General features: G+C 65.3%; 122 protein-coding genes, 2 tRNA genes and 1 riboswitch (1 of these 125 cut by a window edge). Of the genes, 63 read left to right on the plus strand and 61 right to left on the minus strand.

The genetic code is table 11. The features are described from left to right. Positions 1-21 precede the first annotated feature (21 nt). Positions 22-588 carry a TMEM165/GDT1 family protein gene (locus QYC26_RS07430; RefSeq protein ID WP_317514755.1) on the minus strand — a complete coding sequence of 189 codons (567 nt, stop codon included), beginning with the start codon at positions 586-588 and terminating at the stop codon, positions 22-24. 94 nt (positions 589-682) lie between these two features. Further along, positions 683-785, minus strand: a riboswitch (yybP-ykoY riboswitch). Between the two features lie 31 nt (positions 786-816). Continuing rightward, on the minus strand, positions 817-1,317 hold the full coding sequence (locus QYC26_RS07435) for a DNA starvation/stationary phase protection protein (protein ID WP_317514756.1): 501 nt from the start codon (positions 1,315-1,317) through the stop codon (positions 817-819). Positions 1,318-1,614: 297 nt separating this feature from the next. Here QYC26_RS07435 and rpmG point away from each other — a divergent pair, with 297 nt between their 5' ends. Further along, a complete protein-coding gene (gene rpmG, locus QYC26_RS07440) occupies positions 1,615-1,782 on the plus strand; it encodes a 50S ribosomal protein L33 (RefSeq protein ID WP_119760738.1) in 168 nt (55 codons plus the stop codon). 162 nt (positions 1,783-1,944) lie between these two features. On the opposite strand, the gene QYC26_RS07445 is transcribed toward rpmG, so the two are convergent. Then, positions 1,945-2,307, minus strand: coding sequence for a response regulator (locus QYC26_RS07445; RefSeq protein ID WP_317514757.1), 363 nt, complete (start codon positions 2,305-2,307; stop codon positions 1,945-1,947). Between the two features lie 38 nt (positions 2,308-2,345). On the opposite strand from QYC26_RS07445, the gene QYC26_RS07450 reads away from it, so the two are divergent. After that, positions 2,346-2,630 (plus strand): DUF3572 domain-containing protein, encoded by a 285-nt coding sequence (locus QYC26_RS07450; protein WP_317514758.1) that lies wholly within the window; start codon positions 2,346-2,348, stop codon positions 2,628-2,630. Then, complete coding sequence (locus QYC26_RS07455; protein ID WP_317514759.1) at positions 2,627-3,235, plus strand: HAD family hydrolase; 609 nt, start codon at positions 2,627-2,629, stop codon at positions 3,233-3,235. The genes QYC26_RS07450 and QYC26_RS07455 overlap by 4 nt, the downstream gene beginning before the upstream one ends. 15 nt (positions 3,236-3,250) lie before the next feature. Here QYC26_RS07455 and QYC26_RS07460 read toward each other — a convergent pair whose 3' ends face one another. Both QYC26_RS07460 and QYC26_RS07465 read right to left on the minus strand, forming a co-directional pair. Next, entirely contained in the window at positions 3,251-3,640 is a 390-nt protein-coding gene (locus QYC26_RS07460; protein WP_317514760.1) for a nuclear transport factor 2 family protein, read from the minus strand. Positions 3,641-3,876: 236 nt separating this feature from the next. After that, complete coding sequence (locus QYC26_RS07465) at positions 3,877-4,695, minus strand: DUF2711 family protein (RefSeq protein ID WP_317514761.1); 819 nt, start codon at positions 4,693-4,695, stop codon at positions 3,877-3,879. A 213-nt stretch (positions 4,696-4,908) separates the two neighbouring features. On the opposite strand from QYC26_RS07465, the gene QYC26_RS07470 reads away from it, so the two are divergent. Further along, the gene (locus tag QYC26_RS07470) at positions 4,909-5,850 is read left to right on the plus strand and encodes an oxidoreductase (RefSeq protein WP_317514762.1); all 942 of its coding nucleotides are present in this window, start codon (positions 4,909-4,911) and stop codon (positions 5,848-5,850) included. Between the two features lie 15 nt (positions 5,851-5,865). Here the strand turns inward: QYC26_RS07470 and QYC26_RS07475 are convergent, their stop codons facing one another. After that, positions 5,866-6,642 carry an STAS/SEC14 domain-containing protein gene (locus tag QYC26_RS07475; RefSeq protein WP_317514763.1) on the minus strand — a complete coding sequence of 259 codons (777 nt, stop codon included), beginning with the start codon at positions 6,640-6,642 and terminating at the stop codon, positions 5,866-5,868. A 334-nt stretch (positions 6,643-6,976) separates the two neighbouring features. On the opposite strand from QYC26_RS07475, the gene QYC26_RS07480 reads away from it, so the two are divergent. Then, positions 6,977-7,534: a porin family protein gene (locus QYC26_RS07480; protein WP_317514764.1), complete on the plus strand. Its 558-nt coding sequence runs from the start codon at positions 6,977-6,979 to the stop codon at positions 7,532-7,534. Positions 7,535-7,639: 105 nt separating this feature from the next. On the opposite strand, the gene QYC26_RS07485 is transcribed toward QYC26_RS07480, so the two are convergent. The 3 genes from QYC26_RS07485 to QYC26_RS07495 all read right to left on the minus strand — a co-directional run bounded on the left by QYC26_RS07485 (position 7,640) and on the right by QYC26_RS07495 (position 11,919). Then, a complete protein-coding gene (locus QYC26_RS07485; RefSeq protein ID WP_317514765.1) occupies positions 7,640-9,340 on the minus strand; it encodes a diguanylate cyclase in 1,701 nt (566 codons plus the stop codon). Positions 9,341-9,407: 67 nt separating this feature from the next. Further along, on the minus strand, positions 9,408-11,306 hold the full coding sequence (locus QYC26_RS07490) for an HNH endonuclease (RefSeq protein ID WP_317514766.1): 1,899 nt from the start codon (positions 11,304-11,306) through the stop codon (positions 9,408-9,410). 184 nt (positions 11,307-11,490) lie between these two features. Next, a complete protein-coding gene (locus tag QYC26_RS07495; RefSeq protein WP_317514767.1) occupies positions 11,491-11,919 on the minus strand; it encodes a hypothetical protein in 429 nt (142 codons plus the stop codon). A gap of 248 nt (positions 11,920-12,167) precedes the next feature. Between QYC26_RS07495 and uvrA the strand changes: the two genes are divergently transcribed. Further along, positions 12,168-15,086 (plus strand): excinuclease ABC subunit UvrA, encoded by a 2,919-nt coding sequence (uvrA, locus tag QYC26_RS07500; RefSeq protein ID WP_317514768.1) that lies wholly within the window; start codon positions 12,168-12,170, stop codon positions 15,084-15,086. 70 nt (positions 15,087-15,156) lie between these two features. On the opposite strand, the gene QYC26_RS07505 is transcribed toward uvrA, so the two are convergent. The 3 genes from QYC26_RS07505 to QYC26_RS07515 form a co-directional block, all read right to left on the minus strand. Then, on the minus strand, positions 15,157-15,765 hold the full coding sequence (locus QYC26_RS07505; protein WP_317514769.1) for a hypothetical protein: 609 nt from the start codon (positions 15,763-15,765) through the stop codon (positions 15,157-15,159). A 43-nt stretch (positions 15,766-15,808) separates the two neighbouring features. Then, a complete protein-coding gene (locus QYC26_RS07510; protein ID WP_317514770.1) occupies positions 15,809-16,621 on the minus strand; it encodes a hypothetical protein in 813 nt (270 codons plus the stop codon). Positions 16,622-16,938: 317 nt separating this feature from the next. Next, complete coding sequence (locus tag QYC26_RS07515) at positions 16,939-17,247, minus strand: hypothetical protein (RefSeq protein WP_317514771.1); 309 nt, start codon at positions 17,245-17,247, stop codon at positions 16,939-16,941. A 330-nt stretch (positions 17,248-17,577) separates the two neighbouring features. On the opposite strand from QYC26_RS07515, the gene QYC26_RS07520 reads away from it, so the two are divergent. Together QYC26_RS07520 and QYC26_RS07525 are read left to right on the plus strand one after the other, a co-directional pair. Next, positions 17,578-17,886 (plus strand): glycine zipper 2TM domain-containing protein, encoded by a 309-nt coding sequence (locus QYC26_RS07520; RefSeq protein ID WP_317514772.1) that lies wholly within the window; start codon positions 17,578-17,580, stop codon positions 17,884-17,886. A gap of 218 nt (positions 17,887-18,104) precedes the next feature. Continuing rightward, positions 18,105-18,323, plus strand: coding sequence for a hypothetical protein (locus QYC26_RS07525; RefSeq protein ID WP_317514773.1), 219 nt, complete (start codon positions 18,105-18,107; stop codon positions 18,321-18,323). Here QYC26_RS07525 and QYC26_RS07530 read toward each other — a convergent pair. Beyond that, positions 18,320-19,570 carry a TetR/AcrR family transcriptional regulator gene (locus tag QYC26_RS07530; protein ID WP_317514774.1) on the minus strand — a complete coding sequence of 417 codons (1,251 nt, stop codon included), beginning with the start codon at positions 19,568-19,570 and terminating at the stop codon, positions 18,320-18,322. The genes QYC26_RS07525 and QYC26_RS07530 overlap by 4 nt on opposite strands. 94 nt (positions 19,571-19,664) lie before the next feature. Here QYC26_RS07530 and QYC26_RS07535 point away from each other — a divergent pair, with 94 nt between their 5' ends. Both QYC26_RS07535 and QYC26_RS07540 read left to right on the plus strand, forming a co-directional pair. After that, positions 19,665-20,432, plus strand: a complete 768-nt coding sequence (locus QYC26_RS07535) for a thioesterase family protein (RefSeq protein WP_317514775.1) — start codon at positions 19,665-19,667, stop codon at positions 20,430-20,432. A 75-nt stretch (positions 20,433-20,507) separates the two neighbouring features. After that, complete coding sequence (locus QYC26_RS07540; RefSeq protein WP_317514776.1) at positions 20,508-21,389, plus strand: acyl-CoA thioesterase II; 882 nt, start codon at positions 20,508-20,510, stop codon at positions 21,387-21,389. A 21-nt stretch (positions 21,390-21,410) separates the two neighbouring features. Here QYC26_RS07540 and QYC26_RS07545 read toward each other — a convergent pair whose 3' ends face one another. Beyond that, positions 21,411-22,061 carry a TetR/AcrR family transcriptional regulator gene (locus QYC26_RS07545; protein ID WP_317514777.1) on the minus strand — a complete coding sequence of 217 codons (651 nt, stop codon included), beginning with the start codon at positions 22,059-22,061 and terminating at the stop codon, positions 21,411-21,413. Positions 22,062-22,179: 118 nt separating this feature from the next. On the opposite strand from QYC26_RS07545, the gene QYC26_RS07550 reads away from it, so the two are divergent. The 3 genes from QYC26_RS07550 to QYC26_RS07560 are packed head-to-tail and all read left to right on the plus strand — an operon-like array spanning position 22,180 to position 27,953. Next, the gene (locus QYC26_RS07550; RefSeq protein WP_317514778.1) at positions 22,180-23,346 is read left to right on the plus strand and encodes an efflux RND transporter periplasmic adaptor subunit; all 1,167 of its coding nucleotides are present in this window, start codon (positions 22,180-22,182) and stop codon (positions 23,344-23,346) included. Between the two features lie 13 nt (positions 23,347-23,359). Continuing rightward, the gene (locus QYC26_RS07555; RefSeq protein WP_317514779.1) at positions 23,360-26,533 is read left to right on the plus strand and encodes a multidrug efflux RND transporter permease subunit; all 3,174 of its coding nucleotides are present in this window, start codon (positions 23,360-23,362) and stop codon (positions 26,531-26,533) included. Continuing rightward, complete coding sequence (locus QYC26_RS07560) at positions 26,526-27,953, plus strand: efflux transporter outer membrane subunit (protein ID WP_317514780.1); 1,428 nt, start codon at positions 26,526-26,528, stop codon at positions 27,951-27,953. The genes QYC26_RS07555 and QYC26_RS07560 overlap by 8 nt, the downstream gene beginning before the upstream one ends. A gap of 21 nt (positions 27,954-27,974) precedes the next feature. Here QYC26_RS07560 and pip read toward each other — a convergent pair whose 3' ends face one another. The 12 genes from pip to QYC26_RS07620 form a co-directional block, all read right to left on the minus strand. Further along, positions 27,975-28,922 carry a prolyl aminopeptidase gene (gene pip / locus QYC26_RS07565; protein WP_411197647.1) on the minus strand — a complete coding sequence of 316 codons (948 nt, stop codon included), beginning with the start codon at positions 28,920-28,922 and terminating at the stop codon, positions 27,975-27,977. Between the two features lie 54 nt (positions 28,923-28,976). Continuing rightward, on the minus strand, positions 28,977-30,260 hold the full coding sequence (locus QYC26_RS07570; protein ID WP_317514782.1) for an acetyl-CoA hydrolase/transferase family protein: 1,284 nt from the start codon (positions 30,258-30,260) through the stop codon (positions 28,977-28,979). A 278-nt stretch (positions 30,261-30,538) separates the two neighbouring features. Continuing rightward, positions 30,539-31,378, minus strand: coding sequence for a 2,3,4,5-tetrahydropyridine-2,6-dicarboxylate N-succinyltransferase (dapD, locus tag QYC26_RS07575; protein WP_317514783.1), 840 nt, complete (start codon positions 31,376-31,378; stop codon positions 30,539-30,541). A gap of 2 nt (positions 31,379-31,380) precedes the next feature. Next, positions 31,381-32,049, minus strand: coding sequence for a pyrimidine 5'-nucleotidase (locus QYC26_RS07580; protein WP_317514784.1), 669 nt, complete (start codon positions 32,047-32,049; stop codon positions 31,381-31,383). A 114-nt stretch (positions 32,050-32,163) separates the two neighbouring features. After that, on the minus strand, positions 32,164-32,526 hold the full coding sequence (locus QYC26_RS07585) for a HesB/IscA family protein (RefSeq protein WP_317514785.1): 363 nt from the start codon (positions 32,524-32,526) through the stop codon (positions 32,164-32,166). Next, on the minus strand, positions 32,526-33,008 hold the full coding sequence (locus tag QYC26_RS07590) for an SUF system Fe-S cluster assembly protein (protein ID WP_317514786.1): 483 nt from the start codon (positions 33,006-33,008) through the stop codon (positions 32,526-32,528). Before QYC26_RS07590 ends, QYC26_RS07585 begins: the two co-directional genes overlap by 1 nt. 11 nt (positions 33,009-33,019) lie before the next feature. After that, positions 33,020-34,234 (minus strand): cysteine desulfurase, encoded by a 1,215-nt coding sequence (locus QYC26_RS07595; RefSeq protein ID WP_317514787.1) that lies wholly within the window; start codon positions 34,232-34,234, stop codon positions 33,020-33,022. Beyond that, complete coding sequence (locus QYC26_RS07600; RefSeq protein ID WP_317514788.1) at positions 34,231-34,995, minus strand: SufD family Fe-S cluster assembly protein; 765 nt, start codon at positions 34,993-34,995, stop codon at positions 34,231-34,233. The genes QYC26_RS07595 and QYC26_RS07600 overlap by 4 nt, the downstream gene beginning before the upstream one ends. After that, positions 34,992-35,735 carry a Fe-S cluster assembly ATPase SufC gene (gene sufC, locus QYC26_RS07605; protein ID WP_317514789.1) on the minus strand — a complete coding sequence of 248 codons (744 nt, stop codon included), beginning with the start codon at positions 35,733-35,735 and terminating at the stop codon, positions 34,992-34,994. Before sufC ends, QYC26_RS07600 begins: the two co-directional genes overlap by 4 nt. Before the next feature lie 38 nt (positions 35,736-35,773). After that, positions 35,774-37,243, minus strand: coding sequence for a Fe-S cluster assembly protein SufB (sufB, locus tag QYC26_RS07610; RefSeq protein ID WP_317514790.1), 1,470 nt, complete (start codon positions 37,241-37,243; stop codon positions 35,774-35,776). After that, complete coding sequence (locus tag QYC26_RS07615; protein WP_317514791.1) at positions 37,243-37,653, minus strand: Rrf2 family transcriptional regulator; 411 nt, start codon at positions 37,651-37,653, stop codon at positions 37,243-37,245. Before QYC26_RS07615 ends, sufB begins: the two co-directional genes overlap by 1 nt. Before the next feature lie 146 nt (positions 37,654-37,799). Beyond that, positions 37,800-38,696, minus strand: a complete 897-nt coding sequence (locus QYC26_RS07620; protein WP_317514792.1) for a neutral zinc metallopeptidase — start codon at positions 38,694-38,696, stop codon at positions 37,800-37,802. Between the two features lie 182 nt (positions 38,697-38,878). On the opposite strand from QYC26_RS07620, the gene QYC26_RS07625 reads away from it, so the two are divergent. The 3 genes from QYC26_RS07625 to QYC26_RS07635 all read left to right on the plus strand — a co-directional run bounded on the left by QYC26_RS07625 (position 38,879) and on the right by QYC26_RS07635 (position 41,722). Continuing rightward, positions 38,879-39,664 (plus strand): 3-hydroxybutyrate dehydrogenase, encoded by a 786-nt coding sequence (locus QYC26_RS07625; RefSeq protein ID WP_317514793.1) that lies wholly within the window; start codon positions 38,879-38,881, stop codon positions 39,662-39,664. A gap of 73 nt (positions 39,665-39,737) precedes the next feature. Beyond that, positions 39,738-40,406 (plus strand): DUF4893 domain-containing protein, encoded by a 669-nt coding sequence (locus QYC26_RS07630; RefSeq protein ID WP_317514794.1) that lies wholly within the window; start codon positions 39,738-39,740, stop codon positions 40,404-40,406. A 2-nt stretch (positions 40,407-40,408) separates the two neighbouring features. After that, a complete protein-coding gene (locus QYC26_RS07635; RefSeq protein ID WP_317514795.1) occupies positions 40,409-41,722 on the plus strand; it encodes an amidohydrolase in 1,314 nt (437 codons plus the stop codon). A gap of 10 nt (positions 41,723-41,732) precedes the next feature. Here the strand turns inward: QYC26_RS07635 and QYC26_RS07640 are convergent, their stop codons facing one another. From QYC26_RS07640 to QYC26_RS07655, 4 genes are all read right to left on the minus strand, one after another. Next, positions 41,733-42,524 (minus strand): transglutaminase-like cysteine peptidase, encoded by a 792-nt coding sequence (locus QYC26_RS07640; protein WP_317514796.1) that lies wholly within the window; start codon positions 42,522-42,524, stop codon positions 41,733-41,735. Positions 42,525-42,591: 67 nt separating this feature from the next. Continuing rightward, a complete protein-coding gene (locus QYC26_RS07645; protein WP_317514797.1) occupies positions 42,592-43,764 on the minus strand; it encodes a glycosyltransferase family 4 protein in 1,173 nt (390 codons plus the stop codon). A gap of 102 nt (positions 43,765-43,866) precedes the next feature. Then, positions 43,867-45,648, minus strand: coding sequence for a hypothetical protein (locus tag QYC26_RS07650; RefSeq protein ID WP_317514798.1), 1,782 nt, complete (start codon positions 45,646-45,648; stop codon positions 43,867-43,869). 194 nt (positions 45,649-45,842) lie between these two features. Further along, on the minus strand, positions 45,843-47,444 hold the full coding sequence (locus tag QYC26_RS07655; protein ID WP_317514799.1) for an isocitrate lyase: 1,602 nt from the start codon (positions 47,442-47,444) through the stop codon (positions 45,843-45,845). Between the two features lie 186 nt (positions 47,445-47,630). On the opposite strand from QYC26_RS07655, the gene QYC26_RS07660 reads away from it, so the two are divergent. After that, on the plus strand, positions 47,631-49,022 hold the full coding sequence (locus QYC26_RS07660; protein WP_317514800.1) for a short-chain fatty acyl-CoA regulator family protein: 1,392 nt from the start codon (positions 47,631-47,633) through the stop codon (positions 49,020-49,022). Here QYC26_RS07660 and QYC26_RS07665 read toward each other — a convergent pair whose 3' ends face one another. After that, a complete protein-coding gene (locus QYC26_RS07665; protein WP_317515024.1) occupies positions 49,023-49,967 on the minus strand; it encodes an aldo/keto reductase in 945 nt (314 codons plus the stop codon). 105 nt (positions 49,968-50,072) lie between these two features. Between QYC26_RS07665 and QYC26_RS07670 the strand changes: the two genes are divergently transcribed. The 7 genes from QYC26_RS07670 to QYC26_RS07700 all read left to right on the plus strand — a co-directional run bounded on the left by QYC26_RS07670 (position 50,073) and on the right by QYC26_RS07700 (position 53,672). Continuing rightward, complete coding sequence (locus QYC26_RS07670; RefSeq protein ID WP_317514801.1) at positions 50,073-50,897, plus strand: ATP-binding protein; 825 nt, start codon at positions 50,073-50,075, stop codon at positions 50,895-50,897. After that, positions 50,894-51,448 carry a hypothetical protein gene (locus QYC26_RS07675; protein WP_317514802.1) on the plus strand — a complete coding sequence of 185 codons (555 nt, stop codon included), beginning with the start codon at positions 50,894-50,896 and terminating at the stop codon, positions 51,446-51,448. The genes QYC26_RS07670 and QYC26_RS07675 overlap by 4 nt, the downstream gene beginning before the upstream one ends. A 73-nt stretch (positions 51,449-51,521) precedes the next feature. After that, positions 51,522-51,740, plus strand: a complete 219-nt coding sequence (gene infA / locus QYC26_RS07680; protein WP_003049127.1) for a translation initiation factor IF-1 — start codon at positions 51,522-51,524, stop codon at positions 51,738-51,740. A gap of 48 nt (positions 51,741-51,788) precedes the next feature. Next, a complete protein-coding gene (locus QYC26_RS07685; protein ID WP_317515025.1) occupies positions 51,789-52,379 on the plus strand; it encodes a Maf family protein in 591 nt (196 codons plus the stop codon). After that, positions 52,372-53,373: a ribonuclease gene (locus QYC26_RS07690; protein WP_317514803.1), complete on the plus strand. Its 1,002-nt coding sequence runs from the start codon at positions 52,372-52,374 to the stop codon at positions 53,371-53,373. Before QYC26_RS07685 ends, QYC26_RS07690 begins: the two co-directional genes overlap by 8 nt. Continuing rightward, complete coding sequence (locus QYC26_RS07695; protein WP_317514804.1) at positions 53,351-53,560, plus strand: DNA gyrase inhibitor YacG; 210 nt, start codon at positions 53,351-53,353, stop codon at positions 53,558-53,560. Before QYC26_RS07690 ends, QYC26_RS07695 begins: the two co-directional genes overlap by 23 nt. Positions 53,561-53,596: 36 nt before the next feature. Beyond that, a tRNA-Phe gene (locus QYC26_RS07700) sits at positions 53,597-53,672 on the plus strand. Between the two features lie 95 nt (positions 53,673-53,767). Here QYC26_RS07700 and QYC26_RS07705 read toward each other — a convergent pair. Beyond that, on the minus strand, positions 53,768-54,769 hold the full coding sequence (locus QYC26_RS07705) for an NADP-dependent oxidoreductase (RefSeq protein ID WP_317514805.1): 1,002 nt from the start codon (positions 54,767-54,769) through the stop codon (positions 53,768-53,770). 166 nt (positions 54,770-54,935) lie between these two features. Here QYC26_RS07705 and QYC26_RS07710 point away from each other — a divergent pair. The 4 genes from QYC26_RS07710 to QYC26_RS07725 all read left to right on the plus strand — a co-directional run bounded on the left by QYC26_RS07710 (position 54,936) and on the right by QYC26_RS07725 (position 59,385). After that, a tRNA-Ala gene (locus QYC26_RS07710) sits at positions 54,936-55,011 on the plus strand. A gap of 132 nt (positions 55,012-55,143) precedes the next feature. After that, complete coding sequence (locus QYC26_RS07715; protein WP_317514806.1) at positions 55,144-55,830, plus strand: response regulator transcription factor; 687 nt, start codon at positions 55,144-55,146, stop codon at positions 55,828-55,830. Continuing rightward, the gene (locus QYC26_RS07720; protein ID WP_317514807.1) at positions 55,814-57,142 is read left to right on the plus strand and encodes a FecR domain-containing protein; all 1,329 of its coding nucleotides are present in this window, start codon (positions 55,814-55,816) and stop codon (positions 57,140-57,142) included. Before QYC26_RS07715 ends, QYC26_RS07720 begins: the two co-directional genes overlap by 17 nt. Beyond that, positions 57,139-59,385 carry a CHASE2 domain-containing protein gene (locus tag QYC26_RS07725; protein WP_317514808.1) on the plus strand — a complete coding sequence of 749 codons (2,247 nt, stop codon included), beginning with the start codon at positions 57,139-57,141 and terminating at the stop codon, positions 59,383-59,385. The genes QYC26_RS07720 and QYC26_RS07725 overlap by 4 nt, the downstream gene beginning before the upstream one ends. Here QYC26_RS07725 and QYC26_RS07730 read toward each other — a convergent pair. Beyond that, complete coding sequence (locus QYC26_RS07730) at positions 59,375-59,932, minus strand: hypothetical protein (protein WP_317514809.1); 558 nt, start codon at positions 59,930-59,932, stop codon at positions 59,375-59,377. The genes QYC26_RS07725 and QYC26_RS07730 overlap by 11 nt on opposite strands. A gap of 57 nt (positions 59,933-59,989) precedes the next feature. Here QYC26_RS07730 and cueR point away from each other — a divergent pair, with 57 nt between their 5' ends. After that, on the plus strand, positions 59,990-60,391 hold the full coding sequence (gene cueR, locus QYC26_RS07735; protein ID WP_317514810.1) for a Cu(I)-responsive transcriptional regulator: 402 nt from the start codon (positions 59,990-59,992) through the stop codon (positions 60,389-60,391). 43 nt (positions 60,392-60,434) lie between these two features. Continuing rightward, positions 60,435-61,208 (plus strand): NUDIX domain-containing protein, encoded by a 774-nt coding sequence (locus QYC26_RS07740; protein WP_317514811.1) that lies wholly within the window; start codon positions 60,435-60,437, stop codon positions 61,206-61,208. A 37-nt stretch (positions 61,209-61,245) separates the two neighbouring features. On the opposite strand, the gene QYC26_RS07745 is transcribed toward QYC26_RS07740, so the two are convergent. The 3 genes from QYC26_RS07745 to gmk all read right to left on the minus strand — a co-directional run bounded on the left by QYC26_RS07745 (position 61,246) and on the right by gmk (position 62,787). Continuing rightward, positions 61,246-61,467: a hypothetical protein gene (locus QYC26_RS07745; protein WP_317514812.1), complete on the minus strand. Its 222-nt coding sequence runs from the start codon at positions 61,465-61,467 to the stop codon at positions 61,246-61,248. Between the two features lie 4 nt (positions 61,468-61,471). Then, a complete protein-coding gene (locus tag QYC26_RS07750) occupies positions 61,472-62,032 on the minus strand; it encodes a hypothetical protein (protein ID WP_317514813.1) in 561 nt (186 codons plus the stop codon). A gap of 104 nt (positions 62,033-62,136) precedes the next feature. Then, the gene (gene gmk, locus QYC26_RS07755) at positions 62,137-62,787 is read right to left on the minus strand and encodes a guanylate kinase (RefSeq protein ID WP_317514814.1); all 651 of its coding nucleotides are present in this window, start codon (positions 62,785-62,787) and stop codon (positions 62,137-62,139) included. A gap of 91 nt (positions 62,788-62,878) precedes the next feature. Here gmk and QYC26_RS07760 point away from each other — a divergent pair, with 91 nt between their 5' ends. Next, a complete protein-coding gene (locus tag QYC26_RS07760; RefSeq protein ID WP_317514815.1) occupies positions 62,879-63,862 on the plus strand; it encodes a cation diffusion facilitator family transporter in 984 nt (327 codons plus the stop codon). 10 nt (positions 63,863-63,872) lie between these two features. Here the strand turns inward: QYC26_RS07760 and QYC26_RS07765 are convergent, their stop codons facing one another. The 4 genes from QYC26_RS07765 to QYC26_RS07780 form a co-directional block, all read right to left on the minus strand. Beyond that, positions 63,873-64,445, minus strand: coding sequence for a hypothetical protein (locus tag QYC26_RS07765; protein WP_317514816.1), 573 nt, complete (start codon positions 64,443-64,445; stop codon positions 63,873-63,875). A 33-nt stretch (positions 64,446-64,478) separates the two neighbouring features. Beyond that, a complete protein-coding gene (locus tag QYC26_RS07770) occupies positions 64,479-64,667 on the minus strand; it encodes a hypothetical protein (protein WP_317514817.1) in 189 nt (62 codons plus the stop codon). 22 nt (positions 64,668-64,689) lie between these two features. After that, positions 64,690-66,081, minus strand: a complete 1,392-nt coding sequence (gene fumC / locus QYC26_RS07775) for a class II fumarate hydratase (protein WP_317514818.1) — start codon at positions 66,079-66,081, stop codon at positions 64,690-64,692. A 104-nt stretch (positions 66,082-66,185) separates the two neighbouring features. Next, positions 66,186-66,665 (minus strand): SspB family protein, encoded by a 480-nt coding sequence (locus QYC26_RS07780; RefSeq protein ID WP_317514819.1) that lies wholly within the window; start codon positions 66,663-66,665, stop codon positions 66,186-66,188. Positions 66,666-66,740: 75 nt separating this feature from the next. Here QYC26_RS07780 and hisB point away from each other — a divergent pair, with 75 nt between their 5' ends. The 7 genes from hisB (at position 66,741) to QYC26_RS07815 (ending at position 71,922) form a co-directional block, all read left to right on the plus strand. Then, positions 66,741-67,337 (plus strand): imidazoleglycerol-phosphate dehydratase HisB, encoded by a 597-nt coding sequence (gene hisB / locus QYC26_RS07785; protein WP_317514820.1) that lies wholly within the window; start codon positions 66,741-66,743, stop codon positions 67,335-67,337. Then, positions 67,330-67,950 carry an imidazole glycerol phosphate synthase subunit HisH gene (hisH, locus tag QYC26_RS07790; RefSeq protein ID WP_317514821.1) on the plus strand — a complete coding sequence of 207 codons (621 nt, stop codon included), beginning with the start codon at positions 67,330-67,332 and terminating at the stop codon, positions 67,948-67,950. Before hisB ends, hisH begins: the two co-directional genes overlap by 8 nt. Then, entirely contained in the window at positions 67,947-68,678 is a 732-nt protein-coding gene (gene hisA / locus QYC26_RS07795; protein ID WP_317514822.1) for a 1-(5-phosphoribosyl)-5-[(5-phosphoribosylamino)methylideneamino]imidazole-4-carboxamide isomerase, read from the plus strand. The genes hisH and hisA overlap by 4 nt, the downstream gene beginning before the upstream one ends. Beyond that, positions 68,675-69,451: an imidazole glycerol phosphate synthase subunit HisF gene (hisF, locus tag QYC26_RS07800; protein WP_317514823.1), complete on the plus strand. Its 777-nt coding sequence runs from the start codon at positions 68,675-68,677 to the stop codon at positions 69,449-69,451. Before hisA ends, hisF begins: the two co-directional genes overlap by 4 nt. Positions 69,452-69,482: 31 nt before the next feature. Then, the gene (locus QYC26_RS07805) at positions 69,483-69,803 is read left to right on the plus strand and encodes a phosphoribosyl-ATP diphosphatase (RefSeq protein ID WP_317515026.1); all 321 of its coding nucleotides are present in this window, start codon (positions 69,483-69,485) and stop codon (positions 69,801-69,803) included. Between the two features lie 4 nt (positions 69,804-69,807). Then, positions 69,808-70,194, plus strand: coding sequence for a histidine triad nucleotide-binding protein (locus tag QYC26_RS07810; RefSeq protein ID WP_317514824.1), 387 nt, complete (start codon positions 69,808-69,810; stop codon positions 70,192-70,194). A 171-nt stretch (positions 70,195-70,365) separates the two neighbouring features. Continuing rightward, complete coding sequence (locus tag QYC26_RS07815; RefSeq protein ID WP_317514825.1) at positions 70,366-71,922, plus strand: amino acid permease; 1,557 nt, start codon at positions 70,366-70,368, stop codon at positions 71,920-71,922. 73 nt (positions 71,923-71,995) lie between these two features. Here the strand turns inward: QYC26_RS07815 and QYC26_RS07820 are convergent, their stop codons facing one another. Next, positions 71,996-72,997 carry an adenosine kinase gene (locus tag QYC26_RS07820; RefSeq protein WP_317514826.1) on the minus strand — a complete coding sequence of 334 codons (1,002 nt, stop codon included), beginning with the start codon at positions 72,995-72,997 and terminating at the stop codon, positions 71,996-71,998. A gap of 118 nt (positions 72,998-73,115) precedes the next feature. On the opposite strand from QYC26_RS07820, the gene QYC26_RS07825 reads away from it, so the two are divergent. Then, entirely contained in the window at positions 73,116-73,796 is a 681-nt protein-coding gene (locus QYC26_RS07825) for an EI24 domain-containing protein (protein ID WP_317514827.1), read from the plus strand. After that, a complete protein-coding gene (locus QYC26_RS07830; protein ID WP_317514828.1) occupies positions 73,793-74,161 on the plus strand; it encodes a hypothetical protein in 369 nt (122 codons plus the stop codon). Before QYC26_RS07825 ends, QYC26_RS07830 begins: the two co-directional genes overlap by 4 nt. On the opposite strand, the gene queG is transcribed toward QYC26_RS07830, so the two are convergent. Then, positions 74,148-75,233 (minus strand): tRNA epoxyqueuosine(34) reductase QueG, encoded by a 1,086-nt coding sequence (gene queG, locus QYC26_RS07835; protein ID WP_317514829.1) that lies wholly within the window; start codon positions 75,231-75,233, stop codon positions 74,148-74,150. The genes QYC26_RS07830 and queG overlap by 14 nt on opposite strands. Before the next feature lie 139 nt (positions 75,234-75,372). On the opposite strand from queG, the gene QYC26_RS07840 reads away from it, so the two are divergent. From QYC26_RS07840 to QYC26_RS07850, 3 genes are all read left to right on the plus strand, one after another. Then, the gene (locus tag QYC26_RS07840) at positions 75,373-76,311 is read left to right on the plus strand and encodes an ABC transporter ATP-binding protein (RefSeq protein WP_411197636.1); all 939 of its coding nucleotides are present in this window, start codon (positions 75,373-75,375) and stop codon (positions 76,309-76,311) included. Beyond that, positions 76,308-77,549: an ABC transporter permease gene (locus QYC26_RS07845; RefSeq protein ID WP_317514830.1), complete on the plus strand. Its 1,242-nt coding sequence runs from the start codon at positions 76,308-76,310 to the stop codon at positions 77,547-77,549. The genes QYC26_RS07840 and QYC26_RS07845 overlap by 4 nt, the downstream gene beginning before the upstream one ends. 66 nt (positions 77,550-77,615) lie before the next feature. Further along, a complete protein-coding gene (locus tag QYC26_RS07850; RefSeq protein ID WP_317514831.1) occupies positions 77,616-78,860 on the plus strand; it encodes a cytochrome P450 in 1,245 nt (414 codons plus the stop codon). A gap of 26 nt (positions 78,861-78,886) precedes the next feature. Here QYC26_RS07850 and QYC26_RS07855 read toward each other — a convergent pair whose 3' ends face one another. Continuing rightward, on the minus strand, positions 78,887-79,477 hold the full coding sequence (locus QYC26_RS07855; protein ID WP_317514832.1) for a hypothetical protein: 591 nt from the start codon (positions 79,475-79,477) through the stop codon (positions 78,887-78,889). A gap of 139 nt (positions 79,478-79,616) precedes the next feature. Between QYC26_RS07855 and QYC26_RS07860 the strand changes: the two genes are divergently transcribed. Beyond that, on the plus strand, positions 79,617-80,411 hold the full coding sequence (locus QYC26_RS07860; protein WP_317514833.1) for an SDR family oxidoreductase: 795 nt from the start codon (positions 79,617-79,619) through the stop codon (positions 80,409-80,411). A gap of 12 nt (positions 80,412-80,423) precedes the next feature. On the opposite strand, the gene QYC26_RS07865 is transcribed toward QYC26_RS07860, so the two are convergent. Continuing rightward, positions 80,424-80,714, minus strand: coding sequence for a 4a-hydroxytetrahydrobiopterin dehydratase (locus tag QYC26_RS07865; RefSeq protein WP_317514834.1), 291 nt, complete (start codon positions 80,712-80,714; stop codon positions 80,424-80,426). A gap of 51 nt (positions 80,715-80,765) precedes the next feature. Between QYC26_RS07865 and QYC26_RS07870 the strand changes: the two genes are divergently transcribed. From QYC26_RS07870 to QYC26_RS07880, 3 genes are read left to right on the plus strand one after another with little or no spacing between them, the layout of a single operon-like run. Next, complete coding sequence (locus tag QYC26_RS07870) at positions 80,766-81,170, plus strand: metallopeptidase family protein (RefSeq protein ID WP_317514835.1); 405 nt, start codon at positions 80,766-80,768, stop codon at positions 81,168-81,170. Continuing rightward, on the plus strand, positions 81,167-81,760 hold the full coding sequence (gene ccmA, locus QYC26_RS07875; protein ID WP_317514836.1) for a heme ABC exporter ATP-binding protein CcmA: 594 nt from the start codon (positions 81,167-81,169) through the stop codon (positions 81,758-81,760). The genes QYC26_RS07870 and ccmA overlap by 4 nt, the downstream gene beginning before the upstream one ends. Next, positions 81,757-82,404 carry a heme exporter protein CcmB gene (locus QYC26_RS07880; RefSeq protein WP_317514837.1) on the plus strand — a complete coding sequence of 216 codons (648 nt, stop codon included), beginning with the start codon at positions 81,757-81,759 and terminating at the stop codon, positions 82,402-82,404. Before ccmA ends, QYC26_RS07880 begins: the two co-directional genes overlap by 4 nt. Before the next feature lie 8 nt (positions 82,405-82,412). On the opposite strand, the gene QYC26_RS07885 is transcribed toward QYC26_RS07880, so the two are convergent. From QYC26_RS07885 to coxB, 9 genes are all read right to left on the minus strand, one after another. Beyond that, the gene (locus QYC26_RS07885; protein WP_317514838.1) at positions 82,413-83,282 is read right to left on the minus strand and encodes a class I SAM-dependent methyltransferase; all 870 of its coding nucleotides are present in this window, start codon (positions 83,280-83,282) and stop codon (positions 82,413-82,415) included. Then, positions 83,279-84,679, minus strand: coding sequence for a threonine synthase (gene thrC / locus QYC26_RS07890; RefSeq protein WP_317514839.1), 1,401 nt, complete (start codon positions 84,677-84,679; stop codon positions 83,279-83,281). Before thrC ends, QYC26_RS07885 begins: the two co-directional genes overlap by 4 nt. Positions 84,680-84,724: 45 nt before the next feature. Next, positions 84,725-85,354, minus strand: coding sequence for an SURF1 family protein (locus tag QYC26_RS07895; protein ID WP_317514840.1), 630 nt, complete (start codon positions 85,352-85,354; stop codon positions 84,725-84,727). A gap of 112 nt (positions 85,355-85,466) precedes the next feature. Then, positions 85,467-86,330, minus strand: a complete 864-nt coding sequence (locus QYC26_RS07900) for a cytochrome c oxidase subunit 3 (protein ID WP_317514841.1) — start codon at positions 86,328-86,330, stop codon at positions 85,467-85,469. A gap of 55 nt (positions 86,331-86,385) precedes the next feature. Next, entirely contained in the window at positions 86,386-86,946 is a 561-nt protein-coding gene (locus tag QYC26_RS07905) for a cytochrome c oxidase assembly protein (RefSeq protein WP_317514842.1), read from the minus strand. Further along, positions 86,946-87,083: a hypothetical protein gene (locus QYC26_RS07910; protein WP_317514843.1), complete on the minus strand. Its 138-nt coding sequence runs from the start codon at positions 87,081-87,083 to the stop codon at positions 86,946-86,948. The genes QYC26_RS07905 and QYC26_RS07910 overlap by 1 nt, the downstream gene beginning before the upstream one ends. Continuing rightward, complete coding sequence (locus tag QYC26_RS07915; protein WP_317514844.1) at positions 87,083-87,994, minus strand: heme o synthase; 912 nt, start codon at positions 87,992-87,994, stop codon at positions 87,083-87,085. Before QYC26_RS07915 ends, QYC26_RS07910 begins: the two co-directional genes overlap by 1 nt. A gap of 63 nt (positions 87,995-88,057) precedes the next feature. Beyond that, positions 88,058-89,719: a cytochrome c oxidase subunit I gene (gene ctaD / locus QYC26_RS07920; protein WP_317514845.1), complete on the minus strand. Its 1,662-nt coding sequence runs from the start codon at positions 89,717-89,719 to the stop codon at positions 88,058-88,060. Between the two features lie 2 nt (positions 89,720-89,721). Beyond that, positions 89,722-90,807: a cytochrome c oxidase subunit II gene (coxB, locus tag QYC26_RS07925; protein ID WP_317514846.1), complete on the minus strand. Its 1,086-nt coding sequence runs from the start codon at positions 90,805-90,807 to the stop codon at positions 89,722-89,724. A gap of 197 nt (positions 90,808-91,004) precedes the next feature. Here coxB and pyrE point away from each other — a divergent pair, with 197 nt between their 5' ends. The 5 genes from pyrE to QYC26_RS07950 are packed head-to-tail and all read left to right on the plus strand — an operon-like array spanning position 91,005 to position 94,657. Further along, positions 91,005-91,589 carry an orotate phosphoribosyltransferase gene (gene pyrE / locus QYC26_RS07930; RefSeq protein WP_317514847.1) on the plus strand — a complete coding sequence of 195 codons (585 nt, stop codon included), beginning with the start codon at positions 91,005-91,007 and terminating at the stop codon, positions 91,587-91,589. Beyond that, on the plus strand, positions 91,589-92,311 hold the full coding sequence (locus QYC26_RS07935) for a pyridoxine 5'-phosphate synthase (protein WP_317514848.1): 723 nt from the start codon (positions 91,589-91,591) through the stop codon (positions 92,309-92,311). The genes pyrE and QYC26_RS07935 overlap by 1 nt, the downstream gene beginning before the upstream one ends. Positions 92,312-92,321: 10 nt before the next feature. Further along, positions 92,322-92,738 (plus strand): holo-ACP synthase, encoded by a 417-nt coding sequence (gene acpS, locus QYC26_RS07940; protein WP_317514849.1) that lies wholly within the window; start codon positions 92,322-92,324, stop codon positions 92,736-92,738. Continuing rightward, positions 92,735-93,583 carry a signal peptidase I gene (gene lepB, locus QYC26_RS07945; protein ID WP_317514850.1) on the plus strand — a complete coding sequence of 283 codons (849 nt, stop codon included), beginning with the start codon at positions 92,735-92,737 and terminating at the stop codon, positions 93,581-93,583. Before acpS ends, lepB begins: the two co-directional genes overlap by 4 nt. A gap of 3 nt (positions 93,584-93,586) precedes the next feature. Next, on the plus strand, positions 93,587-94,657 hold the full coding sequence (locus QYC26_RS07950) for an AI-2E family transporter (protein ID WP_317514851.1): 1,071 nt from the start codon (positions 93,587-93,589) through the stop codon (positions 94,655-94,657). Between the two features lie 75 nt (positions 94,658-94,732). Here the strand turns inward: QYC26_RS07950 and QYC26_RS07955 are convergent, their stop codons facing one another. Both QYC26_RS07955 and rpsU read right to left on the minus strand, forming a co-directional pair. Continuing rightward, on the minus strand, positions 94,733-95,314 hold the full coding sequence (locus tag QYC26_RS07955) for an FKBP-type peptidyl-prolyl cis-trans isomerase (RefSeq protein WP_317514852.1): 582 nt from the start codon (positions 95,312-95,314) through the stop codon (positions 94,733-94,735). A gap of 76 nt (positions 95,315-95,390) precedes the next feature. Beyond that, positions 95,391-95,597, minus strand: a complete 207-nt coding sequence (rpsU, locus tag QYC26_RS07960) for a 30S ribosomal protein S21 (protein ID WP_119759866.1) — start codon at positions 95,595-95,597, stop codon at positions 95,391-95,393. Positions 95,598-95,867: 270 nt separating this feature from the next. On the opposite strand from rpsU, the gene QYC26_RS07965 reads away from it, so the two are divergent. Then, positions 95,868-96,629: a class II aldolase/adducin family protein gene (locus QYC26_RS07965; RefSeq protein ID WP_317514853.1), complete on the plus strand. Its 762-nt coding sequence runs from the start codon at positions 95,868-95,870 to the stop codon at positions 96,627-96,629. 25 nt (positions 96,630-96,654) lie between these two features. Here QYC26_RS07965 and QYC26_RS07970 read toward each other — a convergent pair whose 3' ends face one another. Then, entirely contained in the window at positions 96,655-97,455 is an 801-nt protein-coding gene (locus QYC26_RS07970) for a class III extradiol ring-cleavage dioxygenase (protein ID WP_317514854.1), read from the minus strand. An 85-nt stretch (positions 97,456-97,540) separates the two neighbouring features. On the opposite strand from QYC26_RS07970, the gene QYC26_RS07975 reads away from it, so the two are divergent. Together QYC26_RS07975 and QYC26_RS07980 are read left to right on the plus strand one after the other, a co-directional pair. Beyond that, entirely contained in the window at positions 97,541-98,083 is a 543-nt protein-coding gene (locus QYC26_RS07975) for a (2Fe-2S)-binding protein (protein WP_317515028.1), read from the plus strand. Positions 98,084-98,218: 135 nt separating this feature from the next. Beyond that, positions 98,219-99,109, plus strand: a complete 891-nt coding sequence (locus QYC26_RS07980) for an RcnB family protein (RefSeq protein ID WP_317514855.1) — start codon at positions 98,219-98,221, stop codon at positions 99,107-99,109. Positions 99,110-99,162: 53 nt separating this feature from the next. Here the strand turns inward: QYC26_RS07980 and rnk are convergent, their stop codons facing one another. Both rnk and QYC26_RS07990 read right to left on the minus strand, forming a co-directional pair. Beyond that, entirely contained in the window at positions 99,163-99,576 is a 414-nt protein-coding gene (gene rnk, locus QYC26_RS07985; protein WP_317514856.1) for a nucleoside diphosphate kinase regulator, read from the minus strand. A 259-nt stretch (positions 99,577-99,835) separates the two neighbouring features. After that, positions 99,836-100,282 (minus strand): Rrf2 family transcriptional regulator, encoded by a 447-nt coding sequence (locus QYC26_RS07990; RefSeq protein ID WP_317514857.1) that lies wholly within the window; start codon positions 100,280-100,282, stop codon positions 99,836-99,838. 108 nt (positions 100,283-100,390) lie between these two features. Between QYC26_RS07990 and QYC26_RS07995 the strand changes: the two genes are divergently transcribed. From QYC26_RS07995 to hmpA, 3 genes are read left to right on the plus strand one after another with little or no spacing between them, the layout of a single operon-like run. Beyond that, positions 100,391-100,813, plus strand: coding sequence for a group III truncated hemoglobin (locus QYC26_RS07995; protein ID WP_317514858.1), 423 nt, complete (start codon positions 100,391-100,393; stop codon positions 100,811-100,813). 1 nt (position 100,814) lies between these two features. After that, positions 100,815-101,084: a DUF1971 domain-containing protein gene (locus QYC26_RS08000; RefSeq protein ID WP_317514859.1), complete on the plus strand. Its 270-nt coding sequence runs from the start codon at positions 100,815-100,817 to the stop codon at positions 101,082-101,084. 21 nt (positions 101,085-101,105) lie between these two features. Beyond that, complete coding sequence (gene hmpA / locus QYC26_RS08005) at positions 101,106-102,320, plus strand: NO-inducible flavohemoprotein (RefSeq protein WP_317514860.1); 1,215 nt, start codon at positions 101,106-101,108, stop codon at positions 102,318-102,320. Between the two features lie 48 nt (positions 102,321-102,368). Here hmpA and QYC26_RS08010 read toward each other — a convergent pair whose 3' ends face one another. Continuing rightward, positions 102,369-102,785 carry a hypothetical protein gene (locus tag QYC26_RS08010; RefSeq protein WP_317514861.1) on the minus strand — a complete coding sequence of 139 codons (417 nt, stop codon included), beginning with the start codon at positions 102,783-102,785 and terminating at the stop codon, positions 102,369-102,371. Between the two features lie 257 nt (positions 102,786-103,042). Here QYC26_RS08010 and QYC26_RS08015 point away from each other — a divergent pair, with 257 nt between their 5' ends. Then, positions 103,043-103,222: a hypothetical protein gene (locus QYC26_RS08015; RefSeq protein WP_317514862.1), complete on the plus strand. Its 180-nt coding sequence runs from the start codon at positions 103,043-103,045 to the stop codon at positions 103,220-103,222. Positions 103,223-103,235: 13 nt separating this feature from the next. Here QYC26_RS08015 and QYC26_RS08020 read toward each other — a convergent pair whose 3' ends face one another. Further along, positions 103,236-103,697, minus strand: coding sequence for an Lrp/AsnC family transcriptional regulator (locus QYC26_RS08020; RefSeq protein WP_317514863.1), 462 nt, complete (start codon positions 103,695-103,697; stop codon positions 103,236-103,238). A gap of 108 nt (positions 103,698-103,805) precedes the next feature. Between QYC26_RS08020 and alr the strand changes: the two genes are divergently transcribed. The 4 genes from alr (at position 103,806) to QYC26_RS08040 (ending at position 106,948) form a co-directional block, all read left to right on the plus strand. Then, on the plus strand, positions 103,806-104,945 hold the full coding sequence (gene alr, locus QYC26_RS08025; protein WP_317514864.1) for an alanine racemase: 1,140 nt from the start codon (positions 103,806-103,808) through the stop codon (positions 104,943-104,945). Next, the gene (locus tag QYC26_RS08030; protein WP_317514865.1) at positions 104,942-106,201 is read left to right on the plus strand and encodes a D-amino acid dehydrogenase; all 1,260 of its coding nucleotides are present in this window, start codon (positions 104,942-104,944) and stop codon (positions 106,199-106,201) included. Before alr ends, QYC26_RS08030 begins: the two co-directional genes overlap by 4 nt. A 78-nt stretch (positions 106,202-106,279) precedes the next feature. Next, a complete protein-coding gene (locus QYC26_RS08035; protein WP_317514866.1) occupies positions 106,280-106,624 on the plus strand; it encodes a RidA family protein in 345 nt (114 codons plus the stop codon). Between the two features lie 123 nt (positions 106,625-106,747). Beyond that, the gene (locus tag QYC26_RS08040) at positions 106,748-106,948 is read left to right on the plus strand and encodes a hypothetical protein (protein ID WP_317514867.1); all 201 of its coding nucleotides are present in this window, start codon (positions 106,748-106,750) and stop codon (positions 106,946-106,948) included. Positions 106,949-107,013: 65 nt separating this feature from the next. Here the strand turns inward: QYC26_RS08040 and QYC26_RS08045 are convergent, their stop codons facing one another. Beyond that, positions 107,014-109,351: the 3' portion of a heavy metal translocating P-type ATPase gene (locus QYC26_RS08045; RefSeq protein WP_317514868.1), read on the minus strand. It continues 113 nt past the right edge of the window; only the last 2,338 of its 2,451 coding nucleotides appear in the window; its start codon lies beyond the right edge, outside the window — the gene reads right to left on this strand; its stop codon occupies positions 107,014-107,016.

Consider the following 109,351-nt stretch of genomic DNA (forward strand, 5'->3'; position numbering starts at 1 on the left):
AAACCGGGGCCGCGCTTATGATCAGCCCAGGAGCATCGCCAGCCCGGCAAGGCCCAGCCCGGCAAAGACGATCGCCGCGCCGATCCGCACCGCCTGCATCGGCACGACGCGCGTGATCCGATCGCCCAGAAACACCGCGGGGACATTGGCGATCATCATGCCAAGCGTGGTGCCCGCGGTGACGATCCCCACCGCCTGATATTGCGCGCCCAGCGCGACGGTCGCGATCTGGGTCTTGTCACCCATCTCGGCGATGAAAAAGGCGATGGTCGTGGCCAGGAACGCGCCGTGGCGCGAAACGCCTTCGCCCTCATCGTCGTCGATCTTGTCGGGCACCAGCACCCAGGCCGCCATGGCGAGGAAGCCGAGCGCAACGGCGAGGCGGAACCAATAGCCGTCGAGCAGCCCGGCGACGAACGCGCCCGCCCAGGCGGCGGCGGCATGGTTCAAGATTGTGGCGACGAAAATGCCCGCGATGATGGGCAAAGGCTGGCGAAAGCGCACCGCGAGCACGATCGCGAGCAGCATGGTCTTGTCGCCGATCTCGGCCAGCGCGACCAGAAGCGTGGATGAAAGCAGGATTTCCAAAGCGCAATTCCGGGCCGGGCGATCAGGTTTTCCAACAACGCCGCTCCTCCCCCGCCCGGCATAAGCGAAGGTTCCGGCGTCATCGGTCTTGCCTGAAGCCGTGATGGCTCCGATCGCGCCATGATCTCTCGACCAAGCATGTTGACGCGATCTTTCGCGCAGACGCGCGAACGGGCTACTCCCCGGGTGACGGGAAGCAGCCCTATGTAATTATCGCGCGGGCGTCAATCAGGCGCCGCGGCTCGCCTCGAACAGGAACCAGGCGCGTTCCTCGGCCTGGTCGGTCCAGTCGTCGAGCACGCCCGAGGTTGCGTTGTCCTTGGCTTCGTCGACAATGTCCTTCGCCTCGCGCAGCTGTTCGACCAGCTTCAGATTGTCCTCGCGCAGTTCGGCGAGCATCTCGGTGGCCGAAACAAACTCGGCGTCATTGTCGCGAATCGTCTGGCGACGCGCGATATCGCCGATCGAGCGCAGCGTCGTGCCGCCGGTCTTGCGCACGCGTTCGGCGATCTGGTCGGTCGTGCCCAGAATCTGCGTCGCCTGATCGTCGAGCATCAGGTGATAATCGCGGAAATGCGGGCCGGAGACGTGCCAGTGAAAATTCTTGGTCTTGAGATAGAGCGCATAGCTGTTCGCGAGGATGCCGTTCAGCGCATCGGCCACAGTCTGCGCGGCATTGCTGCCGATATCCGTCGGTGTTTTCAGCTTTTCCTTACCGCCCTTGCCCATATCTGCCTCCAAAGAAATGAATTTCGAGTCGGAATCATAACGAGTCCCGCCCCGAAAAGTCTCATGCAAATGCCGAATAACAGCAGCCGCTTTTTTCGATCATCCGGCAATCCCCGTATTTTTCGCACCTCGCCCCCATGATTTCACAGGATATTGCGGATAAATGGCGTTCAAGCGCGGCTTGTGCGCACCCACCGCTTGACAATATCGGCCGCTTGGCCCATCTGCCCGGCCTTGAAAGAGCGGCGGCGACGCCGCTTTTGTTTTTCTTGAGAATCGCAAAAGGGTTTTTGGGTCATGGCCAAGCCGACCACCGTCAAGATCAAGCTCGTCAGCTCGGAAGGCACCGGCTTCTTCTACGTTACCAAGAAGAATCCGCGGACCAAGACCGAGAAGCTTTCTTTCCGCAAGTATGATCCCGTCGCGCGCAAGCACGTCGAGTTCAAGGAAGCCAAGATCAAGTAAGCGCCCCGGCGCTTCCTGCCTTGAACAGCGGATGGCGTGGCGCATTGCGCTGCGCCTTTTGCTGTACCCGGACGATCCGGCCATATCGGCGGGGCGCTATTGCCCACGCCCGCTTTCTGATTCGTGCTTGCTGATGAACGCTCGGCTGATTCGGCCGCCCGCTCAGAGCAGCGCGGCAACCTGATCGACGAATCGCACCACTGAAATCGGTTTGGAGACATACGCCGCCGCCCCCAGCGCGCGGATTCGCTCCTCGTCGCCCTTTGCGGCATAGGCGGTCACCGCCATGATCGGGATCGTCTTCAGCTCCTCATCGGCCTTCAGCATCTCGATCAGCTCCACCCCGCTCACATGCGGCAGCTGGATATCCATGATGATCAGATCGGGCTTGAACGCCTGCGCGCGCGCCACCGCCTCGCGCCCGTCGCGAACGGGCTCGGCCACATAGTCATGCGCGCGCAAAAGGTCGCAGAACAGTTTCAGATTGAGTTCGTTGTCCTCGACAACGAGCACCCTTTTTGCCACTTCGGTCCAATCTCCCGGTTTCTTGGATGATCTAGGCGATGAAGGCCCCGGAAACAAATATTCAGAATGCTGAAGCGCTGGCCCTTTCGGCGCTTGTGTGGATCCTTGGGGATCAGCCCCGCGCCGAAAGGCTACTCACGCTGACCGGGCTTTCGCCCGACGATCTGCGCGCGCGCGCCGGCGATTCCGCGGTGCTCGCCGCGGTGCTCGGCTTTCTCGAGGCGCACGAACCCGATCTTGTCGCCTGTGCGGGCGATATCGACTGCAAGCCCGAAGCGCTCGTCACCGCGCGCCGCGCGCTCGACGGAGGACATTGGGAATGAGCCGGCCGCTGCTGATCACCGATTGCGACGAAGTGCTGCTCCACATGGTCACGCATTTCGGCGCTTGGCTCGATGAGGCGCACGACATCGAATTCTCGCCCGCTGGTGGCGATTTTTCCAGATCGATGCGCCGCCGTCTCGACGGCAGCTATGTCTCGCGCACCGAGATGTGGCCGCTGCTCGGCGGGTTTTTCGATACCGAGATGCACCGCCAGACCCTGGTGCCCCATGCGCGCGAGGCGCTGGCAGCGATCGGTGACTATGCCGATATCGTCGTCCTCACCAATCTCGAGGATCATCGCCAGCCGCACCGCGTGGCGCAGCTCGACGCCTTTGGCATCCGCCACCGCGTCGTCACCAATCAGGGCGGCAAGGGCGTGCCCGTCGCGCGGCTGCTCGACGAATATGGGCCGAGCGCGGCGGTGTTCGTCGACGATCTCGCGCATCATCACCAGTCGGTGGCGGAGGAAGCACCCGGCGTCTGGCGCATCCACATGATTTCCGAACCCAGCCTTGCGCCCATCGTCCCCCCGGCCGAGCACGCGCATGTCCGGATCGATGACTGGGTCGCCGCCGAACGCTGGATCACCGAAAAGCTGGGCTGAGCCGGCCGGGAAGTCTCAGCCGAGCGTCAGATAGATTTCGGCGATGATCACCCACTGGCCGCCCAACTCGCGCCATTTGGCGGTGTAATTGCCCGACGCGATCACCGTTCCGCTCGCCGCGTCCACGCCCTGCCACTGGCCATGCTCCAATGCGATCGGCTCGACGGTCGAGGGCACGATCGTCTCGGGCGTGCGCGCATAGACCACCCGCGCCGCCGCCGCGAACTCGCGCTTCCACGCCTGCAACTGCGCGGTGCGCCCGGTTATCACCGCGCTGTCGGTCCCCGTCACCAGCACCGCATGCTGCGCGAGCAGCGGCCCGATCGCCTTCAGATCGCCCTCGGCCAGCGCACGGTTGAACGCGGCGCGGCGCATGCGGATGGCAAGATCGGCGGGGTTGGTCATTGGCGCGGCCCTTCACGGATCGGATCAGACGGGATTCGGATGGCAACCCCATGCCGCCTTGGCCCGCAAAATCAACTCCTCGGGTCCCGGCGTGGACCAATTCCGGAGCTTGTAACCGCCCGCTTTCGCGCCAACGCATGAAGAGGCAGGACGTCCGGAAAGTCGGGTGTCCGGAAAGGCAGCTTTACCTCGGCCAAAAGGCCAAAGCGGCCGTTCAATTACGATATGCCTCGATGCTACTGTGTGAGCGGGATGGCCGGCTGCGTTAGCCAGTATGTCGACGTCTCATTTGAACACCAGAAGCCTTCGAACAACTCGTCGAGCCTGCTCCCGTCCAGTCTTTCGGCAGTCGCGAAAACCGCCGTATAGAAGCTGTCCCAGTGAACCCACACGAGTATGGATTGGTCCGGCGCGTAAATTCGCCTGATGCCCCACGATGACAAATCCGTTCGCCGATCCCAAGCTAGTTCACCGCCAAGTGTCGCAAGGGTTACGAGCCGTTCGTCATCCCCAAATTCATCCCCGACGAACACCTCGGAAACCCCCACTCGCTCAAATAGATCGATTAGGTTGGCTTGCATAATTGGCTGAAATCGCCCTTCGGTCGGGCGAAAGAGTGCATTCTGGTCGCAAAACTTTTTCAGTCGCTCGGCTGATGTTTGATCCTCCAAATCTTTTCTCAACCCGAGGATGATTGTTCTAAGCGCCTGGTCCAGTGCGCAATGATCGCTGAGCCCAGCGAGATGACAAATTTCTCGCCAGCTCACTTGATTGCCAAACCTAACCGCGATCTCATCGACTGAGCTTGCTGTTACCTCTTTGCCGTCCCGACGTTCTTCCGCTTCACCATCTACCCACTCAAGCAAGTCTACGTCAGGTGGTGCACTGGAACGTGGCAAAATCAACGTCCCGTATTCACATACCCCGGGATGAAGCCCCTCAATCGCAACAAATGGGTGAAGCGCTACGAAGCCGTGTGAAAACGCGCCACCAAACCATGGCAGCATTGGCGTATCGTCGGGAGGTCCAAATTTGGTGCGATCAGCGTCGTTCATTCCGGAGGTATATCGCTCTGCGCATAGGATGTCTGCTTTCGAGCTGCAGTGTTCAGGAGGCGAACGTCTACAATGTCGGTGAGCCCGGACAGTTCGGCTTGGGTGTCCACGCGCCCTAACATCCTCTGGCTCAATGCGCCCGCACGCCTTATGCCTGCGCACCGGGGAACAGACCGGCCGGCACGATCCGGGCGATAATGGGGGATGGATGGCATGCAGCACTGGTCCGAAAACGATATTCCGGATCTCTCGGGCACGCGCGCGCTGGTTACCGGCGCGGCGAGCGGAATCGGCTATGAAGCCGCCCGCGCCCTCGCGCAGAACGGCGCGCACGTCATCCTGGTCGATCGCAATGCCGAAGGCGGCCAGGCCGCGCGCGAGCGCATCCGCGGATTGAGCCCCAACGCCTCGGTCGAATTCCGGATGCTCGATCTCGGCCATCTCGAGTCGGTGCGCGATTTCGCAGGCACGCTTGCCGCCGAAGGCACGTCGCTCGATCTGCTGATCAACAATGCCGGCATCCAGCCGATCAGCGAGCGTCGCACCAGCGCCGACGGGTTCGAGCTCAGCTTCGCGATCGGCCATCTCGGCCATTTCGTGCTGACTGCGGGGCTCTTTCCGCTGCTGAGCCGCGCCGCCGCGCCGCGCGTCGTCACCGTCTCCAGCATGGTCCACGGCAAGGGCGCGCTCGATTGGGACGATCTCCAGCTCGAACGCGGCTATGCCGCGCAGCGCGCCTATAACCGCACCAAGCTCGCCAACCTCCTCTTCGCGCGCGAATTCCAGCGGCGGCTCGGCGCCGCGCAGAGCAAGGTGCGCAGCATCGCGGTCCATCCCGGCGTCGCGCAGACCGCGATCGGCGCCAACCGCCGCCAGCTCGGCAAATTCGGCCCCGGCGATTATCTCGTCAGCACGATCCTCAGCTTCGTCATGCCCTGGCTCGGCCAGCCCGCCCAGGCCGGCGCGCTCCCCACGCTCTACGCCGCCACCGCGCCCGACGCGCAAGCCGGCGGCTTTTACGGCCCCGGCGGCTTTGGCGAGATGAAAGGCCCCCCGGCCCCCGCCACGGTCAAACCCGCCGCCCAAAACCCCAAAGACGCCGAACGGCTCTGGACGCTGACCGAAGAACTGACGGAGACGCGGTTCGCGGTGTAACGGGGCACGCGGCCATCACCCGGCCACGGGCGCTTGGTTCCCCCCCTCGCCCAACCAGCGCCGGGCGCCTTCCTCGTCATCGGCGGCGAAGTGGCGGACATCGGGTTTGACCAGCGGCGCGGCGAGGCCGATCACCGAGGCGAGCCAGCCGGGGCCGCCCACCACCGCATAGCGCGACACCTTGCGCATCAGTTCGAACTTCATCTCGATATAGCGCCGGTCGACCATCACCGCCGGGTCGAACCCGTCATAGCGCGTGATCCGGCCGAGCAGCCGCACATCGCGGCGCTCGCCGATCGCGTCGCGCAGCTCGGTGAAGAAGTCGTCGAGCGCCGCGCGCGTCATCCGTCCGTCCAGCTCGAAGGCGATGAGGTCGGGCGATCCGGTCGACAGCAGCTTGAGCGGCGCGGGGCGGTTGAGCTCGCCCTCGCCCTTCGCCCAGGCGAGCGCCATCTCGCGCTGGTCGGGGGTGAACACCTCGTAATGGATGAAGGGCAGCACCGCGCTTTCGATCCGCGTCATCATGCGCAGCCAGCCCTGCTCGCTCACCACCGCCACGCGCCCGAACTGCTTGAGCCGCTTCAGATAATGGAGGCTATGCCCCAGATCGCTCTTCCACGCTTCACCGCTCAACCCCTGAAAATCCTCCACCTCGATGAACAGGTGGACGTCCTGCCCGCTGTCGAGCATCGCATCGAGTCGGCGCAGCGCCGCGTCGATATCGTCCTTCGACAGGCGGCCGGAAAAGCGGCCGGCAAAGACATTTTCGGGGGCGTCGATCTGGGTGAACATCGCTTTCACTCCTTTGGCGGCGATGGTGCCTCAACGCATGGCGCGCGCAAATAGGGGAAAGCCCTGTGCGAAAATCGGCGCGGACAGGGGGTTTGGACGGCGTGCGAGTCATCGCAGCTTATGATTTGATTTCCAATATTTTGGATATTGTCCACGTCGCGGGGCGCGACGCACAAAGCGTATAATTTACCGAGAATATGACAGTTTTGTGATTGCAAATTTTGCATCAGACGCGCGGACAAGTCACCTTTATGACGTGTTGAACCAAATCTTTTGCACGCCTAAATCGCCAGCATCCCGGTTCAGGGAAGCATAAAGAAAACGAGGAACCACCATGTATCGTAAGGTAATTCTTGCGGCCTCTGCGCTCGCCTTCGCCACGTCGGCTCACGCGGCCACCGAAACCGGCCCCTATGTCGGCGCCGCCGTCACGGTCGACTCGGTCAACATCGACCAGCCCGGCATCGACAGCGTCGGCTCCACCGGCGTCGGCGCCTCGGCCTTTGCCGGCTACAACGTCGCGCTCGGCAATGGCCTGTTCGTCGCCCCCGAAGCGAATATCGACCTCAACACCGCCGATGCGCACCTGACCAACGGCGTCGACACGCTGCGCTACCGCGCACGCTGGGGCTGGGGCGTCGGCGCCCGCGCGGGTTACGACATCTCGGACAGCACCGCCGCCTATGTCCGCGCCGGCTATGCCCGTGAGCAGATCCGCACCACCGTCACCGGCCTTTCGGACAAGACCTGGCTCGACGGCGTGCGCGTCGGCGGCGGCCTTGAAACCAAGGTTGCCCCGCATGTGAAGGTTCGCGCCGAATATAACTATGTCAATTACGACAAGGGCGTGAGCAACACCCAGGGCCTGCTGGGTCTCGTCTACGGCTTCTAAAAGCCTTGGGCGCGGCGCCCCCGCTTCCCCCCTCTTAGCGGAGCGTGGCGCCCGACGGACGGGCCGGAACGTAAATGTTCCGGCCCGTCTTCGTTTCCGGCCCGCTCAGGCGGCGATCCGCAGCGCGCCATCCGCGCTCACGCCGCGGTCGCGCCCGGCCAGCTTGGCGTCGTACAGCAATTTGTCGGCCAGCTCGAACGCGCGATCAAAATCGACCGGCGCGGCCGCGCCCGCGACCAGATCGACCACCCCCAGGCTTGCGGTAACCCGCCGCGTGATGATCGGCACCCGGCGCGCGACAACCGTTTCGATCGCCCGCCGCCGGCGTTCGGCCTGCGCATGCGCATCCTTCCCCCGCACCAGCAGGACGAATTCCTCGCCACCCATGCGAAAGGCCTGCACATCATGGCTCGGCTGCAGCGCCTCGGCGGTCGCCTTCAGCACCATATCGCCCACGCCGTGGCCATAATCGTCGTTGATCGCCTTGAAATGATCGAGGTCGAGCATCGCCATGCTGGTAAAGCCGCTCGCGTAGAGTTCCTGGAAATGCGTCTCGATCGCGCGCCGGTTGAGCAGACCGGTCAGCGCATCGCGCTCGGCCAGCCGCTCGAGCAAGGCCGCCTCGGTCCGCGCACGGTCGCGCTGGTCCTTCAGCGCCATGAAGCGATCCGCCACGCCCATCGCGGTCGACAGCACCTCGAACACGCAGCCGAAATAGAAAAGCATCATCGCATCATGATTGTCGAGCGTGGGCACCAGCCCGGTGATCAGCCGCGTCAGCCCGACCAGCACCATCGGCGCCCAGCCCACCGCCTGGAACTTCGCCGCACGGCTCCCGCGCAGCAGCGCATCGATCATCGCGCAGACGAAGATCAGCAAGATGGGCGCGAACGCCGCGGTATAGAGCGTCGATTGCACCGGGCGCGCGACGAACGGAAAGGCGGCGTGGAAGCCACTCAGCGCCGCCGCGCTGAGCGCGCACCACGGCAAGGCGCGCCGCAGCCAGGGGTGCATCCGCCCCGGCTCGATGAAACCATAGGTGAACATCGCCCCCGCCGCGACCGAAAGCCCGAAGATCAGCGTCGCCATCCAGCTCAGCGTCATCACCGGCACATCGACAAGCGCCGCCGCCAGCCCCGAGGAAACGACCACCGTCGCCAGCAGCGTAACCGCCAGCGCCGAATGCCACAGCACGAACGGCTCGCGCAGAACCCGGTAAAAGGCCGCGTTGAACATCAGCGGCATCGCGAGCATCCCGCACAGTGCCGCGAGGAGCAGCAGCTTGCGCAGATGATCCGCGCCGTCCGCCGGATCGGCGGGGGCGAGATAGGCCCGCTCCAGCGTCATGCGGTGGCTCGGCCGGTCGAACGCGACGATCAGCTGCCGCGTTTCGACGGATATCTCGGGCAGCACGATGCGGAACTGGCCATCGGCCTTCGAATTCTGCCAGGCGCCGGGCTCAATCGCCGTCTCGCGCATCCCCCCATCGGCGTCCAGCATCAGGACATGCACCCGCTCCAGCGCGGCGCGCCGCGTCAACAGATAGCGCGGTGGCACACCCCCGGCCGCAAGCTCGAAACGCAGGAGAACCCGTTCGTCCTCAATCGAAAAAGCCCGCCCGTCGCAGTGCCAGCGCACGGCCGACCCTGCCACCGCACCGAGGCTTTCGGCCAACGCCCCCGAGGCCCAGCAACCGCTGCGCGTCTCCAACACCGCCCCCCGCGCGGACGCCGGCGTCACCCCCGCCAACGCCAGAAAGGTTAGCAGGAAAACAGTCACCAGAAGATGGCGGACACGCTCGCACATGCCCCGCCCCTATCAAAAAATGCTTAGGGGCGGGTTAAGTTTGTTAATTTTTCAGAGTTGCTGCGCCTCAGCCGATGCCGCCGCGCTCACAGAATTCGGCCCGATGCCAAGCAAGATAAGGCGCATGTGACGTGCACACCCCGATACGACGATCCGGATCACAGCCAAGGGCAAGCAAATCGTCCTTACTAATGTCAGGGCCCAATAGCATGTCACCCGCGTCGCTGAATGAAATAAGGAAGCGGTCGAACAGCGCGTCAACATTGGCGACGAGCAGCAGCCCATTGAAACGGTCGAGCCGCTCAACATTGGAGGCCACGCGCCAGGGTTTGATATGCGATGCGCGCAGCGCCGGGCGAATTGCACAGTCTGTAACGCAGCATCGCGCATTCCACTGATCAAAAAGGGCCTCGCGGAAGGCCCCCTGGCCGACGCGAGCCTGAATGAGCTGATCCTTTTGGGTCACGGTGAGTACGGGGTCATCCATCACCCGCTGCTGGACGAGAAGGTCGAGCCGGTTACGGATTTCAGCGGTCAGCCAGTATTTGCGGGCGACGCCGAACGCCCCAGTCGATAGCGGCGTGAAGCCCAACCGAAGGCAGAAGCGGCGATATTCGTCCTCGAGCACCGGTTCGAGCACTGGAGGATGACCAATGATCGCGTTGATCGCACGATTGGTTAATCGCCCATCGCGTGCCTCATTGGCAGCGTGCTTTCCAAAACTGTTGTCGGCATAGCCGATGAAGCGTGACGGGGCGAATGCGATGCCATCCGCTGTCGTATAAGGAAGAAAACAGGTGCCGCGCCTGAGGAGGCCGAGGTACGCCATGTAGTCATCGGTCTGATGCTCGACACGCACAGCCTCCAGCATTGTCACGTTGGCGCACAATTGTTCGAAACGGGAGACCAATTTGATCTTCGCATCGTTCGCTACAGCATCAACCTCGGCGCGCGCAGCATTGCAGAGCTCAACGAAACGTGCAGTGGTGCGGCGAATACGTTCGGGCGGATCGTCAAGGCTCGCAACTAAGAACCATGTTCGAGCTGCGGCTCGGCCCGTCGCCACCAATGGCACGGCTTCAAGTCCGGTCAACTCGGCGAACTGCTGTTCACGGACATCCGGCGCAGAGCGACGGCCGCGTAGCCAGCCTTGACGCAACAGATGCAACCCGCCGTTTGCATCGCGTGCGATACCAGACAAACGGTTATAATCACCGGCGATCGGTGGTGCGTTGATCTCAACCGCCCACTCGTCACCAGTCGGATCGAGACCAAGCTTTACATCGCAACCAGTCGCGCGGTGGCGCGCCTGCAGCCAGACCGAGTGGTTGGAGATTCTCCGAATTGCACCATCTATGGGATCGGTGCCGAGCGCCTCATGCCAGCGCTGGAACGCACGACGAGAAATTTCAGGATCGGTGATAAGACTCATCTGCGGTTTGATTAGCCCCAGCGTTTGCGCAAGCGCATCATACCCCGGTTCGAACGCGCCGATCTGCTCGCACGACCAGTCGACCAACCCCTCGAAAGACATGGCAAGCCCAATCTTGGCTGGGATGAGGGCGGCGAAGGGCGAGAGATGATTGTCGTGGTGGCGTAACTCATCGTAGACACGACGCGTCGCGGTTCCGTTGATCTGGACGGTATCGAGTTTGACGCAGAACTCACCGGACTCGCCTATCCCAACTGTATAGGCCAACTCCTTGGGCGCGTCAGGTCGCGGATAGATGCGCGCCCAAGTATAGGGCTTGAAGCGCTGCGCCATATCAGTTGGGCGCGAGAGCTTGCGAACGAATCCTTCCGGAAAGAGCCGAGCCTGCACCGCGCGCGCCCAGTCCGCCGTCGCCTCATAGCTTTCGACCAACATATTGTAGGCAGCGTCCTGTTCCTGATCGCCCCTCTTACGCTCCAACCGGCTCAGTTTCGCTAGCAGTTCGAAATGCTCAGCGCGGATCCCATGATCCATTCAACATCTCCCGCACTTGATATGTGACCGCTTTATGCACTGGAGCGGCAAGGCGTGGCCCACTCAAACCATTAATCGCCGTGATATGAACGATGTCATTTTCGGAGCGCATGAAGGAGCCACACAACTGGAATGAAGGTAATGCCGACGGCAACCATCGCCACAGTAATGATTCAGCACCCCCTCAAACGCTCATGAAATCGGGATAGCGCCCCAGCAATTCGCCGAATTCATTGTCCGAGACATTGAACTCGAAATATTGCGCGTCGGGCGTCTGGCGCAGGCCGTAGACATTGTCCCACGACCAGCCCGGCGCGCCGTTTTGGGGGTGGATTTCCCAGCGTATATGGCAGAGCGCGGAACCGCCCGAGACGGGTTCCACGCGGTGCTCCGCCATGCGGATATCGACGCCGAGCCCGCTGCGTTCGAACCGGTCGAGATGCGCCTGCACCGCGGCATCGGCATCGGCGCGGTCTTCCATGCGCGAGACATGGCCGAGCGTGAACGACACATAGGGAAAGCCGTAATGGTCGACGAGCCGCCCCGCGCCGCCCGTTGCCATCGCCTCGCCATAAGACCGGCAGAAAGCCGCCGCGCGTTCAAGATCCATCATCCTCTCCCCTATTTCTCTGCTTTGCGCGCGATCAGACCGGCGGCCCGGGGCAAAGGCAAGCGCGCAGACTGTCGCGGAGCGCTCATGCCGCGCGCCCGCCCCAGGCGCGCCCTGCCCCCGCCCCCTGCCCCGCCCGCTGCCCTTCCCCCCTTGCCCCGCCGCCGCCCGCGCCCCATCTGCCATTTTTGCGGAACGAAGCGCCGCGCGCGGCCTTGCGCGGCGGGAACAAATCTGGAACACACACGCCCATGCTGACTCATATTTCGGTGCGCGGCGCGCGCGAGCACAATCTCAAGGGCGTGGATGTCGAGATTCCGCGCGATACGCTCACCGTCATCACGGGGCTTTCGGGTTCGGGCAAATCCTCGCTCGCCTTCGACACCATCTATGCCGAGGGGCAGCGCCGCTATGTCGAGTCGCTCTCGGCCTATGCGCGCCAGTTCCTCGAGCTGATGCAAAAGCCCGATGTCGACCATATCGAGGGGCTCTCCCCCGCGATCTCGATCGAGCAGAAGACAACGTCGCGCAACCCGCGCTCGACGGTCGCCACCGTCACCGAGATCTATGACTATATGCGCCTGCTCTGGGCGCGCGTCGGCATTCCCTACAGCCCCGCGACCGGCGAGCCGATCGCCGCGCAGACCGTCAGCCAGATGGTCGACCGGGTGATGGCGCTGCCCGAAGGCACGCGCGCCTATCTGCTCGCCCCCGTCGTGCGCGGGCGTAAAGGCGAATATCGCAAGGAACTCGCCGAATGGCAGAAGGCGGGCTTTACCCGCGTGCGCATCGACGGCGAATTCCACGAGATCGAGGACGCCCCCGCGCTCGACAAGAAATACAAGCACGATATCGAGGTCGTGGTCGACCGCGTCGCGGTCCGCCCCGGCATGGAAACCCGGCTCGCCGACAGTTTCGAAACCGCATTGAAGCTTGCCGAGGGGCTGGCCTTTATCGACTTGGCCGACGGCGTCGTTCCGGGGCGCGAGGGGGAGGCCGAGGCCGGCGGCCAGATGAAGGGCGCAGGGATTCCCGCCAACCGCATCGTCTTTTCCGAAAAATTCGCCTGCCCCGTCTCGGGCTTCACCATCGCCGAGATTGAACCACGGCTCTTTTCGTTCAACGCGCCGCAGGGCGCCTGCCCGGCGTGCGACGGGCTCGGTGAAAAGCTGTTGTTCGACGAGGATCTCGTCGTCCCCAACCATGCGCTCTCGCTCAAAAAGGGCGCGGTCGTCCCCTGGGCCAAGTCCAACCCGCCCAGCCCCTATTATATGCAGGTGCTCGGCTCGCTCTCGCGCGAATTCGGCTTCTCGCTCGACACCCCCTGGGCCGATCTGCCGGGCGAGGTGCGGCTGATCATCCTCCACGGCACCGGCGGCAAGCCCGTGACGCTCCGGTTCGAGGACGGCAAGAAAAGCTATGAGGTGAGCAAGCCCTTCGAAGGCGTGATCGGTAATCTCAACCGTCGCCTGCTCCAGACCGAAAGCGCGTGGATGCGCGAGGAACTGGGCAAGTACCAGTCGTCCGCCCCGTGCGAGGTGTGCCACGGCGCCCGCCTCAAGCCCGAAGCGCTGGCCGTCAAGGTCGGCCGCTCGACGATCAGCGACGCGGTCCGCCTCTCGGTGGTCGACGCGCTCGCCTTCTTCACCGCGCTCCCCGAAAAGCTGGGGGACCAGCAACGCCAGATCGCCGAGCGTATCTTGAAGGAAATCGTCGAGCGGCTGGGATTTCTCAACAATGTCGGGCTCGATTATCTCAACCTCGACCGCACCAGCGGCACCTTGTCGGGCGGAGAAAGCCAGCGCATCCGGCTTGCGAGCCAAATAGGTTCGGGATTGTCCGGCGTTTTGTACGTTCTGGATGAGCCGAGCATCGGCCTCCACCAGCGCGACAATGATCGCCTGCTCGAAACGCTGAAACGCCTGCGCGATCTCGGCAACACCGTCCTCGTCGTCGAGCATGACGAGGATGCGATCCGCACCGCCGATCATGTCATCGATATGGGGCCGGGTGCCGGCGTCCATGGCGGCCGCATCGTGGCGGAGGGCAAGCTTGCCGATATCCTTTCCAACGAAGAAAGCCTGACCGGCGATTATCTCGCGGGCCGCCGCGCGGTGCCCGTCCCGGCCAAACGCCGCAAGGGCTCGGGCAAGAAGCTCACCGTCCACGGCGCCACCGCGAACAATCTGCAAAACGTCACCGCGTCGATTCCCTTGGGCACCTTCACCTGCATCACCGGCGTCTCGGGCTCGGGCAAGTCGAGCTTCACGATCGACACGCTCTACGCCGCCAGCGCGCGCGCGCTCAACGGCGCGCGGATCATCGCGGGCAAGCACGACAAGGTCTCCGGGCTCGAGCATCTCGACAAGGTGATCGACATCGATCAATCACCCATCGGCCGCACGCCGCGCTCGAACCCTGCCACCTATACCGGCGCGTTCACCAATATCCGCGACTGGTTTGCCGGGCTGCCCGAGGCCGAGGCGCGCGGCTACAAGCCCGGGCGCTTCAGCTTCAACGTCAAGGGCGGCCGGTGCGAGGCGTGCCAGGGCGACGGCGTGCTCAAGATCGAGATGCACTTCCTCCCCGACGTCTACGTCACCTGCGATGTCTGCCACGGCGCGCGCTACAACCGCGAAACATTGGAGGTGAAGTTCAAGGGCAAGTCGATCGCCGATGTGCTCGACATGACGGTCGAGGACGCCGCCGAATTCTTCAAGGCCGTGCCCCCCATCCGCGACAAGATGGCGATGCTCGCCGAGGTCGGGCTCGGCTATGTCAAGGTCGGCCAGCAGGCGACGACGCTCTCGGGCGGCGAGGCGCAGCGCGTCAAGCTCGCCAAGGAACTCGCGCGCCGCGCCACCGGCAACACGCTCTACATCCTCGACGAACCCACCACCGGCCTCCATTTCGAGGATGTCCGCAAACTCCTCGAAGTCCTCCACGCGCTCGTCGAACAGGGCAACAGCGTCGTCGTGATCGAGCATAATCTCGACGTCATCAAGACCGCCGACTGGATCATCGACCTAGGGCCCGAAGGCGGTGTCAAGGGCGGAGAAATCGTCGCCGAAGGCCCGCCCGAGAAGGTCGCCGAAAACCCGCGCAGCTTCACGGGGCACTATCTCAAGCCGCTGTTAGAGCGCGGCAGCGAGCGGGTGGCGGCGGAGTGATTCCGATTTTCGCAGTTACGACGTTGTATCCACCCGCCCGGGAAATTACGGCGTCGTTGCTGAGACTCAGCTAATCACAAAGCCCTATTTCGCGGCATAGCTTGCGACAAACCTCGTCAATCACCCGCGTCATACCGAGGACCGCATCAACCGCGCGCTGCAACCTGCCTACAAGCCTTTCGCCAAAGAGTTCATAAAGAAAGGCCGCGATGCCTTCGGTGGCCAGCGCGGCAATCAGTTGATCCGCCGCGGCGCTGATCACCTCGCCCGGCGTCGGGATGCCGATTGCGGCAAGCGCGGCGCGAAACGCCGCCTTGAGCGATTTTCGGCAGACGGTACACGAAAGGTCGGCCGTCGCCTCGTCATAGTGACGGCGCGCCCAACCGACGAACACGCGAAAGCGTTCCCCCGCCCGCCCGAACAGACCGATGCGCAGCGTCTCGACGCCCTCGTTTATGGGCCCGGCAAAGACTGCAACATCGGACAGTACGTCCGCCAGGTCAGGGGAGTTGATACCCTCGTTGATCGCTTCGAACGGCGCGCCGTCCTGCGCCTCTAGCCGCTCAATCAGGACAAGAGCATGGCCAAAATTGCCGTCTGCGGGCGGAGGTAGCGCGATGCGGATACTGGCCTCGCCTTGCGCATCCAGACGAAGTTCAAACTCGTTGATGAAGTGCATCACCGCCTGCCCCCTCTGCACCAAGTTTCGCCGACATCGCCCGCTACAGCCCCAGCCCCTGCTTGTTGACGGCATCGCGCGCGGCTTCGACCGCTGCGCCCTGTTGCGCCTGTGCGGCCTGCGTCATCTCGGCCACCGCCGCCTGGCTCGTGATCGCGACGTTGAAGTTCGATGCCAACGCGGGGTTCTGGTTGTTCGCGCCGATCTCGTAGGACACGACGTTCAGGCACGGCATCACCCGGTCGGTCGTGATATTGTGGCTCGCGCATTGCCCGTAGCTTGAATTGTCCTGCGTTATCCGCTGCCCGTCGCGCGAGCGCACGATCCGGCCCCAGCGGCCGCCCGCCTGCGTATCGAACCCACCATATTTGGCGGCCAGTTCCTTTTCGATGCTGTCCACCGGCAATTCCTTGCCCGCGGTATATTCGGTGCGGCGATCAACATGGACCACCCGTTCCTGCCCCGCCGGCCCGACCAGCCAGACATTGACCTTCTCCAGCCCGGTATCGGCATAAACGTCGACGCGCGGCATGGATCCGCCCCCGGGCAAGCTGACCGTGCTGTTTCGGCTGTTGATCGCAAAGCTGGCATTCTTGCACTGGAGCACATTGCGCACTTGCTCGGCCGTCATGCCCTGGCGAATCCCCATGATGTCGTCCGCGGGCTGCCCTTCGGGCGCGGTCTGCCCCTTCACCGTATCGCAATCGACCTTCGGCGCCGCGACAGCGGGGGCCGCCGCGACATCGACCACCTCGGCCGGAACGCCGCCATTTGCGGCCTCGGTTGCATTGTCGCCGCCACCGCCACAGCCTGAAAGGACAAGCAATCCACCCCAGAGGATCATCTCGCTGCGCATGTCTCACTCCTTTCGGATCAGGGATACGCAAGCCACTTGCCGAGACGCCACGCCGCCATCGGCGCCCATGCGCTGCCCGGATATGGCACCGCACCGGGGCCCGCACGTCCGGCTGCGCGGCGAAGGACGCCGGGCCAGCGTGGCGTGGGTCGTTGCCCCATGGCAACAAGGTGCCGTGAACGTGCGGACGATGCAATGCCCGCGCCCTGTGGGAAAATAGCCATTACGCCCCGATCGGGCATGATGAACCCGGACCCAGGATCGCCCGCCACCGCGACGGGGATCGACAACGGGGGTCGGGAGACGGCCATTCCCGGCTATTCGGCGTCGCGTGCGCCCTCGGGCTTGTTGGTGTCGACCACCGCGTCGAGATGATCGGCATCGTCCTCAATCTCGTCGGAATCGGCGTCGCCGCCCAGATCGGGGAGCAGGTCGGTCTGGATCAGCCCTTCGGCCGGGCCCTCGCTTTCCACCTCCAGCATCTGCGCGCGCTGCTTTTCGTCGTAATCGTCCTTGATCCAGCCGGGTTTGTTCTTGCCGTTCAGCGCCGCGCGGGTGGGTGCATCGCCAAATGCCGTCGCCGCGTCCCTGAATTCCTCTTCCACCTGCTTGCGGTCGATCGCCACTGGCACCTCCACGGTCGGCCCGCCGCCGGCCGGCGCGGCCCTGCCCCGCCCTTATACCACAATTTGCCGAAATGCGTGCGCGGGCACCTGTGGATAACATCGGGGATTATGGGGATAAGTTTGCGCCTGTGCCCCGCCCCCTCGCGAATCACGCCCGCCCTGCTGCGGCCCCACCCGCCGCGCCGCGCGCGCACGACGTGACGTCACACCGGCTTTTTTCGCATGATTTCCAGTGCTTCTGTTGTTGTGCTGGGTTCATGCAACCCCAGCCACTATGGCTGCGTTGAAGGGGGGGTCTCATAAGACCACAAGAATCAAAGGGAATTTGTCATGCGTAAATTCATGCTCGCGCTCGGTGCCGTTTCGCTCGCCATCCCCGCGTCGATGGCGCTGCCGCTCACCGTAGACAAGGCGGAAGCACGCAAGCACCATCGCTACAAGGAATGGCGCGGCCGTGACGGTCGTACCTATTGCCGCAAGTCCGACGGCACCACCGGCCTCATCGTCGGCGGCGTCGGCGGCGCGCTGCTCGGCCGTGCGGTCGACACGCGCGGCGATCGCGCCACCGGCACCATCGTCGGCGCCGCCGCCGGCGCGCTCATCGGCAAGGAAATCGACAGCAAGCGCCGCTGCCGCTGATCGGCCTTTTGCTGCGCCGTTCGGGTCGCAAGCGCGTTCGGCCAACAGGTTGAAAAGGGGCGGGTGCCGGGGGCATCCGCCCTTTTTGCGTCCGCCCGACGAGTGTGTCTTTTCCGCCACCCCCGAACGGGATCGGGCAATTTAGGCGGCTCGCCGACGAAACAAAACGCTTGGTCGGCGCGTATATCCCTCGACAGTGAGAACGAAGGGGACATGCCATGCATCTCGCCGACCCGCCGATCCGCCGCGCCATCGAACCAGCGCTGTCGGGATATCGGATCATGTATCACCGCGCCGAACCCAATCGTTGCCCCGGTTGCGGCAACAGCAACTGGCATATCGGGCGGATTTCCGCGCAGTGCGCCTTTTGCGATCTCTCGCTCCCGCTCGCAGAGGCTGCGGCGCCGGGGGATTTGATGGCGCGGCTCGGGCTCTAGCCCGCCCGCCGATCCACGAGCGGCGTGGCCGCGAACAGGCCGTGGCACAAGGTCGATGCATAATCGGCAATGGCGCTTGGTGTGTCGGGGCGCTCGCCCGCCCAGTTGCGCAGTTCATAAGCTGCGTTCAGCATCGCCGCGAGCGCGTGGCTCGCCACCAGCGGGTCGATCGCGCGCAGCGTCCCCTCGCTGATCCCGTCGATCACCATCCCCGCCAGCCGCCGCGTCAGATGGTTGGTGCGCGCCGCCATCTGCCCGCGCAGATCGGGCGGCAGCGCGTGGAGCGCAGTGGTGCGCAGCAACGGCCCCTGATCGGAAAACTGGACGTCGAGCAGCATCGCCATTGCGCTGCACAGCTTTTCCCACTGGCTGCCCCCGGCCGCCTCCGCCAACCGCAGCGCCGCAACCTGCACGTCGAAACTATGCGTGAAACAATCCACCACCAGTTCGTCCTTGCCGCCCAGATGGTGGTAGAAGCTGCCCTTGGTGACGTTGAGTTCGGACGCGATCCGCTCCACCGACGCCCCGCGATAGCCACGCTCGTTGATCAGCCGCGTCGCCGCCATCAGGAAATTGTGCCGGGCACCATCCTCGTCGGCCGCCATCCCCGGATCCAGCCGCGTGCGGCGCGGCGCCCAGGCCGCGTCCGGCAGCGCCAGACCGCCATCGAACAGTTCGACCATACGCGCCGACAGGCGGGGATATTCGTCCAGATCGTGCTGGTTCAGCCAGCTCGGCAGCCACAGCGTCGCCTCCACCAGAACATGCGTCCGCGCGGTCAGCAGCGCCTTGTCGCCATTGCCGAAAAAGCCGCGAATCCGGCGCAGCAGCCCGCGATAGCGTTCGGCGAGCGCCGCGCGTTCGGGGCCGTCCAGCGCGCGCAGGTCCGACAATACCGCACAGGGCCGTGCGTGCTGCGCGCGGATCGCCGCATGTTGCGCGAAATGCGCGGCGACATAGGCGCGCACGCGCTCGCGCGGTCCCGCTGCCCGCTCGGCATCGGTCACGATGCCTTCGATCCGGTCGAGCGACTGGTCGTAGCATGCCGCCGCCAGCTGCTCGCGCCGCCGGAAATAATAGGTGACGCTGGTCGCATTCATCCCGACGCTTGCCGCCACATCACCCAGCGTCATGCCATGCGCCCCCGCCGCGTTGATCCGGCGCGCCGCCGCGTCGAGGATGAGATCACGCTTGGCACGGTAGCGCGGCGTGACAGCCTTTTTCGGTTTATCGGTATTCCCCAACATGCCGCCAAATCTAGCATCATGGCCAAAGTTCGAACAGACAGTCTTGCAGCCTCTGCAGGTGCGGCTAACCTTGGCACCCCATGAGGAGGTGCGTGTGACCAGCCTGTTCCAGATCCTCGCCGTGGTCGAACGGCACCCCGATGGCTTCGCCTTCGACATTCCGGCCAACTGGATGCAGGGGCGCACCGCCTATGGCGGCCTGTCGAGCGCGCTCGCGCTCCACAGCGCGCATGCCGTCGCCCCCGATCTTCCGGCGCTGCGCACCGCGCAGATTTCCTTTGTCGGTCCGCTCGCCGGGCGCGCGACCGCGCGGTCGCAGCTGCTCCGCCGCGGGCGCACGGCGGCGTTCATCCGCACCGATATATACGGCGAAGCGGGGCTCGCGCTCAGCGCCACCTTCGTCTTCATGGATGCGCTCGCCTCGCATATCGACCATGTCGACCTGCCCGCGCCGAGCGTTTTTCCGGAATCGGTGGCGGCGCATGTCCCGCGCGAAGCCCCCGAATTCACGCGCAACTTCGATCATTTCGACGCCGGCACCGACAGGGCCAGCGCCGATCTTATCCGCTGGACACGGTTGAAGGAACGCGACGGCGTTGATCCGATGACCGCGCTGATCGCGATCGGCGATGCCCTGCCCCCCGGCGCGCTGTGCCTTGCGCACGAACGCGGCCCGATCAGTTCGATGACCTGGCTCATCAACCTGCTGACCCCGGCGCCCGCGACCACCGATGGCTGGTGGCTGCTCCGCTCGCGCGCGGACTATGCCCGCAATGGTTGCTCCAGCCAGGTGATGACGATCTGGAACCGCGACGGCACCCCGGTCGCCACCGGGATGCAAAGCGTCGCGCTCTTCATCTGATGCCCGCGCTTGCAGCGGACCGCCTCGTCCCCCTATCCTCTTATTTCCGATCCATGTGAAAAGGCGCCAGAACCTATGGCCGACGCAAACTCCACGCCCCAGCAGCTTGTCGATCAGTTGAAAGCGCTGCTCGATGTCGAGGAACTCGACCGGGACCTTTATCGCGGCGACAAGCTGCCCGAGGGGCGTGGCCGCGTATTTGGCGGGCAGGTGATCGCACAGGCGCTGTCCGCCGCCACCAAATCGGTCGAGGGGGAACGCATCGCGCATTCGCTCCACGCCTATTTCATGCGCCCCGGCGATGATTCGCTGCCGATCATCTACCGCGTCGAGCGCGACTTCGACGGACGCAGCTTCGCCACGCGGCGGGTCATCGCGCTGCAAAAGGGCGTGCCGATCCTCAACATGGCGGCTTCGTTCCAGACGCCCGAACAAGGCCTTGCGCATCAGGAGGAAATGCCCGACGTGCCGCCGCCCGAGGCGCTGATGGCCGAGGTCGAGCATGTCCGCGCCAACGCCGCGACGATCGAACCCCATCTGCTCAGCTGGCTGACCCGGCCGCGCCCGATCGAGATCCGCCCGGTCGCCTCGCGCTGGGGCAATGTCGAGGCGAAGCGTCCGCCGATCCAGCATTACTGGATGCGCGCGGTCGCCCCGCTGGGCGACGATCCCGAGGTACACCGCGCCATCCTCGCCTATGTTTCGGACATGACGCTGCTCAGCACCTCGACGCTGCCGCACGGGATCGACTGGTCGATGCCCAATTTCCAGAGCGCCAGCCTCGATCATTCGCTGTGGATCCACGAGGATCTGCGCGCCGACGACTGGCTGCTCTTCACCACCAACAGCCCGTGGACCGGCCATGCGCGCGGCTTCAACCGCGGCAGTTTCTACACACGCGACGGCCGTCTGGTTGCGAGTGCGGCACAGGAAGGGCTGATCCGGCTGCGGCCCTGAACCGGCAACGCCTTTGCGCGTCTATTTGATCTTGAAGTGCTGGATGAAGATGTCGATCCGCCAGTTCAGCCGCTTCTTCAGCGCTCCAAGGTCCAGATCGTTACGATCGCCAAGCATCGCCTTCAGCTCGGCATCGCCCATCACCATCGCGATATAGAGTTCGGCGGCGGCTTCGGGTTCGTCGATCTGGGCGCGCCCATCCTCGTTCCATTCGCGGAACAGCCCCGCCACCTCGGCCACCCGCTGAAGATGTACCTCGCGGTAAAAATCCCGCGCGAATTCGGGGTCGGTCATGCTTTCCGAAATCACGATACGCAGGATCGCGATCGCGCGCGATTCCGTCATCCGCAGCAATACGCGGTCCGCGATCATGCGCAGGATCTCAGCCGCAGAGTCGATCTGCGCCATCTCGTTTTCAAGCGCCTCGCGGCCCTCATATTTGTCGCGTTCCACCACCGCGCGCAAAAGGCCGTGCTTGTTGCCGAACAGTTCATAGACTGTTGCAAGCGAGCCACCGGAGCGCCGGATAATCGCGGCAAGGCTCACCTTCGCGAAACCTTGTTCGATGAACAGCGTTTCCGCTGCATCCAGAATGGCGCGCCTGCGATCTTCCCTGCGCCCATCACAATTGGGGGGCGCATCGTGGGGATGTCTCAGAGCCTTGGCCTGCACCCGACTCTCCCTTTCAGTTTGTTCATTGACCTGTAATGTACGTTACATTACATCCGCGTGCAACTTCATATCGATTATGGCATGATCCTCGTGCCGAAACCCATTGGGAATTACACATATGCGTCGGACCATCCTGGGAAGAACGACCGGCATCGCGCTGGCGAGCATGCTCCTTGCCCTCAGCGCCTGTTCGGGCGGCGAACAGCCGAGCATGCCGCCGCCGGAGGTGGAGGTTGTCACGATCAAGCCGCAGGCGATCGACAATGTCATCGAGCTGCCGGGCCGGGTCCAGGCGATCCGCACCGCCGAGGTGCGCGCGCGCGTGAACGGCATCGTCGAACGCCGCCTGTTCGAGGAAGGCACCGATGTCCGCGCGGGCCAACCGCTGTTCCAGATCGATCCGCGCGAGTTGCGCGCCAGCCTCAACGCCTCGCTCGCGACGCTTGCGCGCAATCAGGCAACGGCGGCCAACGCCCAGCAGGATGTCGATCGGTACAAGGGGCTGATCGCCGATCAGGCGATCTCGAAACAGGAATATGACGCCGCTGTCGCGCGCCAGCGCACCGCGCAGGCCGATGTCGCGCTGGCCAAGGCGCAAGTGGAATCCGCCCGCCTCAACCTCGGCTATGCCACCGTTACCGCGCCGATTTCGGGCCGCGCCGGCCGGGCGCAGGTGACCGAAGGCGCGCTGGTCTCGGCATCGGGCGGCACGCTCTTCACCACGATCGAGCAGCTCAGCCCGATCTATGTGAATTTCTCGCAGTCGAGCTCCGACCTTATCGCCATCCGCCGCGACGCGCAGGCGGGCCGCCTCGACATCCCCTATGACGCCAACCGGGTCGAGGTTGATCTGGTGCTTGAGGACGGGTCGCCATACGGCCTTGCCGGTCATATCGACTTCCTCGACATGTCGATCGACGAATCCACCGGCACCGCCGCGCTTCGCGCCGAATTCCCCAATCCCGGCCGCGTTCTGCTGCCCGGTCAGTTCGTCCGCGCGCGGATCAAGGCCGGTGTCCGCCCCGACGGCATCCTCGTGCCCCAGACCGCGGTCAAGGTTGCCGAACAGGGCGCCAGCGTCATGGTCGTCGGCGACAAGGACATGGTCGCCGTCCGCGAGGTCAAGCTGGGCGATCTGCGCGGTTCGCAATGGGTGATCCGCGAGGGGCTGAAACCGGGGGACCGCGTCATCGTCAACGGCCTGCAAAAGGTGAAGCCGGGCATTCCGGTGCGCATCGCAGGCGCCCCCAAGGCTGCAGCCAAGCCCGCCGCCCCGGCGAACTGAGGGAGGCTGAGCCATGTCCCCCCGCTTCTTCATCGACCGCCCCGTCTTCGCGTGGGTCGTCGCGCTCTGCATCACGCTCGCGGGCATCATCGCGCTGCGCGCGCTGCCGATCGAGCAATATCCCAACATCGCCCCGCCCTCGCTGACGATCAGCGTCACCTATCCGGGGGCCGACGCGGCAACGCTTGAAAAGAACGTCACCCAGGTCATCGAGCAGGAACTGAACGGCGTGGAGGGTTTCCTCTACATGTCGTCGACCAGCTTCTCGAACGGCGCGGCGTCGATCTCGGTCACGTTCGAAACCGGGACCAACATCGATACGGCGCAGATGAACGTGCAGAACCGCCTGCGCACCGTCGAACAGCGCCTGCCCGAAGAGGTCCGTCGCCAGGGCATTCTCGTCAACGAAGCCTCGAGCGGCTTCCTCATGGTCGTCGCGATCCAGTCGAAGACCGGCGCCACCAGCACGCTCGATCTCGGCAACTTCGCCAACAACCGCGTGGTCGACGAACTGCGCCGCGTACAGGGCGTTGGCGATATCCGCGTCTTCGGTTCGCCCTATGCGATGCGCATCTGGCTCGATCCGCAAAAGCTTGCCAATTACAAGCTGTCCGCGGCCGAGGCGCTTGCCGCCGTCAAGGAACAGAACAGCCAGAGCGCGGGCGGCGCGCTCGGTGATCTGCCGCTTGCCAAGGATACCGCGCTCAACGCGACGATCGTCACCCAGAGCCGCTTCAGCACGCCCGAACAGTTCGCCAACATCATCCTGCGCGCCAACCCCGATGGCTCGGCGGTCACGCTGGGCGATGTCGCGCGCGTCGAACTGGGCGCAAAATCCTATCTCACCGACGCCACCCTCAACGGCAAGCCGATGACGGGTCTCGGCATCCAGCTGACCCCGGGCGCCAACGCGCTGTCCACCGCGCGCGGCGTCGAGGAACGGATGCAGGAACTGGCCACCAGCTTCCCCGAAGACATCCAGTGGACCGTCCCCTTCACCACCACCCCCTTCATTCAGAGCTCGATCAAGGAAGTGGTGAAGACGCTCGTCGAAGCGATGGCGCTCGTCTTCCTCGTGATGTTCCTGTTCCTTCAGAACTGGCGCGCCACGATCATTCCGACGATCGTCGTTCCGATCGCGCTCGCCGGCGCCTGTCTCGGCCTGTGGCTCTTCGGCTTCTCGATCAACGTGCTCTCGCTCTTCGGCATGGTGCTTGCCATCGGTATTCTCGTCGACGATGCGATCGTCGTGATCGAGAATGTCGAACGCATCATGGTCGAGGAACATCTGTCGCCCTATCAGGCGACCGTGAAGGCGATGTCGCAGATCACCTCGGCGATCATCGGCATCACGCTGGTGCTGATGGCAGTGTTCGTGCCGATGGCCTTCTTCCCCGGTTCGACCGGGCAGATCTACCGCCAGTTCTCGGTCACGCTCATCGTCTCGATCGGCTTCTCCGCGCTGCTGGCGCTCACGCTGACGCCGGCACTGTGCGCCACCTTCCTCAAACCGCATGTCCCCTCTGATCAGCGGCAGGACAATTGGTTCAACCGCAAGACGGGCGCCTTTTTCGACCGTTTCAACGGCTGGTTCGGCCGCACGACCGATCAGTATCAGGGCAATGTCGGCAAGATCCTGGCAAAGCCGGTGCGCTGGCTCGGCATCTTCGTGCTGCTGTGCGGCATCACCATGCTGCTGTTCACCCGTCTTCCCGGCGGCTTCCTGCCCGAAGAGGATCAGGGCACGTTGATCAGCGTCGTCCAGGCGCCTCCGGGCTCGACCCGCGAGCAGACGGACAAGGCGATCGAGCAGATGCGCGCCTATTATGCGCAGCAGCCCGAAATGCAGAATCTGATCGTCATCCGTGGCTTCAGCTTCTTTGGCCAGGGTCAGGCGAACGCCATGGCGCTCGGCTCGCTCAAGCCGTGGGAGGAACGCAAGGGCGCCGAACACAGCGCCCAGACCGTCGTCGGCAAGGCGATGGGCGCGCTGATGGGGATCAAGGAAGCCTTTGTCTTCGCGATCAACCCGCCGCCCATCCCCGAACTCGGCACCGCCAGCGGCTTTTCGTTCAAGCTGCAGGATCGCGGCGGCGCGGGCTATGACGCGCTGCTCAACGCCCGCAACATGATGCTGGGCGCGGCGATGCAGAGCAAGGTGCTGACCGGCGTCCGCCCCGACGAACCCGAAGGCTCGCCCCAGCTCCGCGTCGATATCGACCGGATCAAGGCGCGCGCGCTCGGCCTGTCGATCGGCGACGTCAACACCACGCTCGCGATCGCCTTTGGCAGTGCCTATGCCAACGACTTCAACCGCGACGGCCGTGTGCTGCAGGTGCTGCTCCAGGCCGATAGCGCCTATCGCATGACCCCGCAGGATGTGCTCGACCTCAAGGTCCGCAATGCCGAGGGCGCGATGGTTCCCTTCGGCGCGTTCACCCAGGTCGATTGGACGTCGGGGCCGCAACAGCTTGTCCGTTACAATGGCTATCCCGCCATGACGATCTCGGGCAGCGCCGCTCCCGGCAAGTCGACGGGTGAGGCGATGGACGAGATGGAACGTCTCGCCAAGAACCTGCCCGCAGGCTTTGCGTTTGAATGGACGGGCATTTCCTATGAGGAAAAACAGTCCGCCGGCCAGATCGGCGCGCTGCTTGCCCTTTCGCTCGTCGTCGTCATCCTGCTGCTCTCGGCGCTCTATGAAAGCTGGTCGGTCCCGGTTGCGGTCGTCCTCGCGGTGCCGCTGGGCGTGCTCGGCGCGGTGCTCTTCTCGATGCTCCGCGGGCTTTCGGCAGACGTCTATTTCAACGTCGGCCTGATCACGATCATCGGGCTTGCCGCGAAGAACGCGATCCTCATCGTCGAGTTCGCGATCGAGCAGGAAGCCGAAGGCAAATCCACGCTCGAGGCTACGCTCGATGCCGTGAAGATGCGCCTGCGTCCGATCATCATGACCTCGCTCGCCTTCATCCTCGGCATGGTCCCGCTCGCGATCGCCAGCGGTGCCGGCGCGGCCAGCCGCATCGCGGTGGGCAGCGGCGTGATGGGGGGCATGATCGCCGCCACCATCCTCGGTATCTTCTTCATTCCGCTCTTCTATCTGTCGGTGCGCAAATGGCTGTCAAAGGGCCGTCCGCCCGCACCCAATGAGAAGGGTCATCACGAACCGGAGCCCGGCCATGCATAAGGCCCTGTCCCTTTCCCTGCCCCTTTTGGCGCTGCTCGCCGGTTGCCAGATGGCGCCCAAGCATGTCCGTCCGGATCTGCCGACCGCGCCCGACTATCCCGCCACCTATGCCGATGAGGTAACGCTCGGCAAACGGGCGAGCGATATTGGCTGGCGCGACTTCTTCGTCGACCCGCAACTGGCCGCGCTTGTCGAGCACGCGCTCTCGAACAACCGCGATCTGCGTGTCGCGCTTGCCCAGATCGAGGAGGCCCGCGGCCAGTACCGCATCCAGGACGCCGATCGCCTGCCCACCATCGCGGCTTCGGCCGATGCCTCGCGCAATCGGATGACGCTGGGCACGACGGGGTTCGGCAACGGCACGGTCACGCTCAACCGCTATTCGGTCGGGGTCGGCGTATCGAGCTTCGAGATCGATTTCTGGGGCCGGGTGCGCAACCTGTCCGAAGCCGCGCGCGCGCAATATCTGGCAACGGTCGAGGGCGAACGCGCCTTCCGCCTGTCGCTCATCCGCGACGTCGCCTCGGCCTATCTTTCGGGCCGGGAAGCGGCGGAACGCATGGCGCTGGCCGAAGGCACCGTCCGCACGCGCCAGGAAGGTCTGCGGATCGCCAAGCGCCGCCTTGATGCGGGCGTTACCTCGGCGCTCGATTTCCGTCAGTCCGAAAGCCTGCTCACCCAGGCCGAAACCGAACTTGCGGCGCTCCGCCTCGCAAAGGCGCAGGCCGACAATTTCCTCTCGGTCCTGATCGGCGGCACGGTTCCGTCGACGCTCCCGCCGCCGCTGCCGCTGGCCGCACAGGAAAACAGCACACGCATCGCCGCCGGGCTGCCGTCCGAGCTGCTGGTCGCGCGGCCCGACATCATCGCCGCCGAGGAACGCCTGCGCGCGGCGCGCGCCAATATCGGCGCCGCCCGCGCCGCCTTCTTCCCGAGCATTTCGCTCACCGGCAATGCCGGTTTCTCGTCCACCGATCTCGACGATCTGTTCGGCGCCAACAGCAAGACATGGAGCTTCGGCCCGTCTATCTCGCTGCCGATCTTTGATTTCGGTCGCCGCAAAGGCAGCCTGAGCGTGGCCGAGGCGCGCGAGGATATCGCGGTCGCAAGCTATGAGAAAACCGTCCAGACCGCGTTTCAGGAAGTGTCGAACGCGCTTGCCGGGCGTCGTTACCTTGCCGAACAGGTGTCGGCGCAGGAACGCGGCACCGAGGCGCAGCGCCGGATCGCCAATCTCGCGCGCACCCGCTACCGCGAGGGCGTGGCCGATTATCTCGAGGTGCTCGACGCCGAACGCAACCTCTTCTCGGCCGAGCAGGCGCTGCTCCAGCTCCGCCGGGCAGAGGCCGAAAATCTCGTCACGCTCTATGTCGCCTTGGGCGGCGGCGTGGTCGAACGGTCGATAACGGCGCAGCCCTGATCGGGGCTGCGCCGTACGCGCTTACAGCTTGTCCGCGAAACCGTCGGTCGCGCGGATCAACTGGTCCAGAATGCCGGCTTCGTCATAGGCGTGGCCGGCATCGCCGATCATGTGGAACGCCGCCTCGGGCCAGGCGCGGTGCAGGTCCCACGCCGTCCTGGGCGGCGTCGCCGCATCATAGCGCCCCTGGATGATCACGCCGGGAATATCCTTCAGCCGGTGCGCGTTGCGGATCAGCTGCTCGTCTTCCAGCCAGCCCTTGTGCACGAAATAATGGTTTTCGATGCGGGCAAAGGCGATGGCGAATTCGTCGCCGGTAAAGCTGTCGATCAGCGCCGCGTCGGGCACCAGCTTGATCGTGCTGCCTTCCCACCGGCTCCACGCGCGCGCCGCCTCGATGCGCACCGCCGGATCGTCATGCGTCAGGCGGCGGCGATAGGCGCCCACAAGATCATGGCGCTCGTCCTCGGCGATGGGGGCCAGGAAGCCTTCCCACAGATCGGGGAAAAGCCACGAGGCGCCCTCCTGATAATACCAGTCGATCTCACTCTGGCGGACGGTGAAGATGCCGCGCAGGATCAGCCCGCTCGTGCGCTCGGGATGCGTTTCGGCATAGGCCAGCGCCAGCGACGATCCCCATGATCCGCCGAACACCAGCCATTGCTCCGCCCCCGCCATGTCGCGCAGCCGTTCGATATCGGCCACCAGATGCCAGGTCGTGTTGTTTTCCAGCTCGGCATGGGGACGCGAGCGGCCGCAGCCGCGCTGGTCGAACAACATGATGTTGTAGCGCGCGGGATCGAACAGCCGGCGATGCTGCGGGCTGCACCCGGCCCCCGGGCCACCGTGCAGGAAGACGACGGGGATGCCGTCGGGATTGCCGCATTGCTCCCAATAGACGCTATGGCCATCCCCGGTGTCGAGATGGCCGGAGCGATAGGGTTCGATGGGCGGATAAAGCGTTTTCAGGGGCTGGTTCGTCATGGCAATTACTTGCGCCCGCCCAGCCCCCGAAGCAAGCGCTCAGCCGAGGCCCTGCGCGTGCGCCGCGCGTTCCAGTTCCTCGCGGAAATCGGGATGCGCGATGCCGATCAGCGCCGCGGCGCGTTCGCGCATCGATTTGCCCTTCAAATTGGTCCAGCCATGCTCGGTCACCACGATCTGGGTATCGTTGCGCGGCGTGGTCACCGGGCCGTCGAGCGCGGGCACGATGCGCGATACCTTGCCGCCCGCCGCGGTCGAATGGCAGGCGATGATCGACATGCCGCCCTTCGACGCAAAGGCCCCGCGCACGAAATCGAGCTGCCCGCCCGCCGCGCTGAACTGGCGCCCGCCCATGAATTCCGAATTGCACGCGCCCGAAAGGTCCATCTGGATCGTCGCGTTCACCGAAACCATATTGTCGTTGCGCGCGATCACCGCGGGATCATTCACATAATCCACCGGATGCGCCTCGAGATCGCGGTTCTCGTGGATGAAATCGTAGAGCGCCTGATCGCCCATCGCGAAGGTATAGATGCCCTTGCCGGTATCGATCTGCTTGCGGCTGTTATCCACAACGCCGGCGCGCATCAGCGCGGCCAGCCCCGGCGTCATCAGCTCGGTATGGATACCCAGATGGCGGTGATCCTTGAGTGCGACGCACACCGCATCGGGCAGCGCACCGATCCCCATCTGCAGGCACGCGCCGTCGCGCACCATGTCCGCGATGATGTTGCCGATGGTGATATCGGGCCCGCGCGGGGGAGCCGCAGACACGCTCAGCAGCGGCTGCGGATTTTCGACGATCGCGGTCACTTCCGACACATGGACCGTGCAGTTGCCGAACACGCGCGGCATATTGGGATTAACCTCAAGGATCACGCGCCTGGCGTGGCGCGCGCAGGCCAGCGCATAATCGGTGTCGGTGCCAAAGCTGAAATTGCCGTCCGCATCCATCGGCGAAACGGTGGTGACGAAACTGTCGATATCGATCTCGTCGCACAACAGGCGCGGCGCGTGGCTGAACGCGGTCGGCACCACGTCGAGCGGCGCGCGCCCATCCGCCACCAGCCGCTTGTCCAGCGCGCGCTCGACGCCGCCGTGAAACAGGCTCATCGGCGTGATCCGGTCAAGCAGCTCATACCGCAAGATCGTATCCCCCGCGATCGCGGTCGACAGCAGATAATAAAGGCGCACATCGGTCAGATCACCACCCTCGGCGCGGGCGGCCAGTGCCGCCAGCAGCGCGGGTGGCTGGGACACGCCAAGACCCATTGCCAGCTTCGCGCCCGAAGGGATGAGCGCAGCGGCATTTTGGGACGACATCAAACGATTTTTATAGAGCGCATCGGGCGCGTTCATGAACAAACTCCGCAAACTGGTTCTGCGCAAATAGTGGCGCATCCATCCGGAGTTGATAAGCCAAAACGGCTCCGTTCACCGCAAATTTACCATGGCTGTGCGGTGGCGCACAGCCGGGGCCGGTTATCCGCCTACAAAGGGGGTGCGACCCAAACGGATCACGTCCTTTCAGGGCACCGATTCGGCATCATGGTCCGGTGGCACATCGCCGCCGGACCATGATGTTTTTCAGGCCGCTGCGATCAGTCGCGCAGCAGTTCGTTGATACCGGTCTTGGCGCGGGTCTGCGCGTCGACGCGCTTGACGATCACCGCGCAGTACAGCGACGGGCCGGTCGAGCCATCGGGCAGCGGCTTGCCGGGCAGCGCACCGGGGACGACCACCGCATAGCTCGGCACGCGGCCGATAAAGACTTCGCCCGTCGCGCGGTCGACAATCTTGGTCGATGCGCCCAGATAAACGCCCATCGACAGCACGGCGCCTTCCTCGACGATCACGCCCTCGGCCACTTCCGAACGCGCACCGATGAAGCAATTATCCTCGATGATCACCGGGTTGGCCTGCAGCGGCTCGAGCACGCCGCCAATGCCAACGCCGCCCGAAAGGTGCACATTCTTGCCGATCTGCGCACAGCTGCCGACGGTTGCCCAGGTGTCGACCATCGTGCCTTCGCCGACGAACGCACCGATGTTGACGAAGCTCGGCATCAGCACCGCACCCTTGGCGACGTGCGCGCCCGCGCGCACCACCGAACCGGGAACCGCGCGGAAACCGGCGGCGCGGAACTGCGCCTCATCCCAGCCCGAGAATTTCGAGGGCACCTTGTCGAACCAGTGCGCCGCACCCGGGGCGTTGGCGATCAGCGCATTGTCGTTCAGGCGGAACGACAGCAGAACCGCCTTTTTCAGCCACTGGTTCACCACCCATTCGCCGCCAACCTTCTCAGCAACGCGCGCGGTGCCGGCGTCAAGCGCGGCCAGCGCGTGGTTCACGGCGTCGCGCACTTCGCCCTTGGTGTCGAAACCCAGCGTGTCGCGTGCGTCCCACGCCTGTTCGATCACTGCCTGAAGATTGTCGCTCATGGTCATTCGCCCTCGATTACATGTTGCAGCCATTGGCCAAGTTCGGGGGTCTCATAGTCGATCATGTCGGCCTGAACACCCTCTCCGCCCAGTTCCGAACCATTATTGATCCAGACCGTCGTCATCCCCAGCGCCTTTGCGGGAACCAGATTGCGCGCCATGTCCTCGACGAACAGCGCCTCGCGCGGCGCAATCTCGAGCGTATCGCACATCCGCCGATATCCCGGCGCCATCGGCTTGGGCCGGTAATCGAGCTGGTGGATATCGTACACCGTCTCGAACAGGCCGTTCAGCCCCAGCTTGTCGAGCACGCGCCCGGCATATTCGGCATCGCCATTGGTGAAGACGATCCGGCGCCCGGGCAGCGATGCGATCCGGTCGATCACGGTCCTGTCGGGCGCAATCCGGTCGAGCGGGATGTCATGGACGAAATCGAGAAAATGGTGCGGATCGACGCCGTGATCCTGCATCAAGCCGGCCAGCGTCGTGCCGTGCGCGAGGAAATATTCCTTCTGCACCCGCCGCGCCTCGATCGGGTCGCAGGCGAGAAGCTCGGCGATATAGGCACCCATCCGATCGTCGATCAGCCCGAACAGGTCGGCCACGGGCGGATAGAGCGTGTTGTCGAGATCGAAGATCCAGGTGCGGACATGGGAAAGAGCGCGGATCATGGCCGCGCCTCTACCCCAAAGCGCCCCGCAAAGAAACAGCGCGCAGGCGCATCTCGCCCCGATGCCGGGGCTTTGGTTCGCGTCATCATGGCTTTCCGGCCGGGATTGCGCCGGTCAGACGGTGAAGCTCTCGCCGCAGCCGCACGCGCCCTTGGCATTGGGGTTTTCGAAGACGAACCCGGCGGTGAAGTCATCCTCCACCCAGTCCATCGTCGATCCGATCAGGTACAGAACCGATGCGGCGTCGATGAAAAAGGGGCCGGCGGGCGTCTCGATGCGTTCGTCGAACGACGCCGCCTCGGTGACGTAATCGACCGAATAGGCCAGCCCCGAACAGCCACGGCGCGGCGTCGACAGCTTCAGCCCCAGCGTCCCTTCGGGCGCCAGCCCCATCAGCTTGGCGATGCGCGCCTCGGCGTTTGCGGTCAGCGTCACCGCCGACGGGCGCGCGCGGGTCCGGGTGGTCGTTTCGGCCATCAGAGCATTCCCAGTTCGAGCTTGGCTTCGTCCGACATTTTCTGCGGGTCCCATGGCGGATCCCAGACCAGCGCCACTTCGGCCGAACCGATTCCCGGCACCGCGCCGACGCGCAGTTCCACCTCACCCGGCATCGATTCCGCCACCGGGCAGTGCGGCGTGGTCAGCGTCATGGTGACGACGGCATGGCCATCGGTCGTGATGTCGACCCCATAGATCAGGCCAAGGTCATAGATATTCACCGGAATTTCCGGGTCATAGATTTCCTTGAGCGCGGTGATCACGGCTTCGTACAGATCGCCGCCGGGTTCGCCCGCCGCCTGGTCGACAGGCTTTTGCGACAGGAAACCTTCCAGATAGTCGCGCTTGCGTTCCATCGTCTCGCGCGGGCTTTCCTCCACCACGGCATCGTCGACACGCGCCTTGGGCGGCTTCACGGCCTCGGTCACCTGCTCGACCTCGATCTTGTGTTCTTCGTTCACCCGAAAGCCCTTCACCCAAAAATGCGCGTTACGCGTTCAATGCCCTTGGCAAGCGCGGCCACGTCCGCCTCGCCGTTATAGATGCCAAAGCTGGCCCGGGCGGTCGCATGGACGCCCAGATGCGCCATCAGCGGCTGCGCGCAGTGATGGCCAGCCCGGATCGCCACATGGCTCTCGTCCAATATGGTGCCGATGTCATGGGGATGAACCCCCTTGATCCCGAAGCTCACGATCCCGGCCGAATCCTCCGGCCCGAAAAGCATCACGCTGTTGATTTCCGACAATGCGGCGCGCGCGGCGCGCACCAGTGCGGTTTCATGCGCATGGATCGCCTCGAGCCCGATCGATTCGACATAATCGACCGCGGCGTGCAGCCCGATCACCCCCACCACATGCGGCGTGCCTGCTTCAAAACGTGCGGGTGCGGGCAGATAGGTGGTCTTTTCAAACGTCACCCGGTCGATCATCGCACCGCCGCCATGCCAGGGCGGCATCGCATCGAGAATATCGGGCTTGGCCCACAGCACGCCGATGCCGGTGGGGCCGTACAGCTTGTGCCCCGAAAAAGCATAGAAATCGCAACCGATCTCGGCGACGTTCACCGGCAGGCGCGGCACCGCCTGACACCCGTCGAGCAGCAGCTTCGCGCCCACGCCGTGCGCCAGCCTGGCCGCGCGGTTCACGTCGAGCACCGACCCCAGCACGTTCGAAACATGCGCCAGCGCCACCAGCTTGTGCTGCGGCGTCAGCATCGCCTCGACGGCATCGAGGTCGATCTTGCCGTCCTCGGTCAGCGGGGCAACGTCGATCTCGATCCCGGTGCGATCGCGCAGCAACTGCCAGGGCACGATGTTCGAATGATGCTCGAGCAGCGACAAGAGGATGCGGTCGCCCGCCTTCAAATGGGTGTTGCCCCAGCTGTTGGCGACGAGGTTGATGCTCTCGGTCGCGCCGCGCGTGAACACGATCTCTTCGGGCGCGCCCGCGCCGATGAAACCGGCGATCCGTTTGCGCGCCGCCTCGAAGGCAATCGTCATCTCGGCGGAACGCTGATAGACGCCGCGGTGCACCGTGGCATAGGTTTCGCCGTAGCCCCGCGTGATCGCATCGATCACCGCGCGCGGCTTCTGCGCGGTCGCCGCCGTGTCGAGATAGGCCCAGCCCGTCGGGATCGCGGGAAAATCGCTGACATGGTCGAGCGGGCGGGTATCGGTCAGTACGCTCACAACAGCTTCTCCAGCGCGGCCAGCCCGGCTTGCTCGACACGGGCCCGCTCGGCTTCGTCGGCAATGCCGTCGAAGACGCCCGCCACGAACGCCTTCAGCATCAGCCGCTTGGCGTCCGCCGGCGGCAGGCCCCGGCTGGCGAGATAGAACAGCGCGTGCTTGTCGAGCTCGCCAACGGTTGCGCCGTGTGCGCACTTCACGTCGTCGGCATAGATTTCCAGCTCGGGCTTGGCGTTGGCTGTCGCCGTGCGGTCAAGCAGCATCGCCTTCACCGATTGCGCGGCATCGGTCTTCTGCGCATCGCGCGCCACCAAAATCTTGCCCAGATAGCTGCCCGTCGCGCGGTTCGCGAGGACGGAGCGCACCGTCTGGTTGCTCGTCGCCCCCGGCTCCATGTGGCGCACCGTGGTCACGATCTCGAGCGTCTGGGTTTCACCGCCGATGATCGCGCCGCCCATCTCGAAATGCGCGCCCTCGGCCAGCGTGACGTCGAGCGTGATCCGCCCGAACTGCCCGCCGGTGTTGAGGATGTAGAATTCGGCGCGCGCGTCGCGGCCCAGCGTGATGGTGTAATCCTCCACCGTCACCGCGCCTACGTCGCCCGCATCCTGCACGACGATGCGCGTGATGCTTTCACCCGCCGCGACATCGATCGCCTCGCGCTTGCCCGGCACATCGGGCCAGACGCGCGCCAGTGCCTCGAGGTCGCTATAGCGCCACGCCTCGTCCTTGCGCGTGGGCAGGGCAAGCGGGCTCGTCACGCCACCACCTGCGCATAGCCTTCGCGCTCCAGCTCGAGCGCAAGCTCGGGCCCGCCCGAACGCACGATCCGCCCGGCCGCCAGCACATGGACGAAATCGGGCTGCACATAATCGAGCAGGCGCTGATAATGGGTGATCAGCAGCACGGCCTTGTCGGGGCGGCGCATGATCGCGTTGATCCCCTCGCCCACCACGCGCAGCGCGTCGATGTCGAGGCCGGAATCGGTTTCGTCGAGCACGGCGAGCTTGGGGTCGAGGATCCCCATCTGGACCATCTCGTTGCGCTTCTTCTCACCACCCGAAAAGCCGACATTGACCGGGCGCTTCAGCATTTCCATGTCGAGGCCCAAAAGATCGGCCTTTTCGCGCGCCAGCTTCAGGAAGGCGCCGCCCGAAAGCGGTTCCTCGCCCCGCGCCTTGCGCTGCGCGTTCAGGCTTTCACGGAGGAACTGGACGTTGGAGATGCCGGGGATTTCGACCGGATATTGAAAACCGAGGAAAAAGCCCGCCGCCGCGCGCGCGTGCGGCTCCATGTCGAGCAGGTCCTGCCCCTCAAGGCTCGCCGAACCGCCGGTCACGTCATAGCCTGGGCGCCCGCCCAGCGTATAGGCAAGCGTCGACTTGCCCGCGCCATTGGGGCCCATGATCGCATGGATCTCACCCGCGTTGATCTCGAGCGAAAGGCCCTTGAGGATCGGCTTGCCGTCGACTTCGGCTTGAAGGTTTTCAATCTTGAGCATCTACTGTCTTTCAGTTCCGTTCGTATCGTGCGTGGCGTTCAGCCAACCGAGCCTTCAAGGCTGATGCCGAGCAGCTTCTGCGCCTCGACCGCGAATTCCATGGGAAGCTGCTGGAGCACTTCCTTGGCAAAGCCGTTGACGATCAGCGCCACCGCCGATTCCTGATCGAGCCCGCGCTGCATCGCGTAGAACATCTGGTCGTCGCTGATCTTCGAGGTCGTCGCCTCATGCTCGATCTGCGCGCTCGGGTTTTTCACCTCGATATAGGGCACGGTGTGCGCACCGCATTTGTCGCCCAGAAGCAAGCTGTCGCACTGGGTGAAGTTGCGGACATTCTCGGCCGTCGGCCCGACGCGCACGAGGCCGCGATAGGTGTTGTTGGAAACCCCGGCGCTGATCCCCTTCGACACGATGGTCGAACGGCTGTTCTTGCCGAGATGGATCATCTTGGTGCCGGTATCGGCCTGCTGGTGGTTGTTGGTCACCGCCACCGAATAGAATTCGCCGACGCTGTTTTCGCCCGCGAGCACGCAGCTGGGATATTTCCAGGTGATCGCCGAACCGGTTTCCACCTGCGTCCACGAAACCTTGCTGTTCTTGCCCTGGCACAGCGCGCGCTTGGTCACGAAATTATAGATGCCGCCCTTGCCCTCGGCATCGCCCGGATACCAGTTCTGGACGGTCGAATATTTGATCTCGGCATCGTCGAGCGCGACCAGCTCGACCACCGCGGCGTGGAGCTGATTCTCGTCACGCATCGGCGCGGTGCAACCTTCGAGGTACGAGACGTAGCTGCCCTTTTCGGCAACGATCAGCGTGCGTTCGAACTGGCCGGTATTTTCCGCGTTGATGCGGAAATAGGTGCTCAGTTCCATCGGGCAGCGTACGCCCTCGGGAATGTAGACGAAGGTGCCGTCCGAAAAGACCGCGCAGTTGAGCGTCGCGAAATAATTGTCGTGCTGCGGCACGACCTTGCCCAGCCACTTCTTCACCAGTTCGGGGAATTCGCGGATCGCTTCGGAGATCGAGCGGAAGATGACGCCCGCTTCCTCAAGCTCCTTGCGGAAGGTGGTTGCCACCGAAACGCTGTCGAACACCGCGTCGACGGCCACCTTGCGCGCGCCCTTTACGCCCGCGAGCACTTCCTGCTCGGCGATCGGGATACCCAGCTTCTGATAGGTGGCGAGAATCTCGGGATCGAGTTCATCGAGCGAATTGAGCTCGGCCTTCTTCTTGGGCTCGGCGTAATAATAGGCGTCCTGATAGTCGATCGGCGGGATCGACAGCATCGCCCAGTCGGGCGTCTCCATCGTCTGCCACAGGCGAAACGCCTTCAGCCGCCATTCGAGCATCCATTCGGGCTCGTTCTTCTTGGCGGAAATGAAGCGCACAGTGTCTTCGTTCAGCCCCTTGGGCGCGAATTCCTGTTCGACATCGCTCGAAAAGCCCCATTCATACTGGCTCAGCTTTTCGGCGGCGGCGAGCGCCTCGGCATTCTTGGTGGCCATCAAATACTGCTCCGGGAAAGTGTGGCGAGGTTCACGCCAGCAAGCGCGCCCCGCACCGCGCCGTTCACCGCCGCAAGGTGCGGCTTGACGCGGCAATCTGATTCAAGCGCGCAGTCATGCGCGCCGTGTTCGGCACAGGCCGTCATCGCGATCGGCCCTTCGACGGCTTCGATCACATCGACAAGGCTGATCGCGGCGGGCGGCCGCGCCAGCCGGATGCCCCCGCCCGTGCCACGGCTCGATTCGAGCAGCCCGGCGGCGGCCAGCCGGCTCACCAGCTTCTGTGCGGTGGGAAGCGGAATGCCCGTCTCGGCCGACAGCGTCGTCGCGGTGATCTTCGCCTGCCCGCAATGACGCGCGGCAGCCGACATCATCACAACGGCATAATCGGCTAGACTCGAAAGACGCATGGCTTCCTTGTTCCGGCACGCGGCCCAAGGCCCTGCGCGCACAATCGGACTGATTCGTTCCGATTGCCATATGGCGACGCAGCGCCGCCGGATCAAGGCACCATATGGCGGGGCCTGCAAAGCCCCGCTTTCACCCTTTCAGTCGATCAGAGCCGGCCAAAGGTGTCGCACTGCGCCGGATCACCCGTCTCATAGCCACGTTTCAGCCACTGCATGCGCTGTTCGGACGTGCCATGGGTAAAGCTTTCGGGCACCGGACGGCGGCCCGCCGAACGCTGCAGCGTATCGTCGCCGATCGCATTGGCGGCGGTCAGCCCTTCCTCGAGGTCGCCCGGCTCCATCAGGTTGCGGTCGTTCTTCGCCCAGACCCCGGCAAAGCAGTCGGCCTGCAACTCCATCTTCACCTGCAGCGCATTGCCCTCAGCCTCGCTCGCCCGCGACTGCGCCTGGCGCACCTTGTCGGCGATGCCGGTGATCGTCTGGACATGATGGCCCACCTCGTGCGCGATCACATAAGCCCCGGCGAAATCGCCCTTGGCGCCAAAGCGGTTGGCCAGCTCGTCGAAAAAGCTCACATCCAGATAGATGCGGTGATCGGCCGGGCAATAGAACGGCCCCATCGCCGCCATCGCCGCGCCGCAGCCCGAACGGTCATTGTCCGAATAAAAGACCAGAACCGGCTTTTCATAGGTCTGGCCCTGCGCCGCGAACATGTCGGTCCAGCGGCGTTCGGTGGAACCGAGCACCTTCAGGATGGTGCTGCGCATCTGCGGGTCGATGGTCGATCCGCCGGTGTCGCCCGCCGGCGGCGCGATCTGGCCCGTGGGCGCCTGCTGCACCCCGCCATTGTCGAGCCCGCCGATCAGTTGCAGCGGATTGATGCCAAAGATCAGCGCCGCCACCAGCAGGATCACGATCGTGCCGCACCCCATCTTGCCGCCGCCCAGCCGCAATCCGCCGCCGCCCATGGGGAACCCCATGCCGCCGCGCCCGCTGGTGCGGTCTTCGAAGCTGGTGCTTTCCTGTTCGTCGTCAAGCCGCACGGACCATCCCCTTCTGACGCAGTTTCGCAAATGGTGATGACGCAAAATTCCGGGTTGAGCAATGCGCCCGCACAAGCGCGGCCTTGCCCTTGCGGCAAACGCCATCCCGGTACAACAATACCGCCGCATATCATCCGTTGCCGTTCGGCAAACAAAAATATCGACAAAGAGAAAGGTGCCCCATGTTCCTGAAAGGCAAATCCGCGATCGTGACCGGCTCCACCTCGGGAATCGGCCTCGCCTGCGCACGCGCATTGGCCCATGCGGGGGCCAGCGTGATGATCAACGGGTTTGGCGACGCCGATGCGATCGAAAAGGAACGCCAGGAGCTTGAGGCGCTGAGCGGCGCGCGCGCGCTCTATTCGGCCGCCGATATGGGCGATGGCGCGGCGATCGCCGCGATGGTCGAAACCGCGCATGCCGAACTGGGCGGGCCCGATATCGTCATCAACAATGCCGGCATCCAGCATGTCAGCCCGGTCGAGGATTTCCCGGTCGAGAAATGGAACGCGATCCTCGCGATCAACCTCAGCTCGGTCTTTCACATGATGCAGCATGTCGTGCCGCTGATGAAGGCGAAGCAATGGGGCCGCATCATCTCCACCGCCTCGGCGCATTCGCTCATCGCCAGCCCCAACAAATCGGCCTATGTCGCCGCCAAGCACGGGGTGGCGGGGCTCACCAAGACGGTCGCGCTCGAAACCGCGCAGCACGGCATCACGGTGAACGCGATCAGCCCCGGTTATGTCTGGACCCCGCTCGTCGAAAAGCAGATTCCCGATACGATGGCGACGCGCGGCCTGACCCGCGAACAGGTGATCAACGATGTGCTGCTTGCCGCGCAGCCGACCAAGCAGTTCGTGACGGTCGATCAGGTCGCCGCGATGGCGCTCTATCTTTGTCGCGACGAAGCCTCGGCGATCACCGGCGCCAATATGAGCCTCGATGGCGGCTGGACCGCGCAATAACGCGCCGCCCGGCTTCCCAAGCGCCAAAGCGCTGCTATTCTCGCCGTCCAACAACCGGGAATAACGGTCGCACATGGTGCAGATAACAAGATTGATCCTGCCGGCGCTGCTGCTGGCAGGATGCAGCAAGGGAGGGGCGGCCCCCGGTCCGGTGACGCTCGCCGCGCCGAAAACCACCGACTGGCGCGGCGTGGCGACGCCAGAGGATCGCAAGCGGCTGCGCGAATGGCGCGTCGCCTTTGTTGATGCGCTCGATCAGGCGCGCGCGCGCGGGCACGACGCCGCGCTGCAGAGCGAAGGCGCGCTGGTCGATCCCGATGCCGGGGTGCGCGGCGCCCTGCCGCCGGGCCACTATACCTGCCGGATCGTCAAGCTCGGCACCGCGCAGGCCGGCACCGCCGCCTATCGTCACTATCCCGCTTATCCGTGCGCGGTCACCAGCGAGGGCGAACTCTCCAGCTTCGCCCAGCTCTCGGGCGCGCAACGCCCCACCGGGCTGATCTTCAACGGTCAGAATGGCCGCCAGATCTTCCTCGGCACGCTGATGCTGGGCGATGAGACACGCGCGCTCGATTATGGGCGCGACAGCGAACGCGACATGGCGGGCGCGATCGAGCGGATCGGCGCCGAACGCTGGCGGCTGGTGCTCCCTTATCCACGCTTTGAATCGATGCTCGATCTGGTCGAGATCACACCTGCGGCCCCGCCCTTCCGGCCTGCCGTCGCCAAAGGGGGAGAATGAACATGTCGCGCCGTCTTTTGCTGGCCCTGCCGCTGCTCTTTGCGGCCGCCCCCGCCTCGGCCGAGCCGCTGCGCGATGCCGTCGCCGCCGATATGGGCGCGCTGATGAGCCTTTACCGCGATCTCCACGCCAACCCCGAACTCAGTTTCGAAGAGGTGAAGACCGCGGCCAAGCTTGCAGCCGAATTCAAGAAGCTGGGTTTCGAGGTGACGACGGGCGTCGGCAAGACCGGCGTGGTCGCGGTGCTGAAGAACGGCCCCGGCCCGGTGCTCGCGCTGCGCGCCGACATGGATGGGCTTCCCGTTCCCGAACAGACCGGCCTACCCTTTGCCAGTAAGGCCACCGGCAAGACGCCCGAGGGGCAGCCGACACCGATCATGCACGCCTGCGGGCATGATACGCATATGACCGCGCTGGTCGGCGCCGCGCGCCGCCTCGCCGCGCTGCGCAGTTCATGGTCGGGCACGCTCGTCCTCTATGCCCAGCCGGCCGAGGAAATCGGCAGCGGTTCCAAGGCGATGCTCGACGACGGGCTGTTCACCCGCTTTCCCAAGCCCCAGACGGTGATCGCCTTTCACGACGCCGCCGGGATCAAGGCCGGCACGATCGGCATCAAGTCGGGCTATGCGCTCGCCAATGTCGATTCGGTCGATCTCACCATCCGTGGGCTGGGCGGCCACGGCGCCTATCCGCAAACCACGCGCGATCCGATCGTGCTCGCCGCGCGCATCGTCACCGCGCTCCAGACGCTGGTCGCGCGTGAGGTTGATCCGCAGGACGCTGCGGTCGTCACCGTCGGCAGCTTCCAGGCGGGCGCCAAGCACAACATCATTCCCGACGAGGCCCGACTGCAGCTGACCGTGCGCAGCTATTCGCCCGAAACGCGCAAGCTGCTGCTCGACGGCATCGCCCGGATCGCCAAGGGCGAGGCGATCGCCGCCGGCGTACCGGAAAACCGGATGCCGGTGATGACGATCGATGCCGATTATACCCCCTCCACCTTCAACACCGAACCGCTGACCGGACAGATGAAGACGCTGTTCGAAACGCGCTTCGGCACGGACCGCGTGATCGACACCCCGGCGGTGATGGGGGGTGAGGATTTCAGCCGCTTCTATCTCGCCGACAAGTCGGTCCAGAGCCTCATCTTCTGGGTCGGCGGGGTGCCGGCGGCGGATTATGAAAAGGCCGGTGGCGATCCCACGCGCCTGCCCTCGCTCCACTCGCCCTTCTGGGCGCCCGATGCGCAGCAGGTGGTGTCGACGGCCACCGAAGCCCTCACCGCCGCCGCGCTCGACATATTGAAGAAGAGCTGATCGCCCGCGCTTAACGGCCCATGGTCAACGCACCGCTACGATAGCCATGGGTCCAGGCGTAATCGCCGCTAAAGCTGAGGATCGGCTTGTAATCGCTCACCATCGCGTCGCGTAGCAGCCGGTTGGTCCGGCTATCGAGGATGTAGAGGGCGTCCCCCAGCCGTACCGCGAGCACCGCATGGTCGGCCTGACGCGGCTGATCGCGCACGATCACGAAATAGAGATCCGAAAAGGGCACGCCCGCCTTTTCCAATATCTGCATCTTGGCGATGGCATAATCCTCGCAGTCGCCTGCCGCGCGCGCAAAGGTCGCCTCGATCGGCGCCCAGTCATCGTCGCCATCGTCGACATAGGCGATCCGGGCGTTCACCCAGTTGTTGACGAGCCGGATCTGTTCCGAGCGGTCGGCCACCGCGATCTGGGCGATCAGATCGGCCCAGGGGCCGTGCGCGTCCATCGGCGCCGCGCGCACCGCGCGCCAGCGCGCATCGAGCGTGGTCGCGCCGATCGCCACCGCAACCGAGCGGAAGATATCAGGCGATGGCGGCCGGGGTGGCGGCGGCGGCGCGGGCTCGGGACAGACGGTCTCGCCCCCCGCATCCTCGCCCGGCAGATCGATCTGCAGCCCCGATCCGGGCAACACCGCCTGGGTTGAGGGAGCCGGCGCGGCAGGGCATGCCGCGTCCGCCTCGACAGCGGCGGCATCGGTGTCGGCCAGTTCCGCCGCGACAGGCACATCCTGCGCGCCCAGCGGCATGGGGAGGAGAAGCAGCGCCGGAGCGGCAAAGAATATCCGTTTCACGTCTCGACCCTGCCCTGATTACCGGGCTTGGCCTAGCCGCGAAAAACCCGTCGGTGCAAGCGCGCCGTCACCGGTGCCGCGCCGCGCGCACCCCCGCATCGATCGCCTGCTTCCACTCGGCAAGGATCGCGTCGGGCGTGTAGCGCACCATCGATTGCTGCGCCGCCTTCCCCAGCCGCGCACGCAGGCCCGCATCCGCCATCAGCCGGCGCAGCCCTTCGGCCAGCCCCGCGACATCGCCCGGCGGCACCAGCAGGCCGTTCTGGCCATCCGCCACCAGCACCCCCGGCCCCCAGTCGCAATCAAAGGAGATCGACGGAATTCCAACCGACAACGCTTCAGCCAGCGCATTGCCCCAGCCCTCGAAGCGCGAGGAGAGGACAAACAAATCGGCCTCCACAGCCCAGCCACCGGGCGTCGGCGTCAGCCCGGGCAGCGCCACGCGGTCGGCAAGCCCCAGCCGCGCGATCTGCGCCTCCAGCACCTTGCGCTCTTCCCCCTCGCCCCAGATCACCAGCCGCCATTCGGGGCAGTCGGCAGCGATCCGCGCCCACGCCTCCAGCAACAGATCGAACCCCTTTTGCGGCACCAATCGCCCCACCGCCACGATCGTCTTGTGCGCGTGGCGCCTGCGCGGCCCCATTGGCGGCACCATCACCGGATTGGGAATCACCCACTGTTTCTGGCGCGGTGATCGCGGATACCAGTCCATCGCCCCTTGCGTGATCGTCACCAGCCCGAAGGCGCGCGGGTAAAGGCGGCGCCGCAGCCAGGCCCAGATTGCCCCCACCGTCTGCAATTCGGGGTTGTTGCGTTCCGATATAATGATCGGCACCCCCGTCCCCAGCATCGCGATCAACGCCAGAATATTGGTGCGCGTCAGAAAACTCACAATCACATCGGGGTTGGCCTTGCCAAAGGCCTGCCGGATTTTGAGCACCCGTCGGATCGCGGCGACCATGCCGCCCACGCGCCCGCGCGGTGCGGGCGGCAGGCCAAGGCCCACGACCGAAACCTCGGGCGCGAACTGATAATAGGGGGCCTCCCCCGGCGCGGCGAGCGTCACCAGCGTGACCGTCCAGCCGGTCTCGACCAGCCGATTGGCCAGAATGTTGACGACGCGCTCGGCACCACCCGCGCTTAACCCCGGTAACAAAAAGCAAATATGCGGCAGGCGCACGGCCGCCTTGTCATTCTGCCATTCGCCCTGTCCGGCCGCCCCCGCCGCCACGCTCGACATAGCCGCAAATCCCCAAGAACCGGGGAAAACTAGCGCCTATCACACCTCAACGTCGCGCCACCTTCGGTGGTATCGGGGCAGGTATTTCGCGCCGCCGGGCTGTTACAAACGATTCATCTTCAGCCAGGCGCGCTTGCCGAGCCATGCCTTGTCGAGCGCAGCCTCGCTCGCCGCCGCGGCAACGCCGTCGCCCATCGCCCTTTGCGTCATCGCCAGCCCGTACAGGGCCCAGCCATTATTGGGCGCCTGCGCCAGCGCATCGAGAAAGGCCTGCCGCGCCCCGGCATAATCCTTCGCCTCATAGAGCGCCGCGCCCAGCGACTGGCTGACCGGATAATACCAGAAGGGCGGCTCCATATAGCGCACGCCGGATTCGATCGTCGCCGCCGCGCGGTAGAGCTTCGCCGCCTCGGCATAGCGCCCATGCGCATAGGCCAGGCGCCCCTGCGCCACCGCTTCGGCCAGCCGCAACAGATCGGGCGCGGGGACAAGCTGGTCGGTCATCGGCTTGAAATCGGTGGTCGTGCGGATCTTCGCGATCGCGTCGATCTCTGCACGGTTGCCGGCATCGTTGCGCTGCTGGGCATAGGCCACAGCGCGCGCATAATGCCACATCGCGGTCACATAGGGCAGGCGCTTGTCGGGCGGCGGCATCTTCAGGATCGCGGCCGGCTCGGCAAATTGAGCAAAGGCCAGATAGGGCGCGGCATCCACCGGCTGCACCCAGGGCATCGCGGCGGTCACATCGGTGTTGAGGATCGTTCCCAGCCGCCGCGCCTCGGTGATCGCGGTGCCCATATCGCCCGCCATCTGCGCCGAGGTGACGATGAAATGGACGTTATGCGGGTAATAGCCGAAGCGGTAGAGCCCCTGTTCGTGGCTGCGCTGCAGATAATCGGCATCCACCTTCGCCGCCGCCACATTGACGCGGATCGCGTCCTTGTACCGCCCCACCCGGTAGTAAAGATGCCCCGGCATATGAACGAGGTGCCCCGCCGCAGGCACCAGCGGGGTGGCCAGCCGATCGGCCGCCGCCTCGGCCTGCGCCGGATTGGCGGTGCTTTCCATCAGGTGGATATACAGGTGCGCGCCCTGCGGATGGTCGGGGGATCGTTGCACCACCTTCTCCACCAGCGCCACCGCCTCGCCGATCTTGCCCTTGGGCGTCCGGCCGTCGCTTTCCCAATAATCCCAGGGCCGCGTATCCATCACCGCTTCGGCCGCAAGCACGGCGACATCGTCATTGTCGGGAAAACGCCTGGCCACCTCGAGCATCGCGTCGGCATAGGCCAGGTCCAGCGCGACACGGTCGGCGGGCGGCTTTTCGGCATAGCGTTTCTGGATCGCCTCAATGGGGCTGCGTTCGACCGGCGTCGCCTTGCCCGCCAGCGCGAGCGCGCGGCGCGCGGCGCTGAGCGCGGGCTGGAACGCCTTTTCATCCATCGGCGCATTGATATTGGGCCCGTGCGCATAGGCCTCGCCCCACCAGCACATCGCGCAATCGGGGTCCAGCCGCTGCGCCTCGCGAAACGCGCGGATCGCCTCGGCATGGTTGAAACCGTAACTCAGCATCAGCCCCTGATCGAAGAAACGCTGCGCCACCGCGTTGCGCGTCGTCACCGGAAAATCATGGTTGCCAAGGCCCGGGATCAGCCCGACAGGCGCCTCCTTCGCGCCCGCGGCCTGAACGAACGCCGCCTGTGCCAGCCGCAAACGCAGCGCAGCGCCCGCATTTTTGCCGCCCCCGCACAACTGGCGCATCGGGCGCGTCGGATCGAGCAGGTCGAGCAATTGGGGCGACGGCGCGCCCCGGCTCTGGGGGGCGATGCCCATCAGCATCGTCGCGGCCAGGGCAAGGCAGGCAGGCTTCACCACATTCGTCATGGCACATCTCCACGAACCACGGGCGGTAAGGCCGGTTTATACCATCATCGTCCGCGCAGGTGTAGGCAGACAGCACTTCGCCCGCCGATGGCCGAACCATCGACGGGCGCGCTTTCCTCCCCAGGAAACTCTTTCGGTACGGATGCCGGCGGACAAGGGGGTCAGCCCGCCGGCACCCGTTCCCAGCAATCCGGTCAGGCGGCCTGACTGAACTGGTTCATCGTATTGTCCTTGCCACCGGCCTTCAGCGCGGCCTCGCCGGCGAAATATTCCTTGTGATCGTCGCCAATGTCGGAACCCGACATGTTCTGGTGCTTCACACAGGCGATCCCCTGGCGGATTTCCTTGCGCTGGACCCCGGCGACATAGCCAAGCATGCCCTGCTCGCCGAAATACTCCTTCGCCAGATTGTCCGTGCTCAGCGCCGCGGTGTGATAGGTCGGCAGCGTGATCAGGTGGTGGAAGATCCCCGCCCGCTTCGCCGCGTCGCGCTGAAAGGTGCGGATGCGCTCATCGGCTTCGCCCGACAGCTCGCTGTCGTCATAGTCCGCGCTCATCAGGCGGGTGCGGTCATAGGCCGAAACGTCGCGCCCTTCCTTCTCCCAGGCGTCGAACACCTGCTGGCGGAAATTGAGCGTCCAGTTGAACGAGGGCGAGTTGTTATAGACCAGCTTGGCATTGGGAACGACGTCGCGGATGCGGTCCATCATCCCCGCAATCTGCTCGATATGCGGCTTTTCGGTCTCGATCCACAGCAGGTCCGCGCCGTTCTGCAGGCTCGCGATGCTGTCGAGCACGCAGCGATCCTCCCCGGTGCCCGGGCGGAACTGGAACAGGTTCGACGGCAGCCGCTTGGGGCGCATCAGCTTGCCATTCCGGGTGATGACGACATCGCCATTGCCAACCTGGCTCGGGTCGATCTCTTCGCAATCGAGGAAGCTGTTATACTGATCGCCCAGATCGCCCGGCGTCTTCGAAACCGCGATCTGCTTGGTCAGCCCGGCGCCCAGCGAGTCGGTGCGGGTGACGATGATCCCGTCCTCGATGCCCAGTTCAAGGAAGGCATAGCGGCAGGCGCGCACCTTCTGGAGGAAATCCTCATGCGGCACGGTAACCTTGCCGTCTTGGTGGCCGCACTGCTTTTCGTCGGACACCTGATTCTCGATCTGCAGCGCGCAGGCGCCCGCCTCGATCATCTTCTTGGCGAGAAGATAGGTCGCCTCGGCATTGCCGAACCCGGCGTCGATATCGGCAATGACCGGGACGACATGCGTCTCGAAATTCTCGATCCGGTCGAGAACGTCCTTTTCCTTGGCCGCATCGCCCTGTTCACGCGCCGCGTCCAGTTCGCGAAACAGCAGGTTCAGCTCGCGCGAATCCGCCTGACGCAGGAAGGTGTAGAGTTCCTCGATCAGCGCGGGGACGCTCGTCTTCTCGTGCATCGACTGGTCGGGCAGCGGACCAAATTCGCTGCGCAGCGCCGCGACCATCCAGCCCGACAAATAGAGATATTTGCGCTTGGTGGTGCCGAAATGCTTCTTGATCGAAATCATCTTCTGCTGGGCGATGAAACCGTGCCAGCAGCCGAGCGACTGGGTGTAGTTGGCAGGATCGGCGTCATAGGCGGCCATGTCCTGGCGCATGATCTTCGCGGTGTAGCGCGCGATGTCGAGCCCGGTGCGGAAACGGTTCTGCAGGCGCATACGCGCGGCGGCTTCGGCGCCGATCGCGTTCCATGCTTCGCCCTTGGACTCGATGAGCCGGTTCAACTGGGTGATTTCTTCCTGGTACGACATGGTCCTCGTCTTTCGTAGCCGTGAGCCTGAGCCGTGGTGCCCGAACAGCGCCGCTTGCCCTTGAAAGAAAATTGACAACCAAACGCCCGATTCGCGAGCAATACCGCTCAAAATTCGTGTACCAGCGTGCGCGAAATGACGGTTTTCGTTTGTCACATTGTATGATTTTTGACAAAATCCCCGGCCATGGCAGAGCAAAAGCTTTTCGCAGGACATGCGATCAAACGTCTCCGGCGCGGCATCGGCGTCACCCAGATGGCGATGGCCGAGATGCTCGATATCTCCGCCAGCTATCTGAACCTGATCGAACGCAACCAGCGCCCGCTTTCGGCCGCGCTGCTGCTCCGCCTCGCCCAGCAGTTCGATTTCGATCCGCGCACGCTTGCCGCCGATGAACCCGGCGGCGGCGCGCAGGCCATTCGCCGCCGCCTCGCCGATCCGCTCTTTGCCGATCTCGAGATCGACCGGACCGAGGTGGAGGAATGGCTCGCCGCCGCCCCGCGCGCCGCCGAGGCCTTTGCCCGCGCCTTTGATCGGCTGCACACGGCCGGCCCCGCCGCCGAGAGCGGCGCTGAGGCCGACAGCCTTACCACCGTCCGGCGCGAGATCGCGCGCTGGCGCAACCATTTCGCCGATCTCGACGCGCAGGCCGAAACGCTGGCCGACGAACTGCGCCTCGGCGCGGGCGATCTCTACGGCGCGATCGCCGATCGGCTGCGCACGCGCCACCAGCTCTCGATCCGCATCCTCCCCTTCGACGTGATGCCCGATCGGCTTCGCCGGCTCGATCTCCATGCGCGCCAGCTCCAGCTTTCCGAAATGCTCGATCCTGCCTCGCGCACCTTTGCCGCGGGCTATCAGCTCGCCCAGAACGAGGCGCGCGCCGAGGTCGATGCGCTGGTGCGCGGCGCGGGCTTTACCGATCGGATCGCCGAGCGCCTTTATCGTCGCCATCTGCTCAGCTATTTCGCCGCCGCGCTGATGATGCCCTATGCGCGTTTCCTGCGCGCATGCGAGGCGACGGGCTATGATGTCGAGCTGCTGCAACGGCGTTTCAACGCCGGGTTCGAACAGGTCGCGCACCGGCTCACCACGCTCCAGCGCGTCGGCGCGCGCGGGCTCCCTTTCTTCATGATCCGGATCGACCGCGCGGGGCAGGCATCCAAGCGCTATGAGGGCGCGAGCGCCGCGCCGCTGGTCGAGGCGGAGGGGCGCTGCCCGCTCTGGGGCCTGCACCATGCCTTTGACCGGCCGGGCCAGCTGGTGCGCCAGCTCGTCGCGCTCGAAGACGGCACGCGCTGGTTCACGCTGGCCCGCACCGTCCAGCCGCAGCGCCACCTGTTTGGCGGGGTGAATGCCGAATTCTCGATCGGGCTCGGGCTCGACGCAGCGCTCGCCGGGCGGCTCGCCGCCGCGCGCGGGATCGACCTGTCGGGTGAGGCGGTTCCGATCGGGCTTGGCTGCCGCCGGTGCATGCGTGCCGATTGCCCGCAGCGCTCGGCGCCGCCCACGGGCCGCGCGCTCCTCATCAACGAACGCGAACGGGGGCTCTCGCCCTTCAACTTCGCCGGCGACTGATCAGCCGCGCGACGCCGCGTCCAGCCGCGCGCACTGATCGGCGCTCAGCGTCAGGTCGAGCACACCCAGCAGCTCGTCCAGCTGCGCGGTCGAGGTCGCGCTCGCGATCGGCGCGGTCACGCCCGGCTGCGCCGCCGCCCAGGCCAGCGCGATCTGCGCCAGCGTCGCGCCCGTTTCGGCGGCGATCGCATCCATCACCGCCAGCACCGCGCGCCCGCGATCGTTGAAATAGGTGGCGGCGTGCTGGCCGCGCATCCGCCCGGCGAAATCGCCCTCGCTGCGATATTTCCCGGTCAGGAAGCCCGATGCCAGCCCGTAATAAGGCAGCACGCCAATCGCATGGCGCACGCACAGATCCTGCAGCGCACCCTCATAGCTGTCGCGGCTCATCAGATTATATTCGGGCTGCAGCACGCCATATGCCGGCAGCGCCTCGTGCGCGCTCACCGCCAGCGCCTCGCCCAGCCGCTCGGCGGAAAAATTGGATGCACCCAGCACGCGCACCTTGCCCGCGTTTACCAGCCCGCCAAACACCTCCATCACCGCCTCGATCGGTGTCGCGGGATCGTCGCGGTGCGCGTAATAAAGGTCGATATAGTCGGTCCCCAGCCGCCTGAGCGATTCGTCCACCGCCGCCGCGATCCGCGCGGGCTTCAGCCCCTCGCCGCCCGCACCGGGCAGCATCCCCACCTTGGTCGCGATCAGCACATCGTCGCGCCGCCCGCGCCGGGCCAGCCACGCGCCGATCACCCGTTCCGATTCGCCGCCCTGATGCCCCGGAACCCAGGCCGAATAGGAATCGGCGGTATCGATCATCGTCCCGCCCGCCGCGACGAACCGGTCGAGAATGGCAAAGCTCGTCGCTTCATCGACATTCCACCCGAACACATTGCCGCCCAGCACCAGCGGCGGCGTCTTCAGCCCGGTCTTGCCCAGTTCGCGCATCACACCCTCTCCAATCCGTAATATTCAACCAATATTTATGCGATTATTGAAATCAAATACCAATAATGCTTGCCCGGCCGCGCCGCCTTTCCTATCGAGGCGCGCATGACCGCATCACCCGACGCCCTGTCCCGTATCGCCGAAGCGCTGGAACGGCTTTCGCCGCCGCCGCGCCAACCCTCTGATGTCGAGGCGTATCCCGCCTATGTATGGCGCGACGGCACGGTGCAGGCAACGCGCACCTTTGCCCCGCTCCCCATCGATATCCTGACCGGGATCGATGAGCAAAAGGCCGCCGTGCTCGCCAATGCGCGCCGCCTCGCCTCCGGCCATTCGGCGCACGACGTGCTGCTCTGGGGCGCGCGCGGCATGGGCAAGTCGGCGCTCGTCAAAAGCGTGGTCGGCACGCTTCAGGCCGAGGGGGCCGATATCGCGCTGGTCGAGGTGGCGGGCGATCATCTTGCCGACCTCCCCGCGCTGTTCGCGCAGATCGCGCGCACGCCCCGCGCCTTTGCGCTCTTCATCGACGATCTCGGCTTCGACGATAACGGCAAGGAAGCCCGCCTCCTGCGCTCGCTGCTCGAAGGCGGTGCCGAGGCGCGCCCCGCCAATGCCCGGCTTCACGTCACCTCCAACCGCCGCCACATCGTGCCGCGCGGGATGGACGAGCAGCAAAATGCGATCAATCCGCGCGACGTGATCGACGATCGGATGGCGCTGTCGGATCGTTTCGGGCTCAGCCTCGGCTTCCACAATTGCGATCAGGATAGCTATCTCGCGATGGTCGAAACCTATGCACGGCTGAACGATCTGCCCTTCGATCCGGCCGATGCGCTGCTCTGGTCCACCCAGCGCGGCGGGCGTTCGGGCCGCGTCGCCTGGCATTATGCGGTCGAACTCGCCGGCCGCGTCGGAAAGCGCATCGGATGAAGCGCCTGTTCGCCGCCGCGCTGATCGCGCTCCCCTGCGCCGCCCCCGCACAAGGAGCCGCGCCCACGCCCGAACAGGCCTTCTTCGCCAATCTTACCGCGCTGTGCGGCCAGAGCTTTGCCGGAAAGCGGATCAGCGCCGATCCGCAGGACGCCGCGTTCGACGATCAGCCGCTCGTCATGCGGGTGGCGCGTTGCACCGCGGACGAAATCCGCATTCCCTTTTCGGTCGGCGCCGATCACAGCCGCACCTGGATCGTCCGGCTTACCCCCAAGGGGCTCAGCCTCAAGCATGATCACCGCCACGCCGATGGCAGCGAAGACAGCCTGTCGCGTTATGGCGGCACCGCCGATGGCGCCGGCAGCGCGACGCGCCAGCAATTCCCGGCCGATGCGGAGACCAAGGCGCTCTTCACCGCGCAGAATGCCACCGTCTCGCGCACCAATGTCTGGGCGCTGGAATTGCATCCGGAAAAGACATTTCTATATGAACTGAAGCGGCATAATCGCGATTTTCGCGTCGCTTTTGATCTCGCGCGCCCGATCGGCTGAGCCCTCGCTTCCAATTTTGGCGTTTTGGCGCTAAGGCGACGCGATTTTTCAGCATCCAGCATCAAGAGACTACATGGCAAAAGAAGAACTTCTCGAAATGCGCGGTCAGGTTGTGGAGCTTCTCCCCAACGCCATGTTCCGCGTCCGTCTCGAAAATGATCACGAAATCCTGGGCCACACCGCCGGCAAGATGCGCAAGAATCGCATCCGCGTTCTGGTGGGCGACGAAGTGCTCGTCGAACTGACCCCCTATGATCTGACCAAGGGTCGGATTACCTACCGCTTCAAATAAGCTGCGCTTGTGCCCACCGGAATCTCCTCCGGCGCCACCGGCCAGACCATCGAAGCTGCCAGCGCGGCACCGTTCATCCTGGCATCGGCTAGCCCGCGCCGGCTGGACTTGCTCGCGCGTATCGGCGTCGTGCCCGATCGGGTCGACCCGGCCGATATCGATGAAACGCCGCGCCCGGCCGAACGCCCCGCCGATTATGCGCGCCGCATGGCCGCCGAAAAGGCCGCCGCCGTGCACGCGCGGCACAAGGGTGCATGCATCCTCGCGGCGGACACCGTCGTCGCCGTCGGCCGCCGCATCCTGCCCAAGGCGGAAAGCGTGGACGAGGCGCGCCAGTGCCTTTCGCTGCTGTCCGGCCGCCGGCACCATGTGCTGTCGGCCGTCTGCGTGATCGACGCTGCGGGCACCGCGCGCGCGCGGCTTTCGGATACGAGCGTCATCTTCAAGCGCCTCACCGCGCACGAGATCGACGAGTATATCGCCAGCAACGAATGGCACGGCAAGGCGGGCGGCTACGCCATTCAGGGCCATGCCGAAGCGCTTGTCCGCCACCTTGCGGGCAGCCATTCGGGCGTTGTCGGCCTGCCGCTCTTCGAAACCCGCGCGCTGCTGGCCGCCGCCGGGCAGCGCCTTGGCTGAGTGGCTTTACGAACGGGGGATCGGCGAAGACCGCGCCGCCCTCGTCGTCGATGACAGCATTGTCGAAGCGCATATCGAACGCACCGGGGCCAGCGTGCGCGCGGGCACCATCGCGCTCGCGCGGCTGACCCGAATCCTCATCCCCGCCCGGCGCGGCATCGCCACGCTCGCGGATGGCGAGGAAATCCTGCTAGAACCGCTTCCGCCCAAATTGTCCGAAGGGCGCGAACTCCTCGTCGAAATCCTGCGCGGCCTCATCCCCGAGTCCGGCCGCGCCAAACTCGCCAAGGCGCGCCCCGCCGCGGCCGACGCCGTCCCCACGCCCGGCCCGGCGCTGCGCGAACGCCTTGCTGGCAGCGGCCATCCGGTGCGCGAACTCCTCCCCTATGATCCCGACCTGCTCGAACGCGCGGGCTGGGGCGAATTGCTCGAGGAAGCCCAGCTTGGCGAGATCGCTTTCGCCGGGGGCGGACTGCGCCTCTCGCTCACGCCCGCCATGGCGCTTTTCGATGTCGATGGCACGCTAGCCCCCGAACAGCTCGCCATTGCCGGTGCACGCGCCGCCGGGCGGGCGATCCGGCGTTTCGGGCTGGCGGGCTCGATCGGCATCGATCTGCCAACCATCGGCGGCAAGGCCGAACGCCAGGCCGCCGCCACCGCGCTCGATGCCGAGGTGCCCCAGCCCTTTGAGCGCACCGCCGTCAACGGCTTCGGCTTTCTGCAACTGGTGCGCCGCCGCACCCATGCCGCCCTTCCCGAATTGCTGCAGGGCGATCCCGTGCTGGCGGCCGCGCTCAGCCTCCTGCGCCAGGCCGAACGCGCGCCCGGCCACGGGGCCCGCACGCTCAGCGCCGCCGCATCCGTGATCGCGGTGATCGAATCACATCCCGAATGGGTTGCCGAGCTCGCACGGCGCATCGGTGCGTCTGTGTCCTTGCGCGCCGCGCCCGGCCTCGCCATATCGGCGGGGCATGTCAGTAGCGAACACCCCTAAGAAGAAGCGCGGCGGCTGCCCCGTATGCGGGCAGGCAAGCATTGCCGAGCACAAGCCGTTCTGCAGCCGTGGCTGCCGCGACCGCGATCTTTTGCAATGGCTTGGCGAGGGATATCGGATCCCCGGCCCCTCCGTCGAAACAACTTTTGAAAAAAACGACATGAACGGGCTAGACAGGGACGACTAACCCCCTCTATAGGCGCGGCTCCGCACGACGGAACATGCCCAAGTAGCTCAGTTGGTAGAGCATGCGACTGAAAATCGCAGTGTCGGTGGTTCGAATCCGCCCTTGGGCACCATCCCCTTAAATCGATGATGCAAAGATCGGTCCCGAACCGATCGTACAGGCTTGCGCCGTACCCATCGGGGCACGGCGCATGGCCCAAAAGCCCGCTCAGAGGCGCACGAGCATCTTTCCGGTATTTGCGCCCCGAAACAGCCCCAGAAACGCGTCGGGCATCGATTCCAGCCCGTCATGGATCGTTTCGCGCGATTGCATCCGTCCGGCGCGCACCCATTCGCCCATATCGGCCTGAAACTCGCCCATATGCGCGAGGTAATCGGTGAAGATGAAACCCTGCATCCGGATTCGCGCCGATACCAGCCGAATCAGGTAGCGCATCTCCTGCGGCTTGCCGTCGTTATAGACGTCGATCATCCCGCACATCGCAAAGCGCGCAAAGTCGCGCGCCAGCGCGCAGGCGGCGTCCAGATGCTCGCCGCCGACATTGTCGAAATAGACGTCGATCCCGCCCTTGCCGTGCGCCTTGGCGGCTTCCGCCAGTTGCGGCAGCACCGGGCCCGCCTTGTAATCGATGCAGGCCGCCGCCCCCAATTCACGCACCCACGCGCATTTCTCGGGCCCGCCCGCCGATCCGATCACCGTCATGCCCTTGTTGCGCGCGATCTGGACGACCGCCGACCCGACCGCCCCGGCAGCAGCCGATACGAACACGACATCGCCCTCGCGCGCCTCGGCCACCTTCAGCAGCCCGAAATAGGCGGTCGCCCCGGTGAGCCCGAGATTGCCGAGCCAATGATGCAGCGGAACGCCGATCTCGGGCAGCTTTTGCGGCATCAGCTCGGGGCCGACAACCGCCTCGTCGCGCCAGCCCGCCATGTGCAGCACCTGCGCGCCGACCGGGAAATCGCCATTGGCGCTGTCGATCACGGTGCCGACCGCACCGCCCTGCATCGGCGCGTCGATCGCAAAGGGCGGGACATAGCTTTTCACATCGCTCATCCGCCCGCGCATATAGGGGTCGACCGAAAGCCATGCGTTGCGCACGCGGAACTGCCCCTGCGCCAGCGGCACGTCGGGCAATTCCTTCAGCTCGAAATTTTCGGGACCGGGCATTGCGACGGGGCGCGACTTCAGGTGCCAGGCACGGGCCATGAACCTCTCTCCCTTGTTCCTCGGGCCGCATATCGGCGACTCCGGAAAAAGGGTTTTAACCCGAAACCAATCTGGTGCAAATCGCGGCACTGACCGTCCGGAAACCGTTGCAACACGGGCGCTGGAAGGATAAAACTGCGCGCGTGCCCATAGGGCGCGATGGGGCGGGGCTGTAGCTCAGATGGGAGAGCGCTGCAATCGCACTGCAGAGGTCAGGGGTTCGATTCCCCTCAGCTCCACCAGCCCCCTCGCCAAACGCACCGCCGCGCGTCGCCCCGCAAAACATTGTCAAAATCACGCCATCAACTCGCTTTCGCGGCAATTGATGCTAAAGCGGAATAGAGCCCGAAAGCGGGCCCAGGCGGACAGACACAATGCGTATAGCGATACTCGAAGACGATCTGGCACTTGCCAGCTACGTAGAAAAGGCATTGAGCGATGCCGGCCATGGTTGCGACCTGTTCGCCGATGGCCGCAAGCTGGTGCAGGCGCTGCGCCGCGAAACCTATGATATTCTTATCCTGGACTGGAATGTTCCCGAAATGTCGGGGCTCGCGGTGCTGCAATGGGCGCGCGAGAATATGGACAGCCCGCCCCCCGCACTGATGCTCACCAGCCGCTCGGCCGAAGAGGATATCGTCGCCGGGCTGTCGCAGGGCGCCGATGATTATGTCGTCAAACCGGTCACGCCCGCAGTGCTGCTCGCCCGGGTCGAGGCGATCGCGCGCCGCGCCTATCCGGCACCGCCCACCGACGGGACCGAAAAGTTCGGCGACTATCTGTTCGATGCGCGCACCGAAACCGTCGAGATTGCGGGCCAGCCGGTCAGCCTCACGGCCAAGGAATTCGCGCTCGCGCTGCTGCTCTTTCGCAATATCCACCGCGCGCTTTCGCGCTCTTATATCTTCGAGGCGCTCTGGGGCCGGAACCCCGATCTGCCGACACGCACGCTCGACACGCATATTTCCAATGTGCGCGTGAAGCTGAACCTGCGCCCCGGCAACGGATTCAAGCTGCTGCCCATTTATGCCTATGGATATCGTCTTGAAACGCTGGTCTGAGGGCTTGCGCGCCGCAGCCTGCGCGGCGGTGCTGCTGGCGGGTGCAAGCCCTGCTGTCGCCGCCCCGGCCAAGCCGGGCGACACGATCACCTACCGCGTCGAAAAGGGCGACAATCTCTATACGCTGGCCGAGCGTTATTTCCGCCAGCCCGGCGATTACCGCGTGGTCCAGCGTCTCAACCGCGTCGCCAACCCGTATCGGCTGGCGATCGGTTCGACGCTCGTCATCCCGCGTTCGGTGCTGCGCCGCGAACCGATCCCCGCGATCGTCCAGAATTTCAGCGGTTCGGTGCTCGTCGGCCCCGCCGATCGCCAGCGCCCCGCCGCCGCGGGCATGAAGGTGCAGGAGGCCGATGTCATCCGCACCGGGCCGCGTTCCTTCGTCACGCTGCGGCTGCCCGACGCCTCCACCGTGTCGCTGCCGTCGCAAACCTCGGTGCGCGTGGCAACGCTGCGCCGCACCTTGCTGGCGAACAGCGTCGAGCGCAGCTTCGCGGTCGAAAACGGCCGCGTTCGCGCCAATGTCACGCCGATGGCGGACCCGTTCAGCGATTTCCGCATTTCCACCCCCATCGCCTCGTCGGCGGTGCGCGGCACGCGCTTCAGCGTCAGCTTCGCACCAGCCGAAGGCCGCGCGACGAGCGAGGTTGTCGAGGGGGCGGTCGATTTCGAGGAAAAGGGCGCGGGCACCCATGCGCTGACGACAGGCTTCGGGTCGGCCAATGGCCTGGCCGCGCCCGTCGCGCTGCTCCCCACCCCCACGCTCAAGGCCGCCGAAAAGGTGCAGGATGAGGAAATCCTCTCCTTTGTCGCCGAGCCGCTGGCCGGCGCTGCGCGCATGCGCTTTCAGATCGCGCGCGATGCCGGCTTTCTCGACGTGATCGACGAAGCCGAGCAGGACGGCACCGGCGCAACATTGCCCAGCCTGCCCAACGGCATCTATTTCGTCCGGCTTTCGGCGATCGATGGCCATGGGCTCGAAGGCATGCCCGCCACCTACAGCTTCGAACGCCGGCTCAACCGGATCTCGACGAGCATGGAGGCCGGGCAGGCCGGAAAATATCGCCAATATCTGTTCCGCTGGTTCACCCCCGATGCGCAGACGCCGCAATATCGTTTCCAACTGGCGAGCGACGAGGCGGGAACCGCGCTGCTGGTTGACGAGCCGGGCCTGACGACCGCGTCGTTCATCCTCACCGATCTGCCCAGCGGCACCTATTATTGGCGCGTCATGACGCTCGAACGCATCGACGGAAAGACCTATGAGAAATGGTCGCCGATGGAACAGCTGCGCGTCGCGACGGGCAAATGAAGCCGAACAGCCCGCACCGACGTCTGGCATGGGAATGGTGGGGGCTGCTGATCCTGGCGAGCCTGTTCGTCGGTGCGCTGGTGGCAGACCGCACCGCCGAGCGTTTCGACAATCTTGTCTATGACCGGTTGCTCCAGCTCCGCACCGACAAGCCCGAGGCCGACATATTGCTCGTCACGATCGACGAGAAGAGCCTGCGCCAGATCGGCCGCTGGCCATGGCCGCGTAGCGTTCACGCGGCGCTGATCGACCGGCTGAGCGCCGCCCGGCCCCGCGCCATCGGCTATGACATATTGTTCACCGAACCCGGCCCAGCGAACGACGACGCGCTACTGGGGCAGGCGATGGCGCGCGCGGGCAATGTCTATGTCCCGCTCACCTTTGCGGCGTCCGGCGATCCCGGCACCAACCTTGTCCGCATCCCGCCGATCGCGCCCGTTGCGCAAGGCGCGGCGGGGGTTGGCCATGTGAACCTGCACTTCGACCGCGATGGGCTGGTGCGCAGCGCGGTCCCCGCCTTTGAGGGGGCGCCCCATCTCATGGCGCTGGTGGGGCGGACCGCCCGGCCCGATCTCACCCCACCCAGCCAGACGGATGCGGCGCTCATCCCCTTCACCCGCAGCGCCGGGCGCTGGCCCGAAATATCGGCGACAGCCGTGCTCAACGGCAGCGTCCCGCCCGAATTGCTGCGCGGCAAGGTCATCCTTGTCGGGGTCACTGCCGATGGGCTGGGGGATCGATATCCCGTTCCGCTCCACGGTGTCATGTCGGGCGTCGAGATTCAGGCCAATCTGCTCGACGGGCTGCTGGGCGGCACGCTCGCCCATAGCGCCGGTATCGGGTCGGTGCTTGCGCTGGCGCTGATCCCGCTCTGGCTGCTCATGATCGTGCTGCGTCGCGCCCCCTCGCGAATGGGCGCAGCGGCGCTGGCGCTGCTGGTGCTCGTCGTGCTCGCCGTCTCGGCGATCGGGCTTTTCGCCTTCCGGCTCTGGTTGCCTCCCATGGCCGCGCTGCTCGGGCTGCTCTTCGTCTATCCCTTGTGGAACTGGCGCCAGCTCGCGGCGACCGAAAGCTTCATGCATGCCGAGCTTTACCGGCTGCGCGACGTGCAATGGCGGCTCCCGCTCGGTCCCACCGCCCCCATGCCCGGCCCTGCCGTGGCCGACTCGACGAGCGAAAGGCTCGGCGCGGCGATCGATCAGGCGCGGCAGATGCTGCGTTTCATCGCCGAGCGGCTCGATCAATTGCCCGATGCGATCTTCGTCGTCGATCCGGCCGGCCGGGTGGTGCTGCAGAACGACGCCGCCGTCCGCCTGCTCGAGGATCTCGCCCTCCCGGCCGCGATGTGCGAGACGATCGGCCCGCTGCTCGCCCGCCTCACCCCTAGCGATGGCGGGCCGTTGATCCTGCCCGCCATGGGCGATGCCAACCCTGCCCCGCGCGAAGCCTCGGGCGCTGGCGGGCGCTTCTTCGACATCCGTTTCGCGCCGCAGACCGATGCCGGCAATGCCTTTGCCGGCTGGGTGATCCGCCTGCTCGATATCAGCGACGCCAAGGCCGCCAGCCGCCAGCGCGAGGATATTCTCCAGCTCCTCACCCATGACATGCGCTCGCCCCAGGCCTCGATCCTCGCGGTGCTCGAGGTTGCGAACATTGATCAGATCGACCCCGAAATCGCGGACCGCATCCGTCATTATGCCCAGCGCACGCTGGGGTTGGCGGACGGGTTCGTCCAGCTCGCGCGCGCCGAAACGCTGGCTTATGCGCTGGAGGAGATCAACATCGGCGATGTCGTGCTCGACGCGATCGACGATCTCTGGCCGCAACTCACCGCCAAGCATATCGCGATCGAGACGCTGGGCGCCGGAACCGCGCACTATATTCGCGGCGAACGCTCGCTGCTCACCCGCGCGATCATCAATGTCATCGGCAACGCGGTGAAATTCAGCGCGCCGAACACCCAGATTATCTGCACGCTCGGCCAGCACCGCGATCCCGGCGGGCAGCTCTATGCCACCTGCGCGATCGCCGATCAGGGCCCCGGCCTTGCGCCCGAGCATATCAAGAATATCTTCGAACCCTATTTCCGTGCGCCGATGGGCGTGGACCGCGAAATGGACGGCGTCGGGCTGGGATTGAGCTTCGTCCACACCGTCATCACCCGCCATAGCGGCCGGATCGAGGTCGACAGCGCCCCCGGTGAGGGAACGACCTTCACCTTCTATCTGCCGCTTATTGCGTAGCCGCGTCGCCCTTCAGCAGCGCGATCATTCCGGGCAGCAGCGGATCGTCGCCCGCCGGCCGATCCGGCTTCACCCGCTCGGTCCCGCTCAGGCGGTAAAGTTCGCGGCCGGTTGTCATATCGCTAAAGCTGATCACGATCCGGCGCAGGTTGCGCTTGCCGCCCTTGGCGGGCGCATCCAGCCACGCATAGTCCCCATCCGCCCCGGCAGGCAGGTCGGGCAGGAACAGGCCGGTCTTCGCGGCGCGCGCGCTGTCGGAAAACTGCACAAGATAGGCGGGCGCATCGCTCGGCGCGTAACCGGCCGTCGCCAGCCCCGCGAGAATGGCGGCAGACGCCTCTCCCCCCGTTTCGGGCCCCTGCTTGCCCAGCGCGATACCGGCCGCCGCCGGGCGGGTGCCGCTTTCGTGCAGCTTCAGCGCGGGCGTTGCGGCACAGCCGGCCAGCATCGTTGCTGCACATACGGACAGGATCGTTTTCATCTGCTCCGCATATCCCGATCCCGCAGTGCGATCCACCCATTCCACCGGCACGGCCTGATTTTGCACCTGCCCAGCCTCACATGATGTGATAGTTTGCGGGCAAACCGCAAAAAGGCATATGTCATGAAGATCGGAGACGCATCCAAGGCCAGCGGCGTTTCACAGCGCATGATCCGCCATTATGAGGGCATTGGCCTGATCGACGCCGCGCCCCGGCGCGCGTCCGGCTACCGCGACTATTCCCCCACCGATATCCACCGGTTGCGTTTCATCGCCAATGCCCGCGATCTCGGCTTCCCGATCGAGGAAATTCGCGCGCTGCTCGATCTCTGGTCCGATTCCGCGCGCTCCAGCGCCGAGGTAAAGAAACTCGCGCTCACCCGCGCCGAAGAACTGCAACGCAAGGCCGAGGCGCTGGCCGCGATGCGCGACACGCTGATAGACTTGGCCAATCGCTGTCAGGGCAATGACCGGCCCGATTGCCCGATCCTTGCGCGCCTCGCCGAAAACGCACCGCCCGCCTGAACCGCTCTTCCCAGCCCCCCGCCATGCGGCTAGCGTGGGTGCAATGACTCTGCCCGTACCAATCCCCGCCGCCACCCTCGTCATCTTTCGCGAACGCCCCGAAGGGCCGCCCGAACTGCTCGTCGTCGAACGGGCCGGGCAGATGGCCTTTGCGGCGGGCGCGCTGGTCTTTCCGGGCGGCCGCATCGATCCCGACGATCACCTGATCGCCGCCGATCCCGAACTCTGCGACGGCGCCAGCGACGAGGATGACGACCGCGCCGCACGTGTCGCCGCCATTCGCGAGACGATCGAGGAAAGCGGGCTTGCCCCCGGCGTGTTCCCCGCGCCGGATGCCGATGCGCTCGATGCGATGCGCGCCGCGCTCCACACCGGCACCGCCTTTGCGGTCATTCTGCGGCGCGGCGGCTATCGCCTCGATCTCGACGCGCTGGTGCCGTTCGCGCGCTGGTGCCCCAATTTCCGCGAAGTCCGCAATTTCGACACGCGCTTCTACATCGCCCGGCTGGCCGATGGCAGCCCCGAAGCCAGCGTCGACGAAACCGAAAATACGCGGCTGTTCTGGGCCAGCGCGGCCGAAGCCATCGCCATGGCCGATCGCGGCGAAGCGCATGTCATCTTCCCCACCCGCCGCAATCTCGAAAGGCTCGCGCTGTTCGACGATTTCGATGACGCGCGCCGCCATGCCGGTGCCTTTCCCGTGCGCCTCATCACCCCCTGGGTGGAAGAACGTGGCGGCGAACCCAGCCTGTGCATCCCCGACGATGCCGGTTACCCGGTAACCCACCAGTCGCTCGCCGAAGTCCGGCGCAGCTGATCCAACAAGGTGAGCGGCCCCGCTGGGCCGCTCCGGGTCAGAAAATCCCGCCGCCGATCATCAGGCGGAGCACGCCCACCACGATCACGACGATGTTGAGGTTGCGGCCGGCGTCGCGATCGGACACCACGCCCAGCGCCAGCCCCACCACCGCCAGCGGGATGATGAACCAGTTGGCCCAGCCCAGAAGCGGCAGGAACGCCAGCACCGCCAGCACAAGCGCCACCGCGCCGATGACGAGCGAAACGATATTCAGCATTGAATCAAACCTTCGGTTGCGCGGCGGCGGGCAGGAACCAGCGCGCGATCACCAATCCGCCGACCGCCAGCATGACCGTATCGGCAATAAAGACATAAATGGCATGCGCCCAGTCGACATGCATCCAGATCGGCTCGCCCAGATGGATGAGCGCGGCGGCCGCCACCGAAAACAGCACGACCAGCCGGGCGCGCGATCCGAAATCGGCGACGCGCGCGGAGATCCCCAAAAGCGCAAAGCCGAGGATCAGCGCCACGATCAGCTCATGGATGAAACCTTGGACGATCGCCCCCATGTCCGACACGGGAAAACCGCTCAGATTATAATGGACCATCGCCACCGGGCCCTTGCCGTACAGCACGGTGCCCTGCGCCGTGCCCGGATCGGGGATGACATAGGTGCCGGTCTGCGCCAGATCGCGCGCCAGCGCGGCCTGGATATTGGCGCTCTGCACGGCGTCGATACTGCCATGCGCGATCATGTAGAGCGGTGTTGCGTAGAAGATGAAGCCGGTGATGAACATGGCGACGGCGGCGGCAATCGCCCCGAGCAGCATTTTGGGCATCGATCCCTCCCTGTTCTTCGGGATCGAAGCCTAAGCACGGGCTATGCTTTTGCAAGCAAAAGGAGAGATGGGCGACACGGTGGCTTGCCGGCCGCCCGCCGGGATCAGCTCTGCAGCTTGCGGATGAAACCAATGAGCCCGGTCTGGCGGCTGCGCTTCAGCCGTTCGGCCTGCAGGATCGTGCGCACCTTTTCGAAGCACTGCTCGGCATCGTCGTTCACCAGAACATAGTCATAGCTGTCCCAGTGCGCGATTTCGCCGGCGGCGCGTGCCATGCGGCGATCGATCACCTCGTCGCTGTCGGTGCCGCGGCCGCGCAGGCGGCGTTCCAGCTCGACCATCGAGGGCGGCAGGATGAACACGCGCACCACGTCGCCGCCCGCCAGCTGGTACAGCTGCTGCGCGCCCTGCCAGTCGATATCGAACAGCACGTCGCGGCCCGCGCTCAGCATTTCCTCAACCGGCGCGCGCGGCGTGCCATAGCGGTTGTCGAACACATGCGCCCATTCGAGGAATTCATGGTTCGTCGCCATTTCGCGAAACTTCTCGAGATCGACGAAATGATAATCGACCCCGTCCTGCTCGCCGGGGCGGATAGGACGCGTCGTCGCCGAAACCGACATCGACAGCCCGTCATCCGACGCCAGCAGCTTGCGCGCGATGGTGGATTTGCCCGCGCCCGAGGGCGAGGAAAGAACGAAAAGCACGCCACGGCGCTTGAAGCCATGGGGATCGGATGGGTTCTTGTCGGCCATGGCCGCTAGTGCCGTGTCATCGTCGCGCCGTCAATCGCCCGCGCCACCGATGGGCTAGCATATCACGGCGCCTCTCGGTTACGCTGCCGGCATGGCATCGGATCGGCCCCATGTTCACGACCCTGCGCATGACGATCACGATCATGCGGACCACGGCCATGATCATGCGCATAGCCATGGTCACGGCCACTCGCATGCCCCCACCAGCTTCGGCACCGCCTTCGCCATCGCGATCACGCTCAACGCGCTGTTCGTCGTGATCGAGGCGGCGGCCGGGTTCTGGACCGGCTCGATGGCGCTGCTCGCCGATGCGGGGCACAATCTGTCCGATGTGCTCGGCCTCATCGTCGCCTGGACGGGGGCAACGCTTGCGAAACGCCCCGCGTCCAAACGCTTCACCTATGGGCTGCGCGGATCGACGATCCTCGCCGCGATGCTCAACGCGCTCTTCCTGCTCGTCGCGATCGGCGCGATCGCGCTCGAGGCGATCCAGCGTTTCGGCAATCCCCACCCGGTTGCCGGCGCCACCGTCATCTGGGTGGCGGCCGCCGGCATCGCCATCAACGCGGGCACCGCGCTCCTTTTCCTGAAGGGGCGCCACAGCGATCTCAACATTCGCGGCGCCTATCTTCACATGGCCGCCGATGCGGGTGTCTCGGCGGGCGTCGTGCTCGCCGGAATCGCGATCCTGTATACTGGCGCGCAGTGGATCGATCCGGCGATCAGCCTCGTCATCGCCGCCGTCATCTTCTGGGGCACCTGGGGACTGCTGAACGATTCGGTCGCGCTGTCGCTCGCCGGCGTGCCCGCGCAGATCGATCCTGACCGGGTCGAGCAGGAACTGCTCGATACCCCCGGCGTCACCCGTGTCCACGATCTGCATATCTGGGCGATGAGCACCACCGAGGCAGCGCTCACCGCGCATATCCTCGTCCCCGGCGGGCATCCGGGCGATGCGTTTCTCGACGATATCGCCACGCGGCTGTCCCGCAATTTCGGGATCCGGCACAGCACCATCCAGGTCGAAACCGGGGACGGCAGCCCCTGCCGGATGGAAGCAGCGGGCTGTATCTAGAGGATCAGGATCAGGCGCCCGGCGTCTTCGCCGCGTCGCGCATATTGCCGATCATCGTCTTCACATCCTTGGGCCGGTTCATCAGCGCACCGGGGCTGGCATAGGATTTGAACTTGCCGTCGTCCCAGATGCCCACTTCCAGCTTCTGCGTCGCCGGATCGATCAGGATGAACGCGGCATCCGATCCGCCCTCATGCGGCTTGTTGCCCGTGGCAAACAGCACACCTTCCTTCGACAGCGGGCCCGAAACGCCCATATTTTCAAGGAAATCGTCATATTCATCGCCCAACAGCGCCTTTAGCGGCGCGGTCAGCACGCTTGCTTCATACAGCTTGATATCGGCCGGATAGCGCCCGACCGCCGTTTCCAGCCCCTGCCAGCTGCTCACATCGACCGGCCCGGTCGCGGGCGCGGCACCGTTGCCAGCCGCCGGCGGCGCGCCGGTGGCCGCCGCGTTATCCACAGGCGTCACGGCATTGTCCGCCGCCGCCATATTGGCGTCCTTGGCGCTCTTGTCGCCGCACCCGGCCAGCGTGAGGCCAAGGCCAAGGGGCGCTACCAATATCAGGGCCGCACGGTTCATCCGCTTCTCCTCCGTCCAAAAAGGTCAGGCGCGTCAGCTCTGGCGACGGCGATCGATCATCTTCTTGGCGACATAGGCACCGCCCAGAACCACGCCCAGCGGCCCCAGTCGGCGCAGGCCGCCCACGGCCGCCGCACCCAAGACCGCGCCGCGCACGCCGCCGCGGCCACCGCGCCGGCTGATTTCGCTTCCCACCAGCGCACCGATCACCTTGCCAATCATCTTCGTCTCCTGAACAAAATCCCTAACGCCCGATCATCGTCTCGGGTTTCACCACCCGGTCAAAGCGCTCCGCATCCACCAGGCCCAGCGCCAGCCCGGCCTCGCGCAGGCTAAGCCCCTGCTCATGCGCATATTTGGCGATCTTGGCGGCATTGTCATAGCCGATTTCGGGCGCCAGCGCGGTCACCAGCATCAGCGATCGGTCCACCAGTTCGGCAATCCGCTTGCGATCGGGTTCCAGCCCATCCACCGCGCGTTCGGCAAAGCTCGTCATCCCCGTCGCCAGCAGCGCGATCGATCGGAGCACATTGGCGCCGATCATCGGCTTGAACACGTTCAGTTCCAGATGGCCCTGCAGCCCGCCGATCGTCACCGCCTGATGATTGCCCACAACTTGCGCCGCCACCATCGTCAGCATCTCGTTCTGGGTGGGGTTCACCTTGCCCGGCATGATCGAACTGCCCGGCTCATTGGCGGGCAGGATCAGTTCGCCCAGCCCCGATCTGGGCCCGGAGCCGAGCAGCCGGATATCGTTCGCGATCTTGTTGAGCGCCACGGCCAGCGTCGCGAGCGTGGCGGAAAGCTGCACCAGCGCGTCATTCGAGGCCAATGCCTCGAACTTGTTGGGCGCTGGTTCGAAATCGAGCCCGGTCAGCGCGGCCATTTCGGCGCAAAATGCGTGGTCGAACCCCTCGGGCGCGTTCAGCCCGGTGCCCACCGCCGTGCCCCCCTGCGCCAGCTTCAGCACATCGTGGCGCACGACATGGTCGATCCGTTCGCGGCACGCCGCCAGTTGCGCGGCATAGCCCGAAAATTCCTGCCCCAGCGTCAGCGGCGTCGCGTCCTGCAAATGCGTGCGCCCGATCTTCACCAGATCGCGCCACGCCGCCGCCTTGGTCTCGATCGCGCCGTACAGCCGGTCGAGCGCGGGGAGCAGCGTGCGCGTCACCGCCAGCGCCGCCGCCACGTGCAGCGCGGTCGGGAAACTGTCGTTCGAACTTTGCCCGCGATTGACATCGTCATTGGGGTGCACCGGGGTCTTGCCGCCGCGGGTACCCGCCAGAATCTCGTTGGCGCGCCCGGCAATCACCTCATTGGCGTTCATGTTCGATTGCGTGCCCGACCCCGTCTGCCAGATGACGAGCGGAAACTGCGCGTCCAGCCGCCCGTCATGCACCTCGGCCGCCGCCTGTTCGATCGCACCGGCAATCGCGGGGTCCAGCCCGTGCCGCCGGTTCACCCGTGCGGCCGCCTGCTTCACCAGCGCCAGCGCGTGCACGATGCCGATCGGCATGCGTTCGCTGTCGCCAAAGGGGAAATTTTCAATCGAACGCTGGGTCTGAGCGCCCCAATAGGCGTCGGCCGGCACTTCGATCGCGCCGATGCTGTCGGTTTCGGTCCGGGTTTGCACCATGTGTCGACTCCGCAAGGGCGGTCCTGCCGCCGCCCGGGCATCGATCATATGGGCATTGCCGCGCGGGGCCCAAACCCCGCGCATAAATTATTTGGCTGCTGGAATTATTTCTTGCGGCTGAAGTCGACAGCGACGACGTTCGACCCGTCTTCCACCGGCTCGGCGCGCGGGCGATCATTCTCGGGCTCGTCATGCGGTTCGGGTTCGGCGTCGTGATGCGCCTGGAACTGCAGCGCGAAATTCACCGCCGGATCGACGAAACCGGTGATCGCCGCGAACGGGATAACCAGTCTTGCGGGGATCTGGTTGAAGCTCAGGCCAACCTCGAAACCAATGTCGTCCACCTTCAAATCCCAGAACTTATTCTGGAGGACGATGGTCATCTCGTCGGGGAAACGCTCGGACAGGTGGCGCGGAATATCGACACCCGGCGCCGCCGTCTTGAAGGTGATGTAGAAATGGTGCGCGCCCGGCAATCCGCCGGTTTGCTGCACTTCGCCCAACACGCGGCCCACGACGGCGCGCAGCGCCTCCTGGACGATCTCATCATACGGAATCAGGCTATCGGGCGTATCGTCGCTCATCCTCCCTAGGTGGACGCTCGATCCGCGTCGGTCAAGACATTGCACCACGGCGCGCCCGCGCCTATGGGACCGGGCATGCGCACGGCCCTTATTCATCGCAAGACGAACGAGACCGACATTGAAGTCGAACTCGATCTCGACGGTACCGGCATCTATCAGGTGTCGACCGGAATTGGCTTTCTCGATCATATGCTTGAGCAGCTTTCGCGGCACTCGCTGATCGATCTTCGGGTGAAGGCCATCGGCGATCTCCATATCGATCAGCACCACACCACCGAAGATTGCGGGATCGCGATCGGCGAAGCGGTGCTGAAGGCGCTGGGCGATCGCAAGGGCATCACCCGTTATGGCCATGCCTATGCGCCGATGGACGAAACGCTCACGCGCTGCGCGATCGATATTTCGGGCCGCCCCTATCTGGTGTGGAAGGCCGAGTTCACCCAGCCGCGTCTGGGCGATCTCGATACCGAGCTGATCGAACACTGGTTCCACAGCTTTGCGGGCTCGGCGGGCATCACGCTCCATCTCGAGGCGCTCTACGGGCGCAACAACCACCATATTTCGGAAAGCGCGTTCAAGGCGCTGGCCCGCGCGCTGCGCATCGCGATCGAGATCGATCCGCGCAAGGCCGATTCGGTGCCCTCGACCAAGGGAACGCTGGGGGGTGTCTGACCGGATCGCGCTGATCGATTACGGCGCCGGCAATCTCCATTCGGTCCACAATGCGCTGAAGGCGGCGGGGGCGAGCACCGTCGCCGTCACCGCCGACCCGGCAGCGGTTCTGGCGGCGGACCGCATCGTGCTTCCCGGCGTCGGCGCCTTTGCCGCCTGTGCTTCGGCGCTGGCCGCGATTCCGGGCATGCGTGCGGCGCTCGACGAAGCCGTGCTCGCCAAGGCGCGCCCCTTTCTCGGCATTTGCGTCGGCATGCAGTTGCTTGCCGACCGCGGCGAGGAATTTGGCGGTGAAGCCGGGCTTGGCTGGATTCCGGGCACGGTCAAGCAGCTCACCCCCGCCGATCCGGCGTGCAAGGTGCCGCATATGGGCTGGAACGATGTTCTACCGGCCACCCCGCACCCGCTGATCACGGCGGGCGAGGCCTATTATCTGCACAGCTTCTATTTCGACGCCGCCAACCCCGCCCATGTCGTCGCGACGAGCGATCATGGCGGTCCGGTCACCGCCGCCGTCGCGCGCGACACGATCATCGGCGTCCAGTTCCATCCCGAAAAGAGCCAGCAATACGGGCTCGATTTCCTCGCCCGTTTTCTGGAGTGGCAACCATGAGCCTCATCATCTTCCCCGCCATCGATCTCAAGGGCGGCCAAGTCGTCCGCCTTGCCGAGGGCGATATGGACCGCGCCACCGTCTATGGTGACAACCCCGCCGCGCAGGCGCTGCTCTTCGCCGAAGCCGGCGCGGGCCATCTTCATGTCGTCGATCTCGACGGCGCCTTTGCCGGCAATTCGGTCAATGGTGATGCGGTAAAGGCAATCGTTGAGGCGTTTCCCGGCCATGTCCAGCTTGGCGGCGGCATCCGCACCCGCGAGTCGATCGAACGCTGGTTCGATCTCGGCGTGGCGCGCGTGGTGATCGGTACCGCCGCGCTCGACAATCCCGAACTGGTGCGCGAGGCCGCACGCGATTTCCCCGGCGGCATCGTCGTCGCGGTCGACGCGCGCGACGGTCTGGTCGCCACCAAGGGCTGGGCCGATGTGTCCGACGTACCCGTGGTCGACATGGCCCGCCGTTTCGAGGATGCGGGCGTCGCCGCGCTGCTCTTCACCGATGTCGGCCGCGACGGCCTGCTCAAGGGCTGCAATGTCGAGGCGACGGTCGATCTCGCGCGCGCCACCGACATTCCGGTCATCGCCTCGGGCGGCGTCGCGGGGATCAGCGACATCCACATGCTCGCCATCCATGCCCGCGACGGGATCGAAGGCGTCATCACCGGCCGCGCGCTGTATGACGGCCGGCTCGACCTCAAGGCCGCGCTGGCGATCGCCGCGCAATGACGGTCCGGGCGCGCGTCATCCCCTGTCTCGACGTGGCAGGCGGCCGCGTCGTCAAGGGTGTCAATTTCGTCGACCTGCGCGATGCGGGCGATCCGGTCGAATCCGCGCGCGCCTATGATGCGGCGGGCGCGGACGAGCTGTGCTTTCTCGATATTTCCGCCAGCCATGAAGGCCGCGGCACGCTGATCGACATGGTCCGCCGCACCGCCGAGGTCTGCTTCATGCCGCTCACGGTGGGCGGCGGCGTGCGCAGCGCCGATGATGCGCGCACGCTGCTCCTCGCCGGGGCCGACAAGGTCGCCGTCAACAGCGCCGCCGTCTCGCGGCCCGAGGTTGTCGCCGATATTGCCGAGCGTTTCGGCAGCCAGTGCATCGTCGCCTCGGTCGACGCGCGCCAGGTCGAACCCGGCCGCTGGGAAATCTTCACCCATGGCGGGCGCCGCGAAACCGGGATCGACGCGGTCGAACACGCTATCAGGCTGGCAAGCCTTGGGGCGGGCGAACTGCTCGTCACCTCGATGGACCGTGACGGCACGCGCGACGGTTATGATCTTGCGCTCATCCGCACCATCGCCGATGCCGTCAGCGTCCCCGTGGTCGCCAGCGGCGGCGTCGGCGCGCTCGATCATCTCGTCGCCGGCATCACCGAGGGCCATGCCAGCGCGGTGCTCGCCGCATCGATCTTCCATTTCGGGCAGCACAGCGTGGCCGAGGCGCATGCCGCGCTCGCCGCCGCCGGCATCCCCGTCCGCCGCCCGGTCCAACATGCTTGACGCTGACGATGCCGCCGCGCCAACTGCGCGCATGACCGGAACGCTCGCCAGGCTCGAAGCCACCATCCGGGAACGCCGCAAGGCCGATCCCAGCCAGTCCTATGTCGCCAAGCTCACGCAAAAGGGCCGCGGCAAGATCGCGCAAAAGCTGGGCGAGGAAGCCGTCGAGGCGGTGATCGCCGCCATGGCGGGCGACCGGCAGGAACTGATCGGCGAATCCGCCGATCTCCTCTTCCATCTCGGCGTGCTGCTCGCCGATCTCGACCTGTCGTTCGACGATGTCCTCGCCGAGCTTGACCGGCGCGAAGGCACGTCGGGGATCACTGAAAAAGCCTCGCGCCCAAAGGACTGAAGCCATGCCGATCGACGCCACGCGCCCCTATGATCACGACAATGTGTTCGCCAAGATCCTGCGCGGGGAAATCCCCAACAAGACGGTCTATGAAGACGATTATGCGCTGGCGTTCCACGACATCAATCCGCAGGCGCCCACCCATATCCTCGTCATCCCCAAGGGCGCCTATGTGTCGTGGGACGATTTCACCGCCAATGCGCCCGACGGTGACGTGGTGGGCTTCATTCGCGCGGTCGGCCATGTCGCGCGCGAAGCAGGTCTGGTTGCCCCCGGCTACCGCCTGCTCGCCAATGCCGGGCTCGATGCGCATCAGGAGGTGCCACACCTCCATGTCCATATTTTTGCCGGTCGCCCGCTCGGCCCGATGCTCGCGCACCCACACGAATAAGGCCGTAAATTCAGCCGCCCCCGGCAATTTTCTGTCGGGGATGCGGCGCTATCCGGCCCGCGCGACCACTTTAGACTATTGCGCGCACGAAAATTACGTCTAGGCTTTTTCCCTGCAAAAATTTGTTGGGCCGTCCTGGGGGGAGGCCCAAGCTTGAGGGGACGCGATTAGATGATATTCGGGCGCGTAAAGCCGCTGGACGCCATTCTCGCTACCGCCGAAAAGAAATCGCTGCACCGGTCGCTGGGGGCGCTTCAGCTCACCCTGCTCGGTGTCGGCGCAATCATCGGGACCGGTATTTTCGTTCTGACTTCCGAGGCCGCGCAAAAGGCCGGCCCCGGGATGATGATCAGCTTCATCATTGCGGGTGCCGTCTGCGCGGTCGCCGCGCTCTGCTACTCCGAACTGGCATCGATGGTGCCCGTCTCGGGCTCCGCCTACACCTATACCTATGCCGTGATGGGCGAATTGCTCGCCTGGCTCGTCGGCTGGGCGCTCGTCCTCGAATATGCCGTCGCGGCCTCGGCCGTCTCGGTCGGGTGGTCGGGCTATTTCGTCGGGCAGATGCGCGGCTGGTTCGGGGTCGAATTGCCATTCGAGCTTGTGAACGGCCCCTTTGCCGGCGGCATCATCAACCTGCCCGCCGTGGTGATCGCGCTGCTCATCACCGCGCTGCTCGTCCGCGGCACCACTGAAAGCGCGCGCGTCAACGCGGTGCTCGTCGCGATCAAGGTCACTGCGCTCACCGCCTTCATCATCCTCGCGCTGCCCGTGATGAAGATGGAAAATTTCCAGCCCTTCCTGCCCTTGGGCTGGGCCAGCGGCGACGGCGCAGGCGTGATCGGCGCGGCTGCCTCGATCTTCTTCGCCTATGTCGGCTTCGACGCGGTGTCGACCGCGGCGGAAGAAACCAAGAACCCCCAGCGCAACGTCCCGCTCGGCCTGCTCGGCTCGCTCGCCATCTGCACCATCTTCTACATGCTCGTGGCCGCGGGCGCGATCGGTTCGCCGCTCGGCTCGCAGCCGGTGATGAGCGCGATGGGCGAATGGCTCGCGCCCGGTTCGACCGGCCTCGCCGATCGCTGCAAGGAACTCGCGGGGATGGGTCAGGAACCGCTGTCCTGCTCGAAGGAAGCGCTGGCGCATGTGCTGCGCGAAATCGGCTATCTCAACTTCGGCAATCTGATCGGCCTCGCGGCCTTCCTCGCGCTGCCGTCGGTCATCCTCGTGATGATCTATGGCCAGACGCGCATGTTCTTCGTGATGTCGCGTGACGGCCTGCTGCCCGAACGCCTGTCGAACGTCCATCCCAAGTGGAAGACGCCGCACATCATCACCTGCATCACGGGTGTCGGCGTCACGCTGGCCGCCGCGTTCCTGCCGGTGGGCAAGCTTGCCGATATCGCCAATGCCGGCACGCTCTTTGCGTTCTGCGCGGTCGCCATCGCCGTCGTGCTGCTCCGTCGCAAGGAACCGACGCGCCACCGGCCGTTCCGCACGCCCGCGCTGTGGCTCGTCGCCCCCGCCACGCTGATCGGCTGTGTCGTCCTTTACTGGCGTCTACCCTTCGATGCGAAGATGGTCCTGCCCATCTGGGGCGGCGTCGGCCTGCTGCTCTACTTCGCCTATGGCTATCGCAAGAGCCATCTGGGCCGTGGTCTGATCGAGGTCCACGAAACCGATCGGGATGCCCCGCCGCAGCCCGTTCCGCCCCTCCCCGATCTCTGATCGGGCGGGCAACACCCAACAAAAAAGGGGAGGCCGCGGCCTCCCCTTTTCTTTTGCCCGTCTGGCGGAATGCTCAGCCGAAACGCTTGGCGGCCAGCGCCTTCAGGTCCACTTCGGGACGCGCGCCGTAATGCGAGATGATCTCGGCCGCGCACATCGCGCCCAAGGTCAGGCTGTCGCGCACCGAACGCCCCTGCGCCTGCCCGGTCAGGAAGCCTGCCGCGAACAGATCGCCCGCGCCGGTGGTGTCGACGACCTTGTCGATCGGCTCGGCCGCCACTTCGACGCGCTCGCCGCCGGCAATCGCCAGGGCGCCCTTTTCGCTGCGGGTGACCACCAGCAGCGGCACCTTGGGCGCCGTCGCGGCCACCGCTGCCTCGAAATCCTCGGTTTCGTTGAGCGACATGATTTCCGCCTCATTGGCGAACAGGATGTCGACATCACCGTCTTCGAGCAGCTTCACGAAATCGTCGCGGTGGCGCGAGATGCAGAAGGTATCCGACAGCGTGAACGCGACCTTGCGGCCCGCGCCGCGCGCCAGTTCGATCGCCTTGCGCATCGCCGCGCGCGGCTCGGCCGGATCCCAGAGATAGCCTTCGAGATACAGGATCGCGCCGGCCTGGATCAGCTCGGCGTCCAGCGCGGCGGCGGGCAGGAACTGCGACGCGCCCAGATAGGTGTTCATCGTGCGCTGGCCGTCGGGGGTGACGAAGATCAGGCAGCGCGCGGTGGTCGGCTCGGCCTCGGTGCGCGCCACCGTGTCGAACGCCACGCCCTGCGCGCGGATGTCGTGCGCGAACACCGCGCCCAGCTGGTCGTCGGCCACCTGGCCGATGAAACCCGCCTTGCCGCCCAGCGCCGCGACGCCCGCCACGGTGTTCGCCGCCGAACCGCCGCTCACCTCGCGGCCAACGCCCATCTTGGCGTAGAGCGCTTCGGCTTCCTCGGTCGAAAAGAGCAGCTGCATCGTGCCCTTGGCCATGCCTTCTTCGGCGATGAAGGCGTCATCGGTCTGCGCCAGCACGTCGACGATGGCGTTGCCGATCGCGACGATGTCATATTGCGGATCGCTCAAGAAATGCTCCTGAATGGGAATGTTTATGGGTGATTTTGCGCAGAGGCGTAATCGCGCGCGCACGCCGACGCAACCGCGCGGTTGACGCTCCGGCGTATCGCACGCCATGCTGGGTTGGATGATCCGCGCTTTCGCCCTGTCGCTCGGCCAGCTTTTCGACAAGGCGATCCTGTCGATCCTGCTCCGTGTCGTGGCACTCACCCTGTTCTTTTTCCTCATTTTTGCCGCTTTGCTCTGGTGGGGGGCGGACCGCGCAGCCGATCATTATGGCTGGGGCCGCTCGGGCGATGTCGCGGCGGCGATCGGCGCGGTCGTGACGGGCGGGCTCGCCGCGTGGCTGCTGTTCCGCGTCGTCGCGGTCACCATCCTCAACCTCTTCGCGGATTCGGTGGTCGAGGCGGTCGAACGCAAAACTTATCCACAGGCGCTCGCCCAGGCCCGCCCGGTGGGGCTTGCCACGTCGCTGCGCATGGCGCTCGCCTCGGCGGCGCGCGCGATCGGGCTCAACCTTTTGCTGCTGCCGCTCTATGTCGCGCTGCTCTTCACCGGCGGGATCGGCACCGCGCTTGTCTTCTTCATCGCCAATGCGCTGCTGCTCGGGCGCGATCTCGGTGAAATGGTGGCGGTCCGCCATCTCGATCGTGGGGCAATCCGGGCATGGCTCGCGACGACCCGCGCCCAGCGCTTTACGCTCGGGCTTGTCGCGACGGGGTTGTTTGTGGTTCCTGTCGCCAATCTTGCCGCCCCCATTCTCGGGGCAGCCATGGCAACCCATCTGTTCCACGGGAGAAAATCATGAACGCACGAAGCTGGTCGATCGCAAGCGGCGCCGCGCTGCTGCTCGCCGGCTGCGCGGCGGTCCCCAATGGCGGCCAATCGACCGCGCCGTCCACACCCTCATCGCCGATGCGGGCCGAGGGGCTGGAAGATGTTCTGGGTCAGGATGCGCGCGCGCTCACCCGCCTGTTCGGCCAGCCGGTTCAGGACATGCGCGAATTTAGCGGGCGGCGCCTCCAGTTCACCAATGGCCGCTGCGTGCTCGACGCCTATCTCTACGCCCGGCGCGAGGGGCAGGAAGCCGTCGTCACCCATGTCGATGCGCGCCTGCCCGATGGGCGCGACACCGATCGCGCGGGCTGCGCCGCCACGCTCAAGCGGCGCTGAGCGCCTCGATATCCTCGCCGTAGCGGTACCGCGCCGGCGCCAGCCGCGCGGCCGCCCATAAGGCGGCATCACGCACCGCCGGATCGGGATCGCCGAGCAATGCTTCGGTTACCGGCAGCAAGGCCGGGTTGCCGCTATTGCCCGCCGCGATCGCGGCGTTGCGCACCATCCGGTCGCGCCCGATCCGCTTGATCGGCGATCCCGAAAACACCGCGCGGAACCCGGCATCGTCGAGCGCCATCAGGTCGGCAAGCATCGGCACGGTCAGTTCGGCGCGCGGCGCAAAGGCGCGGTTGGCGCGCCCGGCCTGCGCGAACTTGTTCCACGGGCACACCGCAAGGCAATCGTCGCAGCCATAGATGCGGTTGCCCAGCGCCGCCCGGAACTCCACCGGGATCGGCCCCTTATGCTCGATCGTCAGATAGGAAACGCACCGCCGCGCATCGACGCGGTAGGGCGCGGGGAAGGCCTGTGTCGGGCAGGCATCCTGGCACGCGCGGCACGATCCGCACCGATCGCGCCCCGCCCGGTCGGGCGCCAGCTCCAGCGTCGTGTAGATCGCGCCCAGAAACAACCAGCTGCCATCGGTCCGGCTCACCAGATTGCTGTGCTTGCCCTGCCAGCCAATCCCCGCCGCCTCGGCCAGCGGCTTTTCCATCACCGGCGCGGTATCGACGAAAACCTTGAGCTCGCCCCCCGTCCGCTCGACCAGCCAGCGCGCCAGATGCTTCAGCGCCTTTTTCACGATGTCGTGATAGTCGCTGCCCTGCGCATAGACCGATATCCGTCCCGCTTCGGGATGATCGGCCAGCGCCAGCGGATCACTCACGGGGGCATAGCTCATGCCCAGCATGATCACCGATTGCACCTCGGGCCACAGCCCTTGCGGGCTACCGCGCTGGGCTGCGCGCTCCGCCATCCACAGCATGTCGCCGTGGCATCCATCGGCCAGCCACTGGTGGAGCCGCGCGGCGGTCGCGGGCGCGGCATCGGCGCGCGCTATCCCGCAGGCAACGAAGCCAAGCCGCGCCGCCTCCTCGCGCAATGCCTGCTCGATACCGCCCTTCACCATTCGCTAACCACTCGTCGCCTAGCCCTGAAAAACCTCGTACCGCCCAGCATAGACGCAAGTCGCGAGGGATGCGACGGGCGATACAGCCTGGCCGCATGGCGCATTGACCCGCGCCGGAAATATGCCGAACGTGTGGGGGATGGAGATGATTTCGGCCAAGGTGCACCACGAAGCGGCGGTGACGGCGCAGGGGCTTACCAAATTTTTCGGCGACCGTGCGGTCGTGAAAGGCATCGACCTCTCGGTTCCGCGCGGGATGATCTACGGCATTCTCGGTCCCAATGGCGCGGGCAAGACGACCACGATCCGCATGTTGCTCGGCATTATCGAGCCCGATCGGGGCAGCCGTACCGTGCTCGGCCATGCGCGCCCGCGCGATGGCGGCGATCATATCGGCTATCTGCCCGAAGAACGCGGCCTTTATCCGGGCATGAAGGCGGTCGACGCGATCGCGTTCATGGGCGCGCTGCGCGGCCTGCCCCGCGCCGAGGGCAAGGCACGCGCGGCAGTTCTGCTGCGCGAGGCCGGGCTCGGGCACGCGATCGACCAGCGCATCCGCCGCCTGTCCAAGGGGATGGCGCAGTTCGTCCAGTTGCTCGGCGCGATCGTCCACCAGCCCGAACTCATCGTGCTCGACGAACCCTTTTCGGGCCTCGATCCGGTCAACCAGGAACGGCTTGAGGCGCTCATCGTGCGCGAACGCGATCGCGGCGCCACCGTGCTCTTTTCCACCCATGTCATGGCGCATGCCGAACGGCTGTGCGATCGGCTCGCGATCATCGCCGGTGGCCAGCGCCGTTTCGAAGGCACAGTCGACGAAGCCCGCGCCACGCTGCCGATGCGCGCGCTCTACACCCCGCGCACGAACGGCCCCGGCCTCGCCGCGCTGCTCCCGGCGGGGCATGAGGCGGTGGGCGCCGCCTACCGCTTCACCCTGCCGCCCGAAGGGATTGAGCCGCTGATCCAGACATTGCTTGCCCAGGGCCACGGCATTGCCGGCCTCTCGCTCGACCGGCCGGGGCTGCACGACGCCTTTGTGCGGATCGTCAACCAGGCCAATGCAGAGGTGCAGGCATGAACCGGCTTGTCCGCCAGACGGCGGTGATCGCGCGGCGCGATTTCGTCGCCACGGTCTTCACCCCCACCTTCCTCATCTTCCTGCTCGCCCCCTTCTTCATGATCCTGCTCGGTGTCGTCGGCGGGCTCGGCGCGTCGCGCGCGGGGCAGGCGAGCGTCGTTCCGGGCGAAATCGTGGCGCTCGTCAGCGCCGAGGATGCCACGCGGCTCCACGCCGCCGATGGCGCGCTGCGCCGGATCTACCGCGCGCATGAGGAACCACCGGCGCTGCGTACGCTGTCGCTCCCCGCCGATCCCGCATCCGCCGCGCGCACGCTCATCGCCCGCCCCGATGTCCAGACGGGCGCCATTCTCTACGGCCCGCTCGATCGCCCCCATATTCTGGTCGGTCCGCTCGGCCCGCGCGCGGGCGACTATCTTGCCCGGCTGGCCGAGGATGCGCTGCGCGCCGGCCGTGCCGGGATCGCAGTCGATGCAAAGCTCAGCCAGCCGATCGTCGAACGGATCGCGCACAAGACCCCTACCCCGCGCGGCAAGGAAGGGCTTGGCTTCGGGGCCGTCTTCGTCCTCTTCTTCCTCACCCTGCTCCTCGCCGGGCAGGCGGTTGGCACCATGGCCGAGGAAAAGAGCAACAAGGTGATCGAGATTCTCGCCGCCGCCGTCCCGCTCGAGGCCGTCTTTCTCGGCAAGCTCATCGGCATGTTCGGCGTCGCATTGCTCTTCATCGCCTTTTGGGGGGCGCTCGCCGTGATCGGCATCGCGCAGGCGCCGGTCGATGCCGCGCTCTCCGCGCATCTCAGCCCCGCCATCGGGCTCCCCGCCTTTCTCGTTCTCGCCGCCGCCTATTTCACCATGGCCTATCTGCTTCTGGGCGCGGTCTTCCTCGGCGTCGGCGCACAGGCGGCCACGGTGCGCGAGATTCAGCTTCTCTCGCTGCCCATCACGCTGTTTCAGGTCGCGATGTTCGGCATGTCCTCGGCAGCGGCGTCCGATCCGGGGTCGACGGTCGCGCGCGTAGCAGAGATATTTCCCTTCTCCTCGCCCTTTGCCATGGCGGCGCGCGCGGCAACCGAAACGGCGCTCTGGCCGCATCTTCTGGCGCTGGGCTGGCAGGCGCTCTGGGTTGCGATCACGATCATCGTCTCGGCCCGCCTTTTCCGCCGCGGCGTGCTCAAATCAGGCTCGGGCACGCTCTTCCGGCGGCGACGGCCACAGGCGCCGGACGCGTCATTGACATAGGTGTAAACAGTGGCATTCTGCAACGGATAAGGTGCCGGCACTGGCGCCATCAGGAGAGAGGCTGCCATGGCAACGCGTGCGCCCGACATGTCCCCCTTGTCCGTTTCCGATCCGCTCGATGTCAGCCGGGCCGAAATCTACCGCGATCATCAATGGCATGAACCCTTTCGGCGGCTGCGCGCCGAATCCCCCGTCTATCGGTGCGAGAACAGCGCCTTCGGTCCCTATTGGTCGGTGACGACGTACAAGCCGATCGTCCATGTCGAGTCGCTTCCCGAACTCTATTCCTCCTCCTGGCAATATGGCGGCATCACCCTTGCCGATCCCAAGGAAACCGCCACGTTCACGATGCCGATGTTCATCGCGATGGATCGGCCCGAGCATACCGCCGAACGCCGCACGGTCGCCCCCGCCTTCACGCCGAGCGAGATGGTCCGTCTCTCCACCTCGATCCGCGAACGCACCGCGCAGTTGCTCGATTCGCTGCCGCTGGGCGCGCGGTTCGACTGGGTCGACACGGTCTCGATCGAACTCACCACGCAGATGCTCGCCATCCTGTTCGATTTCCCGTGGGAAGATCGCCGCAAGCTGCCCTATTGGTCCGACTGGGCGGGCAATATCGAGCTTGTCCATAACGAGGAAACCCGCCAGCAACGGCTCAACGTGCTGTTCGAAATGGGCGCCTATTTCAAGACGCTCTGGGCCGAAAAGGCCAAGCAGCCGCCGGGCCCCGATCTCATCTCGATGATGGTCCATTCCGAGGCGATGAGCCATATGGACGAGCACGAGTTTCTCGGAAACCTCATCCTGCTCATCGTCGGCGGCAACGATACCACGCGCAATTCGATGACCGGGCTGGCTTATGGGCTCAACAAATTCCCCGAAGAACGCGCCAAGCTCGAGGGCAATCCCGCGATCATCCCCAATGCGGTGTCCGAAATCATCCGCTGGCAGACCCCGCTCGCGCATATGCGCCGCACCGCCACCGAGGATACCGAGCTTGAAGGCCAGCGCATCGCCAAGGGTGACAAGCTCGCGCTCTGGTATATCTCGGGCAATCGCGACGAAAGCGTCTTTCCCAATGCCGACCGGCTGATCGTCGACCGCGAAAATGCCCGGCGCCACCTCGCCTTTGGCTATGGCATCCATCGCTGCGTGGGGGCCCGGCTGGCCGAGCTTCAGCTCTCGATCCTGCTCGAAGAAATGGCCAAGCGGCGGCTGCGCGTGAACGTGCTGGACGAACCAGACCGCGTCGCCGCCTGTTTCGTCAACGGCTATCGCAGCCTGCCGGTCGAACTCAGCCGCTATTGAACGCGGACCGCGCCGCCGCACCCGTCTCAGTTGGCGGCGACGGCGGTTTCGGCGGGTTTGGCGTCATCGTCGCGCTTGTCCTTCTGGCGCCCGACCATGCGCATATCGGTCACCTGCGGGTTCAGCTGATGCAACTGCTCAAGATAGCTACGCGGCTTCTTCATCAGCTTTTTGGGAAAGGCCACATCAAGCCCGATCGCCTGCGCGGCCTCGCCCACGAAAAAGACGCAGTTCGCGGTGTTCATATTGTAGCTCGGGCTCGGCGCGTCGCGCCATTTGTCCACCACCCCCAAAATCGCGGCATATTGGGCATCGGTCAGCGTCATCGAAAAATGCGGCTTGCTGTGCGCGACATAGCCGGGCTTGGCGATATCGATCCGCCCCGCCACCGAACCGAACAAAATGGCCGGCGTAATCGTCTTGGCGGTGAAGCCGTAATTGGTGTCCACCGGCACGCCGCCCGCTTCGGGCGTGCCCTCCAGCGTGAAAAAGGCATGGGGAAAATGATCGTCCAGATCATGCGAGTAAAAGGTCACGACAACCTGCGCCGACGCCATCTGGACGGGCAGCCACAAGGCCAGCGCCGCGCAGCCACGCAAAATCCACCGAAACATCATACCCCCTATACGCCTCCGCCCCGCAGACAATGACGCGCCGCACGGCTCCATACCATCCCTATAGCAACGCCGCGCATTGCTGCCTTTCCGCATACGTAAAGTCGGGCTATGCCTTGTTACTGAATGGAAGGGGATGCCGATGGATAACAAGGCAATTTTCATCACCGGGGGCGGTTCGGGGATTGGTCGGGCAACCGCGCAGCTGTTCGCCCGGAACGGCTGGTTCGTCGGGCTGGCCGACATCAACCAGGCGGGCATGGCCGATACCGCCGCCCTCCTGCCGCGCGGCCAATCGAGCATCCATGTCATGGACGTCACCGACCGGGAACAGTGGCGTCAGGCGCTTGATGCCTTTGCCGGCTTCACCGGCGGCCGGCTCGACGTTCTCTTCAACAATGCCGGAATCGCGCGCGGCGGCCAGTTCATCGACACCGATCCCAAGGACAGCGATCTCGTCATCGAGATCAACCTGAAGGGGGTGATCAACGGTGCGCACATGGCGCTGCCGCTGCTCCGCGCCACGCCCGGTTCGTGCCTGCTCAACACCTGCTCGGCTGCGGGCATCTATGGCGGGCCGGGCCTGTCGATCTATGCCGCCAGCAAGTTCGGCGTGCGCGGCTTCAGCGAAGCGCTCGACATCGAATGGCGTCCGCTCGGCATCAAGGTCCGCACCCTCATGCCCAGCTTCATCGACACACCGCTGCTCGACGTCGTCACCGCCGGCAGCAACGGCACCGCGCGCGACAGCGTGGTGAGCGCGGGGCTCGAATTCACCCCGGTCGAGGACGTCGCCCAGGCCGCATGGAATGCGGTGCACGGCGAAAGGCTGCACAGCATCGTCGGCAAGACGGCGCGTTCGATGGCCTTTGCCGCGCGCTGGATGCCGGGCGTGCTCCGCCGCAAGCTCGGTGAACGGCTTGAGGCGAAGCGCTGACCGGTCCAGTTCTCAGTCGAGCAGCGCTTCGATCTTCTCCGCCATGTCGACGTCGCGCGGCGAAAGGCCGCCGGCGTCGTGCGTGGTGAGCAGGATTTCGACGCGGTTATAGACGTTCGACCATTCGGGATGATGGTCGGCCACCTCGGCCAGCAGCGCCACGCGCGTCATGAACGCAAAGGCTTCGGAAAAATCGGCAAAGGTGAAGGTGCGGATGATCGCATCGCGCGATTCATCATAATCCCAGTCGGGCAGCGCATCGAGCGCTTCGGCGCGCTCCGCTTCACTCAACTGCTCGACCATTCTTCCACTCCTTTGCTGGCATCGCCTTGATTATTCTCCTATGTCGCAGCCATGGCAGGCAAAGGTCAATCCACGAGCTACGCCCCAAGTGCGGCTGACATCGAAAAAATCGCGCGCGAAACGATGGATCGCCTGCCCGATGCCTTTCGCGTCCATCTTGCGGGCGTCCTCCTCATCGTCGAGGATTTCGCCGAAGACGCGGTTCTCGCCGAAATGGGGATTGAGGACCCGTTCGAACTGAGCGGGCTCTATACCGGCCGCCCGATCGGCGAGAGCGCCTTCACCGGCGATCTGCCCGCCACCATCCACCTTTATCGCCGCGCGCTGCTCGACGAGTGGATCGATACCGGCGTCACGCTCGAAGCGCTGGTCGCGCATGTCCTTATCCACGAGGTCGGCCATCATTTCGGGCTGTCCGACGACGATATGCACGCGCTCGAAGACGCGGTGCAGTGAGCGTACCAACGCTGCGCTTCGACCAGGTGGCCTGCCTGCGCGGCGGCCGCCTGTTGTTCGAGGGCTTGAGCTTTGCGCTCGGCGCGGGCGATGCCGGTCTCGTCACCGGACCCAATGGCGCGGGCAAATCCAGCCTGTTGCGGATTGCCGCCGCGCTCCTCGCCCCCGCTGCGGGAACCGTTACCTGCAACGGCGGGGTCAGCCTCAGCGATGAAAATCTCGCGCTCGATCCCGCGCTCGCGCTCGCCGATGCGCTGCGCTTCTGGGCGCGGCTCGACGGCAGCGACGATGGGGCCATCGCCCGCGCGCTGGAGGCGCTCGCCATCGCGCATCTCGCGCGCATTCCCGTGCGCATGCTTTCGACCGGCCAGCGCAAGCGTGCGTCGCTCGCGCGCGTCCTCGCCAGCCGCGCGCCGATCTGGCTGCTCGACGAACCCGGCAACGGGCTCGACACCGCCGCGCTCGAACGATTAGCCGCGATCATGGTCGATCACCGCGCCAGCGGCGGCATCATCCTCGCCGCGTCGCACCAGCCGCTCGGGCTGACCGATGCGCTCGCCATCCCGGTCGACGCCGTGGCTGCGGCATGAGCATCTTTCTGCTCCTCGTCCGGCGCGATATCGCCACCGGCTTTCGCGCGGGCGGCGCGCTGCTGCCCGTAGCCTTCTTCCTGCTCGTCGCGACGCTCTATCCCTTTGCCGTCGGCACCGACGCGCAGCTGCTCGCGCGCACGGGTGGCGGCATCCTCTGGGTGGCCGCGCTCCTCGCCGCGCTGCTCCCGGTCGATCGGCTGATCGCGCCCGACCGCGATTCGGGCGTGCTCGATCAGATCGCGCTGCGCGGGGTCAGCGACGAGCTTGTCGCGCTCGCCAAGATCGTCGCGCACTGGGTGTGCTTCGGCCCGCCGCTGATGCTCGCCGCGCTCCCCGCTGCGGCGCTTCTCCGGCTCGACGGCGCCACGCTTGCGGTGGTCGAGGCGGGGCTCGCCATCGGCACGCCGGGGCTCGCCGCACTCGGCGTCGCGGTCAGCGCGATCACCGCGGGCCTGCGCGGCGCGGGCGCGCTGGCGGGGCTGCTGATGCTGCCCCTACTCGTTCCCATTTTGATTTTCGGGGCCGGCGCGATCGGCGACGGCTCAGGCAGCGCGCTCAAGCTGCTCGCCGCCGCCAGCCTGTTGCTGATCGGCGGCGCGCCCTTCGTCGCCGGTGCGGCCATTCGCGCCGGGCGCGAATGACCCGCTGATCAGCGGCGCCAGCGCGCGAAGATCGCGGTCGGCAGTAACAGTCCGCGGCGTTCCTCGCGCACCACCAGTTCGCCCGCTTCGACCGTGCCGGGCAAATCGCCCAGCGACTGGCGCATCAGCTCCCCGATAGCGAGCGCGGACATGCGCACCGCATAGACGGTGAGGAAGCAGAAACGGCTATTCTCGTCGAGCAGCTGGCGCGTATCGGCGATCAGCCCGGGCAGCCCTTCTTCCAGCTTCCAGATCTCGCCGTCGGGCCCACGCCCATATTTAGGCGGGTCCATCAATATCCCGTCATAACGACGGCCACGGCGCACTTCACGCGCCATGAACTTGGTCGCATCGTCGATGATCCAGCGCACCGGCTTGTCCGCCAGTCCCGACAGCACGGCATTCTGCCGCGCCGCTTCGACCGATTTCTTCGACGCATCAACATGCACCATCTGCGCACCCTCGGCCGCCATGGCGAGCGTGCCGACGCCGGTATAGCCGAACAGGTTCATCACCTGCGGCGCATCGACACCCGCCACCTGCTCGCGCATCCAGCTCCACACCGGCGCCATGTCGGGGAAGAAGCCGAGATGGCGGAACGGCGTGCACTGGGCGTTGAACCGCACATTGTCCCAGCGCAGGTGCCAGCCGTCGCGCGGCACGTCCTTCAGGAAATGCCAGCGCCCGCCGCCATCCTCGTCCGATCCGGGGATGAACTCGGCATCGGCATCCCAGTCATCGGCGGCCGGTGCCCACATCGCCTGCGGTTCGGGGCGGATGAAGCGAAACCGGCCATAACGCTCCAGCTTGCGCCCATGCCCCGAATCAATCAGGCCATAATCCGGCCAGGGTTCACCGATGAGCGTGTGCAGGTTCATGCCCGGGGCGTCGCGCGCGCGCCGATATATTCGGTCAGCGCTTCCATCGTCGCGGGCAGCACGTCGTAACGCTCTTCACGCTCATACAGCGCGCCCACGCGCGTCGGCAGCGACGGGCGCACGCCCGTGGCGCGCTCGACGGCATCCTGGAACTTCGCCGGGTGCGCGGTCGCCAGCGTCACCACCGGCACATCGGCGGCGATGCCCGCCGCGCGTGCGGCGGCAAGGCCGACCGCGCTGTGCGGGTCGATCACCTGGTTCGCGCGCTCATGCGCCCAGCGCATGGCCAGCGACATGCTGTCAGCGTCGATCCGCGCGCTCGAGAACAGGCCTGCCGCGCCTTCGCGCTGCGCATTGCTTAGCTGCAGCGTGCGGTTGGCGTCGAACTGACGCATGGCCTCCGCCATCGCCGCGCCGTCGCGCCCGCCCAGATCGAACAACAGGCGTTCGAAGTTCGAGCTCACCTGAATGTCCATCGACGGCGTCGCGGTCGGCACCACCGTTCCGGCCGAATAGTCGCCGGTCGAAAGCGCGCGGTGCAGGATGTCGTTCACATTGGTTGCGACGATCAGGCGTTCGATCGGCAGCCCCATGCGCGCGGCGACATAGCCGGCGAACACATCACCGAAATTGCCCGTCGGCACCGAAAAGGCGATCTTGCGATCGGGCCCGCCGAGGCGGACGGCGGCGTAGAAATAATAAACGACCTGCGCCATCAGGCGCGCCCAGTTGATCGAATTCACCGCCGACAGCGCGAACCGGCCCGAGAAATCAGGATCGGCGAACATCGCCTTCACCAGCGCCTGCGCGTCGTCGAAGCTGCCCTTGATCGCGATATTATGAACATTGGGGGCAAGCACGGTGGTCATCTGGCGGCGCTGCACGTCGGAGACGCGGCCTTCGGGGTGGAGCATGAAGATGTCCACCTTGGCGCGGCCCGCCACCGCGTCGATCGCGGCCGAACCGGTGTCGCCCGAGGTCGCACCGACGATCGTCACATGCGTGTCGCGCTTCGACAGGAATTTCTCGAACAACAGCCCCAGCAGCTGCAGCGCCACGTCCTTGAACGCCAGCGTCGGGCCATGGAACAGTTCGAGCAGCCATTGCTGATGATCGAGCTGCACCAGCGGCGTGACCGAATCGACCGAGAAGCGGCCATAGGCCTGGGTGCACAGTTCGCGCAGCTCGTCTTCGGTCAGCGCGTCGCCGACGAACGGCGCCATGACGCGCACCGCCGTCTCGACATAAGACAGGCCGGCAAGCGCGGCGATATCGTCCCGCGACATGCTAGGCCATGCCTCAGGCACATAAAGACCGCCATCCGATGCGAGGCCCGTAAGCGTCACATCCTCGAAACCGAGCGCCGGTGCGCTCCCCCTGGTGCTGATATAGCGCATGATGCGCGGGGGATTAGCGGGGCCGCCTCCCCGGCGCAACCAAGCTTATCTATCAGTCGGGCGTTGGCGGCGGCGAAGTGCGAGAAAATAGATGATCGCCGCCACCGCGGCGAAGAAGAACCACTGCCCTGCATAGGCAAGGTGGTTGTTCGGAATTTCGTCGATCGAGGGCTGCGCGCTCGGCTCCAGCCCCGGCGCGGCATTGTCGGAAATCAGCATCGGCCGGGGCGGCGGCGCGTTGCCGAACAGCTGCCCGATCAGGCTACCATGCTGCGGCTCGGTGGTGATCCGCCCGGTCACCTGCCCGCCGGTCCAGGCCGGGCGAAAGGCCGGGTTGCGCGATACCCCCATATCCGCGAGCAGCCCGGGGCCCTCAGCCCCTGTCCGGCATTCGGCGATGAAGCGATAGCCCGATTCGCCGGTCCGCGTCCGCCCCGCCTCGGCGCGCCAGTTCACCACCTCCAGGCACTGTGCCGAGGATGGCCGGAACAGTGCCTCGTCGGGAACGGGCGCAAGTGCTGGATAGGCGATGGCGGGCTTGGCAAGGTTGGCGGTATAGACGGCGAGCAGCGCGCGCTTCTCGTCGGCGCGGCCCAGTTGCCACAGGCCAAGCGCGATCATCGCGGCAATGGCCGCCCCCACGATGATGGTCGGAATGATCGGCAGGCGCTTCATGCCATGTTCCTTTCCGGCGATCGGCGCCGGCCCAAAAAATCAGCCGCCCAAAAACAAAGACCCCCGAAAGCCGCTTGGGCAATTTCGGGGGCCTTGTTGGTCATATCCGCGATCAGCCGTGGACCGGTGCGCCCCAGCCACCCCAGACATAGATGACGACGAAGAGGAACAGCCACACCACGTCGACGAAATGCCAGTACCAGGCAGCGGCTTCGAAACCGAAATGCTGCTTGGGGGTGAAATCGCCGCGATAGGCGCGCACAAGGCAGACGATCAGGAAGATCGTGCCGATGATCACGTGGAACCCGTGAAAGCCCGTCGCCATGTAGAACGCCGCGCTATAGTTGATCCCCGCGAACGGGAACGGCGCGTGCATATATTCATAGGCCTGCACCGCCGAGAAGATCAGCCCGAGGATGATCGTCAGCCACAGGCCCTTTTTCAGGCCCTCGCGGTTGCCATGGATCAGCGCATGGTGCGCCCAGGTCAGCGTCGTGCCCGAGCACAGCAGGATGAGCGTGTTGAGCAGCGGCAGTTCGAAGGCATTGAGCACTTCGAGGCCCTTGGGCGGCCACTGCGCGATCGTCGAGATGAGCGCCGGGTCGGTCACCAGCTCAACCGCACCCTCGGCATAGACGAGCGGACGCGGGAACAGCGAGAAATCGAACCACGACCAGAACCAGCCGACGAAGAACATCACTTCGGACAGGATGAACAGGATCATGCCGTAGCGCAGGTGCAGCTGCACCACCGGGGTATGGTCGCCCGCATGCGCTTCCTTGATCACGTCGCCCCACCACGAGAACATCGTGAACAGCACGCCCGCAACACCGGCAAGGAAAACCCAGCCGCCGCCATTAACCTCATGCATCCACATAATGCCGCCGCTCGCCATGACGAGCGCCATCATACTGCCCAGTAACGGCCAGATACTTGGCGGAAGAATGTGGTAATCGTGATTCTTGGCTCCGGCCATTTCCTTGCCCCTATCGACGTATTTTTTCTTGTCCCTAACCCGAACCCCGAAAATCTCAACCCTTATCGGGCTTCACGGGGTGGAAGGTGTAGGACAATGTGATTTCACCAATATCCTTCGTATCGGGATCTTCCATGATCTTCGGATCGACGAAGTAGATCACGGGCATCCGCACTTCCTGCCTTGGATCCAATGTCTGTTCGGTAAAGCAGAAACATTCGATCTTGCTGAAGTATTTCCCGGCCTGTGCCGGGCTTACATTATAGCTCGCCATGCCCTTGACCGGTTGGTCGGTCAGGTTGCGCGCCACGTAAAAGGCCATTTCCTGCGCGCCCAGCGTCACCTTCTCGGTGTGGCGCTCGGGCTTGAATTCCCAGGGCAGCGACGGATCGTGATTCGCGTCGAAGCGCACCGAGATCTGCGCCCCCGCCACCGCGCCCGGCGCCGCCGCCGCGCGCATCGTCGTGCCGCCGAAACCGGTGACGCGGCAGAACATGTCGTACAGCGGCACCGCCGCATAGCCGAGGCACACCATCCCCAGCGCCATCATCCCGGCGGAGATCGCGCTGCGGCGCTTGCGCCGCTCCAGATCGGGGGTCGCCGCCGCCTCGGTCATCAGATCATCTTGGCGATCGAGATCGCGTAGAAGAGGACGACGAGCGCGCCGAGGATCAGCGCCATCACCACCGCGCGCGATTTCTGCCGCGCGCGCACTTCCTTCAGCTGTTCGGGCGTCAGGTTTTCAGGAGTCATCAAAGCACCCATTTGTCGGCGACGAGCGCACCGAACTGGAGGAAAAGGTACAGCACCGAAAATCCGAACAGGCGCTTTTCGGGCGCCATATTCTCGTCCTGCGATCCACCGCGCAGGCCAACGCGCAGCGCCAGATACAGGAAGATGCCGTTCAGGATCAGCGCCGAGATGCCGTAGATCGGCCCGGCCAGCCCCAGCGGCCAGGGGGCGATGGCGGCCGCCACCATGGGCAGCGTGTAGAGGAAGATCTGCGTGCGCGTCGTCTTCGGGCCCGAAACGACGGGCAGCATCGGGATGCCGGCAGCGGCATAATCGGTCTTCACGAACAGCGCGAGCGACCAGAAATGCGGCGGCGTCCAGAGGAAGACGAGCAGGAAGAGGAGCACGGGCAGCGTCGCGATGTCGCCGGTCACCGCCGCCCAGCCGATGAGCGCGGGAAACGCGCCGGCGGCCCCGCCGATGACGATATTCTGCGGCGTGCGCGGCTTCAGCCAGATCGTGTAGATGATGACGTAGAACAGGATCGACGCCGCGAGGATCGCGGCGGCGAGCCAGTTGGTCGCCAGACCCATCAGGATCACGGAGAAGAAGGAAAGCCCGACGCCGAAATGGAGCGCCGATTGCCGCTCCATCCGCCCGGCGGGAAGCGGCCGTCCAGCGGTCCGCTTCATCTTGGCGTCGACATCGGCCTCATACCATTGGTTGAGCGCGCCAGCGGCACCGGCGCCCAGCGCGATACAGAGAATCGCGGTAAAGCCGAGCACGGGATGAATATGCCCCGGCGCCACGAGCAGGCCGCACAGCCCCGTAAACACCACGAGCGACATCACCCGCGGTTTGGTGAGAGCAACAAAGTCCCGCCATTCGGCAGGCATTACGGGCACAGACATATCCAGGGGCTTGCTAGCCATGTTTTCCAAAACCAGAGGCGCCGGAGCCCCAAGGGACTCCGGCGCTTTTTACTATAGCCCTTGTCAGTCCACCCGGGGAAGGGTTTCGAACTGGTGGAAGGGCGGCGGGCTCGAAAGCGTCCACTCAAGCGTGGTCGCGCCTTCGCCCCACGGGTTGTCCGCGGCCTTCGATCCGGCGATCAACGACCAGATGACGTTGACGAAGAAGATCACCATGCCAGCGGCCATGATCATATAGCCGGTGGTCGCCAGTTCGTTCCACTGGGCAAAGGCATCGGGATAGTCGGGGTAACGACGCGGCATGCCCTGCAGGCCGAGGAAGTGCATCGGGAAGAACAGCACGTTCACGCCGACGAAGAACACCCAGAAGTGCAACTGACCGAGGAACTCGTTGTAGTTCTTGCCCCACATCTTGCCGAACCAGTAATAGAAGCCGGCAAAGAGGGCGAAGACCGCACCCAGCGAAAGCACATAGTGGAAGTGCGCGACGACGTAATAGGTGTCGTGCATATAGTTGTCGATGCCGCCATTGGCGAGCAGAACGCCGGTCACGCCACCGACGGTGAACATGAACACAAAGCCAAGCGCCCACATCATCGGCGTCTTGAAGCTGATCGAACCGCCCCACATCGTCGCGATCCACGAGAAGATCTTGATGCCGGTGGGCACCGCGATCACCATGGTTGCGGCGGTGAAGTACATCTTGGTGTTCACGCTGAGGCCGGTGGTGAACATGTGGTGCGCCCACACGACGAAACCGACGACGCCGATCGCGACCATGGCATAGGCCATGCCGAGATAGCCGAAGATCGGCTTTTTCGAAAAGGTCGAGATGATGTGGCTGACCATGCCGAAGCCCGGCAGGATCATGATGTACACTTCGGGGTGGCCGAAGAACCAGAACAGGTGCTGGTACAGAACCGGGTCACCGCCGCCGGCGGCGTCGAAAAAGGCCGTGCCGAAGTTGCGGTCGGTCAGCAGCATGGTGATCGCCGCGGCCAGAACCGGCAGCGAAAGCAGCAGCAGGAACGCGGTGATCAGCACCGACCAGGCAAAGAGCGGCATCTTGTGCAGCGTCATGCCCGGCGCGCGCATGTTGAAGATGGTGGTGATGAAGTTGATCGCACCCAGGATCGACGACGCGCCGGCAAGGTGGAGCGAGAGGATCGCCATATCGGTTGCCGCGCCCGGGCTGCCCGAGGTCGACAACGGCGCATAGACCGTCCAGCCGGTGCCCGAACCGTTGCCGGTGCCGCCCGAGACGAAGCACGACCCGATCAGCAGCACGAACGCGGGGACGAGCAGCCAGAACGAGACGTTGTTCATGCGCGGGAACGCCATGTCGGGCGCGCCGATCATGATCGGGATGAACCAGTTGCCAAAGCCGCCGATCATCGCGGGCATGACCATGAAGAACACCATGATCAGGCCGTGTGCGGTGATCAGCGCGTTCCACAGGTGCAGGCCGTCGCCGCCCTGCAGCGCCGCCCAATGTTCAAGATACTGGATGCCCGGCTGCGCCAGCTCGGCGCGCATCAGGCCCGAAATCGCGCCGCCGATGATACCGGCGATGATCGCGAAGATCAGATAGAGCGTGCCGATGTCCTTGTGGTTGGTGGACATGAACCAGCGGGCGAAAAAGCCCGGCTTATGGTCGGCATCGTGATGATGCGCATGCTCATGCGCATCATGAAACTCGGCAGGAGTTGCTGCGATATCGGTCATGATCAGTTTCCGCTGGCGGCGGCGGCCGCATTGGTTGCGTTGGCTGCGGGAGCAGCGGCATCGGTGGCGTTGGCGGCGGCATTGGCGGCCGGTGCGGCCGCGTTGGCGGCGGCGCTCGCCTCGGCAGCAGCGGCGGCTTCTTCAGCGGCCTTTTCGGCGGGCAGCTTGCCCCCCTTCAGCTTCACCCATGCTTCGAACTGCGCCACCGGCACCGCTTCGACGGCGATGGGCATGAAGGCGTGACGGTCACCGCAAAGCTCCGAACACTGGCCGTAATACACGCCCGGCTTCTCGATCGTGAAGCTGGTTTCGTTGGTGCGGCCCGGAACCGCGTCGAGCTTGATCCAGAAGGCGGGGATCGCCCAGCTGTGGATCACGTCGCTCGCGGTGGTGAGCAGCTTGACCGGCACGCCGACCGGCAGGACGACGCGGTTGTCGACGCCCAGCAGGCGCGGCTCGCCGGCGGCCTTGGCCTGCTCGTCGGTCAGCATGTTGGCGGTGAATTCGACGCCGTGGTCGGGATATTCGTACGACCAGTTCCACTGGTTGCCGATCGCCTTCAGCGTGATCGCGCCCTCGGGCGCAGGCTTGTACTGCTTGGCGAGCAGGCTGATCGAGGGGATCGCGATGCCAACGAGGATGAGGACGGGAACCAGCGTCCAGATCACTTCGATGACCGTGTTGTGCGAGGTCTTCGAGGCGACCGGATTGGCCTTTGCCCGGAAGCGCGCGACGATGAAGAGAATGAGGACGAGGACGAGGACGCTGATGCCGACCATCACGGGCATGAGCACATAGTCATGCATCCAGAGCGCTTCTTCGCCGATCTTGGTGACCTGGGGCTGGATCCCCATATGGCCGTCGACCGGCTGGCCGATGCCGTCGACCGGCTTGGCGTGCGGAAAGGCAGAAGCGGCTTCGGCGGCATCCCCGGGTGCCGTGGCAGCCGAATCGGTGGGCGCTGCAGCGTTGGCGGCAGCGTCTGCGGGCGCGGCGGCAATTGCTGCCGGCGCTGCATCCTGCGCCAATGCCGCGGACGAGGCCGCAACAAGGCTCAGCGCAAGAAACGCGTTCTTCAACATTTTCATAAGCGTCTCGATCTCACCCTCTTCTAAAGATCGGAAAGGACGCATGATTCCCCCTCGCCTTCCGATCAATTTTGGGCCGGCTTATACGCATGGTTGTTGAAGGCCATCAAGCTTCGATCACGAATATTTGAAGCAGTTGTTCCCTTCGCTTGAAAAGCTATAAGGCCATTCAACTGTAAAACTTGGAGCGTGAACAAATGACCGACGAGGAGATTTTGGCGGAATTCCGTGCGGCAGACGCACTTCTGGAAGGCCATTTCATCTTGTCGTCCGGACTGCGCAGCCCGCGTTATCTCCAGTGCGCGCGCGTGCTGATGGATCCGATGCGCGGCGCGCGCCTTGCCTCCGCGCTGGTCGCCCTCATGCCGCGCGACATCCGTTCGGCGGTCGAAATCGTTGTGTCTCCCGCCATGGGCGGCGTGATCGTCGGCCATGAAATGGGCCGCGCGCTCGGCGTCGAGGCGATTTTTCTCGAACGCCCCGAGGGAACGTTCGAGCTGCGCCGCGGTTTTCGCCTGAAACCGGGCCAGAAAGTTCTGATGATGGAAGATGTCGTGACCACCGGTCTGTCGTCGCGCGAAGCGATGAAGGCGATCGCCGCTGCGGGCGGTGAGGTGATCGCGGCGGGCGCGCTGGTCGATCGCTCCAACGGCCAGGCACAGTTCGACGTGCCCTTCTTCCCGCTGGTGACGCTCGAAGTGCCCAGCTATTCGCCGGACGATCTGCCGCCCGAACTCGCCGCCATCCCGGCCATGAAGCCGGGCAGCCGCAAGGAAGCCTGATGACGCTGCGCCTCGGGGTCAATATCGACCATGTCGCAACGATCCGGAATGCGCGTGGCGGTGTTCACCCCGATCCGGTGACGGCGGCGCGCATCGCCGCCGCTGCGGGCGCCGACGGGATCACCGCCCATCTGCGCGAGGATCGCCGCCATATCACCGATCAGGACATTGCGCTCCTGATGGATGCGCTCACCATTCCGCTCAATCTCGAAATGGCGGCCACCGCCGAAATGCTCGAGATCGCGCTGCGCCACCGCCCCCATGCGGCGTGCATCGTGCCCGAAAAGCGCGAGGAACGGACCACCGAGGGCGGGCTTGATGCCGCCGGCCAGCTCGAAACGCTCGGCCCCATCGTCGATGCGCTCAGCAAAGAGGGCATCCGCGTCAGCCTATTCATCGAGCCCGATCCGCGCCAGATCGAGGCGGCGATGCGCCTCGGCGCGCCCGTGGTCGAATTCCACACCGGCCGCTATGCCCATCTGGACAGCGCCGACCGCGCGGCCGAACTGCGCCGCATCGCCGACGCCGCCGCGCTCGCCGCCAAGAACGGGATCGAACCGCATGCCGGCCACGGCCTCACTTTCGACAATGTCACGCCGATCGCGGCGATTCCGCAGATCGTCGAGCTCAATATCGGCCATTTCCTGATCGGCGAAGCGATCTTCATCGGCCTCGAGGGCAGTGTTACGCGGATGCGCGAACTGATGGATCACGCACGATGAGGGCGCACCCATGATCGTCGGCATGGGTTCCGACCTGTGCAACATCGAGCGGATCCAGCAGACGCTGGACCGCCACGGCGCGCGTTTCGAAGCGCGCGTCTTCACCGAAGTGGAGCGCGCCAAGGCCGCGCGCCGCCCGTTCACCCGCGCGGGCACCTATGCCAAACGCTTCGCCGCGAAAGAGGCGTTTTCCAAGGCGGTAGGCACCGGTTTCAAGGCGGGCGTGTTCATGAAGGATATCGGCGTGGTCAATGCGCCGAGCGGCGCCCCCACGCTCGCGCTCACCGGCGGCGCCAAGGCCCGACTTGACGCGCTCACCCCGGCGGGCCACCTCATCCGGGTGCACCTGACGCTGACCGACGATCACCCCTGGGCGCAAGCCTTTGTGATTCTGGAAGCGTTGCCGATAGAAGAGGACAAGGCTTGAACACGACGCCATCCAAGGCCAGCGCCCCCGAAGACAAGACCGGAACCGATTGGTGGGGGGAGATACGCGCCCTTTTCTGGCTCGTCCTCGCCGTTCTCGGTTTCCACAGCCTCGTGGCCAAGCCCTTCTACATTCCCTCGGAATCGATGGTGCCGGGGCTCCTCACGGGTGACCGGCTCGTCGTTTCCAAATATGCCTATGGCTGGTCGTTCGTCTCGGCGAGCTTCCACATCCTGCCGCCGATGCCGGGACGAATCTTCGGCAAGCTGCCCAAGCGCGGCGATATCGTGATCGTCAGCCCGCCGGGCGTGCGCACCGATTATATCAAGCGCGTCATCGGCCTGCCGGGCGACCGGCTCGAAGTGCGCGGCGGCACGGTGATCCTCAACAATGTCCCCGTAAAGCGCCAGCCGCTCGGCACGCTCCACATCCCGGTCGATCGCAACATGCCCTGCCGCGAGGATGAATATCCCGGCGCGCGCGTCGAAAACGGCGACGGCACCGCTTATTGCGCGCTGCCCGGCTTTCGCGAAACGCTGCCCAATGGCCGCAGCTACACCGTGCTCGACACCGGCTATTCGGTGGGTGACGATTTCCCGCCGATCACCATCCCCGAAGACCATGTCTTCCTGATGGGCGACAATCGCGATCATTCGGCCGACAGCCGCTTCCCAGTCGCAGCGCAAGGGCTTGGCGGCCCGGTGCCATGGGAAAATATCGGCGGCCGCGCCGAATTCATCACCTTCTCTCTCGACGGGTCGGCCAAATGGTGGAACCCGATCAGCTGGTTCACCTCGATGCGGTCCGGGCGCGCCTTTTCCAGCCTGCGGCCTCAGGAAAGCTAACCCATGGCGGAAAATGAACCTCGTACGGTGACCACCCCCGGTCCTAGCGAGGTTCATGACCCCGCGGTGCGCGCCGAAATCCGCAAGGCCTTTATCTGGCTGTCGATGACCGGGACCTTCGCGCTCGTCGTCCTCCTCATCCAGCCGCTGCTCCTCATCCTGGGCGGCATCATCTTCGCGATCATCCTCGATGGCGGCACGCGCCTGCTCGGCCGCGCCCTGCCCCTGCCGCGCGGCATCAGGCTGCTGATCGTCGTCCTCGCCGCGATCGGCTTTCTCGTCGGCACGGTCTATCTCACCGGGGTCGAACTCGGCCAACAGGCCACCCAGTTGCGCGAAACCATCGTCGTCCAGGGCGACGCATTCCTCAAATGGCTGTCGTCGATGGGGCTGATGCCCGGCAATGACGATATCAAGACGCTCGCGCGCGAGGCGCTGGGCTCGCTCGGCCGGTTGACCAGCTATCTCAGCACCGCCTTTGGCGCGCTCACCAGCCTGTTCATGATCGCGGTGATCGGCCTCTTCCTCGCGATGGAGCCGCGCATCTACGAACGTGGCTTCCAATGGCTGCTCCCCACCGAAAAGCGCGAGGAAGCCCGCATCACCTTCGATCGCATGGGCTTCACCATGCGCCGCCTGATGGCCGGCCGGCTGTTCGGCATGTTCTTCGAGGGCGTGCTCACCTGGATCGCGCTCAGCCTGGCCGGGGTGCCGATGGCGCTCATCCTTGGCATCCTCACCGGGGTTCTCGCCTTCATCCCCAATATCGGCGCGTTCATCAGCGGGCTGCTGATGGTGGCGGTCGGCTTCAGCGCGGGGGTGGAGACGGGGCTGCTCGCGATCGCCGTCTATTTCGTCGTCCAGACCTTCGACGGCTATGTGATGATCCCGCTCGTCGCCAAGCAGACGGTCGATATGCCGCCCGCGCTCACGCTGGGCGCGCAGATCCTTCTCGGCACGCTGTTCGGCATTTACGGCCTCGCGCTCGCCGATCCGATCGTCGCGATGATCAAGGTCGCGCTCGAACGCCGCTCCGAACGCGGCCCGCAGCGCGTGCTGATCGCGCCGCCCTGACCCGTCATCCGCACATAAGAAAAGGGCCGGCGCTTGCGGCGCCAGCCCTTGATTCTCTTTTCCAGTCCGCTGGTGTCAGCGGCCGCCGGGCATTCCGCCGGGCATCGCACCGCTTTCGCGCATGCGCTGCATTTCCGCCTGAATCTCGGCCATCGAGCGGAAGTCGAGCAGCTCGACATCGAACACGAGAACCGAATTCGCCGGGATCACTTCGGCGGGCGACTGCTCGCCATAGCCAAGCGCGGGCGGAATGAAGAGGCGGTACTTCGCACCGCGCGACATCAGCTTCAGGCCTTCGGAAAAACCGGGAACCACGCCGGCGACCGGAAAGCTCGCCTGCGAATTCTCGTCGAACACCTTACCGTCGCGCAACGTGCCCTTGTAGCTCACAAGAACAGCGTCCGAATCGGTGGGCTTTGCACCCTTGCCTTCTTCGACGACCTTGTACTGCAGCCCCGAAGCGGTGGTGACGACACCGGCCTGCTTCGCGTTCCACGCAAGGAACTGCTCGGGGGTGCCGGCATTGGCCACCGCGGCGCTCTGCGTGCCGAGATAGGCGCCGCCAGCTGCAACCGCGACCGCCAGACCCACGCCAATCCAGAGCTTCGCAAGCGCACCCTTTGCGATTGGGCGGAGCGGTACTGCGGTTACGGACATTGTCGAACTGCCTTCGGACTGAAAGGTCTGGAAAAATGCGTGTCAGGCAGGCCGGGCATAACCCCGGCCGGTCTGCTTAACGAGCGCCGTCGCGTTCCATGCGCTTGCGCTCCAGCTTGCGGGCGCGGCGGATGGCAGCAGCGCGTTCGCGCGCACGCTTTTCCGAGGGCTTTTCATAGTGACGACGAAGCTTCATTTCGCGGTACACGCCTTCACGCTGCAGCTTCTTCTTGAGCGCGCGCAGTGCCTGGTCGACGTTATTGTCGCGAACGAGGATTTGCATAAGGCCGTCAGTCTCCAATCTTCCGGTTCCGGAACAGGCGCGAATCGCTCGCTCCAGAAGCAATAAAACATGGCCGTCGTAGGACGATTCCCACGCCGTGTGCGGGGCGCACTATCAGCAGACCCCGTGATTTTCAAGACGCAAAGCGCCGTCGCGCCCCAGCCCCGGTCGCGGCGCCGCTGGCTGCCCCCGTCCCCCCGATTGCCCTGCCCCGGGCGTCATGCGATATAGGTTGCACAAAGATACGGATAATTCCGAGGAGAGAGACGGATGGCGACGGCGATCAGGTCCACCCCCGAATGGAGCGAAGCCGAATGGGAAGCACGGCGCCAGTTGGCCGCCTGCTACCGCGTGTTCGACATGCTCGGCTGGTCCGAAATGATCTACAACCACATCACCGTAAAGCTGCCGGACAGCGAAAACGCCTTTCTGATCAACCCGTACGGCCTGCATTTCAGCGAGGTGAAGGCCTCCAACCTCGTCAAGATCGACATTGACGGCAACAAGCTCGACGACAATCCCTATCCGGTCAATCTCGCGGGCTTCACCCAGCACAGCGTCTTCCACCGCCATCTGCCCGATGCGCATTGCATCATGCACACGCACACCACCGCGGGCATGGCGGTCGCCGCGCTCGAGGGCGGGCTTCAGCCGATCAATTTCTATGCGTGCAATTTCATCGGCCAGATCGCGTATCACGATTTCGAGGGGGTCACCGTCCGCGCCGAGGAGGGCGAGCGACTCGTCGCGCATCTCGGCAGCAAGCGCGTGATGCTGCTGCGCAACCACGGCATCCTCGTGATGGGCACCACCCTGCCCGAGGCGTTTCTGAAGCACTGGTCGCTCCAGCGCGCCTGCGAGATCCAGCTCGCCACGCTGTCGATGGGCCAGCCGATCACCGTGGCCGAGGACGTGATCGCCGTGCACCAGCGCGATCTGCACAAGGTCCAGATCCCCGGCGGGGCGGGTGCGCCCGATTTCGCCGCGATGGTGCGCCTTGTCGACCGGATCGACCGGAGCTGGCGGGACTGATCCCGCCGGCCCCGGCCCGATCGGGTCAGCCGAAACGGTAGCCCGAAACCTTCCAGCCGATCACATGATCGGTGAAATCGCGCGTTGCCGGGCTGTCGCCGCCCGCCCCCAGCGCCACCATCAGCGGAATCAGATGCTCCTCGCGCGGGTGCGCAAAGCGCGCCTCGGGCAGATCCTCCCATGCCGCCACGCGGCGCGCGCGCGACTCGGCATCGGGGTCGGTAACGGCGGCGGTCAGCGCATCGTCGAAAATATCGGCGGCGTCGGTCGCGGCGGGGCCGCGCACGCGCATATTGTGAAAGCTCATGCCCGATCCGACGATCAGCACGCCCTCGTCGCGCAGCGGCGCAAGCGCGCGGCCGGCGGCGATATGCGCGGCGGGGTCAAGGTCGCCGCGCAGCGAAAGCTGCACCACCGGAATATCCGCCTCGGGCCGCGCCACCATCATCGGGATGAACACGCCGTGGTCCCAGCCGCGCGCGGCCTCCTCGCCGGTCGCGAAACCGGCGGCCTTCAGCAGCGCCTCGGCGCGGCGGGCCAGCGCGGGCGCGCCCGGCGCGTCCCAGCGCAGGCGATAGGTGTGCTCGGGAAAGCCGTAATAGTCGAAATACAGCGCGGGCTGCGCGCCGGTATGGACGGTGAACGCCTCTTCTTCCCAATGGCCCGAGATCATGAGGATCGCCTTGGGCTTTTCGGGGAGGTCGGCGATGATCCGTTCCAGATAGCGCTGCATGGGCTGCCACATCGGATCGACGCTGCCGTCCTCGTGCATGAAGAAGCAGGGGCCGCCGCCGTGCGGGATGAAAAGGCTGGGTTGTGTCGTCATGGCCACGCATATTGGTGGCGCTGCAGGGCTCTGCAAGACACGCATCTTTCCCCGCAGCCCGGCGATGGGCTATCACCGCGCAGCCATGACCAGCTTCACCGTCAACAACCAGCCCGTCCATTACCGCATGGATCCCGATACGCCGCTCCTCTGGGCGCTGCGCGACGCATCCAATCTCACGGGCACCAAATATGGTTGCGGGCGGGGCGATTGCGGCGCGTGCACGGTGGAGATCGACGGCGCGGCGCGGCGCAGCTGCCAGGTCCGTATCGGCGATCTCGAAGGCGCGTTCGTCACCACGATCGAGGCGCTGTCGGGCGATCGCAGCCATCCGGTCCAGCAGGCCTGGGCCGCCGAAAATGTGCCCCAATGCGGCTTCTGCCAATCGGGCATGATCATGGCGGCGGCCAATCTGCTCGCCAAAAATCCCAATCCCAGCGACGACGATATCGACGCGGCGATGACCAATATCTGCCGCTGCGGCACCTATCCGCGCATCCGCCGCGCGATCCGCCACGCCGCGCGCATCGCCGCCGGCGGCGAGACGATCTCGGCCGTTCCCCCCCCACGCATCTCGCGTGAGGACGCCGCGCGCGAGGTTCCGGCGCTCACCCCGCCCTCCAAATAACAGGCGCGAAATGGCAAGCGTCCGGCCCGGTCGATTCCTTTCAATCGGCTGACAAGCCGGTTCAGTCTCGGCTCACGCCCGAATCGTCATGGTTGGTGCAATGGCGGCGAAATGCGCCGCGCTGGAGTATCTGCCATGAAGAAGTTGCTGATCCTCGCCCTGCTTGCGGCGACTGCGGCATCGCCCGTGCTTGCGCAGGAACGCCCCGCTGGCGACCGTGGTTTCGGCCAGCCGCGCGCCGAACGTCAAAACCGTGCCGAACGCCAGGCCCGCCCTGATCGCGCGCGCATCCCCGAAGCCCGCGCACAGCGCGGCGATGGCCAACGCCCGACGATGCAGCGCCGTGGCGAGATGCGCCCGCAGGCAAATGCCCCGGATCGCCGCTGGCGCGGCAATGGTGATCGGCCCGCCAATGCCTCACCGGACACCACCCGCTGGCAACGCGCCGCACCCGTCGCCGACCGGCAGGGCAATCGCGACCAGAACCGCAATTGGAGCCGCGCCCGCGACGGCAATGGCGACCGCAACTGGGCTGGCAACCGCGCCGCGAACCGCGACCGCAACTGGAACAGCAATCGCGACGCGAATCGTGATCGCAACTGGAACGGAAACCGCGACGCGAATCGTGATCGCAACTGGGCCAACAACCGCGACTGGAACCGCGATCGCAATTGGAACGGAAACCGCGATCGCAACTGGGATCGCGACGATCATCGCTGGAACCGCGACTGGCGCAATGACCGGCGCTATGACTGGCAGCGCTATCGTCAGGACAACCGGCATGTCTACCGCTCGGGGCGCTACCACGTCCCCTATGGCTGGGACTACGGCTATCGCCGCTTCAATTCGGGCATCTATCTCGACTCGATGCTCTTCGGCTCGAGCTACTGGATCGACGATCCCTGGCATTATCGCCTGCCGCCCGCAAACGGCCCGTATCGCTGGGTCCGCTATTTCGACGACGTCCTGCTCGTCGATATTCGCAACGGCTATGTCGTCGATACGATCTACGATTTCTTCTGGTAAGAAATCGGCCACGAAAGGGGGCGTCCGGTCTGGTCCGGGCGCCCCTTTTTCGTTCAGGCGGCGGGCTTGCGCTCGACCGCGACGACGGTCAGCAAATGGCCCTGCCCGTCGCGGCCCGCCCAGCGGAACGACTGGCCAACGGTCAGCCCGATCAGCGCCGCGCCCACCGGCGTCGCGACCGAGATCTTGCCGGCTTCGATATCGGCCTGCCCCGGATAAACCAGCGTCACCGTGCGATCCTGCCCGTCCTCGGCCTTGAAATGCACGGTCGATCCCATGCCGACCACGGTTGCGGGCATATCGTCTTCGCTGCGCACTTCGGCGCGGTTCAGTTCGGCGAGCAGCGTTTCGGATACCTGCGGCGCGCGCTTTTCATAGGCATAGGCCAGATCGAACAGACGGTCCTGATCGTCCTCGCTGATGATGATTACGGGAAGCGACTCGGTGTCGCCGGCTGGTTTACGCATTGATGGGTCTGCCTTGCAGCAAATCGGGTGCGCGTGCCGCATCGGGCCGCGCCTGTCCGTTTTTCGGTGAACTCTGGATGTGGATGCAAACGCCCCAAGCCTGGGGCGCCAAACGCCTCAGACCTGGGGCAAAGCCAGTGCGAGCGGGTTTTCCCGGCGCGAAAGGAGGCAATAGAGGAACGGCATCGTGCACATGCCCCCAACATCGGCGCGCACGCCGCGGGTTTCAAGCTTTATCTGAATTCGGCGCCCATACCGCTCACCCGGCCGTCGCGCGCCCGGTCTCGGCCTCGGTCAGGAATAGCTGCGCAATATCGGCGCGGCGGCCGAGCAGATCGGCCAGCGTATACCGGTCAAGCACTCCCAGAAACGCCCCCACCGCCTCGCGCAATATCCCGGTCAGCCCACAGGCGGGCGCAATCGTGCAGCCGCCGCAATCAACAAGGTCGAACCCGTCCTCGGTATGACGGACGACCGCGCCGATATTGATCGTCTCGGGCGCCAGCGCCAGCCGCACGCCCCCCGATCGCCCGCGCACGCTTTCGACATAGCCGCTGCGCACCAGCTCGTTCACCACCTTCATCAGATGGTTTTGCGAGATCGCGTAACCGCGCGCGATTTCGGCGATCGAACACAGCCGATCGGGCCGCGCGCCCAGATAGAGCAGCACGCGCATCGAATAATCCGTGAAAAGCGTCAGGCGCATGGTCTTGCTCCATCGTCGTCGGCGGCCCGAATTAATATATGCATTTCTCTTGCATCTTTTAAGCCGTGATAATAGATGCATTGAAGATGCATGTTTAAGGTGCGACTCATGGATGACCGCTCACCGCTCGACGAAGCCGGGCTCGAACGCCTGATCCCCCTCTTTTACGCCCGCGTCCGCGAAGACGCCGAACTGGGGCCGATCTTCAACGCGGCGATCACCGACTGGCCCGAACATCTCGAAAAGCTGATCGCCTTCTGGTCGTCGGTGATGCTCACCAGCGGGCGCTATAAGGGCAACCCGATGGCCGCCCATCTGCGCCACCGCGCTGCGATCGCCCCCGATCATTTCGATCGCTGGCTCGCGCTCTGGAACGCCACGACCGCCGAGGTGATGATGCCCGAAGCCGCACAGGCACTGCAGGACAAGGCCGCCCGGATCGGCGAAAGCCTCAGCCTTGCGCTGTTCTTCCGCCTCGGCGGCGCGCAGGGTTCGGCCGCGGCCCCCGCCGCCTGCCCGGTGGGGGGCTGACATGCCCAGTCCCTACCGCTCCACCCCGGTCTTCACCGAGGTCGATCTGCCCGCCGCGCTGCGCCGCGAACACCGTACCAAGCCCGGTGTCTGGGGCGTCATCCGCGTGCTCGAGGGGGAATTGCGCCTCACCATCGCCGCGCCGCCCTCCGAACAGATCCTCACCCCGGATCGTCCCGGGATCATCCTTCCCGAACAAACCCATTTCGTCGAACCGCTCGGCCCGCTGCGCATGCAGGTCGATTTCTACGACGAACCCCCTTTTGCCTGATTTCGCTCCAGGAGTATCCGCATGACGCAAAAACCGCTTTCCGCCGAAACCATCGCGATCGTCAAAGCCACCGTTCCCGCGCTCGAGGCGCATGGGCTCGATATCGTCCATGAAATGTACACGCGGATGTTCCAGAACCCCGATATCCGCGATCTGTTCAATCAGTCGCACCACGGCGATGCCGGCTCGCAGCCGCGCGCGCTCGCCACGGCGATCCTCGCCTATGCCGCCAATATCGAAAATCTCGGCGCGCTGGCGCCCGCGGTCGAACGGATCGCGCAAAAGCATGTCGGGCTGCAGATCCTGCCCGAACATTACCCCCATGTCGCCGAGGCGCTTCTGGGCGCAATCGCGCATGTGCTGGGCGATGCCGCAACCGACGAGATCCTCGCCGCCTGGGGCGAAGCCTATTGGTTCCTCGCCAATATCCTCATCGCGCGCGAGGATCATATCTACCGCGATCTCGCCTCGGCCGAGGGCGGCTGGAACGGCTGGCGCGATTTCGTGGTCGAAGAGGTCCGCCACGAAAGCGCGATCATCACCTCCTTCATCCTGCGCCCGGTCGATGGCGGCCCCGTGCTCCGCCACAAGCCCGGCCAATATCTCACCTTCTGGGTCGAAATTCCCGGTCATGCCCCGCTCAAGCGCAACTATTCGATCTCCGAAACGCCCAATGGCAAAAGCTACCGCATCTCGGTGAAGCGCGAACCGCAGGGCATCGTTTCGGGCTGGCTGCACGACGCGGCCAAGCCGGGCACCGTCCTCAAGGTCGGCGCGCCCGCGGGCGAATTCTTCATGGGCGAACATGTCGACCGCCCCGTCATACTGCTCTCGGGCGGTGTCGGCCTCACCCCGATGGTCGCGATGCTCGAAACCATCGCCGCCAAGCACAAGGACGCTGCGGTCCATTATGCGCACGGCACGCTCGATGGATCGACCCATGCGATGCGCGATCATGTCCGCGCGCTCGTCGACAGCCTGCCCAACGGCAAGGCGACGATCTTCTATCAGCAGCCCCGGGCAGAGGATGTTCAGGGCCGCGATTACGACGTCGCCGGGTTGATCGACGCGGATTGGCTGCTTGCCAACACCCCGGTCGACGATGCCGATTTCTATCTGTGCGGCCCGCGCCCCTTCCTGCGCGCGCTCGTCTCCGCGCTCTCGCTCGCCGGGGTCGAGGCCAGCCGCATCCATTATGAATTCTTCGGCCCGGCCGACGAACTCCTCGCCGCCTGACCGGTCGGCAGGGGCGGCACCGCGCCGCCCCTGCCCCCTATTCCCGGATCAGAAATCCAGTCGCGCGCCGAGCGCGAAATAGCCGTCGCCGACATTGCCCTTCACGCGGATCTTGGGCGCCAGCGGCAGGCTCACCAGCGCATAGCTGCGCGTCCGGTCGCCGCTCAGCCGCGCGCCCAGCCCCAGTTCCACCGATGCGGGCAAGGTATAGCTCGCCTCGATCTTGCCGTAGAGCCTGGTTCCGGTGCCATCGCCATCATCCTGCAGCATCACCCCCGCCATCGGCCGCAAGGTGAAGCCCGCGGCCTCGAACGCATAGCCCGCGCCCAGTTCGCCGCCCCAGTCGCCGTGCCAGCGCGCCAGATTGGCCTCGGCCACCAGCCCGTTCGCCTGCGCGCCCTGCGCACCACCCAGCACGGCCATCCCGGCCACGATCACCGCCCCGATACGCAGACGCTTCATCATCACTCCAATCACCTGGTTATCCATGGCCCCCTATAGCCCGTGCGCCAATGGCCGGGGCAAGCGCCTCGCCCCAGGGCTGAGACGGCCCGAGTCCTCCCCAAGCCGGCTGGAGCCAAAAACACGACCGGTCGGCGGACGGCCGGCTGGCCAATTTTGCGCCGTCGTGTTATGTTGACTTAAATGGTAGAGAATTAACGATATGCCCTGATCGAGTTTGGGAAGGACCGGAGGTTCAGATGGGACGCAAGGCCAGAGACGTGCTCATTGCCTGTTGGAAAGCCGAACTCCGCGCCGCCGAACATGCGGTGGACCGGGTCGCCGAACTCGCCCACCGCGCCATGGCCGCGCGCTATGCGCGGCTCGCCGCCCAACTCTACGCCCGCGCCGATCCGCGTCTCTGCCCCCAGCAACTGGCGCTCCGCCCCGCCCGCCGCTGACGGGTTAAGGGCTTTACCCGCGCGCGCGGCGTTTCGGCCCCGGGCGCAGCACGCTGCGCATCGCGATGGAGGAATGGATCCGCGCGACGCCGGGGAGGCGCGAGAGGATCTTGTGGATTTCCTCATAGGCCGCCGTGTCCGCCGCCACCGCGCGCAGGATATAATCGGCATCGCCCGTCATCAGGAAACATTCCTGGATTTCGGGATATTGGCGCACCGCCGCCTCAAAGCGATTGAGATATTCCTCGGTCTGGCGTTCGAGCGTGATCCGCACGATCGCGACGACGCCGTCCTCCTCCGGCCCGGCGACGATCGCGGTATACCCACGGATGACGCCCGCTTCCTCGAGATTGTTGACCCGGCGCAGACACGCCGAGGGAGAAAGCCCCACCTTCGCCGCAAGCTCGGCGTTGGACATCCGCCCATCCAGCCTGAGCAGGCGCACGATATTCCGGTCGATGGCATCGAGTGACACAATGAAATTCCGTTATGCTCGAATTTTATGAGCAGATCATAGCATTCACGCAATCATTCGTCATCATTTCGTCATTCATTCGAATGATCGGCGCATAGACTGCGCCGCATGGACAGATACTCCCTCTCTCCCGATTTGGGGCTTGGCGGTCGCCTCACAATCGATCTGTCCGCACTTGCTACGAATTACCGCCACATTGCCGCGCGCACCTCCCCCGCGCGCGCGGCCGCGGTGGTCAAAGCCGATGCTTACGGCCTTGGCGCAGAGCGTGTTGCCCCCATGCTCGCAGCCATGGGCTGCCGCGATTTCTTCGTTGCGCATCTGGCGGAGGCGATCCCCCTCCTCCCCCTGCTTCCGCCGGATGCGCGCCTTTTCATTCTGAACGGGCTTGCGCCCGGTGCCGAGCGCCTATGCGCCGATGCCGGCGCCATCCCCGTGCTGAACGCCCCCGATCAGGCCGCGCGCTGGCGCGCGCTCGCCGCCCAGCGCGGTGTTCGCCTGCCCGCCGCGGTTCAGGTGGATAGCGGCATGTCGCGCCTCGGCCTCACCGCCGATGAAGCCGCCGCCCTTGCCGCCAGCGCCGATTTCGCCGCGCAGGTCGACCCCGTGCTCGTGATGAGCCATCTCGCCTGTGCCGACACCCCCGATCACGGCGCCAATGCCGCGCAGCACCGCGCCTTTACGGCACTCGCCGATCGCTTTCCCGGCGTGCCGCGCGCGCTCGCCAATTCGGGCGGGGCCTTCCTCTCTTCCGGTTTTCATGGCGATCTCGTCCGCCCCGGCATCGCGCTGTACGGCGGCGCGCCGTTCGATGGCGACAATCCGATGCGCGCCGTGGTGTCGCTCGACGCGCGCGTCATCCAGACGCGCACCGTCGCGCCGGGCGCCGGGGTCGGTTATGGGCTCAGCTTCACCGCGCTCAGCCAAACCCGGCTCGCGACGATCGCGGTCGGCTATGCCGACGGGCTTCCCCGCGCGCTCGGCAATCGCGGCGCGGCATGGTTCAAGGGCGTGCGCCTGCCGATCGCCGGCCGCGTCTCGATGGACAGCATCTCGCTCGATATCAGCGCGCTCCCCGAAGGCGCGCTCCAGCCCGGCGACTGGGTCGAACTGATCGGCCCGCACCAATCGCTCGATCGGCTCGCCGCCGATGCGGGCACGATTTCCTATGAAATTCTCACCAGCCTCGGGTCGCGCTATGAGCGCCATTATCTGGACGCCGCCGGGGCAGGCCTGGAGGCAGCATGAAAGTCGCGGTTCTCGGAAGTGGCGTCATCGGCGTCACCTCCGCCTGGTATCTGTCCAAACTCGGCCATGAGGTCACGGTCATCGACCGCCAGTCCGGCCCGGCGCTGGAAACCAGCTTTGCCAATGCCGGCGAAATCTCGCCCGGCTATTCCTCGCCCTGGGCCGCACCCGGCATCCCGCAAAAGGCGATCAAGTGGCTGATGATGGAGCATGCGCCCCTCATCCTGCGCCCGCAGATCGACCGCGAGATGCTCGGCTGGCTGGTCTCGATGCTGCGCAACTGCACCGCCAGCCGCTATGCGCTCAACAAAAGCCGGATGGTCCGCCTCGCCGAGTTCAGCCGCGACACGCTGATGGCGCTGCGCGACGAGACCGGCATCGCCTATGACCAGCGCATGCAGGGCACGCTGCAGCTGTTCCGCACCCAGAAACAGCTCGACGGTGTCGCCCCCGATATCGAGGTGCTGCGCGCGGGCGGCGTCCCGTTCGAACTGCTCGACGCCGATGGCTGCGTTGCCGCCGAACCCGGGCTGGCGGCCTCGAAGCACAAGATCGTCGGCGGGCTGCGCCTGCCCAATGACGAGACGGGGGATTGTTTCAAGTTCACCAATAGGCTGGCCGAAATGGCGGCGGCGCGGGGCGTCACCTTCCTGCACGATACCGCGATCGACGGGCTTGAGGTCGAGGCCGGCCGCATCGCGGGCGTGCGCACCAGCCGGGGCGTGATCCGCGCCGATCGCTATGTGCTGGCACTTGGCAGCTATTCGGCGCGCATGGTCCGCCCGCTCGGGCTGAAGCTGCCCGTCTATCCGGTGAAGGGCTATTCGATCACCGTCCCCATCACCGATGCCGCGCGCGCGCCCGTCTCGACGCTGATGGACGAAACCTACAAGATCGCGATCACCCGGCTGGGGGATCGCATCCGGGTGGGCGGCATGGCCGAAATCTCGGGCTACAACAATGTGCTGCCCGCGCGCCGCCGCGCAACGCTCGAACATTCGGTGGGCGATCTTTTCCCCGGTGCGGGCGATATTCCGGCAGCCAGCTACTGGTCGGGCCTGCGCCCGATGACGCCCGACGGTACCCCCGTGATCGGCGCGACGCGGTACGACAATCTTTTCCTCAACACCGGGCACGGCACGCTTGGCTGGACGATGGCGTGCGGTTCGGCCCATGTGCTCGCCGATCTCGTCAGCGGGCGCCAACCCGCGATTGAGACTTCCGATCTGTCGATTGCACGCTATGGCGCGCACTAGCACCGCGCACCGATTCTGGCGCGCACGTGCTCCGCTGAATTTCGACGCCCGCCGTCGCAACGCCTGAAAGGAATGACCATGACGATCACCCGCCTCGACTCCGGCCCGCGCATGAGCGAAGCCGTCATCCACGGCAACACCGTCTATCTCGCCGGCCAGATCGCCGACGGCGAAACCGTCACCGAACAGACGCGCGCCGTGCTCGCCGAAATCGACGCGCTGCTCGCGCGCGCCGGCACCGACAAGTCGAAGCTGCTTTCGGCCACCATCGTCCTCGCCGACATCGCCACCTTCGGCGAGATGAACGCCGTGTGGGAAGCCTGGATCGACGGCAAGGACGCCCCCACCCGCGCCACCATCGAAGCCAAGCTCGCCGCGCCGCAGTACAAGGTGGAAATCATCTGCGTCGCCGCGCGCGACTGATCGGCGGCTTCGCCACAGCGCGGCGCACCCGGCCCGGAAATCAAGACTTTCCCTTGATCTGGCGCGCCGCGCTCTTCATGTTCCGTAGCGTAAGCGTAACCCGAGCGTAATCAGGAGGAATCGTTGAGCGACGACGCAGCCGACAACAAGCCCGAATTTCAGGAAGAAACCACCGAAAAGCGCGGAAAATCCGGCCGCTGGGGCGCCGCCGGCGTCGGCGCGGCAATCGGTTCGGCCGCCATCGTCGCCGCCCTGCTCTATGCCAACCGCGCCAAGGTGAAGGACAAGCTCACCCAAAAGGGCAAGGTCAACGAAACCGACTGATCGGTTACCGGCCGGTTAGAAAAAGGGCCTTGCCGTCACATTCGGCAAGGCCCTTTTTTCATGGCTTATCGCGCCGCCGCGCGCCAGCGGCGCAGCGTCAGCGCGTTGAGGATCACGCTCACGCTCGACGCCGCCATCGCCGCCCCCGCGATCACCGGGCTCAGATAGCCGAGCGCGGCGAGCGGAATGCCGACGATGTTGTAGATGAACGCCCAGAACAGCCCCTGGCGGATCTTGGCATAGGTGCGATGCGAAATGTCGAGCGCATCGGCCACCAGCCGCGGGTCGCCGCGCATCAGCGTGATTCCGGCCGCGTGCATCGCGACATCAGTGCCCGTCGACATCGCAATCCCGACATCGGCCGCCGCCAGCGCGGGCGCGTCGTTGACGCCGTCGCCCACCATCGCCACCGTCCGCCCGGTCGTGCGCAGCTTGCCCACCGCCTCGGCCTTGCCGTCGGGCAGGACGTTGGCGAACACCTCCGCAATACCAAGCGTTCCCGCCACCGCCTTGGCCGCGCCTTCATTGTCGCCGGTCAGCATCACCGCGCGCACGCCCCTGTGCTGCAACGTCGCCACCGCCTGAGCCGCCACCGCCTTGGGTTCGTCGCCAAAGGCCAGCAGCCCGCACAGCCGCTTTTCGGGGGCGATCTCCGCCAGCCACGAAATCGACCGCCCCTCATCCGCCAGTGTATCGGCGCGCGCCTGCAGCGCCCCCGTTTCGATCGCGTTCTCGGTCATCAACCGGCTGCTGCCGAGGATATAGGTGCGCCCACCGATCACCGCCTGCACGCCGCGCCCGGGCAGCGCCTGAACATCGCCGGCCGGGGTCACCGCCAGCCCGCGCGCCTGTGCGGCGTCCACCACCGCACGCGCCAGCGGATGCTCGCTCCCGCTCTGGATCGCGGCGGCGATCTCCAGAAACGCTGCATCGTCCATGCCCTGTGCGGCCGGGGCATCGACCAGCACCGGCTTGCCCTCGGTCAGCGTGCCGGTCTTGTCGAACGCCACCAGATCGACGCGGTGCGCCACTTCCAGCGCTTCGGCGTCCTTGATCAATATCCCCGCGCGGGCCGCAACACCGGTGCCCGCCATGATCGCGGTCGGCGTCGCCAACCCAAGCGCACACGGGCAGGCGATGACGAGCACCGCGACCGCATTGAGCACCGCCACGTCGACGCCCGCACCCGCCACCATCCAGCCGATAAAGGTGATGGCAGCCACCGCCAGAACCACGGGCACGAACACCGCACTCACCCGATCCACCAGCCGCTGGATCGGCGCCTTGGCGCCCTGCGCGCTTTCGACAAGCCGCACGATCTGCGCCAGCATGGTTTCGCTGCCGACCGCGGTCGTCTCGACAAGGATCAGCCCCTCGCCGTTGATCGCGCCGCCAACGACCAGGCTGCCCTTGGCCTTCGCCACCGGCAGGCTCTCGCCCGTCAGCATCGATTCATCGACGCTCGACGCGCCCTCGACGATCCGTCCGTCGACCGGAATGCGCTCACCCGGGCGGATGCGGACAAGGTCGCCCTGCCGCACGCTTTCAACACCCACCTCGCGCTCGGTGCCCCCGGCATCGACGACGCGCGCGGTTTCGGGGCGCAGCGCCATCAGCGCGCGGATCGCCGCGCCCGTCTGGCGCTTGGCGCGGCTTTCCAGCCACTTGCCGAGCAGCACCAGCGTGATGACGACGGCCGAGGCCTCGAAATAATAATGCGCCGCGCCGTGATGCGCCGCCGGCACCGCGAGCTGATAGACGCTCAGCCCATAGGCCGCGCTCGTCCCGATCGCGACGAGCAGGTCCATATTGCCCGTGCGCGCCTTCACCGCACTCCACCCCGCGCGGTAGAATCGCGCGCCCAGCCAGAACTGTACCGGCGTTGCAAGCAGCCACTGAACCCATCCCGGCACGTCGAGCGTAATGCCCAGCGGTGCAAGGAGCATGGGAAGCACCAACGGCAGGGTCAGCACCGCGCCGATGATGACATGCGACAATGCGCGTCTATCGGCATCGTGCCAGACCTGCTCGGCCGCCACTTCCCCGCTCGGCGCATCGCTGCGCGGCGTCGCCGCATAACCCGCCTTGGCGATCGCCTGTACCAGCATATCGGGCGTCACGGTCGTGAAGTGAGAGATTTGCGCGGTTTCGCTCGCCAGATTAACGGTCGCGCTGAGCACCCCCGGCACTACTGCCAGCGCGCGTTCGATCCGGCCGACGCACGAGGCACAGCTCATGCCGGTGATCGTCATCTCGCTGGTGGTGATGCCCGGCGTATAGCCCGCGCCCGCAATCGCGTCGGCGATCGCCTGGCCGTCCGCCGCGCCGTCCTCCAGATCGATCTCGGCCCGTTCGCTGGCGAGGTTCACCACCACGCTGCGTACGCCCGGCACCACGGCCAGC

The organism is Sphingomonas sp. C3-2, assembly GCF_033025475.1.
Lineage (GTDB): Bacteria > Pseudomonadota > Alphaproteobacteria > Sphingomonadales > Sphingomonadaceae > Sphingobium_A.

Excerpts from the sequence above, each read along its gene's own strand:
- QYC26_RS07995 (WP_317514858.1), top strand. The coding sequence starts at position 100,391 with ATGGATGACCGCTCACCGCTCGACGAAGCCGGGCTCGAACGCCTGATC.
- thrC (WP_317514839.1), bottom strand. The coding sequence starts at position 84,679 with ATGCGCTATATCAGCACCAGGGGGAGCGCACCGGCGCTCGGTTTCGAG.
- QYC26_RS07555 (WP_317514779.1), top strand. The coding sequence starts at position 23,360 with ATGTCCCCCCGCTTCTTCATCGACCGCCCCGTCTTCGCGTGGGTCGTC.
- QYC26_RS07615 (WP_317514791.1), bottom strand. The coding sequence starts at position 37,653 with ATGCGTCTTTCGAGTCTAGCCGATTATGCCGTTGTGATGATGTCGGCT.
- queG (WP_317514829.1), bottom strand. The coding sequence starts at position 75,233 with ATGGTGAAGGGCGGTATCGAGCAGGCATTGCGCGAGGAGGCGGCGCGG.
- QYC26_RS07520 (WP_317514772.1), top strand. The coding sequence starts at position 17,578 with ATGCGTAAATTCATGCTCGCGCTCGGTGCCGTTTCGCTCGCCATCCCC.
- QYC26_RS07510 (WP_317514770.1), bottom strand. The coding sequence starts at position 16,621 with ATGCGCAGCGAGATGATCCTCTGGGGTGGATTGCTTGTCCTTTCAGGC.
- QYC26_RS07715 (WP_317514806.1), top strand. The coding sequence starts at position 55,144 with ATGCGTATAGCGATACTCGAAGACGATCTGGCACTTGCCAGCTACGTA.
- sufC (WP_317514789.1), bottom strand. The coding sequence starts at position 35,735 with ATGCTCAAGATTGAAAACCTTCAAGCCGAAGTCGACGGCAAGCCGATC.
- QYC26_RS07900 (WP_317514841.1), bottom strand. The coding sequence starts at position 86,330 with ATGGCCGGAGCCAAGAATCACGATTACCACATTCTTCCGCCAAGTATC.
- coxB (WP_317514846.1), bottom strand. The coding sequence starts at position 90,807 with ATGAAAATGTTGAAGAACGCGTTTCTTGCGCTGAGCCTTGTTGCGGCC.
- QYC26_RS07580 (WP_317514784.1), bottom strand. The coding sequence starts at position 32,049 with ATGATCCGCGCTCTTTCCCATGTCCGCACCTGGATCTTCGATCTCGAC.
- QYC26_RS07635 (WP_317514795.1), top strand. The coding sequence starts at position 40,409 with ATGTCGCGCCGTCTTTTGCTGGCCCTGCCGCTGCTCTTTGCGGCCGCC.
- QYC26_RS07465 (WP_317514761.1), bottom strand. The coding sequence starts at position 4,695 with ATGAACGACGCTGATCGCACCAAATTTGGACCTCCCGACGATACGCCA.
- sufB (WP_317514790.1), bottom strand. The coding sequence starts at position 37,243 with ATGGCCACCAAGAATGCCGAGGCGCTCGCCGCCGCCGAAAAGCTGAGC.
- uvrA (WP_317514768.1), top strand. The coding sequence starts at position 12,168 with ATGCTGACTCATATTTCGGTGCGCGGCGCGCGCGAGCACAATCTCAAG.
- alr (WP_317514864.1), top strand. The coding sequence starts at position 103,806 with ATGGACAGATACTCCCTCTCTCCCGATTTGGGGCTTGGCGGTCGCCTC.
- QYC26_RS07725 (WP_317514808.1), top strand. The coding sequence starts at position 57,139 with ATGAAGCCGAACAGCCCGCACCGACGTCTGGCATGGGAATGGTGGGGG.
- QYC26_RS07965 (WP_317514853.1), top strand. The coding sequence starts at position 95,868 with ATGGCGACGGCGATCAGGTCCACCCCCGAATGGAGCGAAGCCGAATGG.
- QYC26_RS07770 (WP_317514817.1), bottom strand. The coding sequence starts at position 64,667 with ATGATTGGCAAGGTGATCGGTGCGCTGGTGGGAAGCGAAATCAGCCGG.
- hisA (WP_317514822.1), top strand. The coding sequence starts at position 67,947 with ATGAGCCTCATCATCTTCCCCGCCATCGATCTCAAGGGCGGCCAAGTC.
- QYC26_RS07895 (WP_317514840.1), bottom strand. The coding sequence starts at position 85,354 with ATGAAGCGCCTGCCGATCATTCCGACCATCATCGTGGGGGCGGCCATT.
- QYC26_RS07550 (WP_317514778.1), top strand. The coding sequence starts at position 22,180 with ATGCGTCGGACCATCCTGGGAAGAACGACCGGCATCGCGCTGGCGAGC.
- QYC26_RS07760 (WP_317514815.1), top strand. The coding sequence starts at position 62,879 with ATGGCATCGGATCGGCCCCATGTTCACGACCCTGCGCATGACGATCAC.
- QYC26_RS07455 (WP_317514759.1), top strand. The coding sequence starts at position 2,627 with ATGAGCCGGCCGCTGCTGATCACCGATTGCGACGAAGTGCTGCTCCAC.
- QYC26_RS07450 (WP_317514758.1), top strand. The coding sequence starts at position 2,346 with ATGAAGGCCCCGGAAACAAATATTCAGAATGCTGAAGCGCTGGCCCTT.
- hisF (WP_317514823.1), top strand. The coding sequence starts at position 68,675 with ATGACGGTCCGGGCGCGCGTCATCCCCTGTCTCGACGTGGCAGGCGGC.
- QYC26_RS07980 (WP_317514855.1), top strand. The coding sequence starts at position 98,219 with ATGAAGAAGTTGCTGATCCTCGCCCTGCTTGCGGCGACTGCGGCATCG.
- infA (WP_003049127.1), top strand. The coding sequence starts at position 51,522 with ATGGCAAAAGAAGAACTTCTCGAAATGCGCGGTCAGGTTGTGGAGCTT.
- QYC26_RS08035 (WP_317514866.1), top strand. The coding sequence starts at position 106,280 with ATGACGATCACCCGCCTCGACTCCGGCCCGCGCATGAGCGAAGCCGTC.
- QYC26_RS07570 (WP_317514782.1), bottom strand. The coding sequence starts at position 30,260 with ATGTCGTCCCAAAATGCCGCTGCGCTCATCCCTTCGGGCGCGAAGCTG.
- QYC26_RS07855 (WP_317514832.1), bottom strand. The coding sequence starts at position 79,477 with ATGATGTTTCGGTGGATTTTGCGTGGCTGCGCGGCGCTGGCCTTGTGG.
- QYC26_RS07810 (WP_317514824.1), top strand. The coding sequence starts at position 69,808 with ATGCCGATCGACGCCACGCGCCCCTATGATCACGACAATGTGTTCGCC.
- QYC26_RS08000 (WP_317514859.1), top strand. The coding sequence starts at position 100,815 with ATGCCCAGTCCCTACCGCTCCACCCCGGTCTTCACCGAGGTCGATCTG.
- QYC26_RS07480 (WP_317514764.1), top strand. The coding sequence starts at position 6,977 with ATGTATCGTAAGGTAATTCTTGCGGCCTCTGCGCTCGCCTTCGCCACG.
- QYC26_RS07750 (WP_317514813.1), bottom strand. The coding sequence starts at position 62,032 with ATGCCCAAAATGCTGCTCGGGGCGATTGCCGCCGCCGTCGCCATGTTC.
- QYC26_RS07825 (WP_317514827.1), top strand. The coding sequence starts at position 73,116 with ATGATCCGCGCTTTCGCCCTGTCGCTCGGCCAGCTTTTCGACAAGGCG.
- QYC26_RS07645 (WP_317514797.1), bottom strand. The coding sequence starts at position 43,764 with ATGTCGAGCGTGGCGGCGGGGGCGGCCGGACAGGGCGAATGGCAGAAT.
- QYC26_RS07740 (WP_317514811.1), top strand. The coding sequence starts at position 60,435 with ATGACTCTGCCCGTACCAATCCCCGCCGCCACCCTCGTCATCTTTCGC.
- QYC26_RS07880 (WP_317514837.1), top strand. The coding sequence starts at position 81,757 with ATGAGCATCTTTCTGCTCCTCGTCCGGCGCGATATCGCCACCGGCTTT.
- QYC26_RS07560 (WP_317514780.1), top strand. The coding sequence starts at position 26,526 with ATGCATAAGGCCCTGTCCCTTTCCCTGCCCCTTTTGGCGCTGCTCGCC.
- QYC26_RS08030 (WP_317514865.1), top strand. The coding sequence starts at position 104,942 with ATGAAAGTCGCGGTTCTCGGAAGTGGCGTCATCGGCGTCACCTCCGCC.
- QYC26_RS07485 (WP_317514765.1), bottom strand. The coding sequence starts at position 9,340 with ATGTGCGAGCGTGTCCGCCATCTTCTGGTGACTGTTTTCCTGCTAACC.
- QYC26_RS07530 (WP_317514774.1), bottom strand. The coding sequence starts at position 19,570 with ATGTTGGGGAATACCGATAAACCGAAAAAGGCTGTCACGCCGCGCTAC.
- QYC26_RS07950 (WP_317514851.1), top strand. The coding sequence starts at position 93,587 with ATGGCGGAAAATGAACCTCGTACGGTGACCACCCCCGGTCCTAGCGAG.
- QYC26_RS07935 (WP_317514848.1), top strand. The coding sequence starts at position 91,589 with ATGACGCTGCGCCTCGGGGTCAATATCGACCATGTCGCAACGATCCGG.
- QYC26_RS07905 (WP_317514842.1), bottom strand. The coding sequence starts at position 86,946 with ATGACCGAGGCGGCGGCGACCCCCGATCTGGAGCGGCGCAAGCGCCGC.
- QYC26_RS07495 (WP_317514767.1), bottom strand. The coding sequence starts at position 11,919 with ATGATGGATCTTGAACGCGCGGCGGCTTTCTGCCGGTCTTATGGCGAG.
- fumC (WP_317514818.1), bottom strand. The coding sequence starts at position 66,081 with ATGGTGCAAACCCGGACCGAAACCGACAGCATCGGCGCGATCGAAGTG.
- QYC26_RS07705 (WP_317514805.1), bottom strand. The coding sequence starts at position 54,769 with ATGGCCCGTGCCTGGCACCTGAAGTCGCGCCCCGTCGCAATGCCCGGT.
- QYC26_RS07490 (WP_317514766.1), bottom strand. The coding sequence starts at position 11,306 with ATGGATCATGGGATCCGCGCTGAGCATTTCGAACTGCTAGCGAAACTG.
- QYC26_RS07815 (WP_317514825.1), top strand. The coding sequence starts at position 70,366 with ATGATATTCGGGCGCGTAAAGCCGCTGGACGCCATTCTCGCTACCGCC.
- QYC26_RS07830 (WP_317514828.1), top strand. The coding sequence starts at position 73,793 with ATGAACGCACGAAGCTGGTCGATCGCAAGCGGCGCCGCGCTGCTGCTC.
- QYC26_RS07695 (WP_317514804.1), top strand. The coding sequence starts at position 53,351 with ATGTCAGTAGCGAACACCCCTAAGAAGAAGCGCGGCGGCTGCCCCGTA.
- QYC26_RS07975 (WP_317515028.1), top strand. The coding sequence starts at position 97,541 with ATGACCAGCTTCACCGTCAACAACCAGCCCGTCCATTACCGCATGGAT.
- QYC26_RS07435 (WP_317514756.1), bottom strand. The coding sequence starts at position 1,317 with ATGGGCAAGGGCGGTAAGGAAAAGCTGAAAACACCGACGGATATCGGC.
- QYC26_RS07955 (WP_317514852.1), bottom strand. The coding sequence starts at position 95,314 with ATGTCCGTAACCGCAGTACCGCTCCGCCCAATCGCAAAGGGTGCGCTT.
- hisB (WP_317514820.1), top strand. The coding sequence starts at position 66,741 with ATGCGCACGGCCCTTATTCATCGCAAGACGAACGAGACCGACATTGAA.
- acpS (WP_317514849.1), top strand. The coding sequence starts at position 92,322 with ATGATCGTCGGCATGGGTTCCGACCTGTGCAACATCGAGCGGATCCAG.
- QYC26_RS07915 (WP_317514844.1), bottom strand. The coding sequence starts at position 87,994 with ATGGCTAGCAAGCCCCTGGATATGTCTGTGCCCGTAATGCCTGCCGAA.
- QYC26_RS07910 (WP_317514843.1), bottom strand. The coding sequence starts at position 87,083 with ATGACTCCTGAAAACCTGACGCCCGAACAGCTGAAGGAAGTGCGCGCG.
- QYC26_RS07805 (WP_317515026.1), top strand. The coding sequence starts at position 69,483 with ATGACCGGAACGCTCGCCAGGCTCGAAGCCACCATCCGGGAACGCCGC.
- rpmG (WP_119760738.1), top strand. The coding sequence starts at position 1,615 with ATGGCCAAGCCGACCACCGTCAAGATCAAGCTCGTCAGCTCGGAAGGC.
- QYC26_RS07865 (WP_317514834.1), bottom strand. The coding sequence starts at position 80,714 with ATGGTCGAGCAGTTGAGTGAAGCGGAGCGCGCCGAAGCGCTCGATGCG.
- QYC26_RS07990 (WP_317514857.1), bottom strand. The coding sequence starts at position 100,282 with ATGCGCCTGACGCTTTTCACGGATTATTCGATGCGCGTGCTGCTCTAT.
- QYC26_RS07870 (WP_317514835.1), top strand. The coding sequence starts at position 80,766 with ATGGCAGGCAAAGGTCAATCCACGAGCTACGCCCCAAGTGCGGCTGAC.
- QYC26_RS07630 (WP_317514794.1), top strand. The coding sequence starts at position 39,738 with ATGGTGCAGATAACAAGATTGATCCTGCCGGCGCTGCTGCTGGCAGGA.
- QYC26_RS07745 (WP_317514812.1), bottom strand. The coding sequence starts at position 61,467 with ATGCTGAATATCGTTTCGCTCGTCATCGGCGCGGTGGCGCTTGTGCTG.
- rnk (WP_317514856.1), bottom strand. The coding sequence starts at position 99,576 with ATGCGTAAACCAGCCGGCGACACCGAGTCGCTTCCCGTAATCATCATC.
- QYC26_RS07845 (WP_317514830.1), top strand. The coding sequence starts at position 76,308 with ATGAACCGGCTTGTCCGCCAGACGGCGGTGATCGCGCGGCGCGATTTC.
- QYC26_RS07525 (WP_317514773.1), top strand. The coding sequence starts at position 18,105 with ATGCATCTCGCCGACCCGCCGATCCGCCGCGCCATCGAACCAGCGCTG.
- hmpA (WP_317514860.1), top strand. The coding sequence starts at position 101,106 with ATGACGCAAAAACCGCTTTCCGCCGAAACCATCGCGATCGTCAAAGCC.
- QYC26_RS07765 (WP_317514816.1), bottom strand. The coding sequence starts at position 64,445 with ATGAACCGTGCGGCCCTGATATTGGTAGCGCCCCTTGGCCTTGGCCTC.
- cueR (WP_317514810.1), top strand. The coding sequence starts at position 59,990 with ATGAAGATCGGAGACGCATCCAAGGCCAGCGGCGTTTCACAGCGCATG.
- ctaD (WP_317514845.1), bottom strand. The coding sequence starts at position 89,719 with ATGACCGATATCGCAGCAACTCCTGCCGAGTTTCATGATGCGCATGAG.
- QYC26_RS07670 (WP_317514801.1), top strand. The coding sequence starts at position 50,073 with ATGACCGCATCACCCGACGCCCTGTCCCGTATCGCCGAAGCGCTGGAA.
- QYC26_RS07840 (WP_411197636.1), top strand. The coding sequence starts at position 75,373 with ATGGAGATGATTTCGGCCAAGGTGCACCACGAAGCGGCGGTGACGGCG.
- QYC26_RS07540 (WP_317514776.1), top strand. The coding sequence starts at position 20,508 with ATGGCCGACGCAAACTCCACGCCCCAGCAGCTTGTCGATCAGTTGAAA.
- QYC26_RS07460 (WP_317514760.1), bottom strand. The coding sequence starts at position 3,640 with ATGACCAACCCCGCCGATCTTGCCATCCGCATGCGCCGCGCCGCGTTC.
- QYC26_RS07660 (WP_317514800.1), top strand. The coding sequence starts at position 47,631 with ATGGCAGAGCAAAAGCTTTTCGCAGGACATGCGATCAAACGTCTCCGG.
- QYC26_RS07470 (WP_317514762.1), top strand. The coding sequence starts at position 4,909 with ATGCAGCACTGGTCCGAAAACGATATTCCGGATCTCTCGGGCACGCGC.
- QYC26_RS07970 (WP_317514854.1), bottom strand. The coding sequence starts at position 97,455 with ATGACGACACAACCCAGCCTTTTCATCCCGCACGGCGGCGGCCCCTGC.
- pyrE (WP_317514847.1), top strand. The coding sequence starts at position 91,005 with ATGACCGACGAGGAGATTTTGGCGGAATTCCGTGCGGCAGACGCACTT.
- QYC26_RS07780 (WP_317514819.1), bottom strand. The coding sequence starts at position 66,665 with ATGAGCGACGATACGCCCGATAGCCTGATTCCGTATGATGAGATCGTC.
- QYC26_RS07475 (WP_317514763.1), bottom strand. The coding sequence starts at position 6,642 with ATGTTCACCCAGATCGACGCCCCCGAAAATGTCTTTGCCGGCCGCTTT.
- QYC26_RS07665 (WP_317515024.1), bottom strand. The coding sequence starts at position 49,967 with ATGCGCGAACTGGGCAAGACCGGGCTGAAGACGCCGCCGCTGGTGCTG.
- QYC26_RS07650 (WP_317514798.1), bottom strand. The coding sequence starts at position 45,648 with ATGACGAATGTGGTGAAGCCTGCCTGCCTTGCCCTGGCCGCGACGATG.
- QYC26_RS07860 (WP_317514833.1), top strand. The coding sequence starts at position 79,617 with ATGGATAACAAGGCAATTTTCATCACCGGGGGCGGTTCGGGGATTGGT.
- QYC26_RS07675 (WP_317514802.1), top strand. The coding sequence starts at position 50,894 with ATGAAGCGCCTGTTCGCCGCCGCGCTGATCGCGCTCCCCTGCGCCGCC.
- QYC26_RS07625 (WP_317514793.1), top strand. The coding sequence starts at position 38,879 with ATGTTCCTGAAAGGCAAATCCGCGATCGTGACCGGCTCCACCTCGGGA.
- QYC26_RS07850 (WP_317514831.1), top strand. The coding sequence starts at position 77,616 with ATGGCAACGCGTGCGCCCGACATGTCCCCCTTGTCCGTTTCCGATCCG.
- rpsU (WP_119759866.1), bottom strand. The coding sequence starts at position 95,597 with ATGCAAATCCTCGTTCGCGACAATAACGTCGACCAGGCACTGCGCGCG.
- QYC26_RS07655 (WP_317514799.1), bottom strand. The coding sequence starts at position 47,444 with ATGTCGTACCAGGAAGAAATCACCCAGTTGAACCGGCTCATCGAGTCC.
- gmk (WP_317514814.1), bottom strand. The coding sequence starts at position 62,787 with ATGGCCGACAAGAACCCATCCGATCCCCATGGCTTCAAGCGCCGTGGC.
- dapD (WP_317514783.1), bottom strand. The coding sequence starts at position 31,378 with ATGAGCGACAATCTTCAGGCAGTGATCGAACAGGCGTGGGACGCACGC.
- QYC26_RS07585 (WP_317514785.1), bottom strand. The coding sequence starts at position 32,526 with ATGGCCGAAACGACCACCCGGACCCGCGCGCGCCCGTCGGCGGTGACG.
- QYC26_RS08010 (WP_317514861.1), bottom strand. The coding sequence starts at position 102,785 with ATGATGAAGCGTCTGCGTATCGGGGCGGTGATCGTGGCCGGGATGGCC.
- QYC26_RS07505 (WP_317514769.1), bottom strand. The coding sequence starts at position 15,765 with ATGCACTTCATCAACGAGTTTGAACTTCGTCTGGATGCGCAAGGCGAG.
- QYC26_RS07885 (WP_317514838.1), bottom strand. The coding sequence starts at position 83,282 with ATGAACCTGCACACGCTCATCGGTGAACCCTGGCCGGATTATGGCCTG.